At 48.1% G+C, this 115,343-nt stretch carries 102 protein-coding genes, 3 rRNA genes and 1 riboswitch (2 of these 106 cut by a window edge); of the genes, 80 read left to right on the forward strand and 25 right to left on the reverse strand.

The features are described 5' to 3' along the window. Positions 1-1,583 carry the 3' portion of an NAD(P)H-hydrate dehydratase gene (locus MKY85_RS02715; RefSeq protein ID WP_342571721.1) on the forward strand. It extends 97 nt beyond the left edge of the window, so 1,583 of the gene's 1,680 nt are visible here — the last part of the coding sequence; its start codon lies off the left edge, out of view; the stop codon is at positions 1,581-1,583. Between the two features lie 1,104 nt (positions 1,584-2,687). On the opposite strand, the gene MKY85_RS02720 is transcribed toward MKY85_RS02715, so the two are convergent. From MKY85_RS02720 to MKY85_RS02740, 5 genes are all read right to left on the reverse strand, one after another. After that, positions 2,688-4,340 (reverse strand): methyl-accepting chemotaxis protein, encoded by a 1,653-nt coding sequence (locus MKY85_RS02720; RefSeq protein WP_342571722.1) that lies wholly within the window; start codon positions 4,338-4,340, stop codon positions 2,688-2,690. Between the two features lie 27 nt (positions 4,341-4,367). Further along, complete coding sequence (locus MKY85_RS02725) at positions 4,368-5,375, reverse strand: BMP family ABC transporter substrate-binding protein (protein ID WP_342571723.1); 1,008 nt, start codon at positions 5,373-5,375, stop codon at positions 4,368-4,370. A 331-nt stretch (positions 5,376-5,706) separates the two neighbouring features. Then, positions 5,707-7,317, reverse strand: a complete 1,611-nt coding sequence (locus MKY85_RS02730; RefSeq protein WP_342571724.1) for a gamma-glutamyltransferase family protein — start codon at positions 7,315-7,317, stop codon at positions 5,707-5,709. Positions 7,318-7,359: 42 nt separating this feature from the next. Next, on the reverse strand, positions 7,360-7,536 hold the full coding sequence (locus tag MKY85_RS02735; RefSeq protein ID WP_339258615.1) for a hypothetical protein: 177 nt from the start codon (positions 7,534-7,536) through the stop codon (positions 7,360-7,362). 11 nt (positions 7,537-7,547) lie between these two features. Next, entirely contained in the window at positions 7,548-8,447 is a 900-nt protein-coding gene (locus tag MKY85_RS02740; protein ID WP_342571725.1) for an SDR family oxidoreductase, read from the reverse strand. A 155-nt stretch (positions 8,448-8,602) separates the two neighbouring features. Between MKY85_RS02740 and fosB the strand changes: the two genes are divergently transcribed. Further along, complete coding sequence (gene fosB / locus MKY85_RS02745) at positions 8,603-9,022, forward strand: metallothiol transferase FosB (RefSeq protein ID WP_124117873.1); 420 nt, start codon at positions 8,603-8,605, stop codon at positions 9,020-9,022. Between the two features lie 141 nt (positions 9,023-9,163). Continuing rightward, positions 9,164-10,975 carry a S9 family peptidase gene (locus MKY85_RS02750; RefSeq protein WP_342571726.1) on the forward strand — a complete coding sequence of 604 codons (1,812 nt, stop codon included), beginning with the start codon at positions 9,164-9,166 and terminating at the stop codon, positions 10,973-10,975. A gap of 162 nt (positions 10,976-11,137) precedes the next feature. Here the strand turns inward: MKY85_RS02750 and MKY85_RS02755 are convergent, their stop codons facing one another. From MKY85_RS02755 to MKY85_RS02770, 4 genes are all read right to left on the reverse strand, one after another. After that, positions 11,138-12,172: an aminoglycoside phosphotransferase family protein gene (locus tag MKY85_RS02755; protein WP_342571727.1), complete on the reverse strand. Its 1,035-nt coding sequence runs from the start codon at positions 12,170-12,172 to the stop codon at positions 11,138-11,140. 21 nt (positions 12,173-12,193) lie between these two features. Then, positions 12,194-13,168, reverse strand: coding sequence for an SMI1/KNR4 family protein (locus MKY85_RS02760; protein WP_342571728.1), 975 nt, complete (start codon positions 13,166-13,168; stop codon positions 12,194-12,196). 165 nt (positions 13,169-13,333) lie between these two features. Then, entirely contained in the window at positions 13,334-14,365 is a 1,032-nt protein-coding gene (locus tag MKY85_RS02765) for a ribonucleotide-diphosphate reductase subunit beta (RefSeq protein WP_105601435.1), read from the reverse strand. A 337-nt stretch (positions 14,366-14,702) separates the two neighbouring features. Next, a complete protein-coding gene (locus MKY85_RS02770) occupies positions 14,703-17,036 on the reverse strand; it encodes a ribonucleoside-diphosphate reductase subunit alpha (protein WP_339239321.1) in 2,334 nt (777 codons plus the stop codon). Positions 17,037-17,810: 774 nt separating this feature from the next. On the opposite strand from MKY85_RS02770, the gene MKY85_RS02775 reads away from it, so the two are divergent. The 7 genes from MKY85_RS02775 to MKY85_RS02805 all read left to right on the forward strand — a co-directional run bounded on the left by MKY85_RS02775 (position 17,811) and on the right by MKY85_RS02805 (position 23,710). Further along, on the forward strand, positions 17,811-18,137 hold the full coding sequence (locus MKY85_RS02775; RefSeq protein ID WP_017690882.1) for an MTH1187 family thiamine-binding protein: 327 nt from the start codon (positions 17,811-17,813) through the stop codon (positions 18,135-18,137). Between the two features lie 430 nt (positions 18,138-18,567). After that, a complete protein-coding gene (locus tag MKY85_RS02780; RefSeq protein WP_017690880.1) occupies positions 18,568-18,672 on the forward strand; it encodes a hypothetical protein in 105 nt (34 codons plus the stop codon). Positions 18,673-18,715: 43 nt separating this feature from the next. Next, complete coding sequence (locus MKY85_RS02785) at positions 18,716-18,823, forward strand: hypothetical protein (protein ID WP_017690879.1); 108 nt, start codon at positions 18,716-18,718, stop codon at positions 18,821-18,823. Positions 18,824-19,086: 263 nt separating this feature from the next. Next, positions 19,087-19,398, forward strand: coding sequence for a hypothetical protein (locus MKY85_RS02790; protein ID WP_017690878.1), 312 nt, complete (start codon positions 19,087-19,089; stop codon positions 19,396-19,398). Positions 19,399-20,372: 974 nt separating this feature from the next. Beyond that, positions 20,373-20,969: a sigma-70 family RNA polymerase sigma factor gene (locus MKY85_RS02795; protein WP_339239322.1), complete on the forward strand. Its 597-nt coding sequence runs from the start codon at positions 20,373-20,375 to the stop codon at positions 20,967-20,969. A 359-nt stretch (positions 20,970-21,328) separates the two neighbouring features. Beyond that, on the forward strand, positions 21,329-21,949 hold the full coding sequence (locus MKY85_RS02800; protein WP_342571729.1) for an anti-sigma factor: 621 nt from the start codon (positions 21,329-21,331) through the stop codon (positions 21,947-21,949). Between the two features lie 249 nt (positions 21,950-22,198). Next, on the forward strand, positions 22,199-23,710 hold the full coding sequence (locus tag MKY85_RS02805; RefSeq protein ID WP_339239323.1) for an HD domain-containing phosphohydrolase: 1,512 nt from the start codon (positions 22,199-22,201) through the stop codon (positions 23,708-23,710). A gap of 4 nt (positions 23,711-23,714) precedes the next feature. Here MKY85_RS02805 and MKY85_RS02810 read toward each other — a convergent pair whose 3' ends face one another. Beyond that, on the reverse strand, positions 23,715-24,368 hold the full coding sequence (locus tag MKY85_RS02810) for a phosphatase PAP2 family protein (RefSeq protein WP_342571730.1): 654 nt from the start codon (positions 24,366-24,368) through the stop codon (positions 23,715-23,717). A gap of 264 nt (positions 24,369-24,632) precedes the next feature. On the opposite strand from MKY85_RS02810, the gene MKY85_RS02815 reads away from it, so the two are divergent. From MKY85_RS02815 to MKY85_RS02830, 4 genes are all read left to right on the forward strand, one after another. Further along, entirely contained in the window at positions 24,633-26,048 is a 1,416-nt protein-coding gene (locus tag MKY85_RS02815; protein ID WP_339239325.1) for an ATP-binding protein, read from the forward strand. A 208-nt stretch (positions 26,049-26,256) separates the two neighbouring features. Continuing rightward, positions 26,257-27,414: an MFS transporter gene (locus MKY85_RS02820; RefSeq protein ID WP_339239326.1), complete on the forward strand. Its 1,158-nt coding sequence runs from the start codon at positions 26,257-26,259 to the stop codon at positions 27,412-27,414. Positions 27,415-27,496: 82 nt separating this feature from the next. After that, the gene (locus tag MKY85_RS02825) at positions 27,497-28,162 is read left to right on the forward strand and encodes an oxidoreductase (protein ID WP_342573259.1); all 666 of its coding nucleotides are present in this window, start codon (positions 27,497-27,499) and stop codon (positions 28,160-28,162) included. A gap of 138 nt (positions 28,163-28,300) precedes the next feature. Then, positions 28,301-28,675, forward strand: a complete 375-nt coding sequence (locus MKY85_RS02830) for a RidA family protein (protein WP_017690870.1) — start codon at positions 28,301-28,303, stop codon at positions 28,673-28,675. Positions 28,676-28,782: 107 nt separating this feature from the next. Here MKY85_RS02830 and MKY85_RS02835 read toward each other — a convergent pair whose 3' ends face one another. Continuing rightward, on the reverse strand, positions 28,783-29,541 hold the full coding sequence (locus tag MKY85_RS02835; RefSeq protein WP_342571731.1) for a tryptophan-rich sensory protein: 759 nt from the start codon (positions 29,539-29,541) through the stop codon (positions 28,783-28,785). Between the two features lie 226 nt (positions 29,542-29,767). On the opposite strand from MKY85_RS02835, the gene MKY85_RS02840 reads away from it, so the two are divergent. Next, on the forward strand, positions 29,768-30,733 hold the full coding sequence (locus MKY85_RS02840) for a bile acid:sodium symporter (protein WP_342571732.1): 966 nt from the start codon (positions 29,768-29,770) through the stop codon (positions 30,731-30,733). A 128-nt stretch (positions 30,734-30,861) separates the two neighbouring features. On the opposite strand, the gene MKY85_RS02845 is transcribed toward MKY85_RS02840, so the two are convergent. Both MKY85_RS02845 and MKY85_RS02850 read right to left on the reverse strand, forming a co-directional pair. Continuing rightward, the gene (locus MKY85_RS02845; RefSeq protein WP_342571733.1) at positions 30,862-32,490 is read right to left on the reverse strand and encodes a response regulator; all 1,629 of its coding nucleotides are present in this window, start codon (positions 32,488-32,490) and stop codon (positions 30,862-30,864) included. A gap of 5 nt (positions 32,491-32,495) precedes the next feature. Beyond that, positions 32,496-34,325, reverse strand: a complete 1,830-nt coding sequence (locus tag MKY85_RS02850; protein WP_342571734.1) for a sensor histidine kinase — start codon at positions 34,323-34,325, stop codon at positions 32,496-32,498. 144 nt (positions 34,326-34,469) lie between these two features. On the opposite strand from MKY85_RS02850, the gene MKY85_RS02855 reads away from it, so the two are divergent. The 18 genes from MKY85_RS02855 (at position 34,470) to MKY85_RS02940 (ending at position 54,750) form a co-directional block, all read left to right on the forward strand. After that, a complete protein-coding gene (locus MKY85_RS02855; RefSeq protein WP_036607341.1) occupies positions 34,470-35,351 on the forward strand; it encodes a sugar ABC transporter permease in 882 nt (293 codons plus the stop codon). Then, positions 35,351-36,187 (forward strand): carbohydrate ABC transporter permease, encoded by an 837-nt coding sequence (locus MKY85_RS02860; protein WP_253429649.1) that lies wholly within the window; start codon positions 35,351-35,353, stop codon positions 36,185-36,187. The genes MKY85_RS02855 and MKY85_RS02860 overlap by 1 nt, the downstream gene beginning before the upstream one ends. A 932-nt stretch (positions 36,188-37,119) precedes the next feature. Next, positions 37,120-38,418 carry an ABC transporter substrate-binding protein gene (locus MKY85_RS02865; protein WP_339239333.1) on the forward strand — a complete coding sequence of 433 codons (1,299 nt, stop codon included), beginning with the start codon at positions 37,120-37,122 and terminating at the stop codon, positions 38,416-38,418. 317 nt (positions 38,419-38,735) lie between these two features. Next, entirely contained in the window at positions 38,736-39,959 is a 1,224-nt protein-coding gene (locus tag MKY85_RS02870) for an ATP-grasp domain-containing protein (RefSeq protein ID WP_342571735.1), read from the forward strand. A gap of 23 nt (positions 39,960-39,982) precedes the next feature. Then, the gene (locus MKY85_RS02875) at positions 39,983-41,035 is read left to right on the forward strand and encodes a YqcI/YcgG family protein (protein WP_339239337.1); all 1,053 of its coding nucleotides are present in this window, start codon (positions 39,983-39,985) and stop codon (positions 41,033-41,035) included. Beyond that, positions 41,032-42,069, forward strand: coding sequence for an ATP-grasp domain-containing protein (locus MKY85_RS02880; RefSeq protein ID WP_339239338.1), 1,038 nt, complete (start codon positions 41,032-41,034; stop codon positions 42,067-42,069). Before MKY85_RS02875 ends, MKY85_RS02880 begins: the two co-directional genes overlap by 4 nt. Next, complete coding sequence (locus MKY85_RS02885; protein WP_339239339.1) at positions 42,066-42,299, forward strand: hypothetical protein; 234 nt, start codon at positions 42,066-42,068, stop codon at positions 42,297-42,299. The genes MKY85_RS02880 and MKY85_RS02885 overlap by 4 nt, the downstream gene beginning before the upstream one ends. Further along, positions 42,296-42,949, forward strand: coding sequence for a hypothetical protein (locus MKY85_RS02890; RefSeq protein WP_339239340.1), 654 nt, complete (start codon positions 42,296-42,298; stop codon positions 42,947-42,949). The genes MKY85_RS02885 and MKY85_RS02890 overlap by 4 nt, the downstream gene beginning before the upstream one ends. Before the next feature lie 2 nt (positions 42,950-42,951). Then, positions 42,952-43,527, forward strand: coding sequence for a hypothetical protein (locus MKY85_RS02895; RefSeq protein ID WP_339239342.1), 576 nt, complete (start codon positions 42,952-42,954; stop codon positions 43,525-43,527). A 336-nt stretch (positions 43,528-43,863) separates the two neighbouring features. Continuing rightward, on the forward strand, positions 43,864-44,430 hold the full coding sequence (locus MKY85_RS02900) for a TetR/AcrR family transcriptional regulator (RefSeq protein WP_342573261.1): 567 nt from the start codon (positions 43,864-43,866) through the stop codon (positions 44,428-44,430). Positions 44,431-44,488: 58 nt separating this feature from the next. Further along, complete coding sequence (locus MKY85_RS02905) at positions 44,489-45,268, forward strand: SDR family oxidoreductase (protein ID WP_342571736.1); 780 nt, start codon at positions 44,489-44,491, stop codon at positions 45,266-45,268. Continuing rightward, positions 45,258-46,478, forward strand: coding sequence for an alpha/beta hydrolase (locus tag MKY85_RS02910; protein WP_342571737.1), 1,221 nt, complete (start codon positions 45,258-45,260; stop codon positions 46,476-46,478). Before MKY85_RS02905 ends, MKY85_RS02910 begins: the two co-directional genes overlap by 11 nt. A gap of 95 nt (positions 46,479-46,573) precedes the next feature. Next, positions 46,574-47,521, forward strand: coding sequence for an aminopeptidase (locus MKY85_RS02915; protein ID WP_342571738.1), 948 nt, complete (start codon positions 46,574-46,576; stop codon positions 47,519-47,521). A 612-nt stretch (positions 47,522-48,133) separates the two neighbouring features. Next, complete coding sequence (locus MKY85_RS02920) at positions 48,134-48,556, forward strand: chemotaxis protein CheW (RefSeq protein WP_342571739.1); 423 nt, start codon at positions 48,134-48,136, stop codon at positions 48,554-48,556. A 202-nt stretch (positions 48,557-48,758) separates the two neighbouring features. Then, a complete protein-coding gene (locus tag MKY85_RS02925; protein ID WP_342571740.1) occupies positions 48,759-51,962 on the forward strand; it encodes a DEAD/DEAH box helicase in 3,204 nt (1,067 codons plus the stop codon). A 46-nt stretch (positions 51,963-52,008) separates the two neighbouring features. Next, positions 52,009-52,821 (forward strand): hypothetical protein, encoded by an 813-nt coding sequence (locus MKY85_RS02930; RefSeq protein WP_342571741.1) that lies wholly within the window; start codon positions 52,009-52,011, stop codon positions 52,819-52,821. A 276-nt stretch (positions 52,822-53,097) separates the two neighbouring features. Beyond that, a complete protein-coding gene (locus MKY85_RS02935) occupies positions 53,098-54,072 on the forward strand; it encodes a M15 family metallopeptidase (RefSeq protein ID WP_339258647.1) in 975 nt (324 codons plus the stop codon). Positions 54,073-54,348: 276 nt separating this feature from the next. Next, on the forward strand, positions 54,349-54,750 hold the full coding sequence (locus tag MKY85_RS02940; protein WP_342571742.1) for a RidA family protein: 402 nt from the start codon (positions 54,349-54,351) through the stop codon (positions 54,748-54,750). A gap of 554 nt (positions 54,751-55,304) precedes the next feature. Here the strand turns inward: MKY85_RS02940 and MKY85_RS02945 are convergent. Continuing rightward, on the reverse strand, positions 55,305-56,375 hold the full coding sequence (locus tag MKY85_RS02945; RefSeq protein WP_339258649.1) for a copper amine oxidase N-terminal domain-containing protein: 1,071 nt from the start codon (positions 56,373-56,375) through the stop codon (positions 55,305-55,307). 249 nt (positions 56,376-56,624) lie between these two features. Between MKY85_RS02945 and MKY85_RS02950 the strand changes: the two genes are divergently transcribed. After that, positions 56,625-57,101, forward strand: coding sequence for a GNAT family N-acetyltransferase (locus MKY85_RS02950; RefSeq protein ID WP_339258650.1), 477 nt, complete (start codon positions 56,625-56,627; stop codon positions 57,099-57,101). Positions 57,102-57,148: 47 nt separating this feature from the next. After that, entirely contained in the window at positions 57,149-58,219 is a 1,071-nt protein-coding gene (locus MKY85_RS02955) for a Gfo/Idh/MocA family oxidoreductase (protein WP_342573262.1), read from the forward strand. 90 nt (positions 58,220-58,309) lie between these two features. On the opposite strand, the gene MKY85_RS02960 is transcribed toward MKY85_RS02955, so the two are convergent. Next, positions 58,310-58,678, reverse strand: coding sequence for a hypothetical protein (locus MKY85_RS02960; RefSeq protein ID WP_342571743.1), 369 nt, complete (start codon positions 58,676-58,678; stop codon positions 58,310-58,312). A 97-nt stretch (positions 58,679-58,775) separates the two neighbouring features. Next, the gene (locus MKY85_RS02965; RefSeq protein WP_339239353.1) at positions 58,776-61,364 is read right to left on the reverse strand and encodes a UvrD-helicase domain-containing protein; all 2,589 of its coding nucleotides are present in this window, start codon (positions 61,362-61,364) and stop codon (positions 58,776-58,778) included. A gap of 568 nt (positions 61,365-61,932) precedes the next feature. Between MKY85_RS02965 and MKY85_RS02970 the strand changes: the two genes are divergently transcribed. Together MKY85_RS02970 and MKY85_RS02975 are read left to right on the forward strand one after the other, a co-directional pair. Next, positions 61,933-62,748, forward strand: coding sequence for a zinc ribbon domain-containing protein (locus MKY85_RS02970; protein ID WP_342571744.1), 816 nt, complete (start codon positions 61,933-61,935; stop codon positions 62,746-62,748). A 68-nt stretch (positions 62,749-62,816) separates the two neighbouring features. Next, the gene (locus MKY85_RS02975) at positions 62,817-63,623 is read left to right on the forward strand and encodes a helix-turn-helix domain-containing protein (RefSeq protein WP_342571745.1); all 807 of its coding nucleotides are present in this window, start codon (positions 62,817-62,819) and stop codon (positions 63,621-63,623) included. A 274-nt stretch (positions 63,624-63,897) separates the two neighbouring features. Here the strand turns inward: MKY85_RS02975 and MKY85_RS02980 are convergent, their stop codons facing one another. After that, a complete protein-coding gene (locus tag MKY85_RS02980; RefSeq protein ID WP_342571746.1) occupies positions 63,898-64,551 on the reverse strand; it encodes an NUDIX domain-containing protein in 654 nt (217 codons plus the stop codon). A 79-nt stretch (positions 64,552-64,630) separates the two neighbouring features. Between MKY85_RS02980 and MKY85_RS02985 the strand changes: the two genes are divergently transcribed. Then, positions 64,631-64,933, forward strand: coding sequence for a hypothetical protein (locus MKY85_RS02985; RefSeq protein ID WP_017690846.1), 303 nt, complete (start codon positions 64,631-64,633; stop codon positions 64,931-64,933). A gap of 234 nt (positions 64,934-65,167) precedes the next feature. Here MKY85_RS02985 and mscL read toward each other — a convergent pair whose 3' ends face one another. Further along, entirely contained in the window at positions 65,168-65,662 is a 495-nt protein-coding gene (gene mscL / locus MKY85_RS02990) for a large conductance mechanosensitive channel protein MscL (protein ID WP_339239358.1), read from the reverse strand. 272 nt (positions 65,663-65,934) lie between these two features. Next, positions 65,935-66,034, forward strand: a riboswitch (purine riboswitch). Positions 66,035-66,334: 300 nt separating this feature from the next. Between mscL and MKY85_RS02995 the strand changes: the two genes are divergently transcribed. After that, positions 66,335-66,922 carry a xanthine phosphoribosyltransferase gene (locus MKY85_RS02995; RefSeq protein WP_036613196.1) on the forward strand — a complete coding sequence of 196 codons (588 nt, stop codon included), beginning with the start codon at positions 66,335-66,337 and terminating at the stop codon, positions 66,920-66,922. A gap of 1 nt (position 66,923) precedes the next feature. After that, positions 66,924-68,285, forward strand: a complete 1,362-nt coding sequence (locus MKY85_RS03000) for a nucleobase:cation symporter-2 family protein (protein WP_342571747.1) — start codon at positions 66,924-66,926, stop codon at positions 68,283-68,285. Between the two features lie 282 nt (positions 68,286-68,567). Here MKY85_RS03000 and MKY85_RS03005 read toward each other — a convergent pair whose 3' ends face one another. Next, complete coding sequence (locus MKY85_RS03005; RefSeq protein WP_076332729.1) at positions 68,568-68,906, reverse strand: hypothetical protein; 339 nt, start codon at positions 68,904-68,906, stop codon at positions 68,568-68,570. Positions 68,907-69,001: 95 nt separating this feature from the next. Then, positions 69,002-69,280 carry a transposase gene (locus tag MKY85_RS03010; protein ID WP_091018633.1) on the reverse strand — a complete coding sequence of 93 codons (279 nt, stop codon included), beginning with the start codon at positions 69,278-69,280 and terminating at the stop codon, positions 69,002-69,004. A gap of 400 nt (positions 69,281-69,680) precedes the next feature. Here MKY85_RS03010 and MKY85_RS03015 point away from each other — a divergent pair, with 400 nt between their 5' ends. From MKY85_RS03015 to MKY85_RS03055, 9 genes are all read left to right on the forward strand, one after another. Beyond that, positions 69,681-69,869, forward strand: coding sequence for a hypothetical protein (locus MKY85_RS03015; protein ID WP_017690840.1), 189 nt, complete (start codon positions 69,681-69,683; stop codon positions 69,867-69,869). A 133-nt stretch (positions 69,870-70,002) separates the two neighbouring features. Then, complete coding sequence (gene map / locus MKY85_RS03020; RefSeq protein ID WP_339239360.1) at positions 70,003-70,764, forward strand: type I methionyl aminopeptidase; 762 nt, start codon at positions 70,003-70,005, stop codon at positions 70,762-70,764. A 573-nt stretch (positions 70,765-71,337) separates the two neighbouring features. After that, positions 71,338-72,390, forward strand: a complete 1,053-nt coding sequence (gene coxB, locus MKY85_RS03025) for a cytochrome c oxidase subunit II (protein WP_339304342.1) — start codon at positions 71,338-71,340, stop codon at positions 72,388-72,390. Between the two features lie 32 nt (positions 72,391-72,422). After that, positions 72,423-74,312 (forward strand): cytochrome c oxidase subunit I, encoded by a 1,890-nt coding sequence (gene ctaD, locus MKY85_RS03030; RefSeq protein WP_342571748.1) that lies wholly within the window; start codon positions 72,423-72,425, stop codon positions 74,310-74,312. Continuing rightward, positions 74,309-74,935, forward strand: coding sequence for a cytochrome c oxidase subunit 3 (locus MKY85_RS03035; protein WP_047840264.1), 627 nt, complete (start codon positions 74,309-74,311; stop codon positions 74,933-74,935). Before ctaD ends, MKY85_RS03035 begins: the two co-directional genes overlap by 4 nt. A gap of 3 nt (positions 74,936-74,938) precedes the next feature. Then, positions 74,939-75,259 carry a cytochrome C oxidase subunit IV family protein gene (locus MKY85_RS03040; RefSeq protein ID WP_278297054.1) on the forward strand — a complete coding sequence of 107 codons (321 nt, stop codon included), beginning with the start codon at positions 74,939-74,941 and terminating at the stop codon, positions 75,257-75,259. Between the two features lie 108 nt (positions 75,260-75,367). Then, on the forward strand, positions 75,368-76,291 hold the full coding sequence (gene ctaG / locus MKY85_RS03045; protein ID WP_342571749.1) for a cytochrome c oxidase assembly factor CtaG: 924 nt from the start codon (positions 75,368-75,370) through the stop codon (positions 76,289-76,291). Between the two features lie 35 nt (positions 76,292-76,326). Then, entirely contained in the window at positions 76,327-76,791 is a 465-nt protein-coding gene (locus MKY85_RS03050) for a DUF420 domain-containing protein (protein WP_339258662.1), read from the forward strand. 142 nt (positions 76,792-76,933) lie between these two features. Beyond that, complete coding sequence (locus MKY85_RS03055; protein WP_105601396.1) at positions 76,934-77,305, forward strand: hypothetical protein; 372 nt, start codon at positions 76,934-76,936, stop codon at positions 77,303-77,305. Positions 77,306-77,418: 113 nt separating this feature from the next. On the opposite strand, the gene MKY85_RS03060 is transcribed toward MKY85_RS03055, so the two are convergent. Further along, complete coding sequence (locus MKY85_RS03060) at positions 77,419-77,745, reverse strand: hypothetical protein (protein ID WP_339258663.1); 327 nt, start codon at positions 77,743-77,745, stop codon at positions 77,419-77,421. Positions 77,746-77,954: 209 nt separating this feature from the next. Here MKY85_RS03060 and MKY85_RS03065 point away from each other — a divergent pair, with 209 nt between their 5' ends. The 10 genes from MKY85_RS03065 (at position 77,955) to MKY85_RS03110 (ending at position 90,201) form a co-directional block, all read left to right on the forward strand. Next, complete coding sequence (locus tag MKY85_RS03065; protein WP_339258665.1) at positions 77,955-78,668, forward strand: hypothetical protein; 714 nt, start codon at positions 77,955-77,957, stop codon at positions 78,666-78,668. Between the two features lie 81 nt (positions 78,669-78,749). After that, positions 78,750-79,139 (forward strand): GntR family transcriptional regulator, encoded by a 390-nt coding sequence (locus tag MKY85_RS03070; protein WP_339261296.1) that lies wholly within the window; start codon positions 78,750-78,752, stop codon positions 79,137-79,139. A 15-nt stretch (positions 79,140-79,154) separates the two neighbouring features. After that, positions 79,155-80,051 (forward strand): ABC transporter ATP-binding protein, encoded by an 897-nt coding sequence (locus MKY85_RS03075; RefSeq protein WP_342571750.1) that lies wholly within the window; start codon positions 79,155-79,157, stop codon positions 80,049-80,051. Between the two features lie 20 nt (positions 80,052-80,071). Beyond that, a complete protein-coding gene (locus MKY85_RS03080) occupies positions 80,072-80,974 on the forward strand; it encodes an ATP-binding cassette domain-containing protein (RefSeq protein ID WP_339242897.1) in 903 nt (300 codons plus the stop codon). Further along, on the forward strand, positions 80,967-82,262 hold the full coding sequence (locus tag MKY85_RS03085; protein ID WP_342571751.1) for an ABC transporter permease: 1,296 nt from the start codon (positions 80,967-80,969) through the stop codon (positions 82,260-82,262). The genes MKY85_RS03080 and MKY85_RS03085 overlap by 8 nt, the downstream gene beginning before the upstream one ends. A gap of 489 nt (positions 82,263-82,751) precedes the next feature. After that, entirely contained in the window at positions 82,752-83,972 is a 1,221-nt protein-coding gene (locus MKY85_RS03090) for a TraB/GumN family protein (RefSeq protein WP_342571752.1), read from the forward strand. Between the two features lie 538 nt (positions 83,973-84,510). Beyond that, positions 84,511-86,062, forward strand: a 16S ribosomal RNA gene (locus MKY85_RS03095). Between the two features lie 339 nt (positions 86,063-86,401). Further along, a 23S ribosomal RNA gene (locus MKY85_RS03100) occupies positions 86,402-89,326 on the forward strand. A gap of 143 nt (positions 89,327-89,469) precedes the next feature. Beyond that, positions 89,470-89,586 (forward strand): 5S ribosomal RNA (gene rrf / locus MKY85_RS03105). Together the 16S, 23S and 5S rRNA genes form the textbook arrangement of a ribosomal RNA operon. A gap of 261 nt (positions 89,587-89,847) precedes the next feature. Continuing rightward, positions 89,848-90,201, forward strand: a complete 354-nt coding sequence (locus tag MKY85_RS03110) for a FlxA-like family protein (RefSeq protein ID WP_342571753.1) — start codon at positions 89,848-89,850, stop codon at positions 90,199-90,201. A 164-nt stretch (positions 90,202-90,365) separates the two neighbouring features. Here the strand turns inward: MKY85_RS03110 and MKY85_RS03115 are convergent, their stop codons facing one another. Further along, positions 90,366-91,721, reverse strand: coding sequence for an MATE family efflux transporter (locus MKY85_RS03115; RefSeq protein ID WP_342571754.1), 1,356 nt, complete (start codon positions 91,719-91,721; stop codon positions 90,366-90,368). A gap of 163 nt (positions 91,722-91,884) precedes the next feature. On the opposite strand from MKY85_RS03115, the gene MKY85_RS03120 reads away from it, so the two are divergent. From MKY85_RS03120 to MKY85_RS03165, 10 genes are all read left to right on the forward strand, one after another. Beyond that, the gene (locus tag MKY85_RS03120) at positions 91,885-92,619 is read left to right on the forward strand and encodes a class I SAM-dependent methyltransferase (RefSeq protein WP_342571755.1); all 735 of its coding nucleotides are present in this window, start codon (positions 91,885-91,887) and stop codon (positions 92,617-92,619) included. A gap of 201 nt (positions 92,620-92,820) precedes the next feature. Further along, the gene (locus tag MKY85_RS03125; RefSeq protein WP_342571756.1) at positions 92,821-93,399 is read left to right on the forward strand and encodes a sigma-70 family RNA polymerase sigma factor; all 579 of its coding nucleotides are present in this window, start codon (positions 92,821-92,823) and stop codon (positions 93,397-93,399) included. Further along, positions 93,396-94,673 carry a hypothetical protein gene (locus MKY85_RS03130; protein WP_342571757.1) on the forward strand — a complete coding sequence of 426 codons (1,278 nt, stop codon included), beginning with the start codon at positions 93,396-93,398 and terminating at the stop codon, positions 94,671-94,673. Before MKY85_RS03125 ends, MKY85_RS03130 begins: the two co-directional genes overlap by 4 nt. 59 nt (positions 94,674-94,732) lie before the next feature. Continuing rightward, positions 94,733-95,191 (forward strand): DUF523 domain-containing protein, encoded by a 459-nt coding sequence (locus MKY85_RS03135; RefSeq protein WP_342573263.1) that lies wholly within the window; start codon positions 94,733-94,735, stop codon positions 95,189-95,191. A gap of 217 nt (positions 95,192-95,408) precedes the next feature. After that, positions 95,409-96,086, forward strand: coding sequence for an NAD(P)H-dependent oxidoreductase (locus MKY85_RS03140; protein ID WP_339239378.1), 678 nt, complete (start codon positions 95,409-95,411; stop codon positions 96,084-96,086). A 214-nt stretch (positions 96,087-96,300) separates the two neighbouring features. Next, positions 96,301-96,723, forward strand: coding sequence for a MarR family transcriptional regulator (locus tag MKY85_RS03145; protein WP_091018819.1), 423 nt, complete (start codon positions 96,301-96,303; stop codon positions 96,721-96,723). A gap of 167 nt (positions 96,724-96,890) precedes the next feature. Further along, positions 96,891-97,472 (forward strand): NAD(P)H-dependent oxidoreductase, encoded by a 582-nt coding sequence (locus tag MKY85_RS03150; protein ID WP_339239379.1) that lies wholly within the window; start codon positions 96,891-96,893, stop codon positions 97,470-97,472. A 114-nt stretch (positions 97,473-97,586) separates the two neighbouring features. Further along, a complete protein-coding gene (locus MKY85_RS03155) occupies positions 97,587-97,898 on the forward strand; it encodes an ArsR family transcriptional regulator (protein WP_339239380.1) in 312 nt (103 codons plus the stop codon). A gap of 159 nt (positions 97,899-98,057) precedes the next feature. Beyond that, on the forward strand, positions 98,058-99,092 hold the full coding sequence (locus MKY85_RS03160) for an LLM class flavin-dependent oxidoreductase (RefSeq protein ID WP_339239381.1): 1,035 nt from the start codon (positions 98,058-98,060) through the stop codon (positions 99,090-99,092). A 314-nt stretch (positions 99,093-99,406) separates the two neighbouring features. Continuing rightward, positions 99,407-100,567, forward strand: a complete 1,161-nt coding sequence (locus MKY85_RS03165; RefSeq protein WP_036614215.1) for an AI-2E family transporter — start codon at positions 99,407-99,409, stop codon at positions 100,565-100,567. 151 nt (positions 100,568-100,718) lie between these two features. Here MKY85_RS03165 and MKY85_RS03170 read toward each other — a convergent pair whose 3' ends face one another. Further along, positions 100,719-101,090 (reverse strand): metalloregulator ArsR/SmtB family transcription factor, encoded by a 372-nt coding sequence (locus tag MKY85_RS03170; protein ID WP_339239382.1) that lies wholly within the window; start codon positions 101,088-101,090, stop codon positions 100,719-100,721. A 227-nt stretch (positions 101,091-101,317) separates the two neighbouring features. Between MKY85_RS03170 and MKY85_RS03175 the strand changes: the two genes are divergently transcribed. From MKY85_RS03175 to MKY85_RS03205, 7 genes are all read left to right on the forward strand, one after another. Continuing rightward, the gene (locus MKY85_RS03175) at positions 101,318-103,663 is read left to right on the forward strand and encodes a heavy metal translocating P-type ATPase (protein ID WP_342571758.1); all 2,346 of its coding nucleotides are present in this window, start codon (positions 101,318-101,320) and stop codon (positions 103,661-103,663) included. Positions 103,664-103,853: 190 nt separating this feature from the next. Beyond that, a complete protein-coding gene (locus MKY85_RS03180) occupies positions 103,854-104,210 on the forward strand; it encodes an SdpI family protein (protein ID WP_339239384.1) in 357 nt (118 codons plus the stop codon). A gap of 192 nt (positions 104,211-104,402) precedes the next feature. Next, positions 104,403-104,855, forward strand: a complete 453-nt coding sequence (locus MKY85_RS03185; protein WP_342571759.1) for a MerR family transcriptional regulator — start codon at positions 104,403-104,405, stop codon at positions 104,853-104,855. A gap of 228 nt (positions 104,856-105,083) precedes the next feature. Continuing rightward, positions 105,084-106,304, forward strand: a complete 1,221-nt coding sequence (locus tag MKY85_RS03190; protein ID WP_339239386.1) for an MFS transporter — start codon at positions 105,084-105,086, stop codon at positions 106,302-106,304. Positions 106,305-106,322: 18 nt separating this feature from the next. Then, entirely contained in the window at positions 106,323-106,745 is a 423-nt protein-coding gene (locus tag MKY85_RS03195; RefSeq protein ID WP_339239388.1) for a universal stress protein, read from the forward strand. A gap of 94 nt (positions 106,746-106,839) precedes the next feature. Beyond that, the gene (locus MKY85_RS03200) at positions 106,840-108,264 is read left to right on the forward strand and encodes an aldehyde dehydrogenase family protein (RefSeq protein ID WP_342571760.1); all 1,425 of its coding nucleotides are present in this window, start codon (positions 106,840-106,842) and stop codon (positions 108,262-108,264) included. Between the two features lie 370 nt (positions 108,265-108,634). Continuing rightward, complete coding sequence (locus MKY85_RS03205; protein ID WP_342571761.1) at positions 108,635-109,408, forward strand: TipAS antibiotic-recognition domain-containing protein; 774 nt, start codon at positions 108,635-108,637, stop codon at positions 109,406-109,408. Between the two features lie 152 nt (positions 109,409-109,560). On the opposite strand, the gene MKY85_RS03210 is transcribed toward MKY85_RS03205, so the two are convergent. After that, positions 109,561-110,058 carry a GAF domain-containing protein gene (locus MKY85_RS03210; protein WP_339239392.1) on the reverse strand — a complete coding sequence of 166 codons (498 nt, stop codon included), beginning with the start codon at positions 110,056-110,058 and terminating at the stop codon, positions 109,561-109,563. 184 nt (positions 110,059-110,242) lie between these two features. Here MKY85_RS03210 and MKY85_RS03215 point away from each other — a divergent pair, with 184 nt between their 5' ends. The 3 genes from MKY85_RS03215 to MKY85_RS03225 all read left to right on the forward strand — a co-directional run bounded on the left by MKY85_RS03215 (position 110,243) and on the right by MKY85_RS03225 (position 112,934). Continuing rightward, positions 110,243-110,539 (forward strand): hypothetical protein, encoded by a 297-nt coding sequence (locus MKY85_RS03215; protein ID WP_339239393.1) that lies wholly within the window; start codon positions 110,243-110,245, stop codon positions 110,537-110,539. 197 nt (positions 110,540-110,736) lie between these two features. Continuing rightward, positions 110,737-111,309 carry a GNAT family protein gene (locus tag MKY85_RS03220; RefSeq protein WP_339239394.1) on the forward strand — a complete coding sequence of 191 codons (573 nt, stop codon included), beginning with the start codon at positions 110,737-110,739 and terminating at the stop codon, positions 111,307-111,309. A 119-nt stretch (positions 111,310-111,428) separates the two neighbouring features. Further along, entirely contained in the window at positions 111,429-112,934 is a 1,506-nt protein-coding gene (locus tag MKY85_RS03225; RefSeq protein ID WP_339261298.1) for an MDR family MFS transporter, read from the forward strand. Positions 112,935-113,383: 449 nt separating this feature from the next. On the opposite strand, the gene MKY85_RS03230 is transcribed toward MKY85_RS03225, so the two are convergent. Then, positions 113,384-113,845, reverse strand: a complete 462-nt coding sequence (locus tag MKY85_RS03230) for a MarR family transcriptional regulator (RefSeq protein WP_339258681.1) — start codon at positions 113,843-113,845, stop codon at positions 113,384-113,386. A gap of 399 nt (positions 113,846-114,244) precedes the next feature. Between MKY85_RS03230 and MKY85_RS03235 the strand changes: the two genes are divergently transcribed. Beyond that, positions 114,245-115,343: the 5' portion of an MFS transporter gene (locus MKY85_RS03235; RefSeq protein ID WP_342571762.1), read on the forward strand. Its footprint extends 233 nt past the window's final position; only the first 1,099 of its 1,332 coding nucleotides appear in the window; its start codon is at positions 114,245-114,247; the stop codon falls past the right edge of the window.

Consider the following 115,343-nt stretch of genomic DNA (forward strand, 5'->3'; position numbering starts at 1 on the left):
GCGCTATAGCCGAGGAAGTAATCAAGCTGTGCCGGGAAGGGCAGGAAGCAGGCTGGCTTGCGAATTCAGGGCAGCTTGGTTATAGCAGTAAAGGTGATGCGAGGCGGGCACACACTGGGCCAGGCGATCGGCAAGGTTATGGTGGCGACATCATCGCCGATCCGGCGCTGGTGATGGAGCACCCGGGAGATCAGCAGTGGTACATGCTGATCGGCAAGGGCAATAATGGCGGCGATGGCTTGGTGGCCGCGCGCCATTTGGTTGAAGCAGGGCTTGGCGTGACATTGGTCTACGCCGATGCCCCTGAGGCACTGCGGGGCGAAGCCGCAGTGCAACGGGATGCCGCCGCGAAGCTTGGCATCCCTGCTCTTGTCCACGGGCGCGAAGCCGTGGACTTCAGCCGGTGCACAGGCATCGTGGATGCGCTGCTGGGCACCGGCTCGCGGGGAGCGCCGCGGGGAGCTTACGCGGCGCTGGTTAAGGCGGCGAACGACAGCGGCAAGCCGATCGTGTCCGCCGATGTGCCAAGCGGGTTGGACGCCGATACCGGAGAGGTGTACGAGCCCTGCATTCAAGCCCGGGTGACCGTATGCCTTGCGCTGCTCAAGCGCGGGCTGGTGCAGTACCCGGGCGCTTCTGCCGCGGGGCGCATTGTGGTGCGCGCCATCGGCATTCCCACGCGGCTTGCGCCAGAGCATGGCCCCTCGGTCCGTCTGCTGACGGACGAGGTGCTGCGCGATGCGCTGCGCGTGGATACAGGCCGCCTCCGGGCACCGGACGGCCATAAGGGCACCTACGGCCACGTATTGCTGGCCGCAGGAAGTCTGCCGATGAGCGGCGCAGGCCTGCTCTCGGCCAAGGCCGCGCTGCGCGCAGGCTGCGGGCTCGCCACATGGGCGCTGCCCGCGGCACTGCTGCCGCATGTCATCGGCACCGTGCCCGAGCTCATGCTCGCTGCCGCCGCCGATGGCGACAGCGGCGAATGGAACGCGGCTTCCGCCTCCGCCGTGCTGCGTCTCGCGGAGAGCCGCGACGTGCTTGCGACCGGCCCGGGCCTCGGCCGTTTCAAGGGCGACACAGACTGGCTTCGCCGTCTGTGGCAACATACGGATCGTCCGCTCGTCATTGACGCGGACGCCCTCAACATGCTGGCAGACACGGGCCCACATGGGCCTCGCGACTGGGGCAAGCGAAGTGCGGCGACAATCCTGACGCCGCACCCTGGCGAGATGGGTCGACTGCTGGGCATGTCGACCCAGGAAGTGCAGCGTGACCGCATTGGACACGCTGCCCAGTACGCCCGCGAGCAGGGCGTGACCCTTGTGCTCAAGGGAGCACGAACGGTCATCGCAACGCCATCCGGCGAGGCGTACATCAACACCACCGGACACGCCGGCATGGCGACTGGCGGTGCCGGAGACGTATTGACCGGCATCATCGCCGGTCTGCTTGCCCAAGGGCTCGGCGCGGAGCAAGCTGCCGCGTTCGGCGTATATCTCCACGGACAGGCCGCCGAACGAGCAGCACTGCTGCGCGGTGACCCATCGTCCCTGCTGGCGGGAGACATCATCGACGCACTCTGAGGATGGTGCAGGTGCGGGGCAAGATCGCGATTGGATAACTAACTGTCTATGTCGCTTCATTTCCAAACCGCAAGTGACCCGACGAGCCAGTGTTCCAGCACACTAAAAGTAGAAGAGTGCATATTGCTCACTATCCATTGAGTACCAAGTACTCAGTATTCAATGCACACTCTTGATGGTCACTTCTCAATGCCCAATGCTCATGCATCAATTCTCAAATGCTCAACACCCTACACCCAACATAAATGATCAATGCCAAGGGTCATAACGAACCTGAGACACCTTATACCACGGTTTTACATCGAGGAGCAAAGCTAACGAACCCTATCCACGTTATTTCTGTGTATTTCAGAGAAAACACTCGAAAAACCGGGCTAAATCAGGAAATAGAGCGCCTGAGATTCGTTAGATTTTATAATCCCCAATTAATCGCTCAATAAGGCTTGCTCGGTTCGTTACACTTTTGGATCTGAAACGTTGATGTCTTGTTATCTATATAAGTTGTTGAACTAACAGATCATGTACACTGGACATTCCGAGGACAGAACAACCTTCCGATCGCTGTTAACCCCATTAACCCCAGAATTTTAGGATTCCTTTTATAAAGGGGGAAATCCGGGATAGCATATGCATCTGAAGTTGCTTTCTTTCAGAGGTTCTAGGCGTAGCATACGTTTCCGAGCTAGTTTTCTTACAGAAAACTTGTAGCTACGCTTCTTATTATCTGTCTGTCCTCTCGGTTTCGTGGAAATGTTTAGTATAATTGATATACTTTCTTATCGCCAAAAAGAAAAAATCTTAGATGAAACAACGATTAGCTACTGAAAAGGGGAGCCCTGTCATAATTCATGACGGAGGCTCCCCTTTATTGGTTTGTATATTCACGCTGCATGATCCAGGCCCACCTAAACCTACCTATAACCTACCTATAGCGCACCTATAATCAGCATCTAACAGCATATAAACTTCATCCAACCTACATCTGACCTGCATCCAACCTACCTTTTCACCCTTGTCATGAAGCAGGGCACTGCATGCTGGGATGCACGCAGCCCAAATTCTTCGGCCAACTTGCTTACAGCCCGAACTATCCCGACATCCTGCCTACAGCCGGAATCGAAGCAGTTCCTGATGCATCTCCGCACTGATATCACGCAGTGACTTCACCTTGACGCTTGCATCAGCGAAGGAACGTTGTTGTTCCGACGTGGAGGCGGTGATCTCTTCACTGCTGGCCGCCGACTGCTCGGTGATGGCACTGATATTTTCAATGGCCTGTTGCACTTGTGTACTGAGTTCATTGGAGTGCTGCATGTCCTCAGCAAGCTGGTGGATACCCGTACTAATGCGCTCCACACTTTCACGAATGGCAGAGAAGGATTCACGAGTCTGGCTGGTGGCTTGTTCCTGTTCACCGTATAGCTGCATGCTCTGTGCAACAGAGTTCTTCACCTTGTCCATGGAGGTCGTGATTTCGCCCACGGCGGCATAGATATGCTTAACCGATTGCGCAGATTGTTCGGCGAGTTTGTTCACCTCGCCGGCAACAACAGCGAATCCACGTCCGGCTTCTCCAGCGCGAGCAGCCTCTATGGAGGCATTCAACGAGAGCATGGTCGTTTGTTTGGCAATCTCCGATACATACGCAGTCATCGTAGTTATTCGAACTGCGCTTTCTTCCAGTTCCCGCACCGTTTGTTCCACCTCGGACATCGCCATACGATTCACTTCGGCCAGTCGGAGTTGCTCCGCTACAGCCTTATTACCTTCCTCAACGGTAGTTAATACTTCGCGACCATCGATTACCGATTGGGAGGTGGCCTCCAGATTACTATTGAAGGTAGACTGCATTTTGTCCACAACCATCACCGTTTCACTCAGATCCTCGGCAATCTTTTGACTACCAATCGAGAGTTCCTCCGTGGTGCGGGATACTTGCTGCACGATCGCTTGGGCCGTATCGTTGCCGCGGTCAATATCTTGCGCCATCAGATCGACACGATGACCAGCTGCGCCAATCGATTGAATAATGCCACGGATATTATGGGTCATGATACCGAAGGAGCGACTCAGATCATCGAGTTCATCTTTGCCCCGAGCTTCCGGTAATTGTCCGGTCAGGTCACCGTTCGCAATTTGTCCCGCGGCGTCCTTGAGTGTACGAATACGCCGGGCGATCTGCCGTGACGTATACATGTTGAACAACATTACGGCGACAAGCAATACGATGGCTCCACCAAGAGCGACTTGCCACGTTTGCTGAATGTCACGCTCCAAATCAACGGTATATTGATCATAACGATCCCGAGTCATCTCATCTAACGAATAGATATCATTCTGTATGCCGCGAACCCGAGTGCTGTAACGTTTCGCTTCCGCACTGTTCATCTCGGTCATTGCTTCGGTAGCTCCCTGGTTCAGAGCTTCTAATTTTGTCTGGATGGACTGAATGAGTTGCAATTGCTGATCCGTTTCCAGTAATCCGTCCGTAAGCTCCTGAATCATCTTTTGACCTTCATCCAGCAAGCGGAGTACTGCGTCCTGATTTCCCGCTGTCATGGAGAACGAATAGACATCTAGCGCCTGCTGGGTCTGAATCTGATTGGCATTCAGTTCACTAACCTTGAGCATGGCTGGTACCAGATTTTGATTTTTGGCATTCATACCGAGCAATTGCATGATGATATAAGCGACCAGCGCAAGGCATAGAAGTAGTGAAATTAGAGCATTAAGTATTAGTTTTCCCTGTAGTTTCATGGGCGTACCTCCTTGTATCCGATGGGGTTATTGATCAAGCATAATTTTGATTTGACCGGAAGAGATCTTGGCTTTCAGATCTTCGAAGGTTTTCTGTTGTTCATCACTGAGCGTGATATTATGTAGAGCAGTCAGACCCACGGCGTTCTCCGCCAGCCCCTCCACGAGTTCCTTTTGAGGGAAGGTATGGTTGTTTTGAATAAACGTGTTCACGGCATTATAGATGGAGACATCCACATTTTTCAGCATGGACGTCAGAATCGCTTTTTCCGCCAAAAAGAATTGATCGGTATCTACACCGATGGCGTATTTCCCTAATTTCTGAATCTCCGTCAGTGCACCAACACCTGTGAGACCGGCAGCCACATAGATCACGTCAGCGCCCTTGTCCTGAATCATCTGTGCAGCCAGTTGTTCACCCAGATCGGCATTACCGAAGTCCCCTGCGTAGACGGCATCCACGGTTGCATCCGGCTTGACAGCCAGAACACCTTGCTTAAAACCTTGCTCGAAATCACGAAGGAGCGGGATCTCCATCCCACCAAGGAAACCAACATGATTTTCGGTTGTGGCCATAGCGGCAATCACACCTGCCAGATAACTTCCTTCTTCCGCCCGGAAGGAGATGGAGGCAATGTTAGGCAATTCGGACTGACTATCAATCACGAGGAACTGCTGGTCAGGATATTTGGCTGCAACTTTCTCCATATCTGCTTGGATCGTATCACTCAGGCCGATAATCAGATCGAATTTGGCTTCCGCAAACTCTTCAAATGCAGCTTCGGCAGTTAATTTATCGCCCGGTTCACGATAGTCAAAGACAATGCTTTTCTCGTCTCTGGCCTGAACCAGCCCATTAAAAGCAGCATCATTGAAAGAACGGTCACCCAGACCCACTTCCGTGAGTACGATCCCGACCTTTGTTCTTGTGTCTGTTGCCGTTGTTGTATTATTAGCTGAACATGCCCCCAGGATCAGTACCGTCAGAATCATCATTATGGTGAGACCTGCGCGTCTGTTCTTGTTTATTTTCATGTGTGGTACCCTCATTTCTATAGTCGCTTTTTGCTGATTTCCCTCTATCTATATCGGACAGAGAGGCATTGTGATTTATGGTATGTAGTGAAAATTTACGTAAATATAAAAATATTTCATGAATTATACATTAGTTTTACATTTCTTTGGTTAAAAGGGGGCTTGAATAACTACAGCCTGTTGTTTACTGATGTTAAAAACTCTAAAAAGACAAAAAAGACACAACAGAGATCACATGAATCATCTCTATTGTGTCTTTGAAATGAACTAGCGGATATGAGAAGCGGGTCGTGATATCCACATTTGTCTTTATAAATGAAATGGCATGAGCTTACCAAGCCGAAATGGAGCCATCCGCTCGCGTTTCCGTACCGCCGCATAATACGCCATTGTCCAGATTGCGCCAGATAATCTGACCGCGTCCAAATTGGGATGGATCAAGTGCCACTTGGATATCATGTCCCTTGCGGGCGAGTGCCTGTGCAATGTGCTGCGGGAAACCTGGTTCCACGAGAATCGTTTTGCCCTTCGTCCACTGCCAGCGTGGAGAATCCAGGGCAGCTTGTGGGTTCAGATGATAATCGATTGTATTCATGACCACCTGTACATGACCCTGTGGTTGCATGAAACCACCCATGACACCGAATGGCCCGACCGCTTCGTTGCCACGGGTGAGGAACCCCGGAATGATTGTATGATATGTGCGTTTGCCAGGCTCCAGAGCGTTTGCATGATTCGGGTCCAGTGAGAAGTTGTGTCCACGATTTTGCAGGGAAATGCCTGTCCCCGGCACAACAAGTCCAGACCCGAAGCCCATATAGTTACTCTGGATAAAGGAAACCATGTTGCCTTCACCGTCCGCTGTAGCCAGATAGACCGTTCCACTTGCTCGTGGATCACCTGCCTCGGGTGCACGTGCAGTATCACCAATGAGTTTGCGCCGTTCTTCCGCATATGCCTCAGATAGCAGTTCCTCGACCGATACGCCCATTTTGCGTTCTTCCGTAATGTATTTCTCCCCATCGGCAAATGCCAGTTTCATGGCTTCGAGCTGCTGATGATATGCCAGAACAGATTCTTTCTCGTCGAATTCGTAACCTTTCAGCAGATTAAGTGCCGCCAGAGCGATCAAGCCTTGTCCATTCGGCGGAATCTCCCATACATCATATCCACGATAGGAGACGGAGATCGGATCAACCCACTCCGGCTGAAAAGCTTTCAGATCCTCACGAGTCAGATAACCCCCGTGCTCCGCCATAAAGGAATGAATGCGTTCGGCCAGTTCTCCTTCGTAAAAGTCTCGCGCTTCGCTCTCGCCAATCTGGCGCAAAGTCGCCGCATGATCCGGCGAGCGCCACATCTCTCCAGCTGCGGGAACACGCCCGCCTGGAGCAAATGTCTCAAACCACGCCCGCCCTGCCTTCGCATCACCCTGGCGTGCATAGATCTCGGCTGCCCTTGCCCAGTGGCGGGCCAGCCCAGGCGCAAGCGGATAACCTTCCTCCGCATAGCGGATAGCTGGCTCCAACGCTTCCGCCAGCGTGAGCCGCCCGAAACGGCGGCTCAGCTCAGCCCAACCCGCCGGTGCGCCAGGCACCGTCACCGGCACAACCCCAAGCTTCGGCATCTCCGTATGGCCTGCCGCTTGAAGCGCCTCAATGGATATGCCCTGAGGCGCAGGGCCGCTGGCATTCAGGCCATGCAGTTTGCCCTCGGTCCAGATGAGGGCAAAAGCATCGCCTCCAATGCCATTGGACGTGGGCTCCAGCACGGTGAGTGCTGCCGCAGTTGCAATGGCGGCATCGATGGCATTGCCGCCTTTTTTCAATACATCCAGACCGGCTTGTGCAGCCAGTGGCTGTGACGTGGCGACCATGCCTTGCTTCGCATACACAGGCACGCGGTACGAGGGGTACGGTTGGTAGAGTGGATCAAAGTTCATCAGGTTGTTCAGCTCCTTGTCACAAGATGTCAGGTTCCGGCATCACCGGATCATACTCCTAACCCTCTTCGCAACCGGACAACCGATATCCTGCCACACCTGCCAAATCCAACCTGACATCAGCAGCACATGTTCAAAAATACGGTCCATCCCGATCTGGCTAATCATCTGTACGTTTCTACCAAGTGGAGTGACATCGGTTAACGATATCACCCACATTCCACACTAGCCTATGTCGTCACCATATCGCCGCCATTGACATGAATGCATTCACCTGTGACGTAGGAAGAATCACGGGAGGCGAGATAGACGTAAGCTGCCGCCAGTTCATATGGCTGACCAGCCCGACCCATAGGTGTCTCCGTTCCAAATACTTGCACATCCTCCGCGGAGAAGCTGGCAGGAATAAGAGGTGTCCAGATGGGACCAGGTGCAACAGAATTCACGCGGATTCCCTGTGCTGCGAGGGATTGGGAAAGTACACGAGTGAGCGACACAACAGCTCCTTTGGTGGAGGAATAATCGATCAACTGGACGTTACCTTTGTATGCTGTAATGGAAGCCGTATTAATGATGGAGGCATCTCTGCACAGATGGGGGAGAGCGGCCTGGATCAGAAAGAAATAAGCGAACACGTTCGTCTGAAAGGTATGGTATAGCTGCTCTTCCGTAATATCGACAATGCTTGGTTGCACATATTGCACGCCATGGTTGTTGACCAGAATATCGATCTTTCCATAGGTCTCCATCGTTGTGCGAATGACAGCCTCACAGTTTTTCTTTAGGCGGAGATCGATCTCGATTAATAGGCAGCGCTGTCCCAGCTCTTCGATCCGTTCACGAGTCCTTTCGGCGTCTGTCCGTTCATATAGATAAGCGATGACGATATCTGCACCTTCCTTGGCAAAAGCGATGGCTGCTGCCCGGCCAATTCCGCTATCACCACCCGTAATAATGGCAACTTTGCCTTCGAGTTTGCAGCTGCCGATATAAGCGGGATCTTCACTAATTGGTTCAGGTACCATCAGGGTTTCCAGACCGGGTTGCTGGTCCTGATGCTGGGGTGGAAATGCCAGTTTTTGCTCTTTGCAGACTGTTTTCTCACCATAAAAAGGATAGACAGGATTCATTCGCTTTACATCCTCCTCGAACGTTCATTGATACGGATAACCTATGCATTCGCCCAGAAGGATGTGCGAGAGGAGCAGGCACAGCGGTTGTTTTTTGCGCAAAATATACCATAATAAGGATAGATCCTTAAATCGATGGAGGTGTCAGGAGCCACATGAATATTCAAGGAATTAATCATTTGTGCTTTTCCGTATCCAATCTGGAGCGGTCCATTACCTTTTATGAGCAGGCTCTCGGTGCCCGAATTCAAGTGAAAGGACGCAAACTGGCTTATTTCGAGTTGGCCGGTCTGTGGATCGCCCTGAATCAGGAGGATGTTATTCGCAATTATACGGAACGAACCTATACTCATATTGCTTTTACTGTTAAAGAAGAAGAGTTCGACGAATCTGTGCAGCAACTTCGAGCAGCCGGGGCGGACATTCTACCTGGAAGGCCAAGAGATCCGCGGGATGCTGCTTCTGTATATTTTACCGATCCGGATGGACATCTGTTCGAATTGCATACAGGCACGATGAAGCAAAGGTTGGATTATTACCGTGAAGATAAGGCTCATATGACCTTTTATCCATGATTTCCATGTGAAAATAAAGAAAATTCGAGATTGTAACTCACATATCTATTGTCTAAACATTGGCATTACCTATAATATGGACAAATGGTACCTTAATTTACCAATGTTAAATTCATTGGTTCAATTCCAAGGAGGTTTGTCATGATTCAGTTCCCTAAACCGGATGTTGAGCAATATTTTCAGACGTACCGCATTTCGCATTTTGCCGTATCGGCAGACGAGAAACGTTTGTTCATGGACAGCAATCTGAACGGTCAGCCGAATATTTGGGCAATGGATTTGCCTGGAGGGTATCCGTATCCTTTAACGTACTTGAATCAGAGCAGTCAATTTATCAAAGCAGACCCGCAAGGACGGCATCTTCTTACCGCGTTTGATCGGGATGGAGATGAGAACTATCATCTGTATGCACTTCCACCCGAGGGTGGGGTTCCATTGCCTGTGGTTCCGGCGGAACCGAATGATCGCTGTTATTTCTCAGAGTTGTCCGAGGATGGACAACGTCTCTATTATGTCACCAGCGCGGGTAATCCGAACTATCTGAATTCACGGCGCATCGATCTGGAGACAGGGGAAGACGAACTGTTATACAGTGGAGAAGAGGTTACGAGCAGCCTGGTTGCTATAAGTCCTGACGAGAAGAGTTATGTCATTCTCAAAATGTACTCGAATACGTATCAGACGGCACATCTGTATCGTAACGATGAAGAAATGGTAATTTTGCCATCCTCAGAACGTCATAGTCAGGTATCCGATCTGATTTTTGCAGATGACAATCGCCTTCTGTTCATTACCAATGATGGCTCGGCATATTCCTATGTGGCTGAGTACCGTATCGATACCCGCGAATTCCGTTCATTGTGCAAAATCAAAGGGGAAGATGTGGAGTTTATCCGCTGGCATCAGGCTTCCGAGACCTTATATTTCTGGACACTTACAGGGCCGGAGAATCGTATGTACGTATTAGGCAAAAATGCCGATGAGCCTCGGCGCGTAGATATGCCGCTGGATACGATAGAGCAGGTGAACGTGACGAAGGCTGGCAATGTGTATATCCTCGGACGTGGAGCAATCCAGCCGCATAATATTTATCGCAAAATGGCAGGTGCTGATTCATGGGAGTCGCTGACGGCCAATCGGGTAACGGGACTTGACCCAAGTGATCTCGTGTACCCTGACGTTATTCGTTATAAATCCTATGACGGACTGGAGATTGAAGCTCTCTTGTTCAAAGCAAAGCCAGAGCAGGCCAATGGATACACTGTATTTTGGCCTCATGGTGGGCCGCAAGCCTCCGAAGCGAAGTTTTTTCGGCCGATGTTCCAGATGATGCTCGCGCAGGGCTATCATATCTTTGCACCGAATTTCCGGGGCAGTACCGGATATGGTGCGGAGTTCGTCAAATTAGTTGAACGAGATTGGGGCGAAGGGCCAAGACTGGACTGTGTTGCCGGGATCAACTGGCTGTTTGATCAGGGAATTACCTCGCCAGAGCGGTTGTTTGTGGTAGGTGGAAGTTATGGGGGATACATGACCCTGTTATTGGCAGGACGCCATCCGGAGCTGTTCCGGGCTGCGGTTGATATTTTTGGGCCAAGTAACCTGTTCACATTCCTGGAATCCGTACCGGAAGACTGGAAGCCGATGATGGATAACTGGCTGGGTGATCCTGTCCGTGACCGCGAACGTTTAACGAAGGATTCACCGATTACGTATCTCGATCAGATGGTTAACCCAATGCTGGTCATTCAGGGGGCCAATGATCCAAGGGTCGTGAAGGCCGAGTCCGATCAGATCGTGGCTGCGCTCCAGTCGAAGGGACTTGATGTGGAATACATCGTTCTGGACGATGAGGGCCATGGCTTCTCCAGAAAGGCAAACGAGATTCTCGTGTATCGCCGGATGCTGGAGTTTTTGCAGAAACATCAGGAGTCACCCGTCGCACAGGCTTAAGTTGAAGATTCCATCATTGACTGAGATATAGTGAGATGACCAAAACCGCCAGAGATCATTATTGATCTTTGGCGGTTCTATCCGTGCGTCCAGATGTTGGTCGACATATATGATACATACGTTAGTTTGGAAGGCCGCTATCCTTGAGCGACCTGTCCAAATCTACTCATCCAGCAATGCAAGAATTGAATCGATGGACTGCTCCGCCCACTTTGCAAAAGGCAGGTCGGCTGCCCACGTCACTTGTCCTGTCGCTTTGGCTTCCCCCCACCACAAGATACGTTGATAGAGCAGATGCATGCTGAGACGTGTGCGGAAGTGTTCGCATTTCTCCTCATCTGCTGCACAGACCAGATCCCGGTAGCAGCGAAGAAACTGTGCGGCCAGCTCTGGTTGCCCCTCACGAACATACCTGGTGGATATTTTGGTTAGGTCAGCTGTGCCGTCTCCAAAATAGGCCGTTGTAAAATCAAACAGACCACTAATCTGCCAACCTGAACGGTCGTCCACATGTTGAATCAGAATATTCTCGACCTTGAAGTCTCCCATGACAAAACTCGGAACAGCTTTGGAACGAAATGCCGGTTCAGCATTCTTGAATTGCTCGTCCACCCACTGAACATCGTCATCCGTAATCACCGAGTATTGCTCCGCATCATGTAACCAGTGGCGAATGGTTCCGTACAACCAGTCCAGATAATCGCCTGCAAAGGAAACAATCTGCTGCGCTACAGGATCATATTCCCCAGCGTCAGGCACCTTCCAGCGGTGCAGCTCAGCCAAAGTATGGGCAAGCATACAGGCGATCTCTTCCTGATCCTGCTGTGACAGTGAAGCCTGGAATGCTGGATCATACAGGTGATTTCCGGGCAGGCGCGGCATGATGGCATAACTCCAGCCTAGAAGTTCGGTATCTTCCTGTAATAAATAGGGGTCAGGGACAGGAATGGACGTATGTTTCGCCAGTTGTTCTACAAAGAACTTTTCTTCCTGTAACTGTCCTGCATATAGAGGATTGCCTTTCAGAATATACTCTCCACGGGAAGTTCGAATGAGCAAGGTCTGCCCCATAACCCCTTTATCCGTTCGTTGATAGTCTTCAAGGGTTCCCAGTTCAAGTTCATTCAGCGCGTCCTGCAATGAAATGGCAGCCACTTCGCCAAGTTGATTGGAACCAAAATAGATACGGGTTGTCATATGGCCGGATCCTCCTGAAGTTTAGTCCTCATTCTCTTCGTCAGACAGGTCATACCAGTCCTCATCGACCAATCCACGGATGAAAGCTTCAAAATTCGGCGCCAGATATGTAATCTCATAATCATGTTCCTGATCCACATGAACGACACAGGGTTCGCCCTCAGGACCACAGAAGCGATAATCTAACATAACGACATCATGGCCAGCGGATGGACAATCACAGATCACAATCCCCAGGTCAGGGTATCCCCAATCTTCGATCATGAACCGACTCCCAAACTCTCCTCCAAGGGAATACATCTTGTCCCGGCCGATCCCCAAAATACTTGAAATCTCAATATGGTCCACAGCCCAGGAGGTTGCTTCTTCGGTTGGGAACACCGTTCGTGTAGGGATTCCACCATTTTGGGTATGCATAAGCTGAATATAGGAGGCAGGGAGCTTGTAACCAAATTCATGTTCAAGCGATACAATCATGTCTTCGTCAAAGGGGGCCGACACATGGTTATCCCGTGCATAATCACTCTGCTTCCAGAATGTCACTGGGTCGTACGTTCCTGAAGCAGCACGAAGATGGTTCAACGTGCCACGCTGCTCCCATGCTGTAACGTGTTCTTCATGGCGTTGTCGATCCCGTCGCATCTTCTCGGTAAAAGGTCGAATCTGACTTAGAAATTCAAGGGTTGATTCATCATGTGGCTGAAGTTCGTTAGCTCTCTCAAACGCCAATAGTGCTTGTTCATAGTCGGCGATATAACAGTACGCGTACCCTAAGCGATATTGCCAGAGCGGATCGTTTACCCCTTGTTCCGCGACAGACATTAGTTGTTGAATGGCTTCGCGGTAACGTGCGTCATTGTTATAGGCTCTGGCGAGTTGACCAATCAGATCATAATCCCGTTCTGAGACGGGGATATGCTCGATACGTTCAATAATGAGACTGAATTGGTCCTGCTCATGCCACAAGTTGATTTGTTCCAGCAGTTCTCTTTCCATGAATAGGCCTCATTTCGTTGGGAGGGATGTGAGTCTTTTACAAACTATCTTACAGGGTTAAGAGGCAAAAAAACACTCCCGCATGCAGATAGCCATGAAGGCATTCTATCAAAGGGAGTGCTTTAATGTGTGCTTATTTATATCGGGATACTTGATCAGAAGATTTTACAAATCGTCAAATCCGTTATCGTCACCAACTTTACCGTAGTTACGGGATTTGGCTTCGAAGAAGTCGGTTTTGGTTGCATTCAGTGCTTCATCGGAGAATGGTTTGATCCAAGGCATGCAGTTTACATCCACACCTTCATATGCTTTTTCCATACCCATCAGACGCAGACGTTTGTTGGCGATGTACTTGATGTAATCTTCCAGCTCGTTCAGGTCAATGCCGCGTACGTTGCTGAGCGTGTAATGTGCCCAGTTGGTTTCGAGCTCAACCGCACGATTAATGGTTGTGTATACATATTCCATGTTCTCAGGTGTGTTCAGTTCAGGGAAGTCCACCAGCAACTGTTTGTACACTTCAGCAAAGAAGTAACAGTGTTGATTTTCATCTCGCTGGATATAGGAAATCATCTGGCTGGTTGCCATCATTTTCTGGTCACGGGCCAGGTTGTAGAAGAAGGCAAATGTACTATAGAAGAAGATTCCTTCGAGTACCAGATCGGCCACCATGGCTTGGAAGAACGTCTGTGGAGACGGCTCGTCCCGGAAGTTCTGATAGATATCAGCGATGAAACGGTTGCGGTCGAGCAGCACCGGATCATGTTTCCAGTATTCAAAAATTTCCTTTTGCTCCCGATCAGATACGATGGAAGAGAGGACGTAGGAATACGATTGGTTATGAACAACTTCCTGCTGTCCAATAATGGCCGAGATCGCTTCGAGTGAAGAATCGGTAAAGTAACGTTTTACGTCACCCACAAACATCGTCTGCATGGAATCAAGTACCGCGAGCAGGGAGATGTTGATTTTGAATGTACGTTGTTCTTCCTCATCCAGTTGAGCAAACTGGGAAGCATCTTTGGACATGGGAATCTCGTCTGCAATCCAGTGGTTGAGCAGCAGTACTTTGTACAATTTGTACATATGTGGCATGCGAATGTCGTTCCAGTTCAGGATACCGGAGCATTCACCTTCAATAATACGGGTGGATTGGTTAGGGGCTTCGGTGTTAAAAATTTTCTGTACTTGCATCGTCCGTTCACTCCTTGAATGAATTTACACTGCATAACTACGATGACAGAACAACCTTCCGATCACTGTTATCCCCTGATTTTATTGATTCCCTCTTTTAAAGGGAAAATCCGGTGATAAAGGCGAACGCTCCGTTTCTTCAGCTTTGTTCTGTCCTCTTCGTTATCGTGTAATCATTAATTCTTTTATATATAATGTGGCATCTATATTAACATCTTGCGATGCTGTGATCGTGTTTTAGGCAAAAAAGAACCAGGGCAACGCCATTTTGCAATCAAAACAGGATGCCCTGGTGGTCATCGTGAATCTAGTCAATCTGCTCTATCATGGATAAAACTTAGCTTGCGCAGGAATCGCATTCTTCAATGGTTAATGCCCGGCTACGAACGTAATACGTCGATTTCATGCCGGCTCTCCAGGCGTGCAAGTGCAGTTCCAGGAATTCCGTTGCTTTGATATCCGGACGAACATACAGGTTGAAGCTCTGTCCCTGATCGACGTGGCGTTGACGAGCAGCAGCCATATTAATGGAAGCATGTTGATCGACCATGAATGCTGTTTTGTAGTACCAGATCGTTTTTTCGGACAGATCAGGTGCCGGATTGGCAATCTTGTATGTCGTTTTCTCTTCATAGGACAACAGTTCGTAAAGTGGATCAATGCTGGCTGTTGAACCTGCAATTATGGACGTTGAACCATTTGGTGCAATGGCGAACATCCAAGCGTTACGGACACCGTTTTGCTGAACCTGTGCTTGCAGTTCTTTCCATTGTTCTGTTGTAACGAATTCGCCCACGCGCTCACCAGTTGTGTATTCCCGTTGGTCGAAGTATTTGCCTGTTTGCCAATCGGAACCTTGGAATTTCGGATAATGTCCTTTTTCCTTTGAAAGTTCCATGCTGGCTTTCACAAGCAGATAGTTAATTTTTTCATAGAGATTATCGTTATATGTGACAGCTTCTTCCGATTCCCAACGAATGCCTTCAAGAGCAAGCAGATGATGAAGTCCGAAGGTTCCCAGACCAACCGCACGGTATTGACTGTTGGTGTATTGGGCTTGCAGCACTTCAATGTTGTTGATATCGATAACGTTGTCCAGCATACGAACCTGAATCGGTACCAGACGTTCCAATACATCATGAGGTACAGCACGTGCCAAGTGAATCGAGTTCAGGTTGCAGACTACGAAATCGCCAGGTACTTTGGAAATCACGATGCGGGTTTGTCCATCCTTGGTAACGAGCTCTTCCTTTTCAACTACAGTCGCAGATTGGTTCTGCATGATTTCGGTACAAAGGTTGGAAGAGTATACCATGCCGTGTGCACTGTTCGGGTTCGAACGGTTAACGGTATCCCGGTAGAACATGTACGGCGTACCTGTTTCCAGTTGGGATTTCATCACACGTTTCATGATATCAATCGCCTGAACCGTGATACGGGACAACAGTGGGTGGTTGACCGCTTCCTCATACTTCTCACGGAACGCGCCTGCGCCTACAGTTTCATCATAGAAATCTTCCAGTCCGAGTGCACGACCGTTCTCATCTTTCCAGCCCATCACTTTTTTCGTTTCGTGCGGGCAGAACAGACTCCACTCACCGCGGCTGGCTACTCGCTCCATGAACAGGTCAGGCAGACAGATGCCGTGGAATACGTCATGTGCACGCATCCGTTCGTCACCGTTGTTCAGCTTCAGATCAAGGAAGGCCAGAATGTCTTTGTGGAAGACGTCCAGATATACGGCAATGGCACCTTTACGTGTACCAAGCTGGTCTACGCTGACCGCTGTATTATTCAGTTGGCGAATCCAAGGGATTACACCGGAACTTGTGTTTTTGTGTCCACGGATATCCGATCCACGAGCTCTGACTTTACCAAGGTAAACGCCGATGCCGCCGCCCATTTTGCTCAGACGGGCTACATCTGTATTGGAATCGAAGATACCTTCAAGTGAGTCGTCCACAGTATCAATGAAGCAGCTGGAGAGCTGTCCAGCCACTTTTTTGCCCGCATTGGACATCGTAGGTGTAGCTGCTGTCATATACATGTTGCTCATCGCCCAGTAAGCTTCCTTGACGAGTTCCATACGTTTCTCAGCAGGCTCCTGATGCATCAGGTACATCGCAATAACCATATAACGCTCTTGAGGCAACTCCATTACTTTTCCGTCAAAATCGTGAGCAAGGTAACGTTCTGCCAGTGTGAGCAAGCCGATATAATCGAAGAGCAGATCGTTGCGATAGTCAATGCACTCCGCAAGTTCATCAATCTGTTCTTTGGTGTAACATTCCAGCAATTCTTCACGGTAGATGCCTTTTTTCACGAGGTCTACAAGAAGAGGATGGAATGCCCCATAAGGCTCGTCCGGGTAAGACTTGTATCTGCGGTTGGTAGCCGCTTTTTTGTACAGGGAAGTGAGCAGGGAGCGTGCCGCTGCAAATTTCCAGTTAGGCTCCTCTTTGGTTACCAGTTCCAGTGCGCTCATCATAAAAGCGTTGCTGATCTCGTCTCCGGTAACTTCATCACGGCGGAGCTTGCTGTTTACCCCGCGTACCAGACGTTCCTTGTCGAGCATGTCCAGTCCTTCCAGGATACGGTCGGCATATACCGAGATACGCATATCATCAAAGGCAAGCTGGCGGTTGTTCGGCTTGGTCACAACTTGTGGCATGAATATTCCTCGCTTTCGCATGTTTAAGAGATAAATTGGAGAAATTCTTTATATAAAGAATTGAGTGTCTTTCTTACGGTGAGAAAAAGAAATAGGGTTACGTTTTGCGGACTGAAACGGCGGCGACAAATCATGTCTTAGATCGCTCAACTTGAGCGCACAAAGCAGCACAATGCAGAACATGCTCATATAAAAAGCATTCTCCCGCCTCGCGGCTGAAAATGCCCATGGATGCTCTGGCTTCCTTGCTGTCTTGAAGGTTCAGGATATCGACAGAGAAGGGTGCTTATGTAAGCTTTTGTCTATATGCAGATGTGCCTGTAGTTTGAGGATACCGGATGCAGTCCAAACAGCCCCGTTAACCTCTGTGTCAACTCTGTTTCGAGAAAGCGATTTACACCTACAGGGACGTGCCTTTGGAGGTGATTTCATCCTGTTTTTCGCGAGAATGCAGAAGGTGACTATTAGAAGCGGAGAAATCTAGCGTTACTACATTTTGTAGCTGTCAACATACTGTAACCCAACATATTGTGTTTGTAAAGTGGGCAGAACCAGTAAAACGTAATTCCGAGTATACCATTTAAGCGAGGAATCCGCAAAGGAAAAGGACTGGAAGATTTGAAGATTTATCAAAAAAAATTTTTGAACATTTTGAATGACGTGTTCACGTCAGTTTGAATTGTAACGCATTCAACTGGTAGAATAAAAGTAGTCAAATTTCGACTAAAATAAGCGGCAGCGGTTGTTCACGGGGCCCAGAGGAGGCGGAGCAAAATGGCAATAGCAGAAGTGACTGTCATTCCAATCGGAACGGGTACAACGAGTCTAAGCAGTTATGTGGCGGACATGCAAAAGGTATTGGAACATCAGCGGGGCATTACATATCAGTTGACTTCCATGAGCACCATTATTGAGGGACCGCTTAATGAGATCTTTACAGCAATTGCGGCTCTGCATGAAGCACCGTTTCTGTCAGGTGCCCAGCGTGTGTCCACATCCGTCAAAATTGACGACCGTCGTGACAAACCGGATGCCTCAAGTATACAGAAGTTACAATCGGTACAGGATAAACTGACGTCACTTCAGGCAAGACCCAATTAATTCCTAATATATATGGTTGGTTGTTAGTTATGTAAATACGCCACATCCTTTAATCGAATGTCCAAAAGACCAGTCTCTTCAAGAGCTGGCCTTTTTGTATGCTCATTTAACAGTTTAATCGGCAACTACCAATGAAGCTCCAATCAAAGTGGCGTTGGTGTATCCTCCGCTAATTCGTATGAAATCTTCATCGTAATTCGTAACATTTTTATTCAAATGTTTGGTGTACATACATACGGTTGATATACCCGTGAGATTTATTTATGACTTAAACGTGTTTGAACATAACAGACAGACCTTGAGAACTAATCCTGTATGTATGTTCAGAGAATAATCTGTGAAAAGAACCGCCCATTTTCGACCTGAGCCCGGTCCCATGTGTGATTGGTGCATATAGTGAACTGTACCTCAAATCAAAGGAGGGGTTTACATGAGTGGAGTAGTAGGTGGATACGGCGGCGCATGGACATCGACTGGCGCGATCTTGGTTCTCTTTATCTTGTTGGTCATTATTTCTAAAGCATTCCTGATCTAATAACCGGCTTGGACCCTAATATATTCGTAAAGGAGGGTTCTGCATGAGCAATGTAGTTGAAGGCGTAGGCTATGGCGGCTGGACATCAACCGGAGCAATCCTGGTTCTGTTCATTCTTCTCGTAATCATTACTAAATCATTCTGGGTATAATATGGCGAGCTCTGCCGGGCAACCGGTGGGGTTTTTTTCTAGAGGACAAGCATGGTGGAGAGCCAGGGAGAGGAGTTAGCTTATGGTGAACGGAAGAATTGAATGGGATTTACGAGTGTGCAAGGACGTTATTCTTTCGAAAAAAGAGATGGTTACTTAACGGCTAAACGCCCATTTTGTCGGAAGTAGGGCGATAGCCCGGTCCAGAGGTAGGCTGAATACATAGCTTAGGGGTGTAGGCAAATGTTAAGGAGGAATGAACAATGAGCGAAGTAAAACCGAATTCACCGAACGGACAGGGGCATGTATACGGACATATGGGAGGTTATGAGCATATGCAAGGATACCAATACACAGGTCATGAAATGCATGGGTATGGATATGGTTGTGGAACAATGCCAATGGGATATGGCTATGGATACGGACACCATGCCAATCAGGCTCCAATGATGCATGGTTATCAACAGGGTTGCGGAGTATCCTATGGGCATGGCGGCGGAAGCTGGGGTTCCATGGGTACGATCCTTGTACTGTTCATACTGCTGGTTATTATCTCCAAAACGATGTTCATCTAATTGGTTACGAATGCAAAGAGGCTTTCGCTGATCGTGGATCATTACGATAGGGGCTGACTCATCAACTTTAAATAAACACTATGTTCCATGTTGGGGCATAAAGTACTCATGAGTCAGAACGGGACAGCGTAGGATCTCATCCTGCGGTGTCCCTTTTTTACTTTGTGAATCGTTCTTTAACGAACTCCACAGGCTCTATTCCATGAATTTCTGACGTTTCAAGAGTTTAACGAATCGTAGACGTCTAATGAGCTGAATTTGGGCACATTTGGAGCTTATACTCATGAAGTGACATGGATTAACGTTGCTGGGATTTGTTAGATTTTACATACCGTAGAAATCCTCAATATAAGGTGTGCAGGATTCGTTAGCGTCTGGTGAGCCCGATAGGCGGAAGGAGAGACTGTTCAACTGAGGGAACGGGGTCTGACAGTGTGTAGACGGTGCTTGAAATGTGTATGTAGACATGGATAAACACCCGGAACCCAATTCCGGGTGCTTTGTGTATGTTTTCAATCTTCTCAAGAATAAGTGATATCCAAAACAACAAAAGCCCTACCTCTCTTTTGTCCTTGCGGCTCCGATGACCGCGCCAGTGTGAATGGGAACATCTTGTGAAACTCTGTACTACCGGGTTATTGTGATGCAGGTTCTTCAATCTTCATAGGTTGATTGTGCTTAATTCGCTGCGGTCGCAGCATGAAGAAAATATTCCGGGGTTTAAAGAAGACAGAAATCATATGAGGTTGTTTAATACAACTCTTATACTATACCACAGGTTGTAATTTATTGCAATAAAAAGGAAAGTACGAACAGAAAAACATGTTTTTCGGGTAGTCCTTCAAGACAATAGCTGAAATATTCGTTTGAAAATAAACAGAATTTTTTCAAACTATTTCTCAATTGAGGTAATCCTCTTCAAAAGATTCTGCGTAGGTTATAATAAGAGGGAAGAAACAGAAAGGGGCCCTCGCATGACTGAATCGATGGAGGACAGCAGGTTAATGCGACAGATTGCGGAACGTGATTCCTCCGCACTGGAGCTTTTATATGACCGTTATGAGCGAGCGGTGTATTCTTTTGCCTATCGGATCGTTGGCGATCCCATGACGGCCGAAGAGACCGTTCAGGAACTTTTTATGCGGGTCTGGAATAATGCTGAACGATACGATGCCTCACAGGGGAAGCTGACCACATGGATGTTTGCGATTACGCGCAACATAGCAGTGGACATGCTGAGGCGGAGATCGAAAGGGGCAGCGGCTACTTCAGTTGAACACGAGACACTGGCGGCCTATGCCGATGAGCATACGAATACGGAAGAAGAAGTGCAGCGTAAATGGGAAGGCACTCGGATTAAAGAGGCGTTGTCCCAACTGAATGGTGATCAGCAGCAAGTTATAGAATCGATTTATTATGCGGGATTAACCCAGCAGGAAGTATCCAGCCGATTCGGGATTCCGCTGGGTACAGTAAAGAGCCGTGTCAGGCTTGCCATGCGACAGCTCCAAAAGTTGCTGGCCGATGCTGAATTGCATCCGGACGCGGGAAGGGAGGGCATACATCCATGATAGAGCGACATGAGGAGTGGTCTGATCTGGCACCGATGTATGTGCTGGGCGGACTGGAAGCAGAGGAAGTGGCAGCGTTTGAAGCCCATATGGCAACTTGCGAAACTTGTCGCCAGGAGGTGAGGGAATTGCAGGAAGTGACTGGCTTCCTGCCACTTGCGGCGGAACCTGTAGCACCGCCGCCAGGCATGCGAGCACGCGTGCTGGGCAACGTGCTCGGACATGTGCAGGAGAGCGCCGAGGCGAAGTCGGCGGCTGCTCCTGCAGAACCTGAAGCACCCGTGGTGCTTCAGGAGGATCTTGCGCCGCAGCACGAACGTGCGGCGCAGCCCGGGCCAGGCCTGCCGCCGGTAACGGCGGTGCCTGCGGCCCGGGGAGAAGAGGCTGCCCAGGCACAGCCATGGCAGCCTCAAGGGCGCGCGCGTGCGCGCAGCAGCCGCGCCTGGCGCGTGGCCAGCGCCGGCCTTGCGGCAGCGGCGCTGGTGCTTGGCGTGTACGCGGCGCAGCTGCAGAGCCAGATCGACTCGCTGACGCAGCAAGCGGCGGGCTCGTCGGCTACACAAGAGCAATTGGTGCAGGTACAGGCGCAGAATGCGCAGCTGCAAGAGCAGCTGGCATCAGCGCTGGAACCTGCACAGGGCATGCAGACTGGCGAGGCAGTGAAGCTGAATCCTGCAACGCAGGATATTGTAGCTCAGGGTCTCGCAACCATCGTAATTGACAGCAAAGGCACTCACTTGGTTGTGCAGGCTGAGAACCTGCCGAATCTGGAAGGCAATGAGGCATTTCAGGTGTGGTTGATCAAGGGAGATACGCCTCAGAATGCGGGGACGTTCCTTAGTCGTGATGGGACGGGTGCGGTATACTACACACTGGATTCGGCCAACGACTATGACACGGTTGCGATCACGCTAGAACCGGATGCCATGGGGGAGGAACCAAGGGGTACGATGATTCTGGCTGCCAAGATCAAAGGATAAATATAGGATATATCACCAAAGGCTGCTCCGGTTGTGGAGCAGCCTTTTCGTGTTTTACAGATTACCACCAGAAGACGAGACAGGGCCAAATTTTTTGAAACGATTCGACAGTGGAGATCTTGGTACCCATCCATTGAATTTTATTAATTTTTTTTGGCGGTGCAACCGATAAACAAATAGAAGGAAATACCCTAATTTTCCCGCATATCAAGGGAGAACGGGTTTGCACATAGAGAGTGAGGGGTTCAGTTGGAAGCATACCGTTCATTTATCTTTCGCCTGATACGCAATTATCTGATCGGTTCACTGGCAGCTGTTTTTGTTGTTGGTACAGTGGTTATGGTATCTACATTACAAATACCCGATATTCAATTTGTTCGACTCATCGGCATTGTACTGATTTCAATTTTGTTCATGCTGGTTGCAGAGTTAATTACGCTGTGGGTGCAGCTTGGACCCATAAGACAATTTTTCACTTCCGAGCATCACGAGCGAGACGAATTGAACCATATGTACGAGAAAATTCATCGTTTCCCGGGACAGACCATATATCGAATTATGGGTCCGCACATGCTTGGTTTTTCGATTCCGGCAGCGGGATTAACCATATGGATGATATCCACGGGGTGGCTTGAGTTCCCGTACGTGTACATAGTAGTGGCTGCCGCATGTGCATTTTTGATTGCCATCATGCATGCGCTCATTGAGTATTACCTGACGGTGAGGGCGATAAGACCCTTGTTACTTGAGGTCCGTCATCGAGGCAAAATCCAATACGGGATGGAGCCTTCACTGGGAGGACGTATCCTGGTATCGATCCAGCGTAAATTTCAGCTAAGTACATCACTCATCGGATTGTTCCCGTTATTTTTATTTTTCCTCGCTACCTCAATCCGGCTTCAGTATATGGACAGAGAATTTGCGAGAGAGTACATTCTGTGGGGGATTGTCATCGTTGTGCTTGGTGCTGGATTTGCACTGGTGGGAAGCTGGCTGTTGATTCGGGATGTTCGTGATCCGGTTGCTGAATTGACACAGGAGATGAACCGAATTCAGGAGGGAGACCTCGGCAGAAGAGCTCCTGATCTGTATGCGGATGAATTTTCTGCACTGATCTCCGGCTTTAATATGATGATTAATCGGCTTGAGATGAGGCAGGAACGTAATCGACAGTTGTTGCAAAGTTATTTTTCGATGCTGGCGGCGGCTTTGGACGCTCGAGATAAGTACACCGCAGGGCATTCCATGCGGGTGGCCGAGTATTCACTGATGATTGGCAAGCTGAGCGGAATGAATGAGGAACAGGCGGATTTATTGTACAAATCAGCTCTACTCCATGATATCGGGAAAATCGGCATACCGGATGAGGTACTGCTGAAGGATGGAAAACTGAGCGATGAAGAATTCGCGATTATTCGCACACATCCCGTGCAGGGAGAGAGCATTCTGTTACAGATAGAGCCTATTGATGCCATGGCGGACTTTCTGCCGGGTGTACGTTCTCACCATGAGAGATATGATGGCAAAGGATACCCGGATGGGATGGCTGGTGAAGATATTCCCCTTTTTGGCCGCATCATAGCAGTAGCGGATGCTTTTGATGCCATGACGTCGGATCGACCTTATCGGAATGGGATGAGTCACGAGAAAGCGCTAACGATTTTGGAAGAAGGAAAAGGGACCCAATGGGACCCCTATTTTGCAGGTTTGTTTATTGATGAATGGAGACGACAACAGCATCTTCAGAAACCATCGAAGTGAGGGATCAGTTGATCCCCTCTGTCCACTTCGATTCTTTTCTGCGTCTCCGGTGTAGAGCGAGGCCGGTTATGATGGTGAGAACACATTCGCCGAGTATGATGGCACCCAAGGCGTCATAGATCACATGTTGTTTGATCATAAGCGTGGATACGATAATGGTCGCTGCTCCTGCAGCCACCAACAGCTTAATGGGTTTGCGAATGCTTGGAACCGAGAGAACGGCACGCATAACCAGATAAGAGTGCAGCGAATGAATACTTGGAAAACAATTAAACGGGCGGTCCTGGCTGTAGAGCCATCCGAGAACAGATACGCCCATGCCTGTACCCGTCAGTTCCGGGCGCGGTACCATGGTCTGAAAGTTGAAGTAGATGAGATAACAGATCCAGACACAGATATTCATGGATAACAAGACGCGATAATACGTCAGACGATCCTTGGCACACAGGTAGGCGAGCACACCGAATACAAATGGGTACCAGCCCAAATATGGAATGGACATGGCGGGTACATAGGGAATGATCTGGTCAAGCGAGGAATTAAGTATTACGAACCCGCGTTCCGGACTATTAAGAATATCATAGAATAGCCCCATGACAGCCAATGACAACATCAAACTTAATGACAGCCAATAGGATTTACTTTTTAACAATTGCACAACAGCGTTCTCCTTTCATTCATGTTCCGATGAACATGCCCCTAGCAAATATCTATTTCTTTAGTTCAATCTATATAGTAGTTCAAATTTGAACAACAATATATTTTACTACGTTCCGCACACAAATTGAATCCTGATTTGTGTATTTTTGTGTACTTTTTTGACGAAGAAGGAATGCAGTAATTTCAATGGACATGATATGATAGAAACACATACGGACGATGGTAACAAGGCCAGTAAAGTCGGGACAACAGGAGTGAGTAAATGCAATTTTTGAAAATGTTCGTATTGAATATGGGGATGCTTATAACGATTGCCTATCTTGCCAGTGTGTTCTATAAATATATCGTCATACGTGCTTCTTCCCGAATGAAACAGATCGGTTCAGTGCTTGTCCTTGTTTTTGCAGGCTGGATCAGTACGGTTTTTGGATTTCAACTCACGGATGAAGTGGTATTTGACCTTCGTTATGTTCCTATAATTGTTGCCGTTCTAACGTACAGACAACCCTATAGTGTAATTATTGTGGGTGTAGGGATAGGTTTATCCAGGTTAACGTTTGGTATCACGGATGCTACGGTGGCAGCGGTAATTAATATGACTTTACTCGGTGTAATATGTGCGGGTTTAAATATATGGATGAGACGCAGCGATTTCAGACTGATCACAAAAGGCATCCTTGTTGTAATTATCGTCAATGTGGTCAATAGTGTGGGCATCGCTATCTTTGGCGTCATCCCGGCTACATATTTTTTCTCTCATATTATGCCTTACACGCTTCCGGCAGGTATTTTGTTAAGCCTTATGTTTGCGTTTATATTACGTGATTTTCAGAATGAACAGAACCGGATTTTGCTTATCCAAAGTACGAACCGGCTATTATCTGTGCAAAAGGAAGAGCTACAGAAAGCCCAGATTGTACTGGAGGATCGAGCGAAACAATTGATGATCGCCTCACAGTACAAATCCGAATTTCTCGCCAATATGTCACATGAGTTGCGTACACCATTGAACAGTGTTATTAACTTTGCCCAGATGATCAGCGAGAACGCGGACACGATGGACCCCGAGGATATTGTACGTTTCGCCACCATGATCGACCAATCCGGACAGGAACTGCTCACACTCATTAACGATATTTTGGATCTGTCCAAAGTCGAAGCGGGGCGACTGGATATAGTACTGGAGGATATCAGTGTGGCACAACTTACCGAAGATGCCATGAGCCACTTCCAACTGGTTGCCGAGAAAAAGGGTATTCAGTTGCAGATGGATAAGAAGCCGGGACTGCCCGACACACTCTGGTCTGATCCCCAGCGGGTTCAACAGATTTTGCGGAATCTGATGTCGAATGCCATCAAGTTCACTCACCGAGGGAAGGTCACGCTGACTGTAAGTACCAAGCAGAGGAAGAATGCAGGTATTCAGAATGGGTGGCTCGTTTTCTCCGTTCAGGACACCGGTATTGGTATTTCTGAGGACAAGCATCATTCCATATTTGAAGCATTTCAGCAGGCTGACGGGTCGATTAGTCGGAAATTTGGTGGTACCGGACTTGGTCTCTCGATCAGTCGGGATTTGGCGAGATTACTGGGAGGTTCGATTGAACTTGAGAGCGTTGAAGGCAAGGGAAGCACCTTCCATCTCTATCTTCCGTTGAACCGTGAAAAAATGAGTTGACAACCTCCGCGCCGTGAGTAGAATTTGGGATGACAACTAGCATCGACCGGCTTTTGAGACCCGGTCTAAGGAGTGTATCCCCATACAGAAGACGGTCAACGTTAACCCTCCCCCGTCAGCAAGCAAACCACGGCGCAAGGGTTCGACACAACGCACAAATTTATCAATTGCAACATGGGAGGGTGTACCGGCAATTATTTTACAGACATTGCTGGGAGGCCCGTTCTTAACCGGGTTTCTGCTATACCTTGGGGCCGGGTCGAGACATATCGGTTTTGTGCTCGCCATTACGACCTTCGTAAACATTGCCCAGATCGGAGCAGCTTACTGGATGCAACGTATTCGCAGTCGCAAACGTATGCTGCTTTTATTTGTGGGCACACATCGTATCTTATGGAGTGCGACGGGACTGATCCCGTTTATCTTCCCCAAAGAGTGGTGGGTAAGCGTATATATTGGTGTGTATACGGTTGCTTTTATATCGAATACGATCGGCGGCATGATCTGGACTTCACTGATTGGCGACATCGTACCTGCCAAGGTGAGAGGGCGTTACTTCGGAATTCGAAATACGATTCTGAATGCTCTTGGAAGCGTATGCTTATTCGCAGGTGGTATTGTATTGGACCGTTACCCCGGAGAAATAGGCTTTCTGATCCTGTTTATTCCGGTTTGGATCTGCGCTATTGCCAATACAGTCATTTATTTCTTTTATCCGGATGTACCATTCGAGCGTTCTACCGAAAAGGTTTTCTGGCGGATGTTTATCAAGCCGTTCCAGGATCGTTCATTCCTGAAAGCAACGCTGTTTCTGGCTGTCTGGTTATTAATCCAGACCTTGATTGTTCCGCTTTATTCCTATGTTATGCTCGATCTATTAAACATTAATTATCAGACTGTATCCCTGATCACGGTGGTCCAGACGCTGGTTATGATGGCAGGTTTCTATGTCTGGGGCAATCTCAATGCCAGGTTTAGCAACAAAACCCTCCTATTTTGGACATTACCGGTCATCGCACTCTCCTGTCTGTCTTGGGGATTAATGTCGTTCATGCCCGTATTGATTGCACTATTTCTATCTCATATCTTTCTTGGGATCGGGGTGGGTGGATTCAATCAGTTGGCATTTAACTTTACGATCGGAGACACCCCCAAAAGTGAAAGACCGATGTTTGTCGCCGTATATTCGGCTCTGACGGGAGTGACTTCATTTCTTGGGCCGCTGCTGGGTGGCTGGTTGTATGAAAAGATGGAGAACTGGTCCGACGCGCTGGCCTGGATCTCAGCCTATGGATTTCAGGTGGGGGTTGGTGTAGTCATGCTCATTCTTACGTTTACCCTTGGACGTCGCGTACTGTTAAAATAGTAATGAACTATATACACTGGTATGAATTCAAAAAAGATGGCGAAGTGGAGGGATGTATTTGAATCGTCTCGAACGGAAAGCCATGGTGACTGGAGCCACGGGACTTGTAGGCGAATTGCTGGTTCATCATCTGCTGGAGCACTCGGCATACAGTCAGGTTCGCGTTCTGGTTAGACGTCCGCTTGAGCTGCAACATCCCAAATTGGAACAGCATGTGGTGAATTGGGAACAGCTGGAGAGCCAAGGCGAATTATTCGATGGAATCAATGATCTGTACTGCTGTTTGGGTACAACGATCAAAAAAGCAGGCAGTCAGGAAAATTTCCGTCAGGTGGATTATCATTACCCTGTTCGTGCGGCTATGCTTGCGAAGCAACATGGGGTACCCCAGATGCTGGTGATCTCCTCCATGGGCGCGAGTGCAGGTTCCCGGGTCTTTTACAGTCGGACCAAAGGGGAGATGGAGGATGCATTGTCTGTTATCGGTTTTCAATCTTTGCATATCTTCCGTCCTTCCTTAATTCTGGGAGATCGAAATGAGAAGCGGTTAGGTGAACAGATGGCCGCTCATGCCATGAAGTTGCTGGATCGCTGGATGAAAGGCAGAGCAGACAAATACCGGGCAGTCCACGCCGCAACCATTGCACAGGCCATGACGAATATTGCACTGGTGCAAGCGATTGGAAATCATGTATACCCGAATGATGTCATTCATGTTCTTGGCGTGGACGGGGATAAGAACCTTTGAATGAATTGTTTACTTCATAGTGGCCAGTGAGGAGCGTTTCTCGCTGGAGGTAGATCGTGGTATAATAGGCAACAAAAATGAGTTCGAACCCTGACTCCTTGCGGTAGCAGGATAACGAACATGAAGGAGAACTCGTCCATGAAAAAACCAATCTCTACCGATCAGGCGCCAGGCGCCATTGGTCCATACAGTCAAGCCGTTGATGCAGGCGATTTCATCTACACGTCCGGACAGCTTGGCCTGAATCCCCAAACGGGAGAATTCGGTGCAGATGTACAGGAGCAGACACGTCTGTCCCTGAGCAATGTGAAGGCTATTCTTGAAGCAGCAGGTACAAGCATGGATAAAATCGTGAAAACGACGGTGTTCCTGAAGGACATGAATGACTTTGTTCCTGTGAATGAAGTGTACAGCACGTTCTTTGAACAGCCATATCCTGCACGCAGTGCAGTGGAAGTGGCACGTTTGCCAAAAGACGCACTGGTGGAGATTGAAGTTATTGCCCTGAAATAGGACAGTCCTCATTCACGCCGGTATATATAAAAAGCCGATTTCAGGTCGAATGAAAATGACCAGAATCGGCTTTTTGCTTTATGTTTTTGCGTTAGAATGGCAGTCGCTCAATCGCGATCCTGATTACGGGCGAAGAACAGCCATATCGCGTAAATTGCCAGTACGATCGCAATGATGATTGCCGTATAATATACGGAAGTGACATCCTTTTGTTTAAGGGCTATGGCGATGTACGCCCACGTGAATACCAGTGGATATACACTATCCCGATAACGGAAGCTAACGAGTACAGCCAGCACCATTCCCACAATGAGCATAATGATCGTCCAGGTCGGTTCGCTGAGACCAAAACCATCCCAGCCGATTTTATATAACAGCACAGCAGTATTGATGATCGTAGCCACGCTAACCCATCCCAGATAGATGCTGAATGGCAGCTTCACAAGCCAGATCTCAGCAGTGGTCGGAACAGTAATGGTACGTGTTTTTACATACAACACGATCAGACACAACAGAAGCAGTACAATAATCAGTAAAGCGAGACCGATCTGCAAGTTTTGAAAAGCGAAAATCCAGGCTACGTTAAAGGCACAGCTTGCCAGGAACCAATACCCGAGACGGGTGATGGAGTCCCTTTTCCACGAAGCAGGCACGAACTGATAGATCACAAAGCCTGCAAGCAGCAAGTAGATCAAACCCCATATAGCAAAGGCATAGCCAGAAGGTGTGAGTAGCACAGGGTACATATCCGATACTTCCTTGTTGGTTCTGCCCCCGATCGGCAGAGCGTTGGAAAGATAGTTCACGATAATTACAGCGATAAAACCAATCGCGTTTAACCACTTGTACGGATTGTTACGTGACATGGTGTTTCCTCCTTGGTTTGACGAATGAATGAACCACGGGTCAGTCTACAATGAATATACCCAGTTCTTGCACATTCTAATAACAGCCGCAAAAAATTCACAAGTTGATCTTACGGATCCTTGTGCTCTGACGTTATGCTGGAACGGCACTCTGTCCCAATGTACGCGAAACGGAGCAGAAATATGTCCATGCTCAGGATGCCCCATTTAGAAGTGGAGGAAGAGAATGCTTACACGAGAAACGATGGAGAGACAGCAAACCTGGTTCTATGTCATTGCACTATTATTAGGAGCAGTGATAGGGCTGAGTTTACCGGCATGGGGGAATGTTTTACACTACACTGTGTCCCCTGTACTTGCTGTTCTGTTATATAGCATGTTTGTACAGATTCCTTTTTTACAGTTAAAAGAGTCCTGGTCGAATCTTCGATTCATGGGGGCGTTACTGGCAGCTAATTTTATCGTTGTACCTGTAGTCGTATGGTTGCTTACACTGGTCTTTCCGCAATCACCTGGCGTTCTGATCGGAGTGTATCTGGTACTGTTAACCCCCTGTATTGATTACGTCATTGTGTTCACACAGCTCGGCAGGGGCAATGAGAAACTGATGCTGGCCGCAACCCCCCTTTTATTTGTTATACAAATGATCCTGTTGCCGTTTTACTTATGGGTTTTGATGGGTGCTGAGGTGGCGCAGGTCATGCAGATAGGGCCGTTCGTGGAGGCTTTTCTGTTCCTGATCGTTATTCCGCTGTTGCTCGCTGTCGTTACACAGGTTCTCTCCAGAGGTAAAGCGAGTGGTGAGCGGGTCATGAATGCGACGGCGTGGCTGCCGGTTCCGATGATGGCACTCGCGCTGATCGTGGTTGTCGCTTCCCAGATCGGTAAAGTCTACAATGATATGGCGATCATCGTGAATGTGATCCCGATCTATGTTGCTTTTCTAATCATTATGCCTTGGATATCTCGGCTTATTGCTACTTGGTTTGGATTGAATCCAGGCGCAGGACGAGCGTTGATATTCAGTTCAGCTACACGGAATTCGCTGGTCGTTCTGCCACTGGCCCTGGCACTCCCGCCGGAATGGGCAACCATGGCTGCTGCTGTTATTGTTACACAGACGATGGTGGAGCTTGCAGGGGAGTTAATCTACATTCGTCTTGTCCCCGCGGTGATCTTACGGGATCGGTGAGCAGAAAGAGCGAAACCGTCGTTATGAAATAAGTGATTCTCTGTTAAAAGTAAAATACAAAAGAGTACTCCCGACTGGTCATAGGGGAGTACTCTTTTTAACTCAAATAAATTTTGAACCGGTACCCGTTAAGTACCGGCCTCCAATAATGTTTTACGATATTCCGCTGGCGTGATGCCCTCCATTTTTTTGAACACTTTGCTGAAATACTTTTCATCCTGGAATCCAACCATCTCCGCAATTTTGGCGACTCGCAGGGAGGGGTTTTGCAGTAGCAGCTTCGCGTTATTGATTCGCAATTTGCCGAGATATTCCGACCAGTTCAGGCCAAATTGCTGTTTGAATTTTCGGGAAATATACTCCCGGCTCAGATAGAAACGCGCGGCAATCTGCTGCAAGGACAGGTCCTCCTGATAATGGGCGTCCATATATCGTGCAATCTCACTCATGGGATCAGGATTGGCGTGGTGATGCGCGGTGAGCGCTTTTCCTGCGGCAAGCAGTCGTTGCTCCAACAAGGAACGAAGCAGGGGATAGGATAACAACCCATCAGCGTCAAATGGTAACTCGGCAAAGGGAATAGACTGTTCCTCCGTCACTTCTTCCTCTTTGAATGACGAACCTGCCGTATCATCAAGCCAGCGGCTCAGCATCCATTCCAGCTCATCGATCCATTGCTGGATCTGCTCGGCACTGACAACCTCAAGATCAGTAATTGGGTCAAGCCATTCGGCAACCGCAGCAGATACACTCGAAGCCCGCAAGCTCATGGCTGCCATCCGCATAGGTTCTTCATGGGCAGTCAAGCGCCTGATTTTATTCCCATTGGATGATTCCACAGAAGCATGAATTCGCTGTTTGGTATGCACAGCATTGCGTCGCCACAGCCTTGAACTTGCCTCCATATAGGCTGCTGAGATGCCGCCAGGATATGAGTCACAGGTGGAGATGCCGAAATGAAGCTGGCGCTGAATCGTCTGCTCCAATCCATGATTGACCTTGTCCAGAATAGGCTGCAATGAAGTGGGGGGACCCCAATGTAGCAGAACGATCTCATCGGGCTGATCCAACTGGCGAAACATGACGCCTTCGTCTGGGGTGGATAACATCTCAGCGCAGATATTGAGCACCGAGAACACAAGCAAGTCGGGTTGACTGCGATACTTTGCCAGACAACCTGCATCCAGATGGGACAGGCTGGTGACAGCGACGCTACAGACAGGGATTATACCCGGGAGATACAACTCATCCTGCAATCGCTGCAGATGAGAGGGGCCATTGCCTCTTCCGACGGCAAGTTCGGTTAACAGACGATCCTGATAGTGGGGACGCATTCGATTAACGACAATGGATTGTCTGGTGGATTGCAACCGAACAGCATCCTCCTCTTCCCAAGCTGTAACGGCCTTCAATAGAGATGCATTCAGCTCATCTGCTTCCACAGGTTTTAGCAGGTAGTCCATACCACCGTGCCGGATGGCATGCCTCACGAGTTCAAAATCATCATATCCGCTAATAACCAGCACCTTGCTGTGTGGGGTATGAACGGATATCCATTCGAGCAACGCCATACCGTCCTTGCCTGGCATACGCATGTCACTGAGAATGATTTGAGGTTGATGTGCCGTGATGGAGGCAATGGCTTCATCCCCGTCTGCCGCTTCAATTATTGTATCAATACCAAAGTCTTTCCAATGACCAAGCAACCTTATGGCATCGCGGACATGTTTTTCATCATCTACAAGCAGTGCCTTCATGTTGTTCACTCTCCCGCGTATAGTATAACCCTGATCTTCACACCATTGGGTTCCCGATTGCTGACCTCAAGTCTGGCTGAGTGACCGGGATGTGAGTTCAATTGAAGTCTGCGCATCACATTTCGTAGACCAATGGACTCGGACTCATCGGATTCTTGCGTGGCTAACCCGGTTGATATGTGATTTGGATGGAGCCATCCCCGAATCTCCAGTAATTTATCTTCTGGTATGGAGGGTCCGTTATTATTCAGTTCGATTTCAATCCAATGATCATTGATCCGACGGCTGGATAGGGAGATGTGACCTTTACCTGGCTGAATATCTGCCCCATGTTTAAAATAGTTCTCAATTAAAGGTTGTAACGTCATTCTTGGCATTTCGACAGACAGGGTATCTTCGGCAAAATCCAAATCCACCTGAAGGCGGTCACCGAATCGCTCCTGCTGAAGTTCCAGATATAACCGGGCATGCTCTGCTTCCTCGCGTAAGGTCACGCCGGTCTGATCCCGCATGCTGTAGCGCAGCATTTTGGATAGGGAAGAAAGTAGTGTATACGCCCGTTGTCCTTGCTGTTGAAGGGCAAGTGTACCGATGGATTGCAATGTATTATACAGAAAATGTGGATGAATTTGCGCTTGCAACGCTTTGAGTTGATTCGTCTTATTGGCAATTTCAAGTCGATATTCCCGCAAAATAAGATTATTTACTGTATCCATCATATCCCGGAAATGACGAGCAAGCACCCCGAATTCATCTCGGCTGGATAGGTGGATATCCACATGCAGACGCCCGGCTTGGATCTGGTTCATATACCGCATGAGCTGCTTGAGCGGACCGGTGATTCGGATGGAGATGAACAAGGTTGCGACAATGACCAATACAAGTGCTGCGATGGCAATCATTGCGTTATTCCACGTGAGTGTGGTCGCTCTGGCGTATAACGTCTCATTCGGAATCTGTTTGACGATGGTCCAGTCCGCGTACGTGCTGCCAAGCTGCTGGTACACATACATGGAACGATCCTGTTCAAAATGTCCTGCGACATTCTGGGCTGTACCCGCGTTATTTCGTGCGATATTCAGCTCACTAGCTGTTTCCTCTCGAAGTGCATCGGTATAATTGACCTCGGAACGTCCCTGGTAGATGATCTGATTCTGACCGTCCACAACATAGATCTGTTCCTTAGCCGGATCATACAGTCTGCCGCAGATGGCTGCAATGGTATTCATATTCAGATCAATGGCGAGAACACCCAGACGCTCGGTGGACGGAATATCCTTGATTACCCGATGCAAGGTAATGACTGTTCTTGCAGGATCATCAGGGGAGGCGGCCTTGAATCCGTACGTGTGACTCATATGTGCCGATTCCACCCAAATGTCCGGGCTGTCACCGCCTGTTTTTCCATGAAGCGATCCGGAATAGGCCTGTTTGCGTTCCTCCCGCTTCGGAAAGGGATTCGTAATTAAGGTGGATTGATTGGCAGCAAAAGAGTGCAAATACAGCTGAAAAACATCCGGCACAGCCGCACGGATGGTCTGCAAAGTAGTGTACACTTCAGCCACTGCACGATAATCACCAGGAATCTTCGCCAAGTTACGCAGGAAGTTTGGGTCGTTATACACAGCAAGCGACGCTCTGGCCACGTTATCCACATAGTTATTGAGATTCGTGGACGCTTGGTAGATCAGGCGTTTGTTCTCTTCAACAGCCTGTTCCCGCAGGGCAGTTTTGGTCTGGATAAATGTCATGCTGATCGACGCAAGCAGCGGAAGCGTGGTAGCGATGAGCATAAAGGCAATCAATTTGGTGCGTATACTGTAGTATTTGGACATCGGTCCACCCCTTCTGGTTGCAGGTTAAAGATAGGACAATATTTTACCCCCAACTGTTCACGAGGGTCGGTGTTTCCCTCAGCGATATTGGAGTTTAATAGAGAAAGAGACCAATTTCATCCATCTATAGAAGGGGAGAACGATATGAAGCATCGCAAATCTTCACAGCTGTTACAGCAGCTCGTGTTCGTGGGTCCCTCCATCGTGTTTTTTATTCTCATCATCGTGGTCCCTTTCCTGCTTGGCATGGTGTACTCCTTCACGGATTGGAACGGGGTATCCGAGAACATTAATTGGGTAGGGTTCGATAACTTCGTACATGTTTTTGCGAATGATCCCAAGTTCCAAACGGCGTTTTGGTTTACGGTGCGATTCACCGTGGTTGGTGTGGTACTAACCAATGTAATTGGCTTTTTCCTGGCCTATTTCCTGACCAAACCGCTCAAGACGAGAAACATTCTGCGTACGATCTTTTTCATGCCTAACGTGATCGGTGGGTTGTTGCTCGGCTTTATCTGGCAGTTCATATTTGTGAAAGGGTTTTCAGCAGTAGGCGATGTAACAGGCTGGTCCTTCTTCAACCTTCCTTGGCTGGGAGACGAACCAACCGCCTTCTGGGGAATCGTGATTGTGTTTGTATGGCAGACCGCAGGATATCTGATGGTTATCTACATCTCATCTCTGACGAATGTATCCCCTGATCTGCTGGAAGCTGCCGAGATTGATGGCGCAAGTCGCTGGCAGGTACTGCGGAGCATCATTCTTCCGCTCATTATGCCAGGTGTAACAATCTGTCTGTTCCTGGCGATCTCCTGGTCGTTCAAAATGTTCGATCTCAATCTGTCGCTGACCAAAGGTGGACCATTCGGATCAACAGAGTCGGTTGCACTCAATATTTACAATGAAGCCTTTGTGAACAACAGATATGGCATCGGAACGGCCAAAGCACTCGTGTTCTTCGTAATCGTTGCCATCATCACCATGATTCAGGTACGTCTGACGAAGAGCAAGGAGGTAGAAGCCTAATGGAGACGACGAAAAATTACCGCTTTAGTACCATTCTAACCGAGATTATCATGGTACTCATTGGACTTTTATTCCTGGTTCCGTTTTACTTCCTGTTTGTGAACTCGGTTAAAACCTTCGGTGACCTGCTCACTAATTCGGCTGCATGGCCGGAGGTATTCCAATGGGGCAACTATGCGAACGCCTGGGAGAAAATTAACTTCCCGTCTGCGCTGATGAACTCGCTTATCGTTACCGTAGTCAGCAATCTGTTGCTAGTGCTGATCAGTTCCATGGCCGCGTACCGAATGGTTCGCAGCGATACCCGGTTCAACCGGATTTTGTTCGGCATGTTCATTGCCGCCATGGTGATTCCGTTCCAGTCTATCATGATTCCACTTGTTACGGTAACCAGTAATCTCGGGCTAATCGATAGCCTTGGGGGACTTATCATCTGTTATCTCGGTTTCGGGGCACCGATGTCTGTCTTTCTGTTCCACGGATTCGTGAAATCCGTCCCACTGGAGATTGAGGAAGCGGCTCGGGTGGATGGAAGTTCTGCCTACGGGGTGTTCTTCCGAATCGTATTTCCACTGATGAAACCGATGTATGTAACCGTCATCATTCTGAACACACTCTGGATCTGGAATGATTATCTACTCCCGTCCCTGATCCTACAAAGCTCGAACCTGCGTACGATCCCGATTGCGACCTTTGCACTCTTTGGGCAATATACGAAGCAATGGGATCTGGCCTTGCCGGCCCTTGTGCTAGGCATCATGCCGATTATCATCTTCTTCCTGCTGATGCAGAAGTATATCATTCAGGGGATTACGGCTGGATCAGTTAAAGGATGAGTGCGAGGGCAGGGTCGCCGGCGGGCTCAAGTTGCGCTTTCGGTCGCTGTTGCTCCTCGGTGGCCAGAATGTATTAGGGCAAGGAAGCCACCGAGTTTCAAAGGCGAACGCTCCGCTCCTGCAACGCATTCTTGATCCCTTTGCTCCCACCTCGCATGGAGGTGTGCAAAGGGAAGTCATGCCCGCTTAGCTTGGGCATGACTTCTGGGGAAGAGAGTAATAAAGAATAGAGCTCCTTCAAGAGATGACCAAGAAAGAAAAGATTTAAAGTCCAGGTTCGATAAGACAGAAGGTGAGTTTGTGTGTAGGGGCGCTACGGGCTCAAGTGATGAGTGCGAGGGAAGGGTCGCCGCAGGGCTCAAGTTGCGCTTTCGGTCGCTGTTGCTCCTCGGTGGCCAGAATGTATTAGGGCAAGGAAGCCACCGAGTTTCAAAGGCGAACGCTCCGCTCCTGCAACGCATTCTTGATCCCTTTGCTCCCACCTCGCATGGAGTGTGCAAAGGGAAGTCATGCCCGCATAGCTTGGGCATGATTTCTGGGGAAGAGAGCAATAAAGAGAAATGACCAAGAAAGAAGCGTGTATAGCCAGGAACTTTTTGTACAGAGTGATGGTATGCTCCTTTTTCAAAGCGCTAACGAATCCACCGCATCTTAATAGGTGGATAATCAAGGAATACAAACTTTAACGAATCTCAGGAACGTTATTCAGGTGAAAAACGGCGTCAGAGCCTTAAAATTCGACCAAATCGACGAAATAACGTCGCTGTGATTCGTTAGAATGTGAGCCTGTGCAAATAGGTGCGAATAACGTGCGCTCGGTTCGTTAGAATGAAAACACGCTTCAGGGGAAGGTTATTCTGTCATCGGAGTGCCAGTGTAAATATGCATTAGTGGAACTGTTATACTGAAACTACTATAGGGAGAGTGTATGTATGAAAAGAATGACGAAGTTGACGTTGCTTATGCTGATTGCTTTTTCGGTAATGCTCGCGGGATGTGGCAATGGGGACAAGAGTGGCAGTCCGGTCAACACGGATGCTCAAGGTGGTAGCGAAGCTGCTGCCGGGGACAAAACTATTAAAATCTTCCAATTCAAAGTTGAGATTGCGGAAGCGCTTAATCGTCTCAAAGCGGAGTACGAATCCTCACATCCAGGCGTTAAACTGGACATTCAAACCGTAGGTGGTGGTAGTGATTACGGTGCTGCATTGAAAGCCAAGTTTGCCGCAGGCGAACAACCGGACATTTTCAACGTAGGTGGATATCGTGAACTGGATACATGGCTTGAATATCTGGAAGATCTGTCTGGAGAATCATGGGCCAAAGATGCGCTCGAAGTAGCTAAAGAGCCAATGACCAAAGACGGCAAACTCTATGGACAGCCGCTCGCGCTGGAGGGTTACGGTTTCATTTATAACAAAGACCTCTTCCAAAAAGCGGGTATTACCGAAATTCCAACGACACTGGAACAGTTGGATCAAGCTGCACAGAAACTTCAAGCCGCAGGCATTACCCCGTTCTCGAACGGATATCAGGAGTGGTGGGTGCTGGGCAATCATAATGTAAACGTGGCATTTGCCAATCAGGCAGATCCGGTGAAATTCATCCAGGGATTGAACGAAAGCACGGAGAAAATCCCTGGCAATCAGGTGTTCAACGACTGGATTAACTTGCTCGACTTAACGCTGAAATATAGCAATAAAAACCCGCTGACAACCGACTACAATACGCAAGTTACGTTGTTTGCGAGTGGAGAAGCGGCGATGATGCAGCAAGGGAACTGGACGCAAGTACAGATCGATGGAATTGATCCCGATCTGAATCTGGGTATCCTGCCAATGCCAATTAACAATGAACCCAATGACAAATTGTTTGTCGGCGTACCGAACTACTGGGTGGTAAATAAGAATTCCCAAGTGAAACCGGAAGCAAAAGAATTCCTGGAGTGGCTCGTAACTTCGGACATCGGGAAACAATACATGACGAAAGAATTCAAGTTCATTCCGGCGTTCAGTTCCATCACGGCATCCGAGGAAGATCTGGGTGACCTCGCCACAGAGATCATGAAGTATAGCCAGGAAAATAAAACCCTCAGCTGGAACTTCAACCGTTTCCCTGAAGGCGTTCCACAAGAGTATGGCAGCACGATTCAGGCTTACGTTGCAGGCAAATCGGATAAAGCCGGATTGCTTGATGCATTACAACAGAACTGGGATAGTCTGAAAAAATAACAGGTCCCATCCACTCGATTAATAAATGTGGGAATAAGAAAAAAACATAAAAAAGGTGACTCCGGATGAATTGGAGTCACCTTTTTTGATGTGAAAATTCCCAGTTAAAAAGTGCAAATATGAAGTAACAGATCGACTAATACAGATGGTGGAGGTGTTTGTATGATGTCTACAACCTGTTGTTAGTACACAAAGTGGCAACAAATAGCCGAATTTTAAATATTTGTAATTTTTAGATTGACAGTTCCATGTCATATCCATATTATAGAAAAATATAACAGATAGTTAAGAATTTTGAATTGGAGGTGAAGTTCTTTATGAGAGATATTGTATTTCTGTGTGACAAGCGAATGAACACCAAAACGGGGTTTCTCGAAGCGTTGTCCAACATATCGGATACAACCAACATTTTGTTAGTAGAGAAGGGATATGAACAATTTTATTCTTTACCAGAAGGGTTGTTCAGTGCTGTGTTCGAAGTGGAGGATATTACTCGGATTGATCAGGTGGAAGAGGTTTTTGAGCGCATTTTGGATGAATATGATGTGGAGCGCGTCATTGCCCCGACCGAAAATGTGGTGGAGACCGGTGGGTATCTCAGATCACGTTTTGGCATACCTGGTATTCAAAAGAATCAGGCCGAGACGGTTCGGAACAAATGGATCATGAAGGAAACATTACGGCAGGCGGGAATCCACACGTCACAGACGCGTATTGCGTCCAATGCAGTACAGATCAGAAAGATTGTCGCAGGCATTGGTTTTCCCATCATTATCAAACCGATTAGCGGCTGGGCGACGATCATGACGTACAAGCTCAATAATCAAGAGGAGCTTGAGAAGTATATCAGCCAATCCTGGAATCGGGAATCAGTGCTCATTGAGGAATTCATTACGGGTAGGGAGTTTCATATTGATTCGATCGTTTCAGAAGGTGAGCTTGTATTTTCCTCCGTCTCTGAATATTTGTTTAATTGTCTTGAGATTGTCCAGAATGATCGCCCTTCCGGCACGATCTGTTATCCCGCTAACACACATTATGAATATGTGGAACGGATGCAGTCGTTCAATGAAGAGATCATACGGACACTCGGAATACGTAACAGTGTGTTCCATGCAGAGGTATTCCTTCTGCCGAATGGGGAGATCTGCTTTGGAGAGATTGGAGCACGCATTGGAGGCATTGTCATCATTCCGCCTATGGTGTTGAATTCCCATCAGGTGAACTTGTTTGATGCAGCCATTCAAACAGAACTTGGAATATATGAAGCTCCAGCCTTGGTTAGTACAGGCAAGTACACAGGTGCGGTTAACTTCCCATCTGCTGTAGGCAAGATCGAAAGTATCTCATCCGCAGAAGATTTCAAATCGATGGAAGGACTCATTGATATTCGAATTAACTATACATCGGGTCAGTCCATTTCAGGTGGTCGAGATACGATGTCCCGATCCGGATATGCCATTGTGGAAGGTCCAGATATCGAATTCGTTAGAAAACAACTTCTAGAACTACATGACAAGTTTGTCCTGGTTCACCAATAAAACCATTCTAGGAGGGCTTTGGGTTGTTGCTAGATAACGCTGATGTGAAGAGACTGGGTAGTCATGATTGGAGAAAGCAGGAATTTGAGCATTTTGAGAAGGACATGACTGGTGATAATCCACGGTTTCCCTGCATATTTGGTTCCATGGGACTTAACCGTAATGAGCTACGTTTCTCCTTTTTTGATGATGTGAATGACCATTCCATAGAAGAACTGGGAAAGGCATTGAGAGAATACGTGGAACAGGCAAGGAGCTTTGGAAACTACACCTCCATGGTCACGTTCTTTAATATTGATAAGGATCTATCCATCGATGAATATCAGCATACATTTTGGTCCATCCTGACCCGGCTGCACACCATTGACTTGAAAGAATGGCCAGAGTTCATACCGAATGAAGAGAAGGATCCCTTGTGGGAATTTTGCTTTCATGGGGAACCCATTTTTGTCGTTTGTAACACACCAGCACATGAGGTCAGAAGGAGCAGACGTGCCAATACATACATGATTACCTTTCAACCCCGATGGGTCTTTGATTCGATTGGCTTGGGAACACCAAAAGGAGATAAATCCAAGGATTTGGTGCGAAGCTTGCTTCGGCAATACGATGCAATTGATCCATTCCCTCATCTAGGGATCTATGGGGATCCGAATAATCGAGAGTGGCTGCAATATTTTATTCCAGATACCAACGAAGTTTCCGCTACAGCGCAATGCCCATTTCATCATATGAGGAGGAATACTATGAGTTCAGTTCAATATATCAAAGGGTCTGACGTAACACTTGAAGAAGCTGTAATGCAATTGCTGCCTGTAACCGGTTCGGTAGAGGTACAAAGAGATACACCATTCAGGGAGCACAAATCCCATACCCATCCTACAGACGAAACACTTTTGATTATAAATGGAGATATTACCTTCTTCACTGAAGAAGGAGAACTGCATTGCACGCCTGGTGACCGCATTCTGCTTCCGGCTAATACGGTGCATTCCTCCAAAGCCGGGGAGAATGGAACGTTGTACATTATCGCTTTGGAGTTTGTGGAGCAGCCGAAAGAAGAGGTTCTGGCATGACTCGTTCCTCCGTTGGTTTGCTTATGAGAAAAGGTTTTTCTCTGCACGGGGATCATATTGAAGCTCTGGGGAGAATTTTCGAAGAGGTCCATTTATGGACCTCTGTTTCTGGATATGAACAAGATCCGCGCTTTCGGTCTGTTCAGCATATTCCCAAGTACGAGAATGTGGAAGAAATGATCTTGCAGGCTAGACAATTAGGCGTTCCGTTTTTCATTACCTGGCAGGAAACGGATATTGTACTGAATGCGAGATTGAATGAAGGATTGGGAAGACAGGATATTCCTGTCCAAGCGGCCGAAATTGCCAGAGACAAGTCCAGACAGCGTCAGTTCTTGAAACAGGAGGACGTGGCCTGTCCTGAATTTTATGCTGTAAATACGTTGGATGAGGCTGTTTCAGCGGCGGCAAGTGTAGGCTATCCGGTTATTATTAAACCCACATTGGCCGCATCCAGCAGCCATGTTGCGCTCGTTCATTCGTATCCCGAATTGAAGGAGGCCTTCGATAGTATCTCGCAACTTGCCATTTCGCAATCGGGGCTATATTTTGACGAGGAATGTCCTGCAATAGCGCTGATTGAAGAGTTCCTGCCCGGGGAAGAGATTACGCTGGATGGCGTAGTTGTGAATGGACGGTTTTATCTGGGCGGAGTCCATAACAAGCTCAGAATGCCAGGTCCTTACTTTGAAGAGGACGAATATACGCTACCTTTTCAGGGAGAATCCAATGTGGAACAAGAACTTTGCGAGATGGCTCAGCAAATATGCACAGGTCTGAAACTTGTAAATGGGCTGTTTAACGTTGAAGCCAGGCAGAACGCCAACGATGAGTATAAAGTGGTGGAGTTCAGCTGCCGTATCAGTGGTGGGCATGTCTATCGTAATATTCGCGATGTGTACGGCACAGATCTGGTGACCGCCCATGCTTGTGGTCTTCAGGGGAGGAGAAGTTGGCTGCCCATTTTGCGAAAAGAACGGCTCCCAAGTGCGCAACCTGTATCAAGTTTGTGTACCGTGATGGCAAGGTGTTGAATAATGCCAGTGGTGAGGCAGCAGACGATGTGAGGTACCGGGCGTATTATCCGGTTGCTGCCAAAGGTAGAGTGGTCCATTCTGCTCCGAAGGGATTCGATATTACAGGTCTGCTGTCTGTACGTACCAAATATCAGGGTCCTGAGGACATCGAATCGGTAAAACAAGCCGCAAGATTGCTGGAACAAAAGCTGGATTTGCAAGTTGCTGAGGTGAGACAGCTTCAATGATACAGACTATTTTATTCATCCTCTTCCTGTCCATTACCTTATGTGGAGATACCATTCTAAACATTACCCTGATCTGGTCGGTACTGGAGCAGGGTGGGTCGATTACTCATCTGAGTATTATTATTACGATCATGAGTTTGGTACCTATTTTATTGCAGAAGTATAGCTTTTTTCTTAAAACTGCACTTAAAGAACGACCCTTGCTAATTTTCAGCTTAGCGCGCATCCTGGGTATTGTATTTCTGCTTGTGTTTTTAATTCAATTTGCCGGCAATACCAATGTGTATGGTTTATATCTGATTGGTGGCGTATTCTCCGTAATTCTGTTTTTGACCAATCAGAGCCTGGAAATCTACATGTCCCAGATGGTGTTGGATGGAAAAATCAAATCACACAAGGCCTCGCATGACTTGCAGACGGCAATTCAAATTGGTGCATTTGGAGGAAGTGCGGTAACTGGAGTTTTGCTCAGTATAGGCGGACTGCCAATGATCTCAACGGTACTGATGGTGACGCTGGCTGTGGGGATGATGGCTCCATGGCTCATTCCAATTCTGTCCCGATCCGGTCAGGCTGAGCAGAACGTACAGAAAGAAAAAACGGAGGCTCCGCAGATTACCTACTCCGATGCTGTGCGAAAAAAGTACTGAACATGACCATATTGGCGGTGGTTGTATTAACCGTGCAATTGGGAGCAATCAATTTTATCGTACCGATTTTGTTCCATGACATCTACAATTGGGATTCATCCCGTTACGGGGCTATCGGAGCTGCGATGGGGCTTGGGGCCTTTCTTGCAACGCTGATTCGTAAGTGGGAACACCGAATTCCAATGTATCTATTTATACTGATCGGTGTTATTGATATCATCATTGGCACGGTACAGGTGTTTGCGGTGTCGTTAATCTGTGGATTTATGCTTGGGTTTGTGTTTAATCGGACTCGTATTATGCAAAGATCAGTCATGTTTGATAACTTGCGCAGCCGCGAAGAGACCATGAAGTGGTCGGGAAGATCAACGTTTGCCACTCAATTTACAAGATCGGTTGTCCCGCTGGTACTGGCACTACCGCTGTCCCTTATGGGGCAGGAGAACACAGGCGTACTGTTAGGAACAATCGGTGTTACGGTGACGATCATCCTGTTTGTCGCCATAAGGCTGGAGAACAGATTGCCACTTCAAGGCACCGATCCGATGATTGCCGGAGACAGTAAACCTTCGATTTGAAGCAGGTAACAGTTGTTAAAGGTTGGGAAATGAATTGTACGAAAGGTCAGCCAGATACGTTCTGGTTGGCCTTTTTTGGTGGTTCAACCGGAGGAGGTGTGGATAACCCAAAAGCAGTTAACGATCTCATGATGGATTTAACACATAGTTAATACCATATGTGGATATCATCTGTGTATAACACGCTACATGTGGACAAGTATGGATGAGTTTGTGCGGAAGCAGTTCTATTGTTAACAGAAATACTTGTTTTCAATCAACTAGTACTGTATAGTTCTAAATATGACAAATCAAAAAATGAACTCGCGACCTGCCAAATCCAAGAGTTCCAATCCGGTGAACCGGACCAAGGCAGTTGAAGTGGCTGCACAATTGTTTCTGCGTCAGGGGTACAGCTATGTCAGCATGGATGAGGTCGTAAGAGTAAGTGGGGTATCCAAGTCCAATATCTATTATCACTTTAAAAACAAGGAGGAATTGCTTCAGGCCGTGGTACAATACTGGATTGCCCAGTATGAGTCGGAGCTGTATCTGCTTCTCAGTCAGCGTGAGCGAGGAGTGGAGGAGCGCATCTACTCATTTATTGCAATGCTGTCGGCAGGTATTGAGGGCCGGAATTACGAAGGGAGCTGTCCTTTTGTCACGTTATATATGCAGACACCTGACAGTGCACCCCAAGTGAAGGAGAGCATATCCAGATTCTTTCGTGAGCTTAGACCTATGGTGGAGAAGCTGTTTCAGCAAGGTTTGGATCGTGGTGAATTTCGCAAAGAAATCGAGCCGGGACCGGCTGCGTTGTTGTTTGTTGCAGCATTGGAAGGTTCACTAATCCTTGCGGGAACTGCGCGTGATGTAGGCATTATTGAACAATCAGCACGTACGTTTTGTCAGATGCTTCGGTAAACGAAGCTTTTTTTGAATAAAAATAGTACTATATAGTACTAAAAGGAGCGATAACGGAATGGACGTACATAAGATCCAAGTATCCACTAAAGATAACTTAGCTTCAAATACAACAAAAATTCATCAGGTATTGAGCGCGTCTGATATGGAACCAACAATTATTTTCATGACAGGCAGCACCGGTTTTATCGGCAAAGAAACGGTCAAACAACTCGCGCAGGGAGACGCACAATTGCTCTTGCTGGTTCGATCAGAACAGCGTGCCGGAACGGTGTTGAAGGCTTATGGAGTGAAGGATTCCACCAGAATCACCTTTATTACTGGTGATTTATCCATCTCGGGTCTTGGACTTACCACAGTGGACCGGGAACGTGTTGTTAAAGCGAATGTAATCATTCATGCCGGGGGAACGATGGACGTTACCCTGGAACGAAAGGTAGCTGAGCAGATATTCATGAACGGGGCGAGAGAAGTGGCCCAGCTTGCTCAAGAAATTCACGGTACCCGAGGACTGAGACACTTTATCCACGTGGTTGGTTTCATGAGTCCCTATGGACAGCGGAACGAACAGGGAGGTTATCTTCAGGTCGACCATGTGGGTGATCAGGAAAGTGCATATGAAGAGATGAAATTTCATGCCGATCTTCTTATTCGTGAACATGCGGAAGAGCATAACTATCCCTTGTCCGTTGTGAATCCGAGTACTGTGGTTGGACCGCGCCCGACTGGGGAAACGGAGCAAACGGGTGGGATTGGGCTGCTCATTCAGGCGATTCAAAAGCGACTTATGCCCGTAGTGCCGGGGTTCATCCTATTGGTTACCCCTGGTGGAGAATGATATTGTTGCACGAACGCTTGTTTTTCTATCCAAGGAAGAAGACCCGGCAGGTGGAACCTATCCACTATTGGCACGCAAGGAAGACAGTCCCAATATGAAGGAACTGCTGCATCTTCTGGCAGATGAATTGGATGTACCCAAACCCAAAGGAACTCTACCACTGCCTTGGATTCAATGGGCAATGAAATCAGGGGGCACTCGCCTCACTGGTGTTCCAGCGGAGTCGGTTGCTTTTATTACCAACAGGTCATTCCCGGTCGAGGAGACGGAGGCGCTGTTCACACGTATGGGGCAATCCTGGCCGGACATCAGGGAACAGCTTCCGCTGGTTACAGCAGATCTGGACTACCGTCTTCGGTATACACCGTTACCTGAGGAGGTTCCGGCAGATTATATCCGGTCACGGAGTGGGAATATGGCTATGATCGGTTGGGAGGGTGAAGGAGAGCCGTGGATTATTGTGCATGGTCTGCTTCAATCTGCCGATGAGATGTTGCCTTTGGGAGAACAGCTTTGGAAAGAGACAGGTAACCCGGTTTGGTTAATGGATCTGGCAGGATTCGGACGATCCCCTGTACATCAGGTAGATGAAGCGTTTGAAGGTCAGGTGGGTACACTACTCAAGGCGCTTGATGAGTTCGAGGGTCCTGTGAAGCTGGTGGGTCATTCGATAGGCGCAGCTATCGTGGCTGCCGCACAGTTGCGTAGTGGGCGGACAGACATTCGACTGGGATTGCTTCAGCCAGTTGCCAATAATTCGAATCCGAATGTGCTAAGATGGATTTCCCGTTTGCCAAGAGGTGTGATGCGGTCTTTGCTTCGTCTTCGATCGGAGAAGAGTTGGGAGCGAATGTTCAGTGTATATATCAGTGGGGAAGACAAAAAGGGTATGGACCATATGATGGCCAAAAGGATACGCTCCAGTCTCCAATCCCCTCGAATTGCGGGGGCAAATGCAGATTTGTTGCGGTGGATCCACTCCGGCAAGCGGGGAAGAGTCAGTTCATTTTCCTGGATGAAAGAGTGGGCTGATGATCACACCAACCATACTTTAGTCGTATGGGGCAAGGAAGATCGGGAATATCACTATCCACAGGATATGAACTCACAGGTCAAACGCATAGATGTGCCCTACGGACATTACTTTCCGACATTTCAGTATAAGGAGACAGCTGCAATCCTCGCCGAATGGGCCGATACCTTGAAGTGAGTTCAGATTTGGCCATGCAGGAATCTCTGGTCGATTGTCGAAAGGGGTCAAGTCGAGTTGTGAAGAGCTGAAACCTAGACAGGAGAGATGAATATATGAGCAAGCAACGTGTAGAAATCAGTAAAAAGGTGCTAACGGAGTGTCTGGGATTACGCAGTGGAGAAAATCTGGTGGTTGTCGCAGACGATATGAAACGGGATTTGGCCGAATCCATCTATGAGGCAGGAAAAGCACTTGGCGCGGAGTCTGTCCTGCTAATTATGGAGGAACGCAGCAGATCAGGAGAAGAGCCGCCTGCACCGATTGCAGAGGCCATGATTCGGGCAGATGTAGCGGTGTGTGTAACTCGATATTCATTAACGCATACCCAGGCACGCAAACAAGCCGCTGCTTCAGGGACCCGAGTGGCAACGATGCCCGGCATGACAGAGGATATGTTCATGAATGGAGCCATTACAGCTGAGTATTCGCAAGTGAAGGCGTTGACCGAGAAGGTGACGGCTCTGTTAACCGCAGGTCGCCATGTGCGAATAGAGAAGCAGGGTCATAGTCTTTCCTTTTCTATAGAGAATCGTAACGGTGTACCAAGTACAGGCATGTATTTGAACCCCGGTGAATCGGGTAACTTGCCTTCAGGAGAAGCTTATATTGCTCCCGTTGAGGGTAAGGGCGAGGGCAGTATCGTTGTAGATGGTTCCGTTGCTGGAATTGGGGCACTCCGCGAACCGATGTTATTAACCGTCAAGGAAGGGCGATTGGTGTCAGCTGAAGGACCAGACGGGGCTCAATTACTGGACACCCTTGGAGATGGCGATGGTCGCTTTCTCGGCGAATTCGGCATTGGTACCAATAACAAGGCACGAATCACGGGTGTAGTGCTGGAAGATGAGAAGGTGTATGGCACGATCCATGTCGCCTTTGGCAGCAATAACACATTCGGGGGAACGATTGCGGCGGGTGTACATATTGATGCTGTTGTGCAAAAGCCGGACGTGTACATCGATGACAAGCTGATCATGCGGCAGGGTGAATTGGTGGAATAACTGAATAACTGCGTATCTGTACTGAAGGGATTTGAGCATGTCCACAACGTGTCCACAGTAATGGATAAACTGGAGTGGAAATTCAGATTTTACGTCAGATTTACAAACAAATACACAACATGTCCACATTAAAATAATGAATATCCACATGAAACGCTAAACATATCCACAACATGTGTGCAATATGTGCACAACTTATCCACAAAACAGGTATAACTCCTGTTTTCATTCGATAAAACAGTCGTTTTGAAGTGAAAAAACAAGTTATCCACAGGAATATCGTGTTTTTGTTCCAAGTATTTGAAAACATAGAAACAGATCCATAATATATGGGGATAAAAAAGGCCAAAGATCAGCTTAATGCCGACTCTTTGGTTTTTTTGAATATAAAATAATAAATCGAATGTCAGGTTACTTACGCTCAATTTTGAAACGACGGATTTCCACCCTCTCATCAAAACTGTAATACAACGCCTGTTGAAGTTGGCAAAATTGATCTGAAGCCTAAACATTTGATCAAAAATAACCGATACACCAAAGTAACATCTAATGAGACGAAAGTAGTCTGATTATACGGAATGAGAGGGTATGGGGATAACTATGGATGAGGGAATGCAATATATTAATTTTTCGGTAGGAGACCAGATCTTTGCCCTACGTATTGATGAAGTTCATGAGATCATCAGAATGGTGCAGGTGACTACGGTCCCGTTTGGAAGTCCAGAGATCAGAGGTTTTGCTTCGCTGTACGGTAAGGTCGTTTCAGTAGTGAGTCTTCGTGTATTGTTAGGCATGCCGGACCAGGTGGATACCTCTTCTACACGTATTATTGTGGTGCCTTACAAAGGAGGATTCGTACCTCTGATCGTCGATATGGTTGATTCTGTTGTAAGTTACGATCGTTTCGAAGAACCTGCTGAGGAGCACCGCCGTTTCATGCTTGGCGTTTTTGACAAAATCGGGTTCTGTGCAGATCATCGTGCAGGCATTTTGAACCTGGATGTATTGCTGGGCAGCTTGATCAGATCATCGTAAGATAATGATCCGTAATTCTTTCAATACTCAGTATTATCCTTGGATTGACCCAAATGTTCCTCATCCGCTTTTCGGGAGAAGGGACATTTTTTTATGCCGATAACGATTGAAATAAGCACTTTTTGTGGGCAAAGGTTTTTAAATCCGGTCATTTTCGTATATGATGGAGAGTAACAATGCGAAGGGATGACGGGAGACTTTAATGATGCAATCGCTGTATGGAGTATGGCTTGGTGACGTATTTTTTTGTTTTTCCGGTGAAACATCGGAACCGCGTGTGGATGCATGGAGCCACGTGGTAAGACGGTTGAATTTTGGCGACGGGGGTCGTCTGTTTCAGCCTGCCGCTCTGCGTCTCGCGGAGCTGCGCTGGCCGAATCCGCTGAGGAACACGGCTGAAGCCAAGAACACGAAGCGGCGTCAACTGTTGGGGCGCACATTGGAAGGGTTAGCCGTCTCGCCTAAGGATGCTTTTAGATTGCTGCTGCAATGGGATGACCGTTTGTTTAATGCAGCCGGAATTCAGGTTGGAGAAGAGATGCGTTACTGGATCAAAGCGGCGCAGTTCACACAGGAGCTGCTGTTGCGGGGAGCCATTGCTCCATCAGCTGAATTCGCAGCAAAGACCGGAGCACGGCGACGGACCGGGCAAGAGACATTGACAGGTGTATGGCGGCCGCGCTTGCAGTCAGAGGATGATATTGAACGCTTCCGTGATCTGGCTGAAGCGATGCCTCCAATTGGGCTTTCTGCTCCTGGAGCTTATGCTTCATTGGAACCGGAAACGCGTGAAGAAGCAGGAGCTGCGGTATTATTTTCATTCATGAGTGGCATGATTCATGCTGTAGTAACAAGTGAACTGGAGGGCATGGACAGTGAACTGTCCCGTTACCGCACGCCATATCGACGCGGCTCTTCGTCAGTAGCCGAACTTTGGTGGAACAGTCTGATCTCGATGTTCCGTCCAGTGACGGTGCAAGGGCCAACGGATGATATGACAGCATTTATTCATACGCTGCAAGAAGTTGGTGGAACGTCGATGCCGATCGTCGGCGCAGAAGAGATGGCGCCTGCTGAAGGCCAATTGAAGCTGGCGCTCCGTCTGGAGCCTCCACTTGGCGAACATGAAACCATATGGGGAGTCAGCTTTTGGGTGGACAGTGAGCAGGAACCAAGCCTGAGGCTGCCTGCGCGGACCATCTGGGCCCATCCGGAGCGAGATCTGGACCGGGGGAAAGTGTTATATACCTCGGCGGCAGAGCAGTTATTGATGGCGCTCGGTCAAGCAGCAGAATTGGCACCTGAACTGGAGACGGCGCTGCTTACTGCTCGTCCGGAGGGAATTAAGCTGGAACAGCAGGGTTTCTTTGAATTTCTAACGCATGCGGTTCCGCGTTTGCAGAAGGCTGGCATAACCGTTCTCATGCCTTCAAAGTGGAGTCGTGCCGGAAAACGCCGTGCAGGACTTCGTTTGCAGATGTTGAATCGGGGAACAGAGCGGTTGCCTGGAGCCACATCGGCACTGGGCATGGAACAATTGGTTGCATTCAAAGCAGAGCCCATGCTGGATGGCAAGCCCGTAACCGCAGAGGAGCTGGCAGCTTTGGCTGAATCCACAGTTCCCTACGTCATGTTCCGCGGTGAGTGGATTGAAGTGGATACAAAAGAGATTCGCCAAGTCCTGCGTTATATGAAAAAAGAAGAAGAACAATATATGCCTCTCTCCGAATGGCTGCATCTGGCTGCGGATGAAGGGGAGGATTCCGCGTGGAAGGGTCTTTCTGTCTTTGGCGCCGAATCCGATGGGATGCTTGCTTTTCTGCTTGATGGACAGGTGCTTCGCAGCATTGAACCTCGTCAGGTTCCGGCAGAGTTGCATGGTGAACTAAGACCTTACCAGGAACGAGGTTTCCAATGGTTATCCGCGATGCGTGATCTGGGCTTTGGCGTATGTCTTGCGGATGATATGGGACTTGGGAAGACCATTCAGGTCATTACCTGTCTGCTGGATCGCAAACACGAAGAACGCCAGGCGGCTGCAGAGGAAGCACGTGAGTATGAAATGCTGGATGGATCCGATGATTCTTTCCCGGCGGATCAGCTTGCGAATGAGCAGCCTGATCATTTGCCTGCACTTATTGTGTGTCCTACCTCGTTGCTTGGAAACTGGCAGCGTGAACTGAAGCGGTTTGCCCCGGATCTGTCGCTATATATTCATCATGGCGGACAACGGTTGCACGGGAATGAGTTTCAGGCTGAAGCACAGACGCATGACATTGTACTGACGACCTATCATCTGGCAGGCAGAGATGGCCCGGATCTGGCTTCATTGCACTGGTCCACCATTGTGCTGGATGAGGCCCAATATATTAAGAACTACCGTACCAAACAAGCGCAAAGCGTGATGCGCCTGTCTACACTTCATCGTATTGCGATGACGGGAACGCCTGTAGAGAACCGATTGAGCGAACTTTGGTCGATTTTCCAGTTTCTCAATCCGGGATATCTGGGCACAGCTTCATCGTTCCGCCAGCGGTATACGGGACTGGGGCCATCCGAAGAAAATGCAGCTTCCTTGCGTGAACTCCATCGACTGGTATCTCCATTCATGCTGCGCAGGCTGAAAAGTGATCCGGATATTCGCAAGGATCTGCCAGAGAAGCTTGAACTGAAATCCTACTGTTCTCTGACGCCGGAGCAGACAGTGCTGTACCAGCGTGTGGTGGATGATCTGATGGGTGGTCTGGACGGCAGAAATGGCATTGCACGGAAGGGGATTGTACTGTCCTCCCTGACCAAGCTCAAGCAGATCTGTGATCATCCGGTGCTGGCGGACAGCAATCGGAAAGATCATGGCAAGGCAGAGGCATCCGGTAAGATGGAACGATTGCTTGAACTGCTGGACGCCATCCGTGATAACGGGGAATCGGCCCTGATATTCACTCAGTATGTTGCTATGGGAGATCTGTTGGTGTCGAGGTTGAAACAGCGATATGAGGAAGAACCGTATTTCCTGCATGGTGGGGTGTCGAAGGCGCAAAGGGATGAGATGGTGGAGACCTTCCAAAAAGGAGAGGGTCCGTCCATGTTTGTCCTGTCTCTTCGTGCCGGAGGTGTAGGTCTGAATCTGACACGGGCGAGTCATGTCGTTCACTATGACCGGTGGTGGAATCCTGCGGTTGAAAATCAGGCGACGGACCGTGTATTCCGAATCGGGCAGAATCGCAACGTGCAAGTGCATAAGCTGATCTGTCAGGGAACACTGGAGGAACGGATTGATGAGCTGATTGAGAGCAAGAAGGCACTTTCCGAACAGGTTGTTGGTTCAGGTGAGAATTGGCTGACCGAGATGTCGGATGATGAGCTGCGTGGCCTGATATCTCTTCAGGGTGAGACGTGGCTGTGACCTTGATCATTCAGGGGAATATAGATGTTGAGAAAGGGGGATTGTTGTGAGCGAAAAATGGAAGATCGAGCTGCATATGTCCCCCGGTGGATGGACAGCAGAAGTAAATACAGCAGCGGACGCGGCGGGGCAGGAAGCGCACGGTTCCGCTGAGGCAGGGGAGACTGGAACAGCCGTTGCCGGCGTGTTCACGATCACGGGAACGCCTGCGCGACTGAGCGAAGCCGAGCGCGAGGCTGTGCTGGTTCAGCTGCGCAAGCGCCCGCTGACGCTGTACGCCCTGCTGCGCGGCGGCCCGGCGCCCGAGGAGCTTGCCGGGCTGCTGCCGGCTGCGCAAGCGCCCGAGGGCTCGCCAGGCGCAGCCACGGCCAGCGCGTCCGTGGCGTGCACCTGCGGCCGCCCGAGCTGCGCGCATGCTGCGGCCGCTGAGCGCGCCGTAGCCGCGTGCCTCGCGGCCGAGCCGCTGCTGCAGCTGGCGCACGCCGGCTTGCCGCGCGAAGCGCTGCTCGCCGGCGTGCTGGGGGCATGGGCGGAGGAACTCGCCCATGATCCCGGCGCCACCGGCCGCGCAGCGGAAACGGCTGGCCGCCCGCAAGTGCGGGGCGGCGAAGGCGGCGCGGCCGTCGGCGAGTGGATCGCCGAGGCTGCCGCGGACGGCGCCATGCACCAGCCGGGGCCAGGCTTTGGTGCCGTTGAGGTGCGCCTTACGCAGCCGGGCAAGCCGCCGGCCTTGCCGGAGCTAACGGCGCTGCTGCAAGGCTTGCCGGCCACCGCAGGGCTGGATTTGATCCGCGAGCGTGTAGCTGCGCGGATGTGGCAGGCTGTCCAGAAGAAGACGGACAGCCCGGCAACCAAATGATACACCCATCAGAGCGGGGGAGATCTCAGATCACCTCTGCTTGTTTGTATTGCAGCATGTTGCATGATTCAATTCATTTCATTTCCGCGGGAATGTTTCTCTAAAAGTCCAAAAAACGATCATACAGGCTGTACAACCCGTATATGTTCATGAAGATCTCTTCTAAAGGAGGTCTTTACCGGTGGAGCTTCGCTGTCAATTAAGGTATACTTTCGCAGGGAACACTGCACGCAGACAACTAGACAACATTTATATTATTGCGATAGGAGTTTTTACATGAAATCACATACAGGAAGACAGCGCCGCATGGTGGTTATGCTGTCCTCATTGATGATATGCGGAGCATTGCTTGCGGCGTGCCAGAACGGTTCAGGCACAGAGGAGAGCCAGAATCCGAATGGAACAGGTAACACACAACAGGAGTCTGACGGCACAACCGTTCATTTTACGGAGGATAAGGGATCTGATGGTGACAACGCTGGCGGGGATGATACATCATCTGCTGGCAACAGCGGTGAAGGCACGGATGGCGAGTCCGGGAATGCATCGACTGGCGAAGAGCAGGGTTCTTCAGACGATGGTAACGGCGCGACAGCGGAAGATCCATTGATGGAGAAACGTAGCATCAGCGCACTGCAAACAACAATTGACGCAGAAGCTGTGGTGACCAATGCCACGTCTATGACGGTCATTGTGAACAAACAACGCAGTCTGCCTGAAGGGTACGAGCCGGACGATCTGGTGGAACCCAATGTACCGTTCTCCTTCGACGAACCTCACGAGAAGCGGCATATGCGCAAGGAAGCGGCGGAGGCACTGGAGAAGTTGTTTGCAGGTGCAAAAGCGGATGGCATTGAGCTTCGTGCGGTGTCTGGTTATCGTTCATATCAACGTCAAGTGTCCATCTACAACAACAATGTCAAAACCAAAGGTCAGGAATACACGGATCGTGTAAGCTCTGTTCCAGGCCGAAGCGAGCATCAGACGGGTCTTGCCATTGATGTATCCAGTCCGAGTGTGGGCAATGTGCTGGAAGAGGTATTCGGCACATCGAAGGAAGGCCAGTGGCTCGCTGAACACGCTGCAGAATATGGATACGTCATCCGTTATTTGCAAGGTGAAGAAGATATAACCGGTTACGTCTATGAGCCTTGGCATATCCGGTACATCGGTACCGATTTGGCACCAGATGTGGCGAAAAGTGGGTTAACCCTGGAAGAATACTTCGATGAGGCGAATATCAAGTTGTAATCTGGATTGCTTTGTCCTTATTAAACGCTAATTTTCCTGAAATCCCCTGAATGACTGCTCTTGATCTAAACCATGAGCAGTCATTCAGGGGATTTTTTTCTGTGTAAAAAATGATGCTGGCTGACCACCTTGTCATGAAGCAGGGCACCACGTACTGAAGTTGCACTATAATAGAATTAAAATCTATTCTATTGTCTGAGATGCTGGCGGACTGATATAATTCATGTTTAATCAGATGAGATACATACAACCAAAGCAAAGCGAGGGACGAGAAAAATGAGTAGACAGCAGGTATTTACCGGTTCCCCATGGGAACCGTTGGTGGGATATTGCCGTGCCATCCGTGTAGGGAACCGAATCGAAGTGGCGGGTACAACCGCAATGCAAGATGGTGTAGTCATTGGAGCAGGTGATCCGTATGCACAGACGAGGTTCGTTTTGCAGACGATTGAGAATGCGCTGAAAGAGTTGGGGGCTGACATGTCGCATGTCGTTAGAACCCGAATGTTTGTGACCGATATCTCCAGGTGGGAGGAAGTTGGCAAGGCCCACGGTGAATATTTTGGACATATTCAGCCTGTAGCCACCATGGTTGAAGTTAGCGCACTCATTGATCCCTTGTTGATGGTTGAGATTGAAGTGGAAGCGATTGTTGAAGATGAAGTCCAAGGTGGTTGATCTGGCGATCTAGCTTATCGTGAAGATTTTCTAAGGAACTCAGGACGTCTTATTTGGCCCTCAGGTCTTCTTCTGAAAATGTAAGGAACATCAGGCACGTTATTTTCCGAATTAGCCTGACAGAAACGCTGTAAACAGCTGTTTATTCACACATAGCGTGGCTGAGATTCCTTAGGTTTTTACAGGTACTTCAAATCCTTGAATAAGACGTCTCAGATTCGTCAGCGCTAATTCCGTTTGCTCTTACATTCCTATGCAGAGCATGTCTTTTTCAGGCGCATGTCGTATACAGCGTACGTTGCAAGTGCTTGCTCCGGACAAGTTCAGGTGTGCTTCGCTTTGAAGCGAGTTTGAAAATACGCTCCAAAAACCCAAAAACCCAAAAAAATAACCTTACCCATGCCTGTCGGAAGACAAGCGGATAAGGTTATTTTTATTGACTTCGCTGCTGGACATTATGATGCGACGCCCTCCTGACACCAAGCCAAGATATGCATGCCGTTAGCAACATAGAACATATGCCTCAGCTCAACCAGTCTCGTTTATTAATCGATTTATTTCGCTTCCAGTTGTGCTGCTGGTGTTTCAACAACCACTTTCCATGCCGTTCCGATTGGAGGCAGACTGCGTGTTAGCATAGGGCTGTAGTACCCAATCACTTTAGTTCCTTTAGTCAGTTCTTCAGCTTTCACCGTCTCACCTTCGTGGTTCACGAGCAGCGTATCTTTAGCGATATTCAGCACGACATGGTCAGGAGCCGTCTCGGTTAAACGTGAACCTGTGATCTCAATCTGTGAGATAAGACCTTCTGCATTTCTTACATCTTCAATTGTACCCGCTGTACCCAGTACCTCTTTAGGTTGTGCCTCAGATGCTGTAGCCGCATCCAGTACAGTGACTTTATAGGTCGGGGTTTGTGGTGGCAGACTGCGGGTAGTGATCATGGAATGCTCAGCTTCCACGTTCATGCCGATGGCCAGATCAGTCAGTGCAATCTCTTTTCCCTCAACGGAGATGAATTTCGTCTCATCGCTCAGATTGAGCACGATGCCATCCAACCCTGCACCGCCAATCTGGATGGACTTATATTTATCCTGGTTCGAGATTCTGGTAATCACACCACGCTCAGTGATCGTCTTCACGTCCTCTTCACTAGAGATCGTCACCTGATTTCCTGTTGTGTTCACTTGTCCATGCAGTACCTTTTCGGCAAAAGAAGCCGGTACATACAACGTGCCGCCTGTGATTTCGGGTGCTGTACCCAGTGTGAGCAGCATTTTATTTACGGAATATTGATCTTTGCCTGTGATTACCTGTGTCCAGAGAACACCTCGCGTCAGCTCCGCGGTTTTATTTTCTTTATGCCATTTCAGTTCAATACCCAGTGCTTCGGTAAGATCACGCAGTGGAATCATGGCTACTTTGCCATCCTTGTTCCAGTAACCATCGGAAATGGATGCACCATTCACGGATACGTTTACTGCACCAGCTGTGTTACTATCTGCTGAAATGGATGTTTGATGGACTGGTTGTGTGTTGTCCAGTGTTGCTGCATAAGCGGCTCCACCACCCAATGCCATGGATAGGGCCATCAGCGCACTTACTTTTTTCATGTTGTTATTCATCAATATTCATCCCTTCTAATCTTTGTAATGTCGCGGTAAAATCTTCCTTAGAGCCACGCTTCAAGTTAATAGACGGGACAGATCGTCTCAGTGTTGCAGTTGGCATGCAATGAATCTAAGCGGTATGTTAGTTTGAATTTGAAATATCGCTTGTATTGCAGGTTATCGGCAGCAGGATCAGGTTAATTTCAGGTAGGTGGCCAAACCGTTGTCCTATTTCACATTCAAGTACGAGGAGGAACCGTTTAGATGAGTGATATGTTAGTAGCGCTCTATCGTTTACCGGAGCAAGAGAGTGGACTGAGAAAGCTTCAGGAATCCTCCATTGTGATTCGAAGAGCCATTGCCCCAGAGAAACAACTTGTACTGGATTGGGTGAGGTCACATTTTAGCCAAGCTTGGGTGGATGAATGTGAGGTCGCTTTTGCACGTCAGCCCGTGTCCTGTTACATCGCCGTTGAGCATGGGAAAATGATCGGATTTGCCTGTTACGAAGCGACATGTCGCAACTTCTTTGGACCTACAGGCGTGAGCCAGGATGCACGGGGCAAAGGTGTAGGCACAGCCCTGTTACTGGCCTGTATGCATGCGATGAAGGCGGACGGTTATGGTTATGCCATTATCGGATCAGCAGGACCTGTGGATTTCTATGCCCGAACATTGGGTGCTGTGAAGATCGAAAATTCAACCCCGGGTATTTACGAAGGCATGCTGCGGGCAGACTAGACGATAGTGATGTTGTGGAAGTTGTGGAAAAGGAAGGGAGGACGATGATGAGCACAAAACAAATGCTGCACATTGGAATGATCGGTACAGGATCCATCTCGGATCTTCATATGAGGTGTTACGCCAAAAATGAGGATGCTGTCATCTATGCCATCTGTGATCTGAACGAAGAGCGGGCTAAAGCTGCGGCACAGAAGTATGATGCTCAATCCGTGTACACCGATTATCGGGAGATGCTGGAGGACCCGCATGTCGATGCCGTCAGTATCTGTACCTGGAATAATACACATGCGGAATTCGCCATTGCTGCACTGGAGGCAGGCAAGCACGTACTGTTGGAGAAACCGGTCGCAACCAATGTGGAAGATGCACTGCGGATTGAAGAAGCGGTGAAGAAGAGCGGACGTACGTTTACCGTTGGATTTGTGCGGCGGTATGACAACAATATGCAGATGATGCGCAGATTCATAGATGCCGGAGAGTTTGGTGAATTGTATTATGCCAAAGCTTCCATTCTGCGTCGTCACGGTAATCCAGGCGGTTGGTTCGCTGACAAAAGCCGTTCTGGCGGAGGCCCCCTGATTGATCTGGGCGTACATATCATTGATCAGTGTTGGTATTTGATGGGCAAGCCCAAGCCTGTTTCCGTCAGTGGTAATACGTATCGGAAGCTGGGCAATCGTGCCCATATCGAACATCTTTCTTTTTACAAAGCAGCCGACTACAGCGCAGCTGTGAATGACGTGGAAGATATGGCGAATGCACTCATTCGGTTTGAAAATGGGGCTTCGCTGGCGGTGGATGTAAGCTTTACCTTGCATGCACGCGGAGATGAATCTTCAGTGAAATTATACGGTGAGCGTGGTGGGTTCGAATTGGAGCCGGAGACAATCATCGTCACGGAGAAAAATAATACCATCCTGAATATTGAACCTCAGACGGACAATACGGGTCTCCATATTCATAGTGCATTTCAGAACCAGATCGACCACTTTGTGGATTGTTGCCTGAACGGGACGGAGCCGATCAGTCCAATTGCGGATGGGGTGGCTTCCACACGCATGCTGTGCGGAATCTACGAATCCGCTGAGAAAGGCCAGGAGATTCGTCTGGATTGAGTCCAGTGTACGGGACGGTTATTCTTCGTAATATTAAAAAGCATGCGTCTTCCGCGTGATCTGCGGTTGCGCATGCTTTTTCGCATCAGGTCATTTATTCAGTGGTGAATTCTCGTATCCAGGGTCATCATAATCCGTATCCTGCAGCCTTGGAAGCACGTTCATGCTCTCAATCGCCTGCCGGGTATCCGGCGTGCCATGGTCATACAGAAAAGTGTACAGCAGAGTCATGCCATCCGAAAATTGCTCTGTTGCCTCATCGTGGTCTGCCGATTTGTAGGGTACGGGAGCCCGTTGCAATGTGTAGGCATCGTCATCCTCCAGCACCTTCATCAGGTCGTTTAATCGGCCCAACTGTTCGTCATCCACCAACACCTCAAAGGGTGTAGATTCGTTCTTTGTTTGTTCAATCAAGTTATGAGTTACCGATACATACAGATGTTGTTTGCCGTCCTGCATAATCCAACCCCCATTCTGAAATGGAAAAAAGACGCTTCTACTGTTAATAAACAGCAAAAAGCGCCCTGAAACGAGCTATATCTGTATCCCGTATCGTTTATTTCCCAAATCTCCCCGTTACAGGAACTTGGCGGGTACCGGCCTCCATCGATCCTGAACACAGGGGACAGGCGGGAGGACCGGATGATGCCTTCTTGTTTGTTTTGGCAGAGGGCACAGCCGGTTTCTGTCTTAGCCACGCTTTACAGGTGGACGAACTGCATTTCCAGACCGCAACGGTCTCCGTGCGCTCAGCATTACCCGAGGCTGAACCTGAACTGTGGGACTGTATACGGGAGGAACTCGCAGCTGTTGGACTTATACCTGTGGTACTGAACGCCTTATGATTGCGAATTTCCCCACTACCACGCCGTTCTCCAAGGCGATCCTCATCCCGTTCATTGTGGACCTCGAAGTCACGACGGTCACTGTGGTTGATGGCACGGCGTTGTGCTACATCCCGACCTTCGGAACGGCCACCCGACCCCGAACGGGCATATGATCCATTGCCTTTGCCATATGAAGTCGGGCTGCTGGTCCGACTCTCCTCACGAGGTTTGCGTTTATCTGGAACTTCCATGCCGAAGGCTTCAAGCAGGAAGCGGGACACATCCGCTGGCTTTCCGTGATGAGATGCGGGTGAAGTGACATACAAGTACTGCTTGGCCCTTGTGATGGCAACATAGGCAAGCCTGCGTTCTTCCTCCAAGGCCATGTCCAGCTCGGCGTCTGTCTGCTGCACAGCAAGCGCAGCCTTTTGATCTTCGGGGATATCCTGTCGCAGTGCTGTACTGTGAGGCACAATTCCCTCACTGGCTCCGATCCAGTACACACAAGGGAACTCCAGTCCTTTGGCCCGGTGAATGGTCATCAACTGTACTGCGTCACTGTCCTGTGCGCGGCGTAGAGATTCCATCTCCCGGTGTCTGCGGGATAACTCATCCGCGAACTGGATGAACTCTTCCACCGTTTCGAATTTTTTGACGGCAGCTTCGAATTCATCCAGGGTTTCCAGCATCGTTTCCTTATAATGGGTGAAGATGCTGGGATCACCACTTTCCATATACTTGTCGTAGAACTGCCTGCGCATTTCCTGAATGGCGATAATTGGCTTTAGTTTATGCAGTGATTTGATCAGCTTGATGCGCTCTTTGACCTGTTCCTGCTGGAATGGTTTCAGCTTGTCCCATTTCACCAGATGGATGAGTGGATATTTTTTCGCCTGTTGTTGTTCGCAGCGCTGTATCCATTCCAGGCCAGCATCCCTTGAAACGTAGAGCGGTCCCAGCGCACTGGGAAGAGCATCCATGGCTCGTGGATCAAGAGACAGACGTAGATGATCCATCAGGGGCCTGATGAGAGACTGGTCGTAGAACACCGGGGAGGCACCATGCTGTACAAAAGGCACATCTTTCAACACAAGCTGCTCGAATACAGCCCGGCTGCTGCTTGCAGTCCGGTGAAGAATCGCAATATCCCGATAGGTGTGCTGTCCTTCTTCAACCTGTTGGCAGAGCTGATTCACGACCCACGCCGCTTCTTCCTCCGCATTGGATGGTGTGGCAAAACGCGGTGCATCTCCGCGGTTTCCGGCGGCACGCAGCCGTTTGTCACGTCTGCGTTTATTACGGGCGACCAATTCGCTTCCGAGTCCAAGAATGCGTGCATCACTGCGATAATTGATATCCAGCGTCACAATGCGTGCACCGGGGTATACTTTATCGAATTCCAAAATCGATTCCTGGCGTGCGCCATTAAAGGTATAGATCGTCTGGTCATCATCTCCTACAACCATCAGGTTGCGGTGGGCGGAAGCCAGTTTTTGCACAATCTCATATTGCAGATGGTTGGTATCCTGGAACTCATCCACCATAATGTACTGAAAACGTTTCTGAAGCGGCCCCAGGACAGCCGGGTCACGAAGCAGAGCGGCAGCGCGCAGTAAAATATCGTCAAAGTCCATTTTGCCCCGCTCCTGCTTCCAGGCTTCGTAACCAAGCAGAACACGCTTGGCATCGCGTTCCTCCTGCGATTTTTCAGGCAGGTCGGTAGTTTCCGATCCTTGCATCTTCCACGCGGACAGCATCGCCAGCAAACTTTCAGGCTGGAAGGCTTCACTCATGCCATTTTGGCGCAAAAGCATCTTGAGCACCGTATGCTGGGCCCGTGACTCGCCAAAAATCTCTTCCTGCACGCCATAATGACGCAGTAATGTCAGCGCAAAAGAGTGGAAGGTGCGAGCCTGCACGGCTCTCGCAGCTGCCGGACGTATACCTGGCAATGCGGCGATCCGGTCTTTCATCTCGGTGGCGGCTTTGTTGGTGAACGTCACCAGCAGGATACTGCCCGCATGTACACCGCTGACCTCTATGAGGTAGCCGGCTCTTGCAGCGAGTACAGTCGTTTTGCCACAACCGGCTCCGGCAAGCGTCAGAATAGGTCCTCTGCCGTGACGGACTGCCGAGATTTGTGGTGCATTTAGCTTAATGCCAGCCTCTTCCAGAGAACGAAAGTAAAAGGCATCTTGTTGATCATTGCCCACGAGTTGCCGACTGGTCTCCAGCGGAGCAGACGGGGACTGGGGCAGGGATGCCGCCGGGGTAACCCCGAGCGGACGGGGGTAGAACGTTGAGTTCGGACTTAACATGTTTCATCCACCTCTGTATGCATTCAGGGATAGGACTATCCCAGCTAAAAGTAAACCATTTGCCCTTTTCACAATCGCATTGTAAATTGGTATGATAGAGTTAGTTGCCTAATCAGGCGGTTAAGTAGGGCCAAAGCTTCATTATACCCGAACGTATGGTCTTGACGAAAGCCCCCGATTTCATCCAGTATCGGTATTAAACGGGCACCTGCACAAGATTACGCAACTTTTTGGCATGATATCGTATAAGTTATATGCCTGAGCATTTTGCATGAAAGATGTAATATGCTAATTTACCACAAGTATGTGTTCAAAAAGTCTGGTTTTCAGTACCGAGAAGATGGAATGAAGCTAGAAATGGAGTAGCGGAGCGTAGGGAAAACTACGTGAGCAACTACAATGTTTCCGAAGGAAGCATACTTCGTAAGGATATTCTTATTCGGCTGAATGCCATATTCGATGCTGATGATGCCGCTGGCATCCTTCGTAATCAAAAGCGGACTTTTTGAATAACCTCTAAAAATTTAAATGATAATATTGGTTTTGACGGGACAGAGGAGGAATGGTCATGAAACTGCTTCAACGCATCAAAGACGGAGCGAACAAAGCAACAGAGCGTGCCCAGCACGCCGTTGAGATTGGGAAATTGAACAACCAGATTGTGGGCTTGCAACAGGAACAGGAAGTCCATTTTACAGATATGGGTCGCATCTTCTATGAGGGTTATCGGGCACAGGATATGACGCGTGCAGAAAAAGAGATGGTGGAACTGTCGCGACTCTGCGACGAATTGCAGGACGAGATTGATGGCCTGCGCAACAAGATTGCAGAGTTGAAGAATGAACGGTTGTGCGAATGTGGACATGTCGCTTCCCTGGACGCCAACTTCTGCCCTAAATGTGGATGCAAGTTGGGTGAACTCAAGACAGCAGCACCTACAGCAGGAAGTGCAGGCATTGCAGGAGCAACCACAGCTGCGAGACAAGAGGCAGCTGTGGCACAGAACCAAACTCCGGAGCCGGACTTCTACGATGCGCCAGCCGAATTGGAACTGGAGGAAGACGAGCCGTATCACACGGTCATTCCGTCCATAGCCGATCTGGAGACGGAATCCGAATATAACAGTACGGAATTTACGCAGGAAGAAAAGGAAGCGTTCGATGCAGAGTGGGAACGTCGCAGAGATGAAGAGATGCAACGGGAACGTGAGCGTCAGCAAGAACTGGACGAACGCATCCGCTACTGGAAGGAAAATAACCCAATCGTGAACAAGGTGGACGTACAGACCGAGGTTTCACGCGAAATGGTGAACTGTCAGATTTGTGCAGCCGAGCTACCCAAAGGTTCGAAATGGTGCCCGCGTTGCGGAGCCGAACAGATCTGATGCAGTAGAAGCACTGCCGCATCAATGTGAGGCAGTGCGGGTTGCTGACAGCATGGGGGGACGGGAATATGGACCAACTGCTGCATCATTTGCGTCATCTCGGATTTACCGAGATGGAATCTAAAATTATGGTGGAACTCGCCCGCCAGGGATCAGCTTCAGGATATGAGGTTGCGAAGCGGCTGGGCGTGTCCCGTTCCAATGTGTATGCGACCCTGCAACGGCTGGAACAACGTGGTTTCCTGCGGTGCAGTCCGGGGGAGCCTGCGAAGTATAGTGTGCTGAAGCCTGAGGAGATGACACGTATGATCTCCGATCAGATGCGTACCTCTCTGGATTATGTCCAGAGCAGCATGCCCAAGAGTGAACCGGAGAAGCCTGTCTTCTATAACATGGAGGGTGACAAAAATGTGTTTGAGAATCTGAGCCGTGAATTGGCTGAGGCTCAGCATGAGATTGTTGTCGACGTCTGGCGTGAAGAGGCAGAGCTGTTACGTAATGATTTACAGCAAGCTGAAGCTCGCGGTGTACGGCTGTTATGGTCGTGTGATGGTGGTGAAGGCATGCTGGATCAGCCTGTCCCTTGGCCGGGGTTGCCTTTGTATGGAGCAGGTAACGGTCGGAAATTCTCTCTGGTCATAGACCGCCGCTGGTGCATGCTGGGCATGCGCGGGGAATCATGCGCTACGCAGGCAGTGGTGACGGAGCATCCGGTAATGACCGGGTTGCTGCTGAATCATTTTGCTCAAGAACTGGTATTGTACGAGCTGGAACAGGATATGGGTGAGGAACTGGAGTCCCGCTATGGACACCGGTACGAAGAACTCTCAGCACGGTACTGGTCTTCGCCTTCAGGAGAGGGTGGGAAGAGCTAGGCAGATCATTAATGAATTCACTCCCGATGGAGTGAACATCTAGCACAAAGGTACCTTTCCTGATCTTGATGAAACAATACTTGCGTACATAAAGCAGGCGCTGCCCGAGAGGCAGACGCCTGTTTATGCTGGTTTGAGGTATGACAGTGATGTTCGTCACAGCATCTGTTTCCAGTCAGGTCAATAGTAAAGGTATGAAGTGATGCTATTTTTGAGAAAATGAAGCTATGAACATTCGATTGAACTGGATCGGGTTGAACCGGATTGTACATGATCAATCTTTGGGCACGTGATACAGTGCCTCCAGCACGTCCGTATAATAAGCAGTGCCATGAGGTACAAATTCCGTTGCCCGAATCTCACGAACGATACGCTCCGGTTGATAAGCTGCATGATCGCTTGACGGCTGAGTCTGAACTCCGGTAGCTTGAATGACGTGGATTTCACTGCGGAACAGAGCGAGTAGATCATCCAACGGCACCTCATACAGGCTATCCACCTCGCTGGGCTGCAGAACGTAGGCTTCAAGCGGCTGGTTCAGACATAATCCATAGACCGCACTGAATTCCCGATCTACGAATGGAACACCACGGACTTCTCCTTGGAGCTGCTGTGTAGCCGTGAATAGATAGGTCAGTGCATTGAAAGATACATCTACACCCAATTCTTCCTCCAGCTCACGACTGGCGTCTTGCAGTTGTTCACCTGCGGTGAGATGGCCTGCTGCTGTAATGTCGTAACATCCAGGGAAGGTATCCTTAACATCACGCCGCCGCTGAAAAAGAACCTGACGTTGTTCGCCTTCGTCACGCACAATCCAGCAGTGGAATGAACGGTGCCAATATCCTTTGGCATGGACCTCGCTACGTGGCGCTGTACCGATCCAATGTTGCTGATCATCATAAATGTCGAAACGTTCTGGGCTCATGAAACGTATCTCCTTATATAGCAGTTTTTAAAGTTCAAAATTTCACAAAGTCTGTTTTAAACGAAAGGGGAACGATCGTATGGAATGCATTGTACACTTTCAGGTGATTTATCCGCAACCTCAGGAGCGTAAAAGCCTTCGAGGACTTATATTTGTAGGGCAAGGTCAGGAACCGGCTAATAGTCAGTTAAGCAGCATGTTTAAGGATATGGGATTCAATGTACGTTTGGAAGATGAGGCTCAATTGTTGTTCAAGCCAGTGGATGCTTCGGCAAACTTTGAATATATTCGCGTGACAGAACTGGACACCGGAGAAGAAGTTTACAAGGAAGATAAGGATCTGAAGTCGATTCTGGAGCATTTGCTGCCACGCCGTTTCTAGTTCATAAAGATGCGGCGAATGAAATTCAACGGGGCAGTAAATGTAATACATGTATGTAAGGCATAAAAGAAGGCCCCACCTTTACGGTGGAACCTTTAAGCTACGCCATATCATATTAAGTCTTTGTGCTTAGCTTTTCATACATATACCCTAACAAGTCGGGAAGTTGTTCTCGGCATTCGCATCAGGATTTATCAGGAAGCCACATCGGTGTACGATTTAACCCAATTGTAATTACGCTGTTGCGCCGCTTCCTTCTGGTTCCAGCTCTGAAGTACAGTGTGAGCAGCGGGTAGCCGCGGCTGGGATTTCAGATAGGCAATACTTGCAAGCCTTGGTCGTTTTTTGCGGCTCGGGCTTTTTGTGTTCCTTGCTTTTGAGGTAGTTGATACCCTTCACAAGCATGAAGATACAGAACGCAACGATAAGAAAATCAATCATGACGTTGATGAACTGACCATAAGCAATTACGGTAGCCCCAGCTTCGTTAGCTTGAGCAAGTGTGGTGATGTCCTGTCCATTTGCTGTTTTCATATCCCGATCCAGGTTGATGATTTTCTGACTGAAGTCGATTCCACCCAGCAGTTTTCCAACCGGAGGCATGATGATATCATTCACAAGCGATGTGACGATTTTACCAAAAGCAGCCCCAATAATCACACCGACCGCCAGATCGATGACGTTGCCGCGGACGGCAAACTCCTTGAATTCTTTAAGTACGCCTTTCATGTCTGCATATCTCCTTTGATCATTTCAATTCATAATGTAGGCCGCGGTTCCATCCATTCTCCGTTCGGATCCGCGCTTCCGTTCTCATATTGTACATAAAAAATGGATTCCTATCACCCCCTGTTTGCAAATTAAGACAAGTTTCCGCAACTTCCATGAAAATACTTCTTTATTTCATGCCGCCGATTCGGTATACTTCTAACATTGTCAGTTATGTATAGCCTTTTACATTCAGGTTCGCGATCATACATTGTAACGAATCATGGAGCCAAAAAATTAAATATGCCGTTACTCGTATATGTGCAGGAATAGGCCTGCATGTCTCTACCCGATCACCGGAATGATCGGACTACGGGAAAGATGTTGCAATGTTTTGTATGGTTGGCATGAGATCATTCTCAGACAGTTTCACTGAAGAGCAGGTTCAAGTAGCTTTTATCTGTTTCTGGATAGACTGTATGGAGTTTGACGTCTCAGGAGTGAACTTCGGCTCTAATGTCCTTCCAGTACATTTGCAGCATCCATACGGCTTGTCCATATACGTACAAGTCCGTCTTTTCCCGTCTCCGGTTATTCCGCAGCGTGTGAAAAGGCGGGCTTTTTGCTTTTTACCATGAGATTGAAGTGGCATGTGGGTTTCTGTGCGGAGGGCATTCAGGGGGAAGAATTGCAATGCAATTGTTAAAAGACAAGGTAAGACAGGAAGGTATTGTCCTGTCCGAGCAAGTACTCAAAGTGGATTCATTTCTGAACCACCAGATGGACCCGGTTCTGATGAAGGAAGTGGGCAAGGAATTCATTCGTCGTTTTGAAGGCGAAAATATCACACGTGTGCTAACGATTGAATCGTCAGGGATTGCGCCAGGCATCATGACCGCGTTGGAGCTGAACGTACCACTTATTTTTGCACGGAAGCAGAAGTCGCTCACACTGACGGAAGACATTCTGGTGGAGAAGGTCTACTCCTTCACGAAGCAAGAAACGAATGAAATTACCGTTGCCAAGAAATTCATGAAGCCTGGGGATCGCGTATTGATCATTGACGATTTTCTGGCAAACGGTGAAGCAGCATTTGGGCTGGCTCGCATTGTGGAGCAGGTTGGAGCAGAAGTGGTTGGCATCGGTATTGTTATTGAAAAAGCATTCCAACCGGGAGGTCGCTTGCTGAAAGAAGCAGGATACCGTGTGGAATCACTGGTTCGCATCGGGGCTTTGTCAGATGGACAGGTTACATTTGCGGACGAGGAGGGCACGAACTAATATGGCACGCGAACGTATTTTTCAGCGGCATCGGCATCCAATCAAAACGTTCTCACTCGGACTTCAACATGTGCTTGCCATGTATGCAGGAGCCGTTGTCGTTCCACTGATCGTTAGTAACGCACTGGGCTTTACACAGGAACAGTTAACCTATCTCATTGCCATTGATTTGCTCGCATGTGGTGTGGCTACACTGCTTCAGGTATGGGGAAATAAATATTTTGGCGTAGGTCTGCCTGTCATGCTCGGTTGTGCATTCCAGGCCGTGTCTCCGATGATTCTCATTGGGATGAATAGTGGGGTATCTGCCATCTACGGGGCCATTATTGCTTCCGGATTGTTTGTATTGATCTTCTCTGGTCTCTTTGGGAAGCTGATCAGGCTTTTCCCTCCTGTCGTGACAGGTTCGGTTGTGACCATAATTGGTCTGACGCTGATCCCGGTTGCTTTCCATGATCTGGGTGGCGGTCAGGGCCAACCGGACTTTGGTAGTGGAACGAATCTGTTGCTTGGATTCGGTGTACTGTTATTTATCATCCTGATGACACGTTTCACAACTGGATTCATCCGTTCCATCTCGGTACTGATTGGTCTGCTCGTTGGTACGGTGGCGGCAGGATTTATGGGCGAGGTTAATTTTGCTCCTATTCGCGATGCAGGTTGGTTCCATGTTGTTCAGCCGTTTTACTTCGGTACACCGACCTTTGAGATTGTGCCTATCTTGACAATGATTCTGGTGGCGATTGTCAGTGTGGCCGAGTCCACAGGTGTATTTATGGCTCTGGGCAAAATTTTGGAAAAGGACCTGTCCTCCAAGGATCTGGCCCGTGGTTATCGTGCGGAAGGTCTGGCTATTGTGTTGGGCGGTATTTTCAACTCGTTCCCATATACAACGTATTCGCAGAATGTAGGTCTGGTACAGATGACACGTGTGAAGACACGTGATGTCATTGTTGTGGCTGGTGGACTCCTGGTGGTCATCGGATTTGTGCCGAAGATTGCTGCGCTTGCACAGCTCGTTCCGGGGGCAGTTCTTGGTGGAGCCATGGTAGCCTTGTTCGGCATGGTGGTATCATCCGGTATTCGGATTATCGGTAGTCAGGTCGATCTAAACCGTCATGAGAATTTGTTTGTCATTGCTTGTTCTGTAGGTATGGGGTTGGGAGTTACCGTTGTGCCTGAGTTGTTTGCTGGTGCACCGGACTGGGCTCAGATTATGCTCGGTAACGGCATCATAGCAGGAAGCTTCACAGCGATTTTCATGAACCTGCTGTTCAACGGTCTGGGCACCAAGGAAACAGCTGCCAAAATGGCTGAGCAACAAGCAGATGCCATCCTTGGAGAAGCAGATAAGTCGGCTTAATAGCCGAACTAGACCTATAATCCAGCATGATAGTTATGTTAACTGTTCCTGAATACACCCTTCATAAGATGAACATTTAAGCAGGTTGATACATCGTGATTTACAGCATGAATGGTTTATGACATCTATCATTTATGTTGTGAATGTTCAATCACATGAATAAGTCACCTTTACATGCTAAACAACGAATGTATATAGAAGCCGATATATAATTGAAAAGACGATCCACACCCTGTTTGAAAGGGGGGATCGTCTTTTCTTTTGCATCATGTCTTCCTAAAGTTACAGATGGCGCATCTGTTTCTCTGCAAAATCGCCAACCCACGGCAGCTTTAGCCATTTCCCCTGCAAGCTGGTGACCACCATGATGAGCCAGACCACCACACCGAGCAGGGATAACAAGGATGCCACCAATGGTCCAAATAAGGGAAGAAAAGTCGATAATACATGCCCAACCATAATGATGCCAAAGACGGTTACGGATTGCAGCGCATGAAATAGCACGAACCGACTCCGCTTCTCTACCGCGAGAAAAACAATCCCGCCTACAAAGGTAAACAGATAACAGAGCATACCGGCAATATTTTCATCCAGACCGCTAGACGATTTCATGGGGGACATCCGGTCCAGCCTCCTTTAACCTTTTTTTATTAGGCTATGAAGGAGAGGGACAGAACTGAACCTGTGAATTTATCCGACTAACAAATCAAACAATATTATCTTCCGCCCTCGATCTGTCTGCGAGGGTTTGTGATCTTGCCCATTTTATCTGTATCGTTTTCCTTGGGAACCAATCTTTCATCGGTACGTCCTTCATGATGATTATCAAAAGCATACTCCGTCAGCTTCCATTCTGACTTGCCGAGAACGGGATCTGCCGGGAAGTGTTGCCCACGATGCAGATGTTCCTCACGTCCAGCTTCGTTGATATATACTCCGTCGACTTCCACCTTTTCATGTGAAAGGGGCAGCATATCCTGTTCTTTGCGTTCCATGAAACGGCGCCTCCTTTTAGATACCATTAATTTAACTGTATGGGTTGTCCGTGATAATATCCCCCGAATAGTTCAGTGTTATGCTGGATATATTAATTCCGTATAGAATGGTGGCATTCATAACATATGATTCGGAATTAAACTTTTTGGGCATGAAAACCGTTATATTTATTAGAGGAAATCGTCAAGTCGTAAGATACTTCCGAATATGATACAATAAGATTATGATTCATTCCGAATCATATCGGGTATTTATAGTGTCAGGTACTTGCTTTCTAGCGAGGTTCCCGACCTAAAGCTTGCTTTAAGCCGCGCACACAACTTCATGGATGGCATTTAAGACTTATTCGGCATTCTCTAAACGGAGCATTCACTTTCAACGTTTTGGGAGGGAATTACAATGGCAACGAAAGGTCACAATGAGGTCAAAGAAAGTTTGAGGGAAATGACTCGGATTTTCCGTCCTAAAGATCCAAAAAAATTCGTGAAGGAGTACGTGAGAAAATACCGGATTACGGGTGGATACGAGGAAGAATTGACTTCTGTGGTTGAGCATGAGCTTGTCAAGATGGATTCTTCCGTGTCCTGAAACAACACACAACTCTGATTATACTGTTCCGATAATGAATAGAACCGTCTTCCGGGCGATAAGCTCCGGCAGACGGTTTTTTTTGCGTTCCTGCTGCATATATATGGGAGTACACCTACAGCGGGAAGGATGAATGCATGTGGACCCTATTTTAAAAACCAAAGAAGAGATTGGCTACATGCGGGAAGCTGGACGAATTTTGCGAAGTTGTCACCAACATATTGAGCAGTGGATGATACCTGGGATCACGACAGCGGAGATCAACGAGCGGGTGGAAGGGTTTCTGGCAGCACATGGGGCCACACCGGAGCAGAAAGGATATAAAGGATATCCGTACGCCACATGTGCCTCTGTCAATGAAGTGGTCTGCCACGGATTTCCGGGAGAAGAAGAACTGGCGAGTGGGGATGTAGTGACCATCGATATGGTGGTGAACAAAGACGGCTGGCTTGCTGACTCGGCCTGGACATATGGCATTGGTGAACCAAGCAGATCCATTCGCAAGCTGATGAGACGCACGGAGAAGGCCCTTGAGCGGGCGATTGCCCAGGCAGTTCCAGGGAATACGCTCGGAGATATTGGAAGTGCCATTGAACGAACAGCCAGATTGTATCGTTACGGAATTGTAAAGCCCCTCATCGGTCATGGAATTGGTCAATATATTCATGAGCCGCCAAATGTGTTGCCGTATGGCAAACGCAGAACGGGCACGATGCTCACCGAGGGCATGGTCATTACCATTGAACCCATATTTACGAAAGGCAGTTCCGGGGCCGTTGTATGGGATGAAGATGGATGGACAGTAAGGACGGTAGATGGCAGCTGGGGAGTGCAGTATGAGCATACAGTTGCGATTACTGGGGATGGCCCCTTGATTCTGACCAATGGTACATGAGAAGAATTAAGGTGAAGGTGAAGATGAGGAAATGAATTGAACCTTTCGGAGGAATGCTCCATGCTGTTTTGAGCTTGAATGTAGCGGTATGGAGCGATAGGTATGTTTTCTGAATGGACATGGAAGAGGTCTTCCATAAAATCGGACCTTTCTTTTGCATAATATCGCATGTTTTGAATGTGAGAAAAATCACCAATAAATCGAGTTTTATCACCGAAATTTGGCAAAAATTTTCAAATGTAGAGTGTAATACTTTTAACTGAAATCGTTTGCAAATCAAGTTGTAGAGCGGTTTTTTACATAAAGTGAACAATTTGTGAACATGTGTCCAAAGATTGACAAAATCATACCCTCAACTTATATTTAATAAGTGATTGAAGCATATAGAATGAATTGGAAGAATGCGCAGACATGCCCTGAGCAGGAAATCACGGGAGTACTGGAAGCGTTATTTTTGTAAGCGTTCTGTATGATGAAGAGGATTATGCGTATCGTGCTGAAACGTACCTTTTGTTGCCTTTCTACTGAACGACAACGGTAATCTACGAAAACGTAAAAAAGTGGGGTAGATCAATGATGAAACAGTGGCAGGTTGCAAAGCGAATTCTCCCCTTGCTGGCGGTGTTCTCTTTGCTGCTATCCGCATGCGGGCGGGAAGACTTGTCGGTAATGAAACCTCAGGGTCCTGTGGCGCAAGGCCAATATGATCTGATGAAGTTATCCATCACGATTATGATCGTGGTGCTCATCATTGTATTTGCTATAGCGGCCTATGTTCTGATCCGGTTTCGTAGAAGATCCGGGCAGACCGACATGCCTGAACAGGTTGAAGGTAATTTCAAGCTGGAAGTAATATGGACAGCCATTCCGTTATTGCTGGTTATTGTGCTGGCAGTACCGACAGTCCAAACGATTTTTGCCCAAGGCGAAGATCTGTCCAATGACAAAAATGCACTTAAGGTCCAAGTCACCTCGCATCAGTACTGGTGGGAATTCACTTATCCTCAATATGACGTAACCACCGCTCAAGATCTCATCATCCCGACCGGAACAAAAATCGCATTTGAACTTAAAACCGCTGACGTGCTTCACTCCTTCTGGGTGCCGTCACTTGCGGGCAAAATGGACACAAACCCGGATGGAACACTTAACAAGTTCAGTTTCTCTGCACCGAATGAAGGTGTTTACCGCGGTAAATGTGCCGAGTTATGTGGCAGATCGCATGCCTTCATGGAATTCAAGGTAAAAGCAGTGAGTCAGGAATCCTTTGACAGATGGGTGAATCAGATGAAAGCACCTGCAGTCCTTCCTGAAGATACTCAATTAGCCGAGAAATTCAAAACAAACTGCCTTTCTTGCCACGCTGTTGGCGATCAAGGTGGACCCGTAGCACCTAACTTGACGGGAATTGGCGGCAAGGAATCTGTCGCAGGCATTTTGCTGAATTCTCGTGAGGGACAGGAAGAAGGTAGTCCGGTACTGGATAACATGAAAGAATGGCTCCATGATCCACAATCCGTGAAGCCGGGCAATACCATGCCGAATCCCAAGGATCTTGGGTTGACGGATGAAGAAATCGACGGAATTGCCGAATATCTGGCCAACTACAAATTGGACTATGAATAGAACAGCAAGGACGAAGAAGGGGGTACACAACCTTGGCTCATGCGCATAGCGTCAAGAGGTACAGGGGCTTGATGGATTGGATCACCACCGTCGATCACAAAAAAATCGCCATTCTCTATTTGGTTGCGGGTGGATTTTTCTTTGGAATCGGCGGCATTGAAGCCATTTTAATTCGGATTCAACTGATGAAGCCTATGAATGATTTTGTATCGGCACAGGTCTTCAACGAATTGATTACCATGCATGGAACAACGATGATTTTCCTTGGTGTCATGCCACTTATTTTTGCCATTATGAATGCAGTCGTGCCTTTGCAGATCGGTGCACGGGACGTTGCCTTTCCTTTTCTTAACGCACTTGGTTTCTGGACGTTCCTTTTTGGGGGACTGCTGTTGAACCTGAGCTGGGTTATGGGAGGAGCACCGGATGCGGGCTGGACCTCATATACGCCGCTTTCGGGCAGTGAGTACAGTGGAACGCATGGTGTGGATTTCTATACCATCGGTCTTCAGATCGCGGGTCTGGGAACACTCATCGGGGGCATTAACTTTCTCGCAACGATTATTACAATGCGTGCTCCAGGCATGTCCTACATGCGGATGCCGATGTTTACATGGACGACATTTATTACATCTGCCATTATTCTTTTTGCTTTTCCTGCCATCACGGTAGGGCTTGTACTTTTGACGTTTGATCGTATACTGGGAGCGAATTTCTTCGATGTAGCAGGGGGCGGTAATCCCGTACTCTGGCAGCACATCTTCTGGATTTTCGGGCACCCGGAAGTATACATTTTGATTTTGCCGGCATTTGGTATCATCTCGGAGGTTATTCCGACCTTCTCGCGTAAACGGCTGTTCGGTTACAGCTCCATGGTATTTGCCACCATCCTGATTGCCTTCCTGGGCTTCATGGTATGGGCGCATCACATGTTTACAACAGGTCTAGGTAATGTAGCCAACGCGCTATTCTCCATCTCGACAATGTTGATTGCCGTACCTACCGGGATCAAAATCTTTAACTGGCTCTTTACGATGTGGGGTGGACAGATCCGCTTTACAGCGGCGAACCTGTTTGCTGTTGGATTCGTTCCAACCTTCGTTATGGGTGGTGTTACCGGTGTCATGCTGGCATCTGCTCCGGCGGATTTCCAATTCCATGATACGTACTTTGTTGTAGCCCACTTTCACTACGTTATTGTAGGGGGACTTGTACTCGGCTTGTTCTCGGGATTGCATTACTGGTGGCCGAAGATGTTCGGACGTATTCTGAGTGAAACACTTGGAAAATGGACATTCTGGACATTTATGATTGGTTTCCAATTAACGTTCTTTGTACAGCATTTCCTCGGTCTGATGGGAATGCAGCGCCGGATCGTTACATATTTGCCGAATCAGGATTTTGATCTGTTCAATCTGGTCAGCTCCGTCGGGGCATTTCTGATGGGTGTGGGAGTTATCTTGTTCCTCGCGAACATCGTAATCACCATGAGAAAACCGGCTGGTGCGCCAAACGATCCGTGGGAAGACGGTCGTACTTTGGAATGGTCCATTCCTTCACCGCCGCCGGAATACAATTTCAAGCAGACTCCGCTGGTACGTGGAATTGATGCGTACTGGAAGGAAAAGATGGCAGGACATACGGAGATGACACCAGCAGAACCCGTGGGTTCGATTCATATGCCATCAGCAACGCCGTTGCCGTTTGTAATGTCTGTGGGGATCTTTATTGCCGGACTTGGTTTGATGTTCAGCAAGGATGAATTCGGTAATGCGTTTATGAATGTATTGTTTAACAATTATATTGTAGTTGTTATTGGTCTTCTGATTACATTTGGATCAATGGCACTGCGTTCACTTTATGATGATCATGGCTGGCATATTGAACCGGAGGATCAGGATGAGAAGGGGGCTAGAACATGACAACCTCACATGCCGAACCGGTGAACGACAAATTGCCGCATGAACCGGAGAAAGCAACGCTGGAGGGACGTAACAAGCTGATTGCCTTCTGGTTGTTCCTTGGCGGAGAGACGGTACTGTTCGGTACGCTCTTTGCTACCTTCCTGGCTCTTCGTGGCCAAACCAATGATGGACCTACGGCGAATGAACTGTTTCACCTGCCACTCGTGGCCGCTGCAACGTTCATTCTCTTGGTCAGTAGTTTGACGAGTGTATTTGCAATTCAGGCCATGCATAAGGGCAAGCGAGATGCACTGGCATTGTGGCTTGGCATCACGGTGGTACTGGGTATGGGATTCCTCGCGCTGGAGATATACGAGTTCTATGAGTATGTGAAACATAAAGAGTTTGGCATGACTACCAGTGCCTTTAGTTCAGCATTCTATACACTGGTCGGGTTCCACGGAGCGCACGTTGCTTTCGGTATTGTGTGGATCGGAATCATTATTGGGCAGCTGTTCAAAAAAGGATTGACGGTCGTAACTGCACCTAAAGTATACGTCTCCGCAATGTACTGGCACTTTATTGACGTGGTCTGGGTGTTCATCTTTACGGTCGTGTACCTGCTCGGAAAGGTGGGGTAACACATGTCAGCACAGGATAAGACAGATCAACAGCCTGTGAAGCACCGTCACCGGACGGAAGGGCCACAGAAACACGTCGTGGTGTTTGTTTTCTCCATTATTCTCACGCTGATTGCGTTTGCGGCTGCTTCTGCCGGAGGGGTCAACACAACCTTTACAATAATTATTTTGCTCGTGATGGCTATTCTTCAGGTATTCGTTCAGTTGGGTTACTGGATGCACATGAAGGATAAAGGGCATTTGATGCCAATCCTGTTCATGGCCTTTGGCTTCTTCGTAGCCTTTACGTGCATCATTATGGCACTTTATTGGGTCTGGTGGTAAAAGAGATGGCGGCGGCGCAATGCCGCCGTCTTTTCCCCTTTTTGGCGAATGAATCTTCACAAAGAAATAAAGGCAACAACCAAATCAGGTCACGGGGAGGTTTCCCGTATGCTCGGGTTGCAATATTTTAGCTTCAACGACTTATGGAGTCCACTTATATTGGCTTTATTTCTGATCATTGCTGCGGCGTATTTAGTGCTCGTGGGACCGTTAAGCGAGCAAATAAAAGATGCAGAGCCTGCGACTGCCGGTCAGAAAATCATGTTTATTACAGGGTTGTTTGTCCTCTATCTGGCTCAAGCTGGACCATTTAATCTGCTTGGTCACGTGATGTTTAGTTTTCACATGGTAAGCATGGCGTTCTCTTATCTGGTAGCGCCGCCGCTGATGATGAAAGGTTTGCCGATCTGGGTATGGCTCAGAGTCGTACGTTGGCTGCCAACACGCCAGCTATCGTTCCTGGCTCATCCGATCGTTGCGGCAGTGATCTTTAACGGGCTGTTTTCGCTGTATCACTTACCGATTGTACATGATTACGTTATGCTGAATTTTACCGTTCACCGGTTGTATTATATTGCACTGTTTATCACCTCGATGCTCATGTGGTGGACATTGCTGAATCCGTTACCAGAAGGCAGACAAGCTTCGGGTCTATCCAAGATCGGTTTTATTTTTCTGAATATGGTGCTGCTCACGCCTGCGTGTGGATTGATTATTTTTGCGTCCGAGCCGTTGTATCAGACGTACAGCAACCCGGCAGTATGGGCTGAAGCCATGCGGTATTGTGTGTCTGGGGATTCTACGGCTTTACTTCGCTCATTCGGTGGACCGGCCTTCTTCAACTTCCTGTCCTCCGCGAAGGAAGATCAGCAGGTGGGTGGCATTGTAATGAAGTTTATTCAGGAAGGGATCTTCGCCTCCATGCTGGCCTATGTCTTTTTCCAATGGTATCGGAAAGAGAAGCAGGAAGATGATGATGATTCGTATCCTGCAGGGGGCGCTGGGGGGCCACTCAATCCGGCTGCCAAATAATTAAGTCAATGTTCTGACAAGAGGGGGAACACACGATGGATATGTATTTTTGGCTACCTACGATCAGTACTTCTTTCATTGTGATAAGTGCAGTACTGGTGGGGATTGGATGGGTACTGATTATTCGGGGCAAACGCGAGGCTCATCAGTCCGCCATGGTAGCAGGTGCGATTGCAGCTCTAATCTTCTTTGTGATCTATATGTCTCGCACAATATTCGTAGGTAATACGGCTTGGGGTGGAGACCCGGATCTGGAGATCTTTTATCGGATATTTCTAATTTTTCATATTATCCTGGCTACCGTGGCAGCGATATTCGGTATTTCAACACTGGTGTTGGGGTTCAAAAAGAAGTTCGGAACACATCGCCGCTGGGGCAGGTTCACGTCCATGATCTGGTTCGGGTCAGCATTAACAGGTGTTGTTGTGTATGTTCTTCTATATCTCTTATATCCTGGTGGTCATACACGTCCGGTGTGGGAAGCTATTCTCGGCGTGTAAAAGTGGGGGCACAACCTCGGGCTAATCGTGCGTGCGTCACTATGATCTTCTGAAAATATGAAAATGGACGAATCTAGCAGAAGATTCGTCCACGCTACCTCTCTCATTCATTCATAGAATGAGTTCGAGAGGGGGAAACAAAATGAAAAAAACAGTCAATGTCAGTCAAACGTATCCACGCCTTACCGTGTATTCAGAAGAGAACTACAGAGGAAGAAGCCGCATCTATCGTGGCAACACGGGTCTTCGTAACCTGGACAATATTTTGGATGGGGTGGAGAGCCTGCGTTTTTTCTCAACAAGTTCCAATGCAACACTCGTTGTGTTCACACGGCCTAACTTTCAGGGGGGATTCCGTGTCTTCCGCGGCAACACCAACTTGAGAGATTTGGATGATCTTATCCGTGGCAATGACGTGGAATCCCTGATCTCCACGAATGAGCGGCTGACTCTGGCCGAGATTCGTGCGATCCGCGCCAACCGCAGTCTGCCTAGTGGTTATAACCTCGTTTAATCGCAAGGCCTCTTCTTCTAACAGGTGCTAGAGAACGGCAAAGGGCTGTACCCGAATTGTGTTTACACAATAACGGGTACAGCCCTTCTTTTGTGATCGGGAATGATGTTTGTTTAATCCCCGCCACCCCCACTGTCGCCACCGCCACTATCTCCTCCAGAATCGCTGCTACCACTATCGCTGCCGTGATGAGAATGTATGCCTGATGAAAAATCTGAATCATGATGTTTGTGATCCGGTGTGTGTCTGACATGTCGATCGTAGGATTCATCTCCTGTAATGACCGGATATCCCGAAGCAGAGTCGGCATAACCGTTGTTACGGTGTCTGCGGTGTCTGCCTTTTTTGGCAGAATGACGATGAGGTTCATCCCGGAGGATCAACCAGATAACGACGATAAGGAAAAGGAGCACAAACCCGATCTCGACCAGCCAATCCATAGTTGTAATCTTCCTTTCTTTGATCCGTGACTATAATTTATTTTAACGTAAATTTGAACCGTGTCCCATCCCATCTTCCTGATTCAGGAAAATTAGGGGTTGACGGGATCAGTATTCGGTCTGTATACTGTGTATATTGATATATACAGTAAACACAGTGATTACAGTGCGCAAGATGAGTGAATGACAACTGAAAGGCAGGCATGCATATGAACGAATGGAAGCAGGCGTGGTGGTTGACCCGCAACCAGACGAGTAAGGATAAGCTCCAATGGCTATGGTCTGCAATATTCATGATATACACTGGCGGCATGAGCGGTGTGATGTTATTGGGACAACAACAGACAGATTTCATTAATCCTGTAGTGGATTCCTTCTTTTTAATCATGTTGCCATTTCAAGGGTTCATGTTCTGCAGGCGCTCCTTCCGTTACATACAGGAGGATTCCTATACGCAGATGTTGGCCTACTATCGCAGAATCCCGATCCCTGAACAAGCGGTGATGTGGTCCAGGTTACAGCAAGCTCTAATGGCGTTTGCTTACAATGGTATTTTTTTCTACGGATCGTTATACGTGGTTAGCCTTCATGCCGAAGGATTCCGATGGGATCAATATCTGGCTTTTAGCCTGACCTGTACAGGTTATGGACTTTTGGTAACAGGATTATATATTTACGGAGAGTTTCTGAATAGTGGCAAGAAATACTTGGTTCTCAGTACGCTTTTTGTACCCCTTGCGATTGGCATATCCTTATTGATTCGAATGTCAGGCAGTTACGGCTTTCGAATGGTGATGGATGCGAGTAAATCATGGGGGTTGCTTTCCCCGATCATGTGGATTGCTCTGGTGGCTGGTATCGCAGGATTATGGTTGTTTAGCCGCTTGACGCTGAAGAAGCTGGTTCTTCGGGATTTAAATTAAAATGACTTATGTACGAATACAGGATGAGACCGGCACGGTCAGGCAACAGACTGGAGTGTACCGGAGGGCGAGGTGCAAGATGTGAAAATACCCATTCAAATTAATGAAAATAGCGCTGAACCTTTATACCACCAAATTGAAAATCAATTAAGATCTTTAATTATAACGGGTCAATTGGAGGAGGGAACACATTTGCCGTCCATTCGTGAGTTCGCCGGAGCGCTGAATTGCAGTGTGATTACGGTTAGACGGGTCTATCAGGATCTGGAGAATGAAGGCCTGCTTCGTACGAAGCAGGGGACAGGTACATTTGTGGCCCAGGTAGAAGCCGGCGATAGAGAAAATTATAGATTGAAGGCCGCACAGGAAGCGATGCAGGCTGCGGTGCAGTCTGGAAAATCGGTAGGCTGTACGGAAGAAGAGATGGAGAGCCTGTTCCGGGAAGTCCTGAAGGCTATTTACGCGAAGTAAGGGAGTGATTCATACATGGAACCCATAGCAGTTCAGTTGAACGGTGTATCCAAGATGCGAAAACGCAGAGTAATTGGCCCGATTGATCTGACCATCCCGGAAGGGTATGTAGTTGCTATTCTCGGTCATAACGGTTCTGGAAAAAGCACACTTCTTAACATGCTGCAACAAGTGGTGCTGCCAGATGCCGGGCAGATTATATGGTTTGGGAAGGAACGTGAGGGACCACTTCCCCTTGAACTGAGACAACAGATCGGTTTTGTGGCTGACAATGCCGGGCTTGAAGAGAATCGGATAACAGCACAGGAAGCAGCTGAATTTCGGGCCTACTGGTACCCGCGATGGGATATGAAGTTGTTCGATCAACTGATTCACGATATGGAAGTACCCGTTGATGTGAAGCTGAACAAAATGTCCAAGGGAGAGCGGCGGAAATTCGAGATTGCTGCTGCGATTGCAGCTCGCCCCAGATTATTGCTTTTGGATGAGCCTTCATCAGGACTGGACCCCTTTGCCTGGAAAGTGATGGTTGAGCAGTTCCGTACCTTCATGGCTGAGGGGGACACCACGATTCTGATTGCCACACATATAGCAGATGAAGTCAAAAGACTTGCGGATTACATCGTCTTGATGCACCGTGGTCAGTCACTGGGTATGGCCGAGAAAGACATGGTGCTCGATCAGTGGAAAGAAGTCTGGTATGAAGGAGACTTAAGGCCAGAGAGTATCCCGGGTGTTGTGGAATCTTCTTTGGAAGAAAGAGGGCTGGTTCGTGTCATTACAACCCGGGTCAGCGAAGCGCAGGAGAGACTGGAGCTATCGAATAACCGAGTATTGAAAATCCGCAACTTGGAATTGGATGAAGTGCTGGCGTTCTGGATTGCCGGGTATGCACCCGTACAGTGGAAATAACCGAAGGGAGACGATAAATGATGAACCGATTGGAATTGAAGCAAGTCGTCAAGCAATATGCAGACAAAACAGCCGTTAATGGAGTTACGCTCAATGTAAAAGAAGGGGAGATTTACGGACTGCTCGGAGCCAATGGTGCAGGCAAAACAACAACGATGCGCATGGTGCTTGGACTGATTCACCCGGACGGGGGGAATATCCTGTACAATGGCAAGCCTTACAACACAGAGTTGCAGCAGATTATGGGTTATCTTCCGGAAGAGCGTGGATTGTACCCGAAGGTGAAAGTCAGCGAACAGATTAATTATCTGGCACGGCTTCGTGGCATGAATGGTAAGGATGCAGATCAAAGTCTCAAATACTGGTTGGATCGGTTCGAAGTTCCGGAATATTACGATAAGAAGATTGAGGAGTTATCCAAAGGTAATCAGCAGAAGATGGGCTTTATTGCAGCTGTAGTGCATAGACCGCAGATTCTCATTCTGGATGAAGCGTTCAGCGGGCTGGATCCTGTGAATGTGGAATTACTCAAATCCACTGTCAAGGAATTACGAGATGAAGGTACAGCTATTCTGTTCTCGACACATCGCATGGAACACGTTGAAGAGTTGTGTCGCCAGATCACCATTCTGCATCGTTCCAACACGGTGGTACAAGGCGAGATCAAGGAGATTAAGAGCCGTTATCCACGTGAGCAGGTGTTCCTGGGTACAGTTGGAAGTGTGGAGGGGCTTGAACAGTTGCCTGGTGTGAAGAAAGTCGAGCGGAATGAGCGTGGTTACCTGATACATATTAGTCAGGTGGAAGCAGCTCAAGAGATTTTGAGAACAGCCATGACTCAGACGACAGTGGAACACTTTGAACTGAAGGAACCAACGCTTAACCAAATCTTTATTCGTGAGGTAGGTGAGTCGAATGAATAAAATGGGAACGATTACGGGCTTTACATTTAAAAACAAGGTTAAAACGAAATCATTCATGGTGACGACCATTGTACTTGCACTTTTAATCTCAATCGGACTCAATGTTCCATATTTCATTACCTTATTTAATGGAGGTTCCATTGGCGGAGCTTCAAGTAGCAATCCTGTAAATATTGGTCTTCTGAGCGCAGGGCAGCCTGAAGTTTCCGAGAAACTGGAGAGTTTCTCGTCGGCGCAAGGGGATCAGGTCTATCGATTCATTGCCAGTGGAGACAAGGATGAAGCGGCTCTTGCAGCGGATGCGGAAGCAGGGCTTACCGATGGCTATCTGAAGTTTGAAGCGGTTGCTGGACAGGAGTTCCCACAACCCATTCTATATTCAGCAGAAGATGTATCACCTCAGATTATTGCATCCATTGAAGCTGCATTGCAGAGTGTGAAGCTGGATGTGGTTGTGAAAGATGTACTCACAGCGGAGCAGAAGGAACTGATTACAACACCTGTGAAGCTCACCGAGCAAAGCTTGAGTACGGATGGAAGTGGGGCCGGTGCTGAGTCAGAAGGTGCGATGAGCCCGATTAACTATATTGTGGTGTACTTGCTGATCATCCTGCTGTTCACCTCGACCATGATGACAGGCAACATGATTGCTTCAGAGATCACAGCGGAGAAGAGCTCGCGTATTATGGAGATTCTGATTACGAGTGTATCCCCGCTCAGTCAGATGTTTGGTAAAATCATCGGTATTTTCATGGTGGGCATGCTGCAAATCGGGATCTTCGGAGCAGTGGTTGCCGGAAATATCCTGCTACCGCATAACCGTGCAGTGTTAGGTGATTTCAATATGAGTCTGAGTGATGTGAATATTGCGGTTATTGTGTATGGACTCATATTCTACATTCTGGGCTACTTCCTGTATGCCGTGTTGTTCGCTGCCATTGGCTCAATGGTAAGCCGTACGGAAGAACTGGGTCAGGCTGTTCTGCCGATTACGATGTTGTCGCTTGTATCCTTCTATATTGCGATCTTCAGTATTTCTACACCGAACATTCTGTTGTTGAAAATCGCAAGCTTCATTCCATTCACGTCGCCGACCGCGATTCTGGTACGGATCGGTGCGGGAGTTGCACCGACTTGGGAGATTCTAACTTCATTAGCGATTCTCATTGTGTCCATTATCATCTTCGGATGGCTTGCAGCCAAAATCTATCGCACAGGTGTGCTGATGTACGGTAAACGTCCAACCTTTAAAGAGTTATTTAAGGCCATGAAGGCTTATAAGATCTAAGTAGAGTTCAGGAGAGGGCGGCTGATGATCATGCAGCAGTTAAAAGGGTTCTTTATACAGTTCTTGAGGGACCCGCTGTGGTTTAAAGCACTAATTCTCTCTACACTGCTACTTTCAATTGTGTTTAGCAGTTCGGCCTTTTCAGAGCAGGGCTACTACCAAAGCATCTCTAAACTAGCTATCGCTATTTTCTTCGTCTCATATGGAGTGAAGCTGCGGGGGAATCGGAAGGTTTCTATAGCATTCTTTTTCCTGGCTCTAATCAGTATCTATTTATCATGGAATAGCTTGGACTTTGCGAATATCTAGCATCGAAACTATGTGACGGATTCGTTTCTGTTATTTCTTATCTATTGAGAGTAATGAAGGGAAAGAGTGCTGCTCCGTTTGTGGAGTGGCACCAATTCCCGCCTTTATCCGTAATATCTAGGTATGTCCATTCTATTAAAATGGGTCGGCAAATATATTCACTAAAGGAGAATACATAATATGAAGAATTGGAAACGCATGCTCTTATCTCTCACCATCTCGGTAGGCTTGCTCACATCTGCCGTACCGGCTATGGCTGCTCCACAAGAAACTTCTGTCAAGGTCAATGACCAGGCAGTGAAATATGCTACAGGAGCACCAATCGTAGATAAAGGTACAACCTTGGTTCCATTGCGGACTACACTGGATGCGATGGACGTGAAGCTAACAACTGCGACAGATGATACGATTACGGCTGTGATTGATGGCAAAACGATTACACTGAAAAGCAAACTTACACGTATCAACGGTGTGACGTATGCTCCAATCCGCATCGTTGGAGATGCAGCGGGTTATGAAGTGCGCTGGGATGCTGCAACACGCACCGTGCTGCTGGTATCCAAAGATGGAGCAACGGAAACTCCTCAAACGGGTGGACGTGGCTTCATGTGGGAAGTGGAAAGCAATGGCAACACGGTCTATCTGGTAGGGTCTATGCATATTGCGGATGAGAGCTTCTATCCATTGCGTCCGGAGTTTGAGGAAGCATTTGCGGAAGCTGACTATCTTGGGGTAGAGATTGATATTAGCAAAGCGGCTGACGAAGAGCAGCAAAAGCTGGTTCTAAGCCTGGGTTCATATCAGGATGGAACAACACTGAAAGATCACATTTCCAGTGAAACCTATACGAAGCTGGGCGATGTACTGAAGAAAAATGGTTTAGAGCCTAACGCTTTGGATGCATTTAAGCCTTGGGTAGTAGAGAGCACACTCGCAAGTTTGAAGTCCGCAACGGCTGGATACGAAGCGTCAGCAGGAGTGGATCTGTATTTCATCCAGAAAGCAATCGAGCGCAAACTCCCAGTTATTGAGTTGGAAAGTTATCAATCTCAACTTGGCATGTTTAACGACTTTTCCAAAGAAACACAAGAGGAAACTTTGAAAGCGACAATCGAGAACTTCGACGTGCTGGATAACAGTGTGAATCAGATGGCTGAGATGTGGAAAACGGGTAATGACGAGCAATTACTAGAACTGACTAACAGCTTCTCCACGAACGAGGAGTACAACAAAGCAATGCTGGTTGATCGTAACATTGGTATGGCGGACAAAATCGATGGTTACTTGAAAAACGGCAAAGGCGAGGAGTATTTCATTGTTGTTGGCGCGGCACACTACCTGGGCGATCACGGTATCGTGAAATTGCTTGAAGATAAAGGATATAAAGTAGAACGTAAATAAATATAGATTATTATAGAAGGCAACCCTTTCGTCTCGAATAAGAGAGTTGAGAGGGTTACCTTCTTATATATAGAAGAAAGACAGATTAGATAGTGAAGCTCAAGTGTGCATGATAACACAATTAAACATATGATAACATTGTAGATTCAAGGTCCTTAATAGGGTTAGATTGTAAAATTAATATTTTTAGAAATTAACTCTTTACAAGTGCGTTTGCTGCATGGTATATTCTATTTCCGGCCAAAAAAACACGAGAAACACGGTGCGGCAAGCGAATGAAATAAGCTTCGAAAGAAACTTGAAAAAAGAGCTTGCAAAGTTGGTTCGGACATGATATTATATAAGAGTTGCTGAAGAGAACGACATTCGGTAACGAAACAAGTTTGATCTTTGAAAACTGAACAACGAGTGAGTAAACATTCTGCTTGCAGAATGAACGCGAAAGTTTGAGACAAGCCTTGGCTTGGATCGACTGGAGCACAAATGAGATGTTTAATCTCGTCAGATTCAAAATGAGCTTATCGCTCTTTTCAATACTTTATTGGAGAGTTTGATCCTGGCTCAGGACGAACGCTGGCGGCATGCCTAATACATGCAAGTCGAGCGGAGTTGATAAGAAGCTTGCTTCTTTGAGACTTAGCGGCGGACGGGTGAGTAACACGTAGGCAACCTGCCCTCAAGTTTGGGACAACTACCGGAAACGGTAGCTAATACCGAATAGTTGTTTTCTTCGCCTGAAGGAAACTGGAAAGACGGAGCAATCTGTCACTTGGGGATGGGCCTGCGGCGCATTAGCTAGTTGGTGGGGTAACGGCTCACCAAGGCGACGATGCGTAGCCGACCTGAGAGGGTGATCGGCCACACTGGGACTGAGACACGGCCCAGACTCCTACGGGAGGCAGCAGTAGGGAATCTTCCGCAATGGGCGAAAGCCTGACGGAGCAATGCCGCGTGAGTGATGAAGGTTTTCGGATCGTAAAGCTCTGTTGCCAGGGAAGAACGCTTGGGAGAGTAACTGCTCTCAAGGTGACGGTACCTGAGAAGAAAGCCCCGGCTAACTACGTGCCAGCAGCCGCGGTAATACGTAGGGGGCAAGCGTTGTCCGGAATTATTGGGCGTAAAGCGCGCGCAGGCGGTCATTTAAGTCTGGTGTTTAATCCCGGGGCTCAACCCCGGATCGCACTGGAAACTGGGTGACTTGAGTGCAGAAGAGGAGAGTGGAATTCCACGTGTAGCGGTGAAATGCGTAGATATGTGGAGGAACACCAGTGGCGAAGGCGACTCTCTGGGCTGTAACTGACGCTGAGGCGCGAAAGCGTGGGGAGCAAACAGGATTAGATACCCTGGTAGTCCACGCCGTAAACGATGAGTGCTAGGTGTTAGGGGTTTCGATACCCTTGGTGCCGAAGTTAACACATTAAGCACTCCGCCTGGGGAGTACGGTCGCAAGACTGAAACTCAAAGGAATTGACGGGGACCCGCACAAGCAGTGGAGTATGTGGTTTAATTCGAAGCAACGCGAAGAACCTTACCAGGTCTTGACATCCCTCTGATCGATGCAGAGATGTATCTTTCCTTCGGGACAGAGGAGACAGGTGGTGCATGGTTGTCGTCAGCTCGTGTCGTGAGATGTTGGGTTAAGTCCCGCAACGAGCGCAACCCTTGATCTTAGTTGCCAGCACTTCGGGTGGGCACTCTAAGGTGACTGCCGGTGACAAACCGGAGGAAGGTGGGGATGACGTCAAATCATCATGCCCCTTATGACCTGGGCTACACACGTACTACAATGGCCGGTACAACGGGCTGTGAAGCCGCGAGGTGGAACGAATCCTAAAAAGCCGGTCTCAGTTCGGATTGCAGGCTGCAACTCGCCTGCATGAAGTCGGAATTGCTAGTAATCGCGGATCAGCATGCCGCGGTGAATACGTTCCCGGGTCTTGTACACACCGCCCGTCACACCACGAGAGTTTATAACACCCGAAGTCGGTGGGGTAACCGCAAGGAGCCAGCCGCCGAAGGTGGGATAGATGATTGGGGTGAAGTCGTAACAAGGTAGCCGTATCGGAAGGTGCGGCTGGATCACCTCCTTTCTATGGAGAATCGTTTCCCGCGTGGAAACATTCAAATACAAGTCTTCAGGAAGCATGCTTCCGAAGCGAGCTTTACTTCGTAAAGCTTTTAACTCACTCGTTGCTCAGTTTTGAGAGCTCAAACTCTCAAACAGCTTGCTTTTGCATGGAGCTTGTTCTTTGAAAACTAGATATCGAAACGAAAGTAAATGCGAATTAGAACATTCCTTTTTAGCTGAACTTGTGTATAACAAGTTTAAATAAAAACGGTAGATTGCTGGAGCGAGTGATCGAAATGGAGCGACTTTTGGATTTGCGCAAGCAAACCAAGCGGAGCGACAGCTCGAACACGAGCGCAATGGTTAAGCTACTAAGAGCACACGGAGGATGCCTAGGCGCTAGGAGCCGATGAAGGACGTGGCGAACAACGAAACTGCCTCGGGGAGCTGTAAGCAAGCTTTGATCCGGGGGTGTCCGAATGGGGAAACCCAGCTGGGGTAATTTCCAGTTACTCATAACTGAATACATAGGTTGTGTAGAGGCATACCAGGGGAACTGAAACATCTAAGTACCCTGAGGAAGAGAAAACAATAGTGATTCCGTCAGTAGCGGCGAGCGAACGCGGAGAAGCCCAAACCAGAGAGCTTGCTCTTTGGGGTTGTGGGACGTCTCACATGGAGTTACAAAGGAACCGGTTAAGCGAAGAGGTCTGGAAAGGCCCGCCAAAGAAGGTAAAAGCCCTGTAGTTGAAAGTCTGTTCCCTCCGAGACGGATCCCGAGTAGTGCGGGGCACGTGAAACCCCGTATGAATCCGGCAGGACCATCTGCCAAGGCTAAATACTTCCTAGCGACCGATAGTGAAGCAGTACCGTGAGGGAAAGGTGAAAAGCACCCCGGAAGGGGAGTGAAATAGAACCTGAAACCGTGTGCTTACAAAAAGTCAGAGCCCGTTTTAGGGGTGATGGCGTGCCTTTTGTAGAATGAACCGGCGAGTTACGTTCCCGTGCAAGGTTAAGGTGAAGAGCCGGAGCCGCAGCGAAAGCGAGTCTGAATAGGGCGATGTAGTACGTGGACGTAGACCCGAAACCGGGTGATCTACCCCTGTCCAGGGTGAAGGTGCGGTAACACGCACTGGAGGCCCGAACCCACGCACGTTGAAAAGTGCGGGGATGAGGTGGGGGTAGCGGAGAAATTCCAATCGAACTCGGAGATAGCTGGTTCTCCCCGAAATAGCTTTAGGGCTAGCCTCGGAAAACAGAGTCGTGGAGGTAGAGCACTGATTGGGTGCGGGGCCCGCAAGGGTTACCAAGCTCAGTCAAACTCCGAATGCCATAGACTTACTTCCGGGAGTCAGACAGTGAGTGCTAAGATCCATTGTCAAAAGGGAAACAGCCCAGACCATCAGCTAAGGTCCCCAAGTGTGTGTTAAGTGGGAAAGGATGTGGAGTTGCACAGACAACCAGGATGTTGGCTTAGAAGCAGCCACCATTGAAAGAGTGCGTAATAGCTCACTGGTCGAGTGACTCTGCGCCGAAAATGTAACGGGGCTAAACACACCACCGAAGCTATGGCTTGATGCTTGCATCAGGGGTAGGGGAGCGTTGTATAAGGGTTGAAGGTGTACCGTAAGGAGCGCTGGACATTATACAAGTGAGAATGCCGGTATGAGTAACGAAAAGATCAGTGAGAATCTGATCCGCCGAAAGCCTAAGGGTTCCTGAGGAAGGCTCGTCCGCTCAGGGTAAGTCGGGACCTAAGGCGAGGCCGAAAGGCGTAGTCGAAGGACAACAGGTCGAAATTCCTGTACCACCGTAAGCCGTTATGAGCAATGGGGGGACGCAGTAGGGTAGTGACGCGGACTGATGGATGTCCGTCTAAGCAGTGAGGCTGATGTGTAGGCAAATCCGCACATCGTAAGGCTGAGCTGTGATGGGGAGCGAAAATTGTAGTAGCGAAGGTCATGATCTCACACTGCCAAGAAAAGCCTCTAGCCAGGTGAAGGTGCCCGTACCGCAAACCGACACAGGTAGGCGAGAAGAGTATTCTAAGGCGCGCGGAAGAACTCTCGTTAAGGAACTCGGCAAAATGACCCCGTAACTTCGGGAGAAGGGGTGCCCCGGTAGTGTGAATAGCACGAGGGGGCCGCAGTGAAAAGGCCCAAGCGACTGTTTAGCAAAAACACAGGTCTGTGCGAAGCCGTAAGGCGAAGTATACGGGCTGACGCCTGCCCGGTGCTGGAAGGTTAAGGGGAGTGGTTAGGAGCAATCCGAAGCTGTGAACCGAAGCCCCAGTAAACGGCGGCCGTAACTATAACGGTCCTAAGGTAGCGAAATTCCTTGTCAGGTAAATTCTGACCCGCACGAATGGCGTAACGACTTGGGCGCTGTCTCAACGAGAGATCCGGTGAAATTTTAATACCTGTGAAGATGCAGGTTACCCGCGACAAGACGGAAAGACCCCATGGAGCTTTACTGCAGCTTGATATTGAATTTGGGTACGATCTGTACAGGATAGGTGGGAGCCTTTGAAGCGTGAGCGCCAGCTTGCGTGGAGGCAACGTTGGGATACCACCCTGATCGTATCTAGGTTCTAACCTGGTACCGTAATCCGGTGCGGGGACAGTGTCAGGTGGGCAGTTTGACTGGGGCGGTCGCCTCCTAAAGAGTAACGGAGGCGCCCAAAGGTTCCCTCAGAATGGTTGGAAATCATTCGAAGAGTGCAAAGGCATAAGGGAGCTTGACTGCGAGACCTACAAGTCGAGCAGGGACGAAAGTCGGGCTTAGTGATCCGGTGGTACCGCATGGAAGGGCCATCGCTCAACGGATAAAAGCTACCCTGGGGATAACAGGCTTATCTCCCCCAAGAGTCCACATCGACGGGGAGGTTTGGCACCTCGATGTCGGCTCATCGCATCCTGGGGCTGAAGTAGGTCCCAAGGGTTGGGCTGTTCGCCCATTAAAGCGGTACGCGAGCTGGGTTCAGAACGTCGTGAGACAGTTCGGTCCCTATCTGTCGTGGGCGTAGGAAATTTGAGAGGAGCTGTCCTTAGTACGAGAGGACCGGGATGGACGTACCGCTGGTGTACCAGTTGTTCCGCCAGGAGCACCGCTGGGTAGCTATGTACGGACGGGATAAACGCTGAAAGCATCTAAGCGTGAAGCCCCCCTCAAGATGAGATTTCCCAGTATGTAAGACCCCTTGAAGACGACGAGGTAGATAGGCTGGGGGTGGAAGTGCAGCAATGCATGGAGCTGACCAGTACTAATCGGTCGAGGGCTTATCCAATAGCAAGTGATCATTCGCATGTTTCGTTTCGAATCTAGTTTTCAGAGAACGATCTCTGAAATGAAAATTGGTACATCACAGAATGTGTGTATGATTTTCAGTTCCATATCTGATTTCAAGAAGCTATGCTTCGACAAATCGCGTTTGGTGGCGATGGCGGAGGGGTTCCACACGTACCCATCCCGAACACGACCGTTAAGCCCTCTAGCGCCGATGGTACTTGGACCGCAGGGTCCTGGGAGAGTAGGACGCCGCCAAGCAATCGAAGGACACACTTGATCATATCGAGTGTGTCTTTTTTGTTTTTATTTACACAGGGAAACAACTAACTTTACAGATCAGAGTGCACCAGGGCCTACACTGTATGATTAGACTGACTATTGATTAAAGCTACTATATGTATTTCATCTATTTGAATTCCGGACTCTCATAGCTTCGTTCAGCAACCTTTCAGTTGATTTTAACGTACGTTTCAGTGGGATGGGATATAGTGAAGCCATGTAAAGAGGAGGAGAACCATAATGAATATATCTTCTGCAGCCAGCTCCACAACATCATACATATCGACATCTTCGAGTTCGGAAAATTCAAGTAGTTTAGAGAAACAAAAGACGAAGCTTGAGGCTCAACTGGAGAAAGTCCAGTCCAGCAAGGACGATGAGAAGACAAAGGAGACAAAGACCAAACAGCTTGAACAGCAGATCAAGCAGATTGAGGCGCAGATTGCACAGCAAAGCTCTCAAGGAGCAGGTACAACCGTTGCTAAGGAGGCGCCACCTGCCCAAGCCTCAGCCAATGGAAAGGGCGTAGCTACCCCTAAGGAAATTGCAAACGCAACAACGGATAGCAATGGCCGATTCGATATACGTATCTAATTGCTTATATCTAATATAGGACAAAACATAACAAAGCCCTGACCGATCTTTATGGATCGTGCAGGGCTTGTTTAGATTTTTGTTTAATTATTTATGGGGTCTACCTACATGCTATCCGCGTTCCATTTATCTTTCATCTGATGCCGTTAACTCATCTGATAACGTTATTCAGCCTGCAACGCGTTTATTCGATCCTTAAGGGATCGTTTTCTATAGTATACGGCTATAGTTGCAAGAACGAGCATCTCAGATAACGGTACGGCAAGCCATACACCCGTTACACCAAAGAAGGAAGGGAGGACTGCAATCAGTGCAATCATGATGATCATCTCACGTGCAGCTGTAATCCAGATGGCCATTTTGGCATTACCTACAGATTGAAAATAGGTGCTCATGACAAAGTTAACACCCATAAACACATAAGCAAATGTAAATATACGTAATCCGTATACGGCATTATCCGTTACGCCGCTACTGAAGTTTCCAAAGATTTGCACGAAATAAGGTGCACCGATTTGAACAATAAGCAGTAACAGTAGACCGCATGCCAGAGCCGTTTTCGTGGCTAAACGTATCGTTTGTTGTACCCGTGTAACCTGACTGGCACCGTGATAATAGCTTATCAGAGGTTGGGCAGCGGATGCCAGACCCAGGAAAGCCAACAATACAACACCATGAATGTAGTTCAGCACGGTAAAGGAAGCTACACCATCCGTACCCGCAATGCGGTCCATGGAGATATTGTGAGAGACAGAGAAGACCGACATGCCAAGTTCAGCCAGAAAGCTGGGGAAACCAATGAGTAGAAGGGAAGCCAGCAGTTTGTTGTTCCATTTGAACCGGGTGAACGTGAGATTATTTGTTTTTTTGAAAAAGTGAGTGAACAGGACAAGCAGCGCAAGAGAAGCCGATACGATAGTACCGATGGCCACACCGCGTACACCCCATTCGAGTACATACAATGTTACATAATTAATGACGATATTGGCCACAGCAAACGTTATCTGAGCGTACATGGATGTGTTGGGATTCCCGTCGTTCCGAACAAAAACAGAGAGTGCATTTTCAATGGTAAAGACAAATCCGAACAACAACATGATATTCATGTAGTCCGAAGCAAACGGGAAAGTCTCGGCATTAGCACCGAGGGAGTATACCAGCTTGTCTTTAAACGTAAATGCAGTATAACCAATAGCCATCGTAACGAGCATTATGAGCATAATGGATTTGGTGAAAATTTGTTTGGCTGATGTGATATCTTTTCTACCCATAGCGTTAGAATACAACGTTGCCCCGCCCATACCAATCCACAGTGACATGGCAACAAAAAGCGTGTAAACAGGAGAGGCAATGCCGATCCCGGCCATCGCGGTAGAGCCCAGTTTGTGTCCCACCATAATGCCGTCGATAATAAAATTAAAAGCAACCACCAGCATCCCCAATACAGAAGGCACAAGGTAGCTAATAAAAGCTTTGCCTACCGATTGCCCTTCCAATGGATGCGTCCAATTCGTATTCATATTGACCTCCGTTAGTAAACTGAATGTTCATTCTGTATACAATAATACTGAACGTTCGTTCTGTATGATAACACGGCTTGAATTCTCTTGGCAACTTTTGCGTTTGAATATCGTTTATGTGGTAGAGTAGGTTGATATTTTATAAGGCGGGAGGAATCTCTTGATGAAACAAAATAAATACGATGAATCGGAATTTTTTGATAACTACAGTAAGATGGCTCGTTCTGTTCAAGGGCTGGAGGCTGCTGGAGAGTGGCATGAACTGCAGACACTTCTGCCGAATTTAAAAGACAAGCGTGTTCTGGATTTGGGATGTGGTTTTGGTTGGCATTGTCGGTATGCACGCGAGCAACAAGCGAGTTCAGTAATTGGTGTAGATCTGTCTGAGAATATGCTCCAGCGGGCTCGTGAGATGACGGACGATCCACAGATCCAGTACGAGCAGCTGGCGATTGAAGATATTGATTTTGCACCGGGACAATTCGACGTTGTGATCAGTTCGCTGGCTTTGCATTATATTGAACAGTTAGACACGGTGTATGCCAAAATCAATGAATGTCTTATTCAAGGTGGCACGTTTGTCCTTTCCTCCGAACATCCCATCTTTACCGCTCGCGCTGCGCAGGATTGGCATTACGGACCCGAAGGTGAGATCCTGCACTGGCCCGTGGATGATTACCACGATGAAGGGAAGCGTGTGGCGAACTTTCTGAATCAGGATGTGGTTAAATATCATCGTACACTGGCAACACATATGAATGAACTCATTAAGGCCGGGTTTGCCATTGAGCAGGTGGCTGAATCCAAACCATCACCGGAGATGATTGAACAGGTTCCTGGCATGCGAGACGAAAATCGGAGACCGATGTTTCTGATGATTGCTGCGGTTAAAGTATGAAGGAGTAAGGAGAAATTTGATAGTAACAGCGATCAGAAAGTTGATCGGTCATTCAAATGACCGGAACTACTTGAATAAATCGGTGTGTTCAGTGATATTGAACACGCTGTTTTTTATTTTGCTACAATAATAAGAAATAATGTTCAAAACAGGGAACCAAACCACAATTGATCCAGTCATATTAAGTGAGGTGAACAACAGTTGGATTATCAATTTCTGGCACAGGCTCAGACCATCGACAATTACACACTTAGCAGCATTATGGATGACTACGGAAACGACGTGTGGAATTACGCTTATTTTCTGACCAAAAGTGCCGAACAGGCAGATGAATTGTCACAGGAAGTTTTTATTCGGGCGTACTCGGGGGTTGCTCATTATCGCGGAGAGTGCTCACTAAAAACATGGCTGTTGACGATTACTAGAAACACGACTTTTACATATCGAAAATCTAAATTTTTTCGTAGCAGTCTGTGGGGAGAGACCTTACCCATGGAGACAGAGCGTGTGGGTTCGAGCCAAAGAGTCATGATTGCAGAGCAGCCTACACATCCTTCGGCTGAGATGGAAGTGATGCGTAAGGAGCATGTCCATGAAATCTGGGATATTGTTCTGGCTTTGCCGAAGAAGTTCAGGGAGATTCTTTTGCTGAATCTGAAGTATGAGCTTACGACAAGTGAGATTGCAGAGATGTTGAAAATCAGCTCAGGCACAGTAAAATCCAGACTATCCCGAGGTAAGAATAAGGTACGGAAACAATGGGAGGAGCGAAGCGAATGAAACACAAGGATGAGCAATGGGAAAAGGAGATCCGGAAGGGACCGTTTGCATCGTCTCCTTTTACAGCGGATCACAAGCAAAAGGTGCTTCAACAGGTGGAGTGGATGAAGAAGTCGGAGGAGGGGAGTCTGGGAGATGGTTTGGAGCAAAGTTATAGGTCGCCCAGACCGTTTAGACCGCAAGTAGGCAACGTGTCACACAAGCGTCGCCTTAGAAGAGGGCCTCTTGTTGCCGGCGCGGGTGCGGTGGTTATTGCCGCTGGATTGTTCCTATGGAGCTGGGATGAGGGAAAACTGGTGAAACCTGTGATCGAGCAGGTCTATCCGACAGCAGCATTACAGTTATCCGATGGTTTGAACACAAATCTGCTGACCGACAAAATGAAAAGAAATGTTGCGACTACGATGCGAGATGATCTGGGTAAACAGCTGAAGATTACGAAAGTGGAAGATTTGCCTGTGTCCGGCAGAATATATGTAGAGGCTGGACATGAAAGTGAGAAGGAGTATGCGCAGATATGGCTAGATGCGACAACAGGCAATCTGCGTGAAGTAGGAATGAGACGAGAGATGCAGCCAAGCGAGCTGGAGCACCGTTACCTGCGTCAAGTTCCATCGCTTTTGCAAAGTATAGGCAGCACTCCAACGCTTAAACCTGTATCCGTTCAACGTTATGTGAGTATGAAGCAAGGGGAGTTGGAGCCGATATCACATACGACATTAACATTAGTGAATGAGAGTAATTATGGGGAGATTGTATGGCAACAGGATCAGGCTATCTCGATTACAGGCGAGCTTAGTCCTGATCAGGTATCTCAGGCAGTGCTGGCAGATGCGGAGGATGCCGTTAAGGCAGTATTCGGTGAAACTTCTCTAAAACTTAGGGGGGTAAGTCGTACCAAAGATGATGAAATTGGGAGAGATGTAATTAATCTTAGTTTCAATGATCATTATTTAGTTCAAATGATTGTAGGAGAAGAAACTAAAGTTTACTCTGTAATTGGGGAGAATTTATATCGAAATGATTTTACTAATTGGGACGAAGTAGAAGCGTATCATCAGGAGATTTATGACGTAAAGGAGTCTATCCTCAGGGAGCAGGTAGGGGCGATGATTAAAGAGGTATTTAACGTTAACCTCCAAGGATACACTCTTCATAGGGAAGTTGATAATCCGGGGATTGCCATATTTAAACTAGAGTCGCCGAAAGATGTTATACGGGTTCGCTACAATGAAGATGTAAAAATTACGATGATCACCAGAGGCGAGTTATAGAGCTTGATCTTACATGTTACAATTTAATTCATCAATAGAATGAACACAAGGAGATAATGATGAAATATTTGGTGAGTTCTTGTCTGGCGGGGATAGCTTGCCGTTACAATGGAACAGCGAGCCTGGATGAGAAGATTCAGGAGCTTGTGGAGCAGGAGCAGGCGAAGATGGTGTGTCCGGAGTTACTTGGCGGATTCTCCACTCCACGGGAACCGGCTGAAATTATCGGTGGAACAGGCAAGGATGTACTGGCAGGCATTGCAAAAGTGATCGAGAAAAGTGGCAAGGACGTCACGGACCTGTATATCAAGGGAGCCTATCAGACGCTCGATTGGGCGCGAAAATTGAATGTGTCATGTGTGGTATTGAAGGAGTTCAGTCCGTCCTGTGGTACACAGATGATCTATGATGGGAGTTTTGCCAACCACATGGTAGCTGGAGAAGGTGTCACCTCAGCATTGCTGAGACAAGAAGGATATACCGTCATTTCTGAAAATGAATTTATGGAGCAACTGTAAACTTCATGTGTGAAAAAATGCCGTCTGGGGAGAAGATATATGATCCAGCAACGGCTATTTTCCTTGTTAGGACACAATAGTTACTTTTGGAAACTTAGAAACAATAATGTGCGTACTTTTCATTTTAGGATATAGATTCTAAACTAATACTTAAGCAAATCCAAAATTAGAGACTAACGATTCAACATAAAAAATATAAAAAAGGACGTGGAGCTCCATGGAAGTTACAGCAAAGTCAAAGAAAAAGGAAGACATTTTAAAGGCTTATCATTTCCGACATGCAACAAAGATCTTTGATGATACCCGCAAAATTTCGGATGAGGATTTCCAATTTATATTGGAAACCGGCAGATTATCTCCAAGTTCCATTGGACTTGAACCGTGGAAATTTCTGATTGTACAAAATCCGAACCTGCGCAAGCGTCTGTCCGAAGTTTCTTCCGGCGCTCAAAAGCAATTGGCAACAGCAAGCCATTTTGTTGTTATTTTGGCCCGGTCCGATGCCAGTTATAATTCTCCCTATGCGGAATACATGTTGAAGGAAACAAAAGGAATGCCGGAGGACGTATTTGAGCTAACAAGTCAGGCTTATGGAAAGTTCCAAAATAACCAGAGAATTCTGGATAATCCACGATCATTATTCGACTGGGCATCCAAACAGACGTATATTGCACTTGGCAACATGATGACGGCGGCAGCTCAAATCGAGATTGATTCTTGTCCGATCGAAGGTTTCAGTCGTGACGATGTCCATCGAATTATGGAAGAAGAGGGTTTGCTGGAGAATGGTGCATGGGACGTCTCGGTGATGGCAGCCTTCGGTTATCGGGTAGAGGAGCCCACGCGTGAAAAGTCCCGACAATCGGTTGAGAAAATCTCCCAATGGATTAACTGAATTCAGCAAAATTCAACATGAGTCAAGGAACGATGATCTAATATCAAGGTTTAAGATCAAGATCTAACATTATAGTATAGAGGATCAGAAAAACAAAACAGGATCGAAACAGCCCGATAGTTTCCACAGGTACAAGGATGGAAACTATCGGGCTTTTTTGTTTTTAGATAAAAAAGAACTTGAACATACATAGATGTCTATGTATAATGAGGTCATGCCAAAATACAACGCAATTGCACTGATTGCAAGAATCAGAGATCATGTCAACAAACGGATTGTTCACGAATTGGAACAGCATGAAGTGACAGGCATTGTACCTTCTCATGGGGATGTATTGATGTTCTTGTACCGTGAAGAGACGCTGTCAATCAAGATGTTGGCAGAACGTGTTCAACGCACGCAACCAACGGTAACGGTACTGGTCAACAAGCTGGAGAAGCTCGGTTATGTTGAACGCAGCAAGAGTGCCGAAGATAGCCGGGTGACGATGATTCGCCTCACTGAGCAGGGGAAGCGGCTCGAACCGATCTTCCATCAGGTATCCGAGCAGATTAATGACATCATCTATAGTGGCCTGTCCGATGAACAGTCGGAGCAATTGGAGAGTTTGCTGTCCATTATTGTCCGAAAGTTATAATGAATGAACTCTTCTGTCTGCAACCCTTTCCAGATTTGACTGGGATGGAGGCAGAGGAGCCCTAATATTTTTTACCCATATACATAGATATCTATGTATTCGGGAACGTATCAATGTAACCCCATTTTCGAAACCTAACTCAAACCAAACCTGGAGGGATTCACACTATGAAACATCTTATCGTATATGCTCACCCGCACACAGACAGCTTTAATAACGCAATCCTCAATACTGCTGTAGAAGCTCTCGAAGCTCAAGGCCATGAAGTGGTTGTTCGTGACTTGTATAAGCTTGGATTCCAACCCGTACTGACTGAAGCCGATACAGCTTCCATGCGCGCAGGACAGACACCACAGGATATCGCGACAGAGCAACAGTATGTTACCGACGCAGAAGCCATTACATTCATCTATCCGATCTGGTGGACAGGACTTCCTGCCATTATGAAAGGATATGTTGACCGTGTATTCGCCTATGGTTTTGCATATGCAGCGGGTGAAGCGGGTATCGAGAAATTGCTGACAGGCAAAAAAGGACTCATCATCAACACACATGGTACACCAAGTGAAATTTATGATCAGATTGGCATGACTGCTGGATTGAAAATAACTTCGGACGTAGGTATCTTCGATTTTGTAGGCATTGAAGCCGTAGATCATCTGCTCTTCGGTAGTATTGGATACCTGGATGCACTTGCATATCAAGCCATGTTGGATCAGGTTAAACAGACGGTAACGACCAAATTCTAATATAGATTTTGGTTCTCTATAGGAATTCCATATGATACCAGACCGACTCGATCATGAGTCGGTTTGTTTGTTCATGTGTTTGCAAAATGCCTGAAAGGGGGTATAATCGTACCCATGGAACCTATACTTATATTCAAAGCATTATCGAACGAGACACGTAGACAAATCCTGTTGTGGCTCAAAAGCCCGGAGCAACACTTTTCACCGCTGGAACTGTCCCAGCATCCGGATGGGGGCAAAAACGGAATCTGTGTCGGCACGATTCAACTGAAGGCTGGACTGGCTCAGTCGGTTATATCCAGTTATCTGCTGACCATGCTCAAGGCAGGGTTACTGCTCTCCGAGCGAAGAGGACAATGGACGTATTATCGGCGCAACGAAGAGACGATCCGTCAGTTTGCCGAGTACGTGCAGAACGAGTTATAAGCCGGATGCCGGAACGGAAACTAGGATGCACATGCAGGCAGGGATTCCGTCCGGATGTAAACGGCTAGTTCAGTATCACATCACTACATCCAGTTGCGATTTAATTAATCTATATATCTGGATATACAAAAATATAATCATCGAGGGGATTAAACGATAATGACTACAGAAAATACAGCTTCATCTCATAAAGAACATATCCAAGACGTTAAGCTTTCCATCCTTGATTTGGCTCCAGTTGTTGTAGGCGCAACACCAGCCGATGCCTTGCGCAACAGTCTGGATCTGGCACAGCATGCTGAGCGTTGGGGATATCACCGTTACTGGGTAGCAGAACATCACAACATGCAAGGTATTGCTTCTTCTGCAACCTCGGTCGTTATTGGATATCTGGCTGGTGGAACCAAAACGATTCGTCTGGGTTCAGGAGGTATCATGTTGCCCAACCATGCACCGCTTGTCATCGCTGAGCAGTTCGGTACACTGGAATCCTTGTATCCTGGCAGAATTGACTTGGGACTGGGACGTGCACCAGGCAGTGATCGCCGGACATCGCTTGCGCTACGCAAAGATCTGAATAGCGGGGAAGATTTCCCGGAGCTGCTCGCAGAGCTCAGAGCATACTTTGATGCTTCGGCGACATCTTATCATGCGCCTGTTCGCGCAGTTCCTGGAGAAGGATTGAATATTCCAATCTATCTGCTCGGGTCCAGTGATTTCAGCGCACGTCTGGCAGGTCAGCTGGGATTGCCGTTTGCTTTTGCCAGTCACTTCTCGCCCGATTACACCCGGATTGCACTGGAAACGTATCGAAACAATTTCCAACCATCTGATCACTTGAAGGAACCACATGTGATTGTTGGGGTCAACGCTGTTGTTGCGGATACAGATGAGGAAGCAGCATGGCTGGGTACAACGATGCAACAGCAGTTCCTGAACATTATTCGCGGCACAACGGGATTGGTACAGCCTCCGGCTGAGATGGAAGGCAAGTGGACGGACCGTGAGAAAGCTGGTGTGGAGCAGACGCTGAAGGCCGCTGTTAATGGTTCCCCAGAAACCGTTCGTGGACAGCTGGAATCCTTCATTCGGCAGACGCAGGCAGATGAGCTGATTATTACGTCGATGATCTATGATCATAAGGCGCGTCTGCATTCCTATGAGTTAATCGCACAATTGGCGGGAAAAGCCTAATCTTAAATTTTCACCATAAAAGCTGGCTTAACAGTAAGCTATAGATCCAAATTTACGGTTCGTCTCCCAGTGAGGCGGACCGTTTTTGAATAGGGAAAATTTTCAAATAATTCATGTGGGGCAGAAGACTCATTATGGGGTAAAATGACTTTACCGGTTTAATTTGAAACGGTTAATCAGCGCCATACGTATAAATCCAGAGAGTTATACATATGTTGGCTTGTACAAGGGACTTTATTTTTTTCAGGCAAGGGACATTTATCAGATTTACAGCTTGTTTTGATTAAGGATACATATGAGAGGACGACACGCCTATGGAGCAACCTGAGCAACCCCGCGTTTGGCCGGAGCGGTTCAAGCGATTTTTTCTTAACAACAAGTTTGTCCTATTTCTGCTGATTCTGCTGTTGGTGGGACTAAACGTCATGGTTTTGACCAAAGTATCCTTTGTTCTTCATCCACTCGCAGTACTCATCAAAACCATTGTTTTACCTATCATTCTGTCAGGCATACTCTACTATCTGCTGAATCCGATTGTGGATGTGATGGAGAGATGGAAAATCAAGCGCGGCTGGTCCATTCTGATCCTGTATCTTGCAATTGGAGGCATTCTGACAGTCGTCGTGTTGGCGGTTATTCCGGTTGTGCGTAACCAGATTGTGGGGCTGATTGAGAATTTCCCAACGTACAGTGAGACGGTAAAACAGCAGTTTGAGGAGCTTACGGGCAGTAAACTGTTCGGTCAGTTCCAGGAGACGGTGAATTTGAATTCTCAGGATTGGTGGGGAACCATCTCCCAAAAGGCCACTGAAATTCTGAACTCGACCTGGACCAAGTTGGGCGGATTCCTCGGAGCTTTCACGGAGACCGTGCTGTCCATCGTAACGGTCCCGTTCATCCTGTTCTATCTGCTGAAAGACGGCAAGAAGCTGCCGGCGAAAATTCTGTCTTTCCTGCCAATCAAGAGTCGTACAGGCGCCATGCATGTGCTGGAAGACATCAATCACCAGATCAGTTCATTCATCCGTGGACAGATTATCGTCAGCTTCTGCATCGGTATTCTGCTCTACATCGGATATATGGTCATTGGTCTGGATTATGCACTGATTCTTGCAATAATCGCATCGTTTACAAGTGTTGTTCCGTACTTGGGACCTGCAATTGCCATTACACCTGCGTTGATCGTGGCACTCGTCACTTCGCCGGTGATGCTGCTGAAGATGGTTGCGGTATGGACGATTGTGCAGTTAATCGAAGGTAAATTCATCTCACCACAGATCATGGGTAAAACGTTGAAGATCCATCCCATCACGATTATCTTTGTCATCCTGACTTCGGGTAATCTGTTCGGAGTCGTAGGCATTCTGCTCGCTGTTCCAGGATACGCGGTGCTGAAAGTATGTGTATCGCATATCTTTAACTGGTTCAAGGACAGATCCGGCCTGTACGATCCAAACAAGAACAATCTTTTATAACCGAAGTGGTATGCTCCAACTGATCGGTAATGGGAAGGGATAGTCACTTTGTATTCTGTACAAAACGGTATCCTTACCAAGAAGAACCCCCGTCCATCGGCATATAGCCGAGAGGCGGGGGTTCTTCTTCATGAACCAGCTTGGCGGCTGCCTAGCTGTGTTTAATATGCTGGAGCGTTTGCAGGAAAATCTGCTCAATATGAGTATCATCCAGAGAGTAGTACACGGTCTTGCCTTCCTTGCGCCGCTTGACGATCCGCATATTGCGGAGTGAACGCAACTGGTGTGAAATGGCCGACTGTCCCATGTCGAGCAGAACCGTCAGGTCATGCACACATAATTCCTTCTGTAACAGCGCATCAATAATACGTAGCCGTGTTGGGTCGCTGAATGCCTTGAACCAATCTGCCATCTCGGAAGAGGTATCCCGATCTATGAGTGAAGTGCGAATCGTCTGCACATCCGCTTCAGTACCCGAGCAGGTTGCATCACATTCGCTTGGTGCTTTAACCGGTTGTTCCATTTCATATCACCGCCTATGTTAACAACTATAGCTCTATTATATCCAAAAACGGCCTAAAGCGAAATGATTACTATTAGCATAATCTGTATGAAAAATCAACAACGGATGTTGACACTCATGTTTGGGCGTGCATATAATAGGGGTAATTAAACATATGAATGAATGCTCATATATTGAATGTAGTTGGATGATAACATTGTTTTTGTACTGCAAAGGGGAGAATTCACATGGGAACCGGACAGGAACAGGTGAAAAGGGAACTGCTGCTTGATGGATTAGACTGTGCGAACTGCGCATTAAAGATCGAGAACGGCGTTAAAAAAATTAAGGGCATTAATGAATGCTCCGTCAATTTTGTTACTAAAACATTATCGCTACACACCACCTCCGATATGGATGAACAAGTAGTGGAAGAAGCGAAGCGCAAAGTGCTTCGGCTGGAGCCTCATATTCGTATCTCGGAAAAAGGAAAACAAGTAAACGGACATGTACAGACTCATGCAGGGAGTGCGGCTGGTTCACACGAACACAGTCATGACCATGCCGGACATGATCATGGACATTCACATACACATGGCGATCACTCGCATACTCATGATCATGGAGATCCGCAGGGAAACACACACGATCACGGAAGTCATGCTGGACATAATCACGATCACAGCCATACCCATGATCACGATGCTCATGCAGGCCATTCACATGAACATGGTGCAGGTCAGACCAAAATATTGCTTGCTCGTCTTGCTGCCGGTTCTGTGTTGCTCGCAGCTGCGATCTGGTCGCCGCTGGAGGGCTGGGCACAGTTCACCCTATATGCGCTCGCGTATCTGATTGCCGGGGGAGATATCGTGCTCCAGGCGTCCAAAAACATCATCCGCGGTCAGGTGTTCGATGAATACTTCCTCATGTCCGTCGCTACCTTGGGTGCCTTTGCCATTGGAGAGTATCCGGAAGGGGTAGCGGTCATGCTCTTCTATCAGCTCGGAGAGCTGTTTCAGGGCATGGCGGTTAATCGGTCACGTAAGTCCATTCAGTCCCTGATGGACATTCGCCCGGACTACGCGAATATCCTGACGGGTTCGGGTGACGAGACACGGCGGGTATCTCCGGAAGACGTACGGATCGGTGATCGTATTGTCGTGAAGGCAGGAGAGCGAGTACCGCTGGATGGTATCGTTCAAGCTGGGCGTTCCATGGTGGACACTTCTGCCCTGACAGGTGAGTCAGTACCTCGTGAGCTGGAGCCCGGACGTGATGCACTTAGTGGATTTGTAAACAAAAACGGGATGTTGACCATTGAAGTAACCAAAACGTTTGGTGAATCAACGGTATCCAAAATTTTGGATCTGGTGCAGAACGCGAGTAGCCGGAAGGCAAAAACAGAGCATTTTATTAGTAAATTCGCCCGTTATTACACCCCGGTTGTTGTGATCCTTGCAGCCCTGATTGCATTTGTTCCGCCGTTGATACTCAGTGGTGCAACATTTGCCGACTGGATCTATCGTGCATTGGTCTTCCTGGTCATCTCATGCCCTTGTGCGCTGGTGGTATCTATTCCACTTGGATTCTTCGGTGGTATCGGAGCGGCTTCACGTAACGGGATTCTTGTCAAAGGCAGTAACTATCTTGAAGCATTAAACGATGTGAAAGTTGTCGTTTTTGATAAAACGGGTACACTAACCAAAGGTGTATTCAAAGTAACAGCCATTCGCCCCGAAGGCGAACGCACGGAAGAAGAACTAATGAAACTGGCAGCCATTGCCGAAGCTAATTCCAATCATCCGATTGCCGAATCCATTCGCGCAGCTTGGGCCAAAGCGATTCCCGCGCAAGGTGTAGAAGGTTATGATGAAGTTGCCGGACACGGGATCAAGGTGAGCGTGGATGGTAGGGAAGTGCTGGCAGGCAACGCTAAATTAATGAAGCAGGCCGGTATATCCTATACCACACCTGAGACGGCCGGAACGATAGTGCATGTTGCTGAAGCTGGCACATATGTTGGTCATCTGATCATTGCTGATGAAGTGAAGGACGATGCAGCAGCTGCTATTCAGGCGCTGAAGAAGCTTGGCATCCGCAAAACGGTTATGCTGACAGGAGATGCCAAAGCCGTGGGTGAAGCGGTAGGACGCGAGCTGGGTGTGGATGAGGTCTATGCTGAATTGTTGCCACAGGATAAAGTCGAACGACTGGAGCAATTGGAAGCGGCCAAATCTCCGAAGGAAAAAATGGTGTTTGTCGGTGATGGTATCAACGATACACCTGTGCTGGCACGAGCCGACGTGGGCGTAGCGATGGGTGGACTCGGTTCAGATGCTGCCATTGAAGCGGCAGACGTGGTCATCATGACCGATGAACCGTCCAAACTTGCGAGCGCAATCCGCATTGCAAAGCGTACACGCATGATTGTGTGGCAAAATATCGCGTTTGCTCTGGGGGTTAAAGCGATCTTCCTGCTACTGGGTGTGTTCGGCATTGCCACCATGTGGGAAGCGGTATTCTCGGATGTCGGTGTCACAGTACTGGCTGTCCTGAACGCCATGCGTGTACTTCGTGTGAAGAATATCTAAGTTTACGAAACGATCCAGGCGGCTCTTCGTATATACGTAGAGCCGTTTTTATATTTTTATGTAGATAAGTCTAACTGACTGCACAATTTACACGAGAACGGAGAAGACGAAATAACCTGAAAGGTTATTCTGTCATCGAAGTGCCAGTGTAAGCAGGTCGATGGAAGACAACAGAGAAGGGGAGAACGTTTTGACAGGAGCAGTAGTTGGGATCATCATTGGTGTGTGCTATTTCATTCTGGGGTTAATGGTGTTCAAAAAACCACCGAAAATGATTAACGGGATATATGGGTATCGAACCCCGCGTGCAATGAGTAATCCCGAGTTGTGGGACGAAGCGCAAAGTTATAGTGCCAATCTGATGATGCAATTTGGTGTGATTATCACGATATTTGGCATTATCGGTTTCTGGCTTACGGATGTACGAGCTTTGGTGCTGAGTCTGGTTGCTACAGGGTTCTATACGTTCAGACTGTTTACCAGAGTTGAAGGTCGTTTGAAGCAAATGCAGCGAGCGCAACAGCAACAAAATGAGCAGAACGGTTAAGGAGAATTAAATGAATAGTGTAGAGAGGAAGACTCGCGAGTGAAGCGGGTCTTTTTTTTGTTGAAATTGGAGAAGCGAACACGCTGCTAAACTCGATAAGACTTCAGGCACGAAATCTAACGTTGACGTTAACGTCAATATTATATATAATTATATACATAACATTACGGACATATAAGAGAGGTGAGGGAAATGAGTTTATATAAAATCGATGACGTAGCCAAGGAATGCGGTTTGACCAAGCGAACCATTCGGTATTATGAAGAGATTGGTGTCATGCCTTCACCTCAGCGGACAGATGGCGGAACGCGGTTGTACACTCGTGACGATATCAATTTTCTGAAGAAGGTGGTTCGTGCCAAAGAGGTACTTGGATTCTCTCTTCAGGAGCTACATACTTATGTGGCAACAGCAGATGCACTGAACGAACAACGTTTTGACTACCAGCAGACGACCGAAGTGAGAGAGCGTATTGAGAAGCTCAACACGATGGAAACAACACTAGATGGTCAGCTGCAACTGATTGAGCAGAAACTTCAGAGCATACATGCCGTACAGACTGAATTGGAAGAGCTGCGAGAACGCGTTCGGAGCGGTATTCAGAAATTACAGGCACACGATCCGCAGAGTGATGAAGACGGGTAACCCGAAGCCAATCAAAGTTATATACAAAACTGTATATACACATAATCGCTACATGGAGTGAGCACCATAGTGACTGTGGCAATCCTGTACAAACACCGGATGTTCCGGTGTCATTTGTGCCGTTTTGTCACCTCTAATTCTGAAAATGAACACGGGTTTTCATTGTCTTTCGCAACATTTTCAAATAAAAAAATTCACCACATAAATCATTCACAGGAGGAATTACGTATGAAAAGAGAGCCATCATTACCGGACGAATTGCCGTCATCCCGTGGAGGCTTGCTGTCTCAACCGAGAGCGGTATGGGCGGTCGCCTTTGCATGTATCATATCCTTTATGGGTCTGGGTCTGGTTGACCCAATCTTGCCCGCAATTGCAGATCAGCTGCATGCTTCCAAAAGCCAGGTGTCGCTGCTATTCACCAGCTATAACGCTGTAACGGGGGTAGCGATGCTGATTACGGGTGTCGTATCCAGCCGGATCGGTGTGAAATGGACGCTGCTTAGCGGCATATTGTTGATTATTATCTTCTCTTTCCTCGGGGGTACCTCAGACACGGTAGGTGCATTGGTTGGATACCGGGGCGGTTGGGGACTTGGTAATGCCTTGTTCATCGCAACAGCGTTATCCGCTATTGTGGGACTGTCCACTTCAGGGACAGCCAAGGCTATTATTTTGTATGAAGCAGCACTCGGTCTCGGGATTGCAGTTGGTCCGCTGCTAGGTGGTGAGCTGGGTTCCATCTCTTGGCGTGGCCCGTTCTATGGCGTGGCTGTACTAATGGCAATTGCTTTTATCAGCATTACATTTATGTTGCCCAAAATGGCAAAACCAAAAACACGCAGTTCGTTGTCCGATCCGTTCAAAGCATTAAGTTATCCTTCACTGAAAACTTTGGCGATTACCGCCTTCCTATATAACTTTGGTTTCTTTACTTTGATGGCCTATTCACCTTATGTCATGAATCTGGATGAGCACGGCTTGGGTTATGTATTCTTTGGTTGGGGACTGATGCTGGCCATTACGTCGGTATTTGTTGCTCCAAGACTGCAACGCCGATTCGGTTCGGTGCCGTCCATGAGTGTCATGCTTACATTGTTCGCGATCGATCTGGTTGTTATGGCCATGGGTACGGTGATGGGGTCACCAACTACCGTTATAGTGGCGGTCATTGTGGCAGGGATCTTCCTTGGGATTAACAACACATTGATTACAACGGCTGTTATGGAAGCTGCACCTGTGGAGCGTTCGGTTGCTTCTGCTGCATACAGCTTCGTTCGTTTCCTTGGTGGTGCACTTGCTCCATGGCTTGCAGGTAAATTGTCCGAGTGGTTCCTGCCGGAAACACCGTTTTATTTTGGCGCATTAATGGTTCTCATTGGTGTCGTTGTACTGTTAGTACGCCGTCGTCATCTGCGGGATATCGATTCCGCCATTACATCTCATTAATTCACAGGAGGAATTGCAATGCTGAAACGTATATTGGTTGCTGTTGATGGTTCGGATCATGCGCATAAGGCTTTGGAGCAAGCGCTGATTCTGGCTGAGGATATGAAACAACCCGCAAGTCTGTTGATCGTGCATGTCAATCCTGCTATCTCTATTAATGAGCCTGCATTGGGTGTTGATTTGGAAGCTCGGATTGCTGAAGAAGGGAAACATATCATAGAGCCTGTGACCAGACAGTTGTCTGGAAGAGACGTTGCATATGAGACCCTGCTGATTGCGGGTGATCCCGTCAATGAGATCTGTCGTGTGGCGCGCGAACGAGATTGTGGAATGATCGTAATAGGTACAGGCGGGAAAGGCATGCTCGCAGAGATGATTTTGGGTAGTGTCAGCCATGGCGTATTAAAACATGCAGAGTGCCCTGTCCTGACGGTTAAATAAGTGAGTGGGTTGAGGGGCCCAAAGTAGTGTATAAATAGATAAGGTAATATACCGTCATATTTTTGTAGTCATTATTGGATGGAGGATGCAGCATATGAAAAAACAACATCTGTTCATCGGTGGCAAACCGACCGAATCCGTAGATTATAAAACACTTCAAGCACCATACTCCGGGGAAACGCTGGCAGAAGTCTCGTCGGCTTCAGCCGAGGAAGCGGAGGCTGCTGTTGCAGCTGCGGTTCAGGCCGGGAAGGCAATGCGCCAGATGCCTGCACATCAGCGTGCAGATATTCTGTACAAGTTGTCCTCCATGCTTGAAGAACGCAAGGAAGAAGCAGCGCGAATCATTGCGCTTGAAGCGGCGAAGCCGATTACCGCAGCACTGGCCGAGGTTGACCGTACGGTGGAAACGTATCGTTTTGCCGCCGAAGAAGCCAAGCGGCTGACCGGTGAGACGGTTCCGATGGATGCAGCCAAAGGGGGAGAAGGGCGTATCGGCTATACGATGCGGCAACCTCTAGGTGTCATCGGTGCGATTACGCCTTTTAATTTTCCAATGAACCTGGTAGCACATAAGGTAGGCCCAGCGCTGGCAGCAGGCAATACCATTGTTCTCAAACCTGCGGAGCAGACACCCCTGTCCTCCTATTACATCGCTAATCTGCTTCAGGAAGCCGGATTGCCGGATGGTGCATTGAACGTTGTGAGTGGTGACGGCAAAACTATTGGGGATGTGCTTGTTGAACACCCTCGTGTTGCCCATATTACGTTTACAGGCAGTCCAGCAGTAGGTACGAGCATTCGCAGCAAAGCAGGACTAAAACGCGTGACATTGGAGCTTGGGTCGAATGCAGCGGTGATTGTGGATAAGGACGCAGATCTGGACAAAGTGGTTCCGCGTTGTGTGACGGGTGCTTTTACGTATCAGGGACAGGTATGTATTTCCCTACAGCGCATTTACGTACATCGTGATATCTCGGAAGAATTCATCCGGCGTTTCGCTGAAGCGGCTAAACAAGTGGTGATCGGAGACCCACTGAGCCCGGATACGGTGGTGTCTGCACTGATTACCTCCAAGGATGTACAGCGTACACTCGACTGGATTGAAGAAGCCAAACAGGCCGGGGCTAAAGTGGCAGCAGGCGGTCAAGCTGAAGGAGGCGTTCTGCGTCCAACGGTGCTGGTGAACGTTCCACGTGATGCCAAGGTATCCTGCCAGGAAGTGTTTGCACCCATCGTGGTGATCAATCCGGTAGATTCCGTTGAAGAGGGTATTGAACATGTCAACGATTCTATCTACGGACTTCAGGCAGGGGTATTTACAAACGATATTCATACCGCCCTCCATGCTGTCGATCAGATCGAAGCAGGCGGAGTTATGATTAATGATATTCCCACGTTCCGAGTGGATCATATGCCTTACGGCGGTGTGAAACAGAGCGGTATCGGTCGTGAAGGTGTAAAATATGCAGTAGAAGAAATGACAGAATTGAAGTTTGTCATGTTTAACAAAGGATAACTTTCTTCCATTATTTTATTCAATATACCGTATGTTAAGGAAATATAACTACACGCTCCTGTGCCAGAATAGTGGCACAGGATTTTTTAATTGAAGATCATGGAAAAAGTTTAAAAAATACATACGGATTCTTCACTGACTGCGGGTTCACATCTGATGAGACGGGTATAACATAGTTAACATACCGCAACTTAACTGACCAAACGCCGCTAATATTACCGAAGCATGATGTACCCAACCATAGCACGAGCGGAATGAAGCGGTACAGCACTGCCGAAAGTCTTATATTCTCTCATTATTCAAATAAAATGCAGTATGAAATAATAAGCCTGAACTCTGGAGTTGCAGGACAGGCAGGAGGTGTATTCAAATGGCATATTCCATGGTTGATGTATCAGGAATGTCAGGCGTAAGTCTGAACGAACTGAGCCAGTATGCGCAGACAGGTCTTCTGAATCCGGCCTTTGGGGATTCGGATGAAGCTATCTATTATGAAAAGCAGGAATTAATGAGACTCCAGCAAATCCTTTTCTGTAAGGAAGTAGGTATGGAGGAAAATGAGATTGGCCCTATGCTAAGGGATGATCCTCAGGATGTCATACGCATCATGAAACAGCATCGCATTGAGATTCTGGAGAAGGCACTCCGCTTGCATGGTTTGATTCAGACACTGGACAAAACGATCGCGCATTTGCTAGGAGAACAGGAAATGGACGAACATGAGCTGTATATCGGTTTTGTGGATAAGGGGCGTCATCAGTTATTAAATGAATCGGGTTCTAACTCTGTCAATAATGATGTGAAACGAATGCAGAAAGAGGGCGTTCAGAAGTCTGACCAGGAGTTAAAATCGAAAGAAGATTATCTGGATTCCCAAGCGAAAATTGATCAGGTTCATCTTGACTTGCAACAGGCCATTGAGGATGGATTGGAACCCGGTAGTGCGAAAGTGCAACGGATTATTGACAGGCATCTTGAATGGATCAAAGGTTATTATACACCCACTGCTGAGATCTATCGGGATTTGGCCAATCTGTATGTAGAGCATAAAAATTTCCGCCAGATGTATGATGGTTACCACCCGAGGCTGGCTGAATTCCTGCGGGACGGGATGATGATTAAAGCGGAACACGATCTATCCTAGATGCATAAAGTAACATGGGCGAGCAAGAACATGGGTGTGAAACAACTTGGATAACAAAGAGCGCAGACCTCTAGGAGGACTGCGCTCTTTGTTATTACAGGTCATTCACCATCGTGTGTGATGAAGTCTCCGATCACCTTGTTCATCATTTCCTAAATAGATACGGTTGCTTCCAACTGCTCAGTAAGCAGGCTTACGGCTTTCTCCAGGAAGATGCGGTCTTCGTCATCAAAACGGTTTTTGATCGGGCTGTCGATATCCAGCACCCCGTACAGTTCACCGTTTATGATAATAGGTACAACAATCTCACTGTTCGATGCTGCATCACAGGCAATATGGCCTGGGAAGGCATGAACATCGTCAACGACCAGGGTACGTTTTTCCGCAGCAGATGTGCCGCATACCCCACGTCCCAGTGGAATTCGGATACAGGCAGGCAGTCCTTGGAATGGTCCGAGGACCAGTTCTTTTCCATCATACAGATAGAAGCCGACCCAGTTGGTGTCGGTCATAAATACATTGAGCAGCGCAGCAGCGTTCGCCAGATTGGCAATCGCACTAGGTTCATCGCGGATCAGAGCACTTAACTGTCCCAGGACGGCGGTGTGCTGCTCACTTCGTGTTCCTTCATAGGAAACAGCTTGAAACATGTAAATCACCCTCCCGAGCAAAATGGTACTTATTTTCAAGATAGTGCAGAGTATGCGGTTAGTCAAGCGGAGGATTTCGGAAAGGCAAGGGAATACCAGAAGAATCCTCCTGTTTCTCAGCTTCTTGCGTGGGGTAATTACTTAGCAACCACGGAGGGCTACAACCCGGGAAGGAGCTTGGCTTATGCATGCAGAGGTACAGAATCTTTTTGTACGGATTCATCTACTATATTTCGCCCAAAATCAGGATTTGAACGTTAGCGAGGCGCTGCCCCTATTGGAAGAACGGGGATATCGCGTTGGAGAGCGGGAGATCAAGCAGGAGCTTGAACACCTGACACAGGAGAACTTCCTGACCGCCCACGGGGACCAATGGAGCCTAACCGGGACTGGTATTGAAGAATTCAAGGAAATCACCACCGTACTTGGCCGGGTTAGCGACGAATTGCTGGCGAAGGACAAGAAAACGTCCAAAGCCTAGAATTTATTCGGACAAGCACGATGACGTGATTCATTCAAACTTGAATGGATCCATACGGACAACAAGACCGGGAGCGATATTGGCCCGGTTTTTTGACGTGTATCCGTGACTGAACAGTTGCCATTCGGCGCAGGTTATGATTAGATGACTAATGAATCTTATGGTCTGCGGAGATGGATCGGATCGGAGTGTCTTATATGTATAAATGCAAAGGAAGAATTCCCGAAATGGAGACTGCGCGGCTTCGTCTGCGTAAAATGCGTCGCAGGGATGCGGCCCAGATGTTCGCATGCTGGTCAGATCGCGAGGTGACCCGTTACATGAATCTTGCACCCATGATTGGGACAAGCGAAGCGGCGGACATGATTGGACTGCTCAACCAAATGGCAGGGGAAGAGGACGCGATCCGCTGGGGGATCGAACTCAAAGAAACAGGCAAGCTCATTGGCAGCTGTGGATTCAACACATGGCAGCTTGAAGGCGCATTCCGTGGGGAAATCGGTTATGAGCTGGGACGGGACTATTGGCGTCACGGTTATATGACAGAGGCTTTCTCGGCATTGCTGCCCTTCGGGTATGAGACCATGGGGCTTAATCGAATTGAAGCGCTGGTTGATCCGCGTAATGTGGCTTCCGGTGAGTTCCTGACGAACCGCGGCTTCACGCGAGAAGGGCTGCTGCGTCAGGTGCAACATACATCCACCGGATACAAGGATATGGTGATGTATTCGATGTTGTATGATGAGTTTCTTCGCAAGAAAGGCAAATAAAGAGACAGTATATATTTGTTTTTTATTTACACGTAAACGAAGAAACAGAACAAAGTTGGAGAAGCACCAATTATATAGAGAACAAAGAGAGAAGGGTTCGTGTGAATGCAACTGGAGGTTTGAAGCGCAGTTTCATCTTGACGGGGCTGTTGCTCGCAACATTTCTGTCAGCGATTGAAGGCACCGTAATTGGTCCGGCAGGGCCTACCATTGTCAGTGAGTTGGGGAGTGTACAACTGCTGAGCTGGATTTTCACTGCATACCTGCTGACGATGGCTGTGAGTACGCCCATTTTCGGCAAAATTAGTGACTTGTACGGACGAAAGCCTGTATTTCTGATTGGTTGTGCCTTATTTTTGCTGGGTTCACTCTTATGCTGTCTGTCGCAGAATATGGAGCAATTGATCATTTTCCGTGCTATTCAGGGGATTGGTGCGGGGGCGGTAGTTCCTGTTACATTTACGATTATTGGGGATATCTACTCCATTGAAGAACGTGGCAAAATCCAGGGCTGGATCAGCTCCGTTTGGGGGATTTCGTCTTTGGCAGGACCGCTGCTTGGTGGTTATTTTGTAGACAATCTTGGTTGGCAGTGGATCTTTGGTTTTAATGTGCCGTTTGGACTGCTCGCGATGTGGTTTGTATTTCGTTACCTGAAGGAAGATATCTCTCCACGGACAGCCAAAATTGACTATGTCGGTGCGCTGACCTTCACGGTGGGCATTACCGCATTGTTATTTGTCCTGTCGGCGGGTGGGCAGTATTATGCCTGGAGTTCTCCGTTGATTGTAGGACTGAGTGTGGTTGCCGCTCTGTTTATTATTTTATTTTTTGTGGTGGAAAAAAGAGCTCAGGCCCCAATGGTTCCACTACATCTGTTCCGAATTCGGGACATTCGTGTGGCGAATATCGCCGGATTGTTAACCAGTACCCTGATGATCGGTCTGACCAGTTATTTGCCGCTCTGGGTGCAGGGGGTTCGGGGAGGGAATGCGACTGAATCGGGGTTGCTACTCGCACCGATGTCGGTCGGTTGGCTCATTGGTAGTGTGCTCGCAGGTCGTCTGCTGATGAAGATTGGATCACGGTTGACCGCATTGATTGGAGTAACCGGCATTGCGGTCGGATCGGGTGGGCTCTTTCTGGTGGGAGGGACATCCCCGCAGGCTGTGCTATTTATTTTGACCTTTATTTATGGTCTCGGCTTCGGATTTGCGTTTACGATCTTTACCATTATCTCGCAGTCTTCCGTAGGATATAAGGAACGTGGTTCTTCTACGGCACTGCATACGTTCATGCGTACCTTGGGACAGACGATTGGTGCAGCAGCTTTTGGCACTTGGTTGAATTATCGGATCTCCACGTTGTCGAGTGAGCAGAATCTGGCTGAGGCCGGAATATCGGAGAATGATCTGAACGAACTGCTAGCACCACATACGGATGCGGCGCTATCGGATGATAAGTGGGCGCTACTGCGGAGCGTGCTGGAAGGAAGCTTGCATTCTTTATTTGTCATTATGTTTGTCATTGCACTGGTCTCCTGGGTAACGACGCTTGCTCTACGCAAACGTTTAATTGTACCCGAAGATGCAGATGCTCCACCACAACCTCAAGGCTCGAAGTAAAAAGTGGATGTATACGAAAAACCGGATTCGCCGTTGTCAGGCAAATCCGGTTTTTTTGTTGATTGGCACACATGCATTGGACTAGAGTGTACCTTCACTCAGGAGAGGGATACGCTGGAGGATGTCCGAGTCAAAAGCATTTTAAAGTACATGCTCATCCTGGTGAATCTTCCAGACGAAATTTCTAAGGAACGGAGGACATCTTATTTGGCCTTCTGCTGCTCTTTTAAAATTGTAAGAAACATGAGACACGTTATGTCCCGAAATCACCTGAAAAACACTTTGTATAAGGCTGTTTATTCAAGGATAGCGTGTGTCAGATTCCTTAAAATGCTGCGAGCGCTTCAAACCCCTGAATATGACGTCACAGGTTCGTTAGGACTCCCGCTCCATATCTGCTCCAGAACATTCAGTTACGCTCCAGCTTTCGGCTGGTTTGAAGATAAGCTCTAGCTGTTCGCTGATAAACGGTCTGCAGAATGTGCAAGCCTTCCCAAAAGTTCGGACAGCAATTCCTTGTCTTCCTCACTCAGTCCACTGACAGCACGATCGATCTTCATCGCATAGCCTGGATAGATGTCATCCATGGTGCGCTGGCCTTCTTCCGTTAGTTCCACAAAAATGATCCGTCTGTCTTGCGGACAATGTTTGCGGTGCAACAATCCTTTTTGCTCTAGCTTATCAATCACATAGGTCACATTCCCGCTTTGCAGCAGAAGCTGTGCACCAACCTGTTGAATCGGCTGAGCTCCTTTCATATATAACACTTCGAGCACCCCGTATGCGGTGGGGTTGAAGCCATGCACTTTGCTTCCGGATACAGCGTGTTCATTCACGCTCTTGAATGTCTGGGCCAAGGTGCGGTACAGATGAAGTGAACGTTCGGTTCCGATTTCTTGTAATTCCAGCATGCTGATCCCGCCTTTTCAGATTAGTTTTATAAGTTGAAATGATGAAGTTACAACCTTCCACGATGAGCATAGAACAACCTTCCAATCACTGTTATCCCCATCGTTATGCTGTTCATATTAAAAATAATTTCAACTTATATGCGTTGGTTAGTTGGTTAGTTATGTTTGAAGATTCAGGTTGTCACCATGGTTTAATTGTAAACTTCTATTTCTACGAAAAACATGCGATATGTCACAAGATTTGCATTTTTAGCATTTAAAATTTGATCATTCACCATACCGAAAAATCATCCTTGAGGTGCCGCTTCTTCTCCGCCTCTGGCAGGAGGTTGAGTCAAGCCCTGCTCTCTTATAATGAGTTCATATCATGAATTCGGAAGGTAATGGGGGAGAAGAAGCATGACAAGTGATTTAACGTTTGAAGGACATCGACCGCTGAAGAATAACCGATCTTTTGTAACATTGATGGTAGCTCAGGCCATTTCCAATCTGGGAGATTGGCTGCATCTGCTCGCAATCCTGACCCTCGTGGGTATCCGCTGGAATGCAACGCCATGGGAGATTACATTTGTCACACTATCTGCAGCACTACCTGTTCTGTTGACAGGGCCATTCGCGGGCACGCTTGCGGATCGTCTAAACCGAAAATGGCTGATGATTGTAGCTGATGGTGCACGGATCATCATCGTGGGTGCGTTGATTTTTGCTGATCAGATCTGGCATGTCTACCTACTGCTTGTCCTCAAATCCCTGTTCGATGTCATTTTTTCTCCTGCGAAGAACGGAAAACTGAAAGAAATTGTACCTCATGAGCAGCTTGCGCAAGCTGTATCCATTAGCTCAATCATTGAACAGATGTCCAAAATTATCGGTCCAGCGCTTGGAGGGCTGTTGGTAGCCGCTTTTGGCATCACCTGGTGTTTTGTTCTCGATTCAGCGTCTTTTCTGATTTCCGTCATCATTTTATTGTGGATTCCTGGAACGCGGGTGATCCAATCTGCAATTCATAACGTAACAGAAGTAGAGGAAGAGACAGCTGGGGGTGTTCGCAACCGCCCTAAAGACTCTTTTTGGAAGGATACACAGGAGGGCATCCGCATGCTCGCATCTCTCCCTCATGTAGGAACGTCTCTGATCTTGCTTGCTTCAGCCATACTTTTTCTGCAATTTGCCGATTCACAGACCGTGGTGTTATTCAGACAGCTTCCCGGAATTTCAAGTGATCTGCTGGGATGGTGTGTGGCGGCCAGTGGTGTAGGTACATTAATTGCAGCGATGAGTGTGCGGAAGTGGAAGCATGCAGGGCATGTTTTGAAAATGGGTCTGGGTACCATACTCATGGGTCTGGTTATCGGCGGAGCCGGTGTTATTGTTGGAATTTGGCCGCACGCCGGGCTGGGTGCCAATCTGCTGCTAGCATCCCTCTTTGCCTTGGCAGGTGTTGGAATTGGGTTTGCGATTGTACCCTTTCAAATCCTGTTGCAGGAACAGACACCCG

It is taken from the genome of Paenibacillus sp. FSL R5-0749 (genome assembly GCF_038595085.1).
Lineage (GTDB): Bacteria > Bacillota > Bacilli > Paenibacillales > Paenibacillaceae > Paenibacillus.

Bases quoted from the DNA above. Each gene is read 5' to 3' on its own strand.
- MKY85_RS03050 (WP_339258662.1), top strand. From the start codon at position 76,327: ATGGATATGTATTTTTGGCTACCTACGATCAGTACTTCTTTCATTGTG.
- MKY85_RS02850 (WP_342571734.1), bottom strand. From the start codon at position 34,325: ATGTCCAAATACTACAGTATACGCACCAAATTGATTGCCTTTATGCTC.
- MKY85_RS02755 (WP_342571727.1), bottom strand. From the start codon at position 12,172: ATGACAACCCGTATCTATTTTGGTTCCAATCAACTTGGCGAAGTGGCT.
- MKY85_RS03080 (WP_339242897.1), top strand. From the start codon at position 80,072: ATGAACCGATTGGAATTGAAGCAAGTCGTCAAGCAATATGCAGACAAA.
- MKY85_RS03195 (WP_339239388.1), top strand. From the start codon at position 106,323: ATGCTGAAACGTATATTGGTTGCTGTTGATGGTTCGGATCATGCGCAT.
- MKY85_RS02730 (WP_342571724.1), bottom strand. From the start codon at position 7,317: ATGAACTTTGATCCACTCTACCAACCGTACCCCTCGTACCGCGTGCCT.
- MKY85_RS03170 (WP_339239382.1), bottom strand. From the start codon at position 101,090: ATGGAACAACCGGTTAAAGCACCAAGCGAATGTGATGCAACCTGCTCG.
- MKY85_RS02815 (WP_339239325.1), top strand. From the start codon at position 24,633: ATGCAATTTTTGAAAATGTTCGTATTGAATATGGGGATGCTTATAACG.
- MKY85_RS02860 (WP_253429649.1), top strand. From the start codon at position 35,351: ATGGAGACGACGAAAAATTACCGCTTTAGTACCATTCTAACCGAGATT.
- MKY85_RS03115 (WP_342571754.1), bottom strand. From the start codon at position 91,721: ATGAATACGAATTGGACGCATCCATTGGAAGGGCAATCGGTAGGCAAA.
- coxB (WP_339304342.1), top strand. From the start codon at position 71,338: ATGATGAAACAGTGGCAGGTTGCAAAGCGAATTCTCCCCTTGCTGGCG.
- MKY85_RS03075 (WP_342571750.1), top strand. From the start codon at position 79,155: ATGGAACCCATAGCAGTTCAGTTGAACGGTGTATCCAAGATGCGAAAA.
- MKY85_RS03155 (WP_339239380.1), top strand. From the start codon at position 97,587: ATGGAACCTATACTTATATTCAAAGCATTATCGAACGAGACACGTAGA.
- MKY85_RS03010 (WP_091018633.1), bottom strand. From the start codon at position 69,280: ATGGAACGCAAAGAACAGGATATGCTGCCCCTTTCACATGAAAAGGTG.
- MKY85_RS02880 (WP_339239338.1), top strand. From the start codon at position 41,032: ATGACTCGTTCCTCCGTTGGTTTGCTTATGAGAAAAGGTTTTTCTCTG.
- MKY85_RS02840 (WP_342571732.1), top strand. From the start codon at position 29,768: ATGCTTACACGAGAAACGATGGAGAGACAGCAAACCTGGTTCTATGTC.
- MKY85_RS02870 (WP_342571735.1), top strand. From the start codon at position 38,736: ATGAGAGATATTGTATTTCTGTGTGACAAGCGAATGAACACCAAAACG.
- MKY85_RS02760 (WP_342571728.1), bottom strand. From the start codon at position 13,168: ATGGAAAGAGAACTGCTGGAACAAATCAACTTGTGGCATGAGCAGGAC.
- MKY85_RS03200 (WP_342571760.1), top strand. From the start codon at position 106,840: ATGAAAAAACAACATCTGTTCATCGGTGGCAAACCGACCGAATCCGTA.
- MKY85_RS02895 (WP_339239342.1), top strand. From the start codon at position 42,952: ATGACCATATTGGCGGTGGTTGTATTAACCGTGCAATTGGGAGCAATC.
- MKY85_RS03000 (WP_342571747.1), top strand. From the start codon at position 66,924: ATGGCACGCGAACGTATTTTTCAGCGGCATCGGCATCCAATCAAAACG.
- MKY85_RS03130 (WP_342571757.1), top strand. From the start codon at position 93,396: ATGAAACACAAGGATGAGCAATGGGAAAAGGAGATCCGGAAGGGACCG.
- MKY85_RS03015 (WP_017690840.1), top strand. From the start codon at position 69,681: ATGGCAACGAAAGGTCACAATGAGGTCAAAGAAAGTTTGAGGGAAATG.
- MKY85_RS02950 (WP_339258650.1), top strand. From the start codon at position 56,625: ATGAGTGATATGTTAGTAGCGCTCTATCGTTTACCGGAGCAAGAGAGT.
- MKY85_RS03090 (WP_342571752.1), top strand. From the start codon at position 82,752: ATGAAGAATTGGAAACGCATGCTCTTATCTCTCACCATCTCGGTAGGC.
- MKY85_RS03085 (WP_342571751.1), top strand. From the start codon at position 80,967: ATGAATAAAATGGGAACGATTACGGGCTTTACATTTAAAAACAAGGTT.
- MKY85_RS02790 (WP_017690878.1), top strand. From the start codon at position 19,087: ATGAGCGAAGTAAAACCGAATTCACCGAACGGACAGGGGCATGTATAC.
- MKY85_RS02915 (WP_342571738.1), top strand. From the start codon at position 46,574: ATGAGCAAGCAACGTGTAGAAATCAGTAAAAAGGTGCTAACGGAGTGT.
- MKY85_RS03210 (WP_339239392.1), bottom strand. From the start codon at position 110,058: ATGTTTCAAGCTGTTTCCTATGAAGGAACACGAAGTGAGCAGCACACC.
- MKY85_RS02835 (WP_342571731.1), bottom strand. From the start codon at position 29,541: ATGTCACGTAACAATCCGTACAAGTGGTTAAACGCGATTGGTTTTATC.
- MKY85_RS03110 (WP_342571753.1), top strand. From the start codon at position 89,848: ATGAATATATCTTCTGCAGCCAGCTCCACAACATCATACATATCGACA.
- MKY85_RS03135 (WP_342573263.1), top strand. From the start codon at position 94,733: ATGAAATATTTGGTGAGTTCTTGTCTGGCGGGGATAGCTTGCCGTTAC.
- MKY85_RS03065 (WP_339258665.1), top strand. From the start codon at position 77,955: ATGAACGAATGGAAGCAGGCGTGGTGGTTGACCCGCAACCAGACGAGT.
- MKY85_RS02970 (WP_342571744.1), top strand. From the start codon at position 61,933: ATGAAACTGCTTCAACGCATCAAAGACGGAGCGAACAAAGCAACAGAG.
- MKY85_RS03215 (WP_339239393.1), top strand. From the start codon at position 110,243: ATGCATGCAGAGGTACAGAATCTTTTTGTACGGATTCATCTACTATAT.
- MKY85_RS03175 (WP_342571758.1), top strand. From the start codon at position 101,318: ATGGGAACCGGACAGGAACAGGTGAAAAGGGAACTGCTGCTTGATGGA.
- MKY85_RS02785 (WP_017690879.1), top strand. From the start codon at position 18,716: ATGAGCAATGTAGTTGAAGGCGTAGGCTATGGCGGCTGGACATCAACC.
- MKY85_RS02775 (WP_017690882.1), top strand. From the start codon at position 17,811: ATGGCAATAGCAGAAGTGACTGTCATTCCAATCGGAACGGGTACAACG.
- MKY85_RS03190 (WP_339239386.1), top strand. From the start codon at position 105,084: ATGAAAAGAGAGCCATCATTACCGGACGAATTGCCGTCATCCCGTGGA.
- MKY85_RS02940 (WP_342571742.1), top strand. From the start codon at position 54,349: ATGAGTAGACAGCAGGTATTTACCGGTTCCCCATGGGAACCGTTGGTG.
- MKY85_RS03165 (WP_036614215.1), top strand. From the start codon at position 99,407: ATGGAGCAACCTGAGCAACCCCGCGTTTGGCCGGAGCGGTTCAAGCGA.
- MKY85_RS02955 (WP_342573262.1), top strand. From the start codon at position 57,149: ATGAGCACAAAACAAATGCTGCACATTGGAATGATCGGTACAGGATCC.
- MKY85_RS03140 (WP_339239378.1), top strand. From the start codon at position 95,409: ATGGAAGTTACAGCAAAGTCAAAGAAAAAGGAAGACATTTTAAAGGCT.
- MKY85_RS02830 (WP_017690870.1), top strand. From the start codon at position 28,301: ATGAAAAAACCAATCTCTACCGATCAGGCGCCAGGCGCCATTGGTCCA.
- MKY85_RS03220 (WP_339239394.1), top strand. From the start codon at position 110,737: ATGTATAAATGCAAAGGAAGAATTCCCGAAATGGAGACTGCGCGGCTT.
- MKY85_RS02945 (WP_339258649.1), bottom strand. From the start codon at position 56,375: ATGAATAACAACATGAAAAAAGTAAGTGCGCTGATGGCCCTATCCATG.
- mscL (WP_339239358.1), bottom strand. From the start codon at position 65,662: ATGAAAGGCGTACTTAAAGAATTCAAGGAGTTTGCCGTCCGCGGCAAC.
- MKY85_RS03035 (WP_047840264.1), top strand. From the start codon at position 74,309: ATGACAACCTCACATGCCGAACCGGTGAACGACAAATTGCCGCATGAA.
- MKY85_RS02795 (WP_339239322.1), top strand. From the start codon at position 20,373: ATGACTGAATCGATGGAGGACAGCAGGTTAATGCGACAGATTGCGGAA.
- MKY85_RS02925 (WP_342571740.1), top strand. From the start codon at position 48,759: ATGATGCAATCGCTGTATGGAGTATGGCTTGGTGACGTATTTTTTTGT.
- MKY85_RS02935 (WP_339258647.1), top strand. From the start codon at position 53,098: ATGAAATCACATACAGGAAGACAGCGCCGCATGGTGGTTATGCTGTCC.
- MKY85_RS02845 (WP_342571733.1), bottom strand. From the start codon at position 32,490: ATGAAGGCACTGCTTGTAGATGATGAAAAACATGTCCGCGATGCCATA.
- MKY85_RS03005 (WP_076332729.1), bottom strand. From the start codon at position 68,906: ATGTCCCCCATGAAATCGTCTAGCGGTCTGGATGAAAATATTGCCGGT.
- map (WP_339239360.1), top strand. From the start codon at position 70,003: ATGCATGTGGACCCTATTTTAAAAACCAAAGAAGAGATTGGCTACATG.
- MKY85_RS02735 (WP_339258615.1), bottom strand. From the start codon at position 7,536: ATGTGGGTGATATCGTTAACCGATGTCACTCCACTTGGTAGAAACGTA.
- MKY85_RS03040 (WP_278297054.1), top strand. From the start codon at position 74,939: ATGTCAGCACAGGATAAGACAGATCAACAGCCTGTGAAGCACCGTCAC.
- MKY85_RS02740 (WP_342571725.1), bottom strand. From the start codon at position 8,447: ATGAATCCTGTCTATCCTTTTTATGGTGAGAAAACAGTCTGCAAAGAG.
- MKY85_RS02780 (WP_017690880.1), top strand. From the start codon at position 18,568: ATGAGTGGAGTAGTAGGTGGATACGGCGGCGCATGGACATCGACTGGC.
- fosB (WP_124117873.1), top strand. From the start codon at position 8,603: ATGAATATTCAAGGAATTAATCATTTGTGCTTTTCCGTATCCAATCTG.
- MKY85_RS03150 (WP_339239379.1), top strand. From the start codon at position 96,891: ATGAAACATCTTATCGTATATGCTCACCCGCACACAGACAGCTTTAAT.
- MKY85_RS03230 (WP_339258681.1), bottom strand. From the start codon at position 113,845: ATGCTGGAATTACAAGAAATCGGAACCGAACGTTCACTTCATCTGTAC.
- ctaG (WP_342571749.1), top strand. From the start codon at position 75,368: ATGCTCGGGTTGCAATATTTTAGCTTCAACGACTTATGGAGTCCACTT.
- MKY85_RS03055 (WP_105601396.1), top strand. From the start codon at position 76,934: ATGAAAAAAACAGTCAATGTCAGTCAAACGTATCCACGCCTTACCGTG.
- MKY85_RS03185 (WP_342571759.1), top strand. From the start codon at position 104,403: ATGAGTTTATATAAAATCGATGACGTAGCCAAGGAATGCGGTTTGACC.
- MKY85_RS02980 (WP_342571746.1), bottom strand. From the start codon at position 64,551: ATGAGCCCAGAACGTTTCGACATTTATGATGATCAGCAACATTGGATC.
- MKY85_RS03145 (WP_091018819.1), top strand. From the start codon at position 96,301: ATGCCAAAATACAACGCAATTGCACTGATTGCAAGAATCAGAGATCAT.
- MKY85_RS02920 (WP_342571739.1), top strand. From the start codon at position 48,134: ATGCAATATATTAATTTTTCGGTAGGAGACCAGATCTTTGCCCTACGT.
- MKY85_RS02975 (WP_342571745.1), top strand. From the start codon at position 62,817: ATGGACCAACTGCTGCATCATTTGCGTCATCTCGGATTTACCGAGATG.
- MKY85_RS02725 (WP_342571723.1), bottom strand. From the start codon at position 5,375: ATGAAAATAAACAAGAACAGACGCGCAGGTCTCACCATAATGATGATT.
- MKY85_RS02770 (WP_339239321.1), bottom strand. From the start codon at position 17,036: ATGCCACAAGTTGTGACCAAGCCGAACAACCGCCAGCTTGCCTTTGAT.
- MKY85_RS02720 (WP_342571722.1), bottom strand. From the start codon at position 4,340: ATGAAACTACAGGGAAAACTAATACTTAATGCTCTAATTTCACTACTT.
- MKY85_RS02825 (WP_342573259.1), top strand. From the start codon at position 27,497: ATGGTGACTGGAGCCACGGGACTTGTAGGCGAATTGCTGGTTCATCAT.
- MKY85_RS03160 (WP_339239381.1), top strand. From the start codon at position 98,058: ATGACTACAGAAAATACAGCTTCATCTCATAAAGAACATATCCAAGAC.
- MKY85_RS02985 (WP_017690846.1), top strand. From the start codon at position 64,631: ATGGAATGCATTGTACACTTTCAGGTGATTTATCCGCAACCTCAGGAG.
- MKY85_RS02890 (WP_339239340.1), top strand. From the start codon at position 42,296: ATGATACAGACTATTTTATTCATCCTCTTCCTGTCCATTACCTTATGT.
- MKY85_RS03120 (WP_342571755.1), top strand. From the start codon at position 91,885: ATGAAACAAAATAAATACGATGAATCGGAATTTTTTGATAACTACAGT.
- MKY85_RS02855 (WP_036607341.1), top strand. From the start codon at position 34,470: ATGAAGCATCGCAAATCTTCACAGCTGTTACAGCAGCTCGTGTTCGTG.
- MKY85_RS02960 (WP_342571743.1), bottom strand. From the start codon at position 58,678: ATGCAGGACGGCAAACAACATCTGTATGTATCGGTAACTCATAACTTG.
- MKY85_RS03205 (WP_342571761.1), top strand. From the start codon at position 108,635: ATGGCATATTCCATGGTTGATGTATCAGGAATGTCAGGCGTAAGTCTG.
- MKY85_RS03060 (WP_339258663.1), bottom strand. From the start codon at position 77,745: ATGGATTGGCTGGTCGAGATCGGGTTTGTGCTCCTTTTCCTTATCGTC.
- MKY85_RS02865 (WP_339239333.1), top strand. From the start codon at position 37,120: ATGAAAAGAATGACGAAGTTGACGTTGCTTATGCTGATTGCTTTTTCG.
- MKY85_RS02965 (WP_339239353.1), bottom strand. From the start codon at position 61,364: ATGTTAAGTCCGAACTCAACGTTCTACCCCCGTCCGCTCGGGGTTACC.
- MKY85_RS02905 (WP_342571736.1), top strand. From the start codon at position 44,489: ATGGACGTACATAAGATCCAAGTATCCACTAAAGATAACTTAGCTTCA.
- MKY85_RS02765 (WP_105601435.1), bottom strand. From the start codon at position 14,365: ATGCAAGTACAGAAAATTTTTAACACCGAAGCCCCTAACCAATCCACC.
- MKY85_RS02995 (WP_036613196.1), top strand. From the start codon at position 66,335: ATGCAATTGTTAAAAGACAAGGTAAGACAGGAAGGTATTGTCCTGTCC.
- MKY85_RS02750 (WP_342571726.1), top strand. From the start codon at position 9,164: ATGATTCAGTTCCCTAAACCGGATGTTGAGCAATATTTTCAGACGTAC.